The following is a 115,343-nucleotide window of genomic DNA, read 5'->3' as shown; positions in this document are numbered from 1 at the left end:
ACATAGTCTCCCAAGCAACTATGATCGCCCATCTCCAGATTCCACGGTGCCCAAATGACCGCCGATGGGTAAGGGCGGGCCTTGTGTCCTACCTGTGCGCCAAAGAGCCTCAGTAGCATTCGTCTCCATCCATGACACACCCTGGGACTGGGCCGAAAGAGAAAGAGCCACACGACTCGCCATAAAACCCTTCCCACTTTGTTGGAGAAGGGATGCGGACTCGGGCAGTGCGATAAGTCCACCTGAATACAAACATCAGAATTAGCTCGAGTAGACACAATCAGGCATCCGATCCTTTTTAAGAATCCACTGATAAACCGAGTACATCTTCTCCACCACAGAAGGCCACCCAAAGGATGCCCGCACTAGCTGCATCCCAGACTCTCCCATACGCTCTCGCTGGGCATCGCTTCTTGACATCAAAGTCTTGAGACCAGCCGCGATCCCCTCCACATCGGAACTGATCTCAATCGCTGCGCCTCTCTCAAAACCCGCGGGTATATTGCACTGGGGTGTCATGAGAACTGGAAGCCGATGGGCCCAGGCTTCTAATACCACCATAGGAAGTCCTTCACTGAAGGAAGGCAGAATGAACGCATTAGCCTCGGAAAACGCGCGCTCTTTTTCTGCGCCGAATTTCGAACCTACAAATTGAACAGAGTTTTCAACGTTCAGTTCCTTACATAAAGACCTGAGAGTCATTTCGTACGTGCCTTCACCCCAACCCGCGATTCGTAGTATCCATGGTTCCGCTCCGAGCTGCTTTTTACTATGCACCATCTGCCAGGCATGAATCAGATTATGAAGGCCCTTTTTCGGGTGAAGTCTTCCTAGGTACAGCAACACGTTCTGGCTGCATGTCTGCTCAATAGTAGAACTTGTTATTTCCGGGACATCAATTCCCAAAGGAATCAAACAGATGGGATTTCTCAATCCAAGTGCACGGATAGAGTCTGCCTCCGATCCCGTCAGAGCCTGGAGGCAAGAGGCATTCTGAAGGTGCTTATTCTGATACCACCAGCCTGCTAAACGCTTTTTCCAGCGAGAGTTGTTGATTGCCCATGAATCCAGCATGCCATGAATGGATGTAAGGTACGGCTTTGACTCCCGTTGAGCCCATATCGAACTCGCCAGGGCAGGATAAGTCCACAAACCATGCACATGAAGCAAATCTAGATCCGCCCTCTGCATAACACTGACCAATTCCGGAGCATACCCAAAGCTCCGAGGGCCAGTGATACGAGAGATTGTTAGCGGCAACGGTTCCCATTGGAGTCGATCTCTCTCAATCAACTCATCGTGGAGCCCAAATATTTTCGGTTTCACATCACAATACTGATAGAGGGCTTTATACTGGCCGAGCGTTGCACCAAAGATGCCTCCAGCCTTGTTCGATGCTGAATGGAGCAATACTCCAATCTTCATATGAGTTTGCGCCTACTTTCCGGCCGCTATCACTGAGGGTTCGGCATGAGGGGTGTTTGATCTGTGCTCTGCAACAAAGGTCACGTTCCAGCCGTCGAAAAAAGTAGCGAGATACCCGACCCGTTTAAGTTTGTTAATTACTTCCTGGATACGACGACGATAGTCTTTGTCCTTTGCATTGCGACCTTCGTCAAATTCCACACATATGATCCGAGGGAATATGTTGTCAGCCAGCATTGAGTCGAGGATGCCGTACTCGGCCCCCTCGACATCAAGCTTGAGCAGAGTAAGCGCATCATGTTTGAGTTCCTGCATTACCGTCTTAAGCGTCCGGCACTCTGCTTCGAAATAGTCCGTCGTACCCTGCAAATTGACCAGAGAATGGGAAACATGGGCCGAATCCCTGGGTACATAGAATCGCATCACCCCCCCTTCCCTCCAGATCCCATAGGGGAAAAAATGAAGGTTAGCAAGTGTGATTGAGTCGCACCGATAAGACTCCGAAGGACTGTATTCTACGGTATGTACCTTGCGGACTTGGATGCTCTGGCGAAGCCCCTCGACATGACGCTGAGCTCTTGGGGTTGGATCGAAGGTGTACACATGGCAACGAAATTTATTAATCAATTCAATATCAAAGCTGACATCCTCGCCAGCACCTATGCAGTAACATATTGACTGTGCATCTAGAAGGTTAGCTGGAACATACCAGCCTCCATATCGACTGCCGAGCTTTTGATGCAGGTGATGGGACTTATCGCGGTTGAACTGAAGCCGGTATTCGTCCCATTTCATCCGAAACTTCCGTAGAATATTCTCACCCATTTGCAATATCCGCATCTCTCGGCGTGAGGGGCCGAAGCGATTGTTCGTCATTCCTAGCCTCGCTATGCATCGACTCGTCCTTTGATTGACGCTGCGGCATGTGCTGCCTCCCAGAAGCGACGGACCATTTCTGATAATGTGAACTCTTCGCTCGCCGTAAAGAGCGCTCGTTTTGACATCGCCATGCGCAGATCCTCGTCGGTAAGAAGACGAACAATTTTGTTGCACAGATCGGAGCTACTGTTCTCTTCGCACAGAAGTCCATTCCGTCCATCAACCAAGGCCGCTACCTCAGGAGACTGATTTGCCATGTTTTGGTGCGTAATGACAGGAAGTGCATATCCCATTGCATGCATAATACTTAGGCCGATATACCCTGGATACACGAATACTTTTGCCGAAAGAAACCAAGGTGCCATGAGGTTTTGATCATAAAGAGCACCAAGCCAGCGAATAGATTGCGCGACGTTCAAACGTTCCGCTAATTCCTCCAAATTTCTTCGCTGGTCACCATCTCCAATGATCACCAAGAGGCAGTCCTTATTTTGCTTGCAAAGTAGGGCGAGTGCTTCAATCGCTAGGTCAACCCTCGCCTTGGCTGAGAGGCGGCCGCAAAAGAGAAGGACCTGTTTACCCGAAAGACCATGTTCCTGTTTGAATGCGGCCACGCGTGACGGAGGCCAGCTGGCCGTTGCTGCCTGCACCGATCCTTGATCAATCGCATTGTTAATAGCAAACAGCCGCTCTGGTGGGAACCCCATGCGAAGAAATTCCTGCTTTTCTCGTTCGGTATAAAGGAGAACGATATCCATCCAGCGCATGATTGTTGTGCGCAGGAAGTATCGGAGGCGATTCTGGCCTGGCATCGAGCCAATCCCCCACCAGACCGTTGCAATGTTCCTTCGTTTTGCCTGCCAGATAAGTGGATAATTACTGAGGAATCGTGCGTTGCCACACACAACTAAAACATCGCCACTACTTAAGCGATCTTCGAGAAGAATCCCTCCCTGCCAGAGCAGCCTATTGTTAAAAAACCCGGTACAGGGGTGATCCAGATGGAGGGCTGAGTCAATGCAGGCAGCAGTTTTTATACTTGGATCGTTCGGTAATTGCCTACTTGCAAAAACACGAACCTGATGCGCGCTATTTTGAACGAGTTTTTGAAAAAAAGGTACGCGATATTCTGGTATGAGTGGTTGGACGATTTGGACGTTCATTATTTTTTTCCAGTAAAGGGCCGAGTCTCGGCGAACGGCTTTCAAGCAACCCTTGAAACGTTGAATGGCTTATAGAGATCAAGAGAGTCGACATCGGCAATCTTTTTACGCGGTCTCCTCCGACACATCAGAGATTTCGAGTGCTTGTCCATTATGATCGCAAACATGAAAAATTCAAGGTTGCCCAGTAAGCTTCCTTGCTTAAATGAAAGGATGAGTGTGAACAGTGTCAGACTCACGAGTGTGCCAAAAATAAGGAGTTCTTCGGGTTCACTTCTGAGCATTCTCAAACTTCTATATGAACTGCGTAACAGCAAAACCAATATAAGCAGATAAATACCAGAACCGACGAGTCCTTCCTCGGCCAATATCTCTAGGGGAACAAAATGGGGATAAATGCCGAGTATCCTCGGATCGAATGCGGCAGAGTTTCCTAGCCCGAAAAAAATGGTTTCAACTGAGCGGAACCAGATGTGCAGCAGATGAAACGCTTGTCCTAGCCTGTCTGCCATGGCGCCTTCCATCGCGCTTGTACTCCACCGGCTCCCTCCGGCGTAATAGGAACTTCGTGTGCTCCAAAACTCTTGGAGACCCAGGCTTGTTACGCCTACAAGGAATCCCATCAGGCCGATCAACAGAATCACATGACCGACGCTCTTGACTCGATGGCTCAAAGGCCAACATGCTACGGAAACAAGAACGAGGCCCACCAACTGTCCACGCGCTCCGGATCTGATCACCAGAAGGAGGCAGAGCACTACCACCGCCCAACGCAGAACTTGCCACAATTTTGATGACCGCCACGGATCTCCAAGGATGGCCACCAAGGCCACCATTGCTGCCATTTGTGACACGGCCAGAGGGTTACCAGAGCCGCCCTCCAATACGATCGTGCGTGAATCCCAGGAGACAAAGAGTAACAGAAGTATTGTCAAAGCCGTTCCCATTAGGATCAGTGCCTTGAATGCCACTACAATATCCTCGGTGCGGGTAATGACCAATGGCGTGAGCAGGAGAAACGTCACGACATAGGGCCCTCGGCTGGCCCAGATACTTTGGGACAGGTCGGGACGCGGCGCCCAAATGGTTGATGCAAGGGCATAACTAAAGAGTGCAAGGACCAACCATCCTACCGGCGGATACCCCACCACTACATTTTCGCGTTTGATCAACTTGATGAGAATCGCCAGCAGGAGGGTGCTTCCGATCAAAAAGTTGGTAAACGTTTGATGCTGAGAAAAGAATGGGTGAGTAGCTTGGCCCCATTGCTCCAAGCCAAACATGCACAGCATCCCGGCGAGTGCGATCGATGGTCGTCTCCAGATGAAAAGGAGCATCCCTCCCGCGATGAGACAGTATGCGATAATTCCCAACATGCCGATGAGTACGCCTAGATTAATCGAGCCCCTGTGGCTCGCAGGAGCAAGGTCTTGATTTCTACGAAACTGTTTCCCATAAAGATTTTAGCAAGCACGACGTAAATGCCGACATAAGCAGTTAGGGCAATCGGTTCCTGCCACATCTCCGTAGCATTCTGCTTGCCCCAATGCAGCAACCAACCTCCTGTTGTGACTGCTGCAATCCCAATCCAGAGCGTCGAAAATAACGGAATCAGTATTGGTTTCAACGGTGTCATGAGGCTCTTGGCCACTATGCTGCAGTAGAAAAGACCGGAGAGCAGGTTATAGGCACTGACTACTGCGGTGATGACAATGAGTCCACCCGTCCAGGCTCCAATTGCTCCAGCACAAATGATCCCTACGCCGTCGCAGATAGACAGCACCGATACGAGCTTCCACTTCCCACGGGCTTCCAGCATGGCCCGGCACAGCGGAATCATCAGGCGCACCGGCATCGTCAGTGACAGGAGCTGGACGACCGGGATCGCCTCGTCCCATTTGCCTGCCCATAGACCGTGTATGGCTATCGGAGCCGCGAGCACGAGACCGAAACAGGCAAAGGTAGCCCCTATGGCAAGCAGACGAGTTCCTCTCAGAAATAAATCTGTTTGACGTGCGATCTCACTGCCCAATGCAGAAAAGATCGGCAGCATGACGCCATCCAAGCTGCTTGTCACTAGTGCCACCAGTGCGAGGCTCAGTTGAAAGCCAAAGAAATAGACGCCTAATACCTCTTTGCTCTGCAGGAGGCTAATCGATAGGTAATCTCCATTGATGGTAAGAGCACTCGCCAATGCCGTAAGCATCACCCATTGACTATCCCGAAGAATCCCACCGATGGAAGCCCAGGTTAAGGCCCGGTTCGGCGGCCAACTCTTGGCCCAATACCATCCCAGCATCGTCTCCACAATAGCCACAAGGCAGAGCGGTAAGACGAAGCTCAGTGGTCCGAGTCCCATCCACGCAAACAGGACCATGGATGCATGACGCGTGAGGGAAGACAGGATGATCAGGCGCGAAATCTTGGCGAACTGCAGATCAGCCGACAGCTTGGCCTGAAAGATCATCGCGGCCGTACTCAAGGGCAGCGACAACCCCAGAACACACAACATCATGCGCAGGTCCTGACTATTGTACAGGTCAGACAGGATGGGAGCGGCTGCGATAAGGATCGCGCAGCCGCCAATATTCACCAGCAGGGCGAATTTCAGGTATATCGCGGCCAGCTCTGAGTACTGTGCGCCTTTCTGAATCAACAGGCGTTGCGTGCCTCCATTTCTCACAGCCATGACAATGGTCGACCAGGAGATGGCGATGGCGTAGAGCGCAAAATCTTCTTTGGACAGAAGCCATCCGAGTATGAGCTGCGCAATGAGACTGGCGCCCTTGCCCACTGCAATGCTGAACATCGACCATAAAAGCCCGGCCGTGACCGTGCTCCTCAGGCCAGTCGTGGATCGTTGCCCGGCATTTACGGACGATGGCCCGTAGGGGTCTGCACTGCATTCTACTGTCCGGCCTGCTTCCATCCTGTAATGAATTCCTTAGCTCGATGGGGAGAACGATGCGGCGTAGGCATCGTAGGTTTCCGAGATGAACCGTTCGATTCCGAATAGTCGTTGCCCGCGTTCATAGGCCGCATGCCGCATCATACGGAGGCGGGCGCGATTCCCAATTAACGTCAGCAGCTTGGAGGTAAGGTCGCTGACGTCACCACTCTTGAAAAGCAATCCGGTGACCTCATCCTCGATCAGTTCTGCCGTCCCGCCGGCATCGGCCGCGATTAGCGGGAGGCCATCCAGCAGCGTTTCACAGGCCCACATGCTGCAGGGTTCGGGGCTGATCCGACATTGCAGACCGAGATCATACAATTGATGGTGCTCCCTGAGAGTATCAGAAAATCCCATGAAGCGAATGCAGTCCGCCGCATTCGCTTGACTCACCAGACGTTTCAAGTCGTCATAATACGGATTCCCATCGAGAGGTCCTCCGAACACGTCGAGGCTGACGTCGTATCCCGCAGCTCTTGCATTCAAGACGGCTTGAATCGCCAAGTGGTGTCCTTTATCTTCCGTCAGACGCCCGGCGATGATACAGCGAAAGTTGTCGTCTCCTCGTTCATTAGGACCTTCGAACAGTTTGGGCGCTGCGTTGTGAATGACGCGTATGGGGACACCTGCGCCTTTCCAGTTGGCTCCAATAAAGTCACTCACCGGAATCAAAAGGGCCGCTCCCCATTTTGCCAGAAGGTGGTTGAGTTTCCTGCCTAAGCCGAACATGCGCGCGTGGTTCATGTTCCCATGGATGTGCCAGACTGAGGCGTAACCTCTCCGCCGCATATGCCCTGCAATGATATGTTGCGGAAGCCAATGGGCATGCACAACACGTATGTCCAGTTGTTGAAACAACTTGTCCAAAACTTCCGCGGACCGGTTTGCCTTGAGTAGGACCGATGGCAATTGCATGAGCGTGCGAGCTGAACTGGTGGCCGTGAAACTCGACAACCCCTCTACCAAGTGGACTCGGTTGCCGTTTTGTTGCAGCCATTCCAGCATGGCTCCTGGTCCCATGCACACAAAATGAATATCCGGCGCATGACAGGCATATAGCTTTATGACGGAGGCCACCCCATACCCGTCATCTCCCTTGCACAACATCGCCACACGGCTGTAATCGGGTTTTGCTTTCCGAGACACATTGCCCTCGCCAAGTCTGGATCGGTTATTCTTCGTGATAGGCCAATTGGAGGGAGGCATTCATTGAAAATCCTCTCCCTAACCTGACCTTAACGGGTTTCCTAGCATGAATGAGCGCCGTCATCTTGTGACCATCCCAATGCCAGTCGAGATGGCCATCGCCGACGCTGAGCCCCTGGACATCCATCGGAGTAGGCAGTCAGCTTTGGGAGATTTCCCACCGATGACGAGCACTGGCTCCGCTGCGACGTCATTGAGCTAACCAAGCATGCCATTTTGAGCAGAGGCATTTCCGCAGCGGTCCAGTAATGAGCGTCACATAAGGAGGACTCATCCACCCACGTATGTATGTCCAGCTTCCAAATAAATTTTCCTGGCCATCGCCTTCCCACCACGTGTAAAACCCGGGCGAACTCTGATGGCTCGAAAACCGCCACATCAGGGGTTGCTTCATAGAGCACCGCCTTGGGCCCCCCAGTTCGGGTTCCGCAATCAGCCGACGGACATATGCGTGGAACGCCATCCAGGCAGTCGTCGGCCTTTCGCATGCAGATGATTTGGATATAGTTAAACCCTGGGAGCGCTCAACTGACGATCGGCGCCGCGGCTTTAGGTCGACGGTTGGCATTCTTGCCAGGCCATTGCTACCGCCTCATACTTCAAACTATCGTTGTGGATTCACCCTGGTCATGCCAGCAGGAGGCATTGAGTGCGGCAAACCTTCTTGCCTGATCCATGATTCCTGGAGCGTCTCGGGCGAGTGTCAATTCCCCTAGAATGTGACCTCACGAAATGACTCTCGGTTGGTATGGAACCAGGCAACTGTTCCCCGTATTCCCTCGCGCAATCTCGTCTCCGCCTCAAACCCGAACAACTGTTTCGCCTGCCTGGTATCCAAACATCGGCGCGGTTGGCCATTGGGTTTGCTGGTGTCCCACAGAAGCTCGCCCTTGAAGCCTACCTCGTCGGCGATCAGATGTGCCAAGTTCTGAATCGTGATTTCTTCGCCCGTCCCGATGTTCACCGGCTCGTCGCCATTGTAATGCTCGGCCGCTAACAGAATGGCACGCGCCGCATCATCCACATAGAGAAACTCTCGCGAGGGCGAGCCGTCGCCCCACAACACCACCTGCTCTGTTCCTCGTGCCTTCGCCTCGACACACTTGCGGATGAGGGCCGGAATGACATGCGAGGTGTGCATGTCGAAGTTGTCGCCGGGACCATAGAGGTTCACCGGAAAGAGTACGATGGCGTTAAACCCGTATTGCTGCCGGTAGGCTTGAGCCTGGACTAGCATCATTTTCTTGGCCAGGCCATAGGGCGCATTGGTCTCTTCCGGGTATCCGGCCCACAGATCTTCTTCGCGGAATGGGACGGGAGTATATTTGGGATAGGCACAGATGGTGGCAAGCGCGACGAACTTTTCCAGGCCTCGCTGCCGTCCCACTTCCATCAATTGCGTGCCCATCATCAGGTTGTCGTAGAAGAAGCGCCCCGCATTGGCTTGATTGGCACCAATGCCTCCGACCCGTGCCGCCAAGTGCACCACCACGTCGGGTGCCGCATCGTCGTAGAGTCGCTGCACGGCTTCCATCTGGACGAGATCGTAATCCTGACTTCTCGGTACCCAGATGTCCCGGCACCCCTGCTGCCGAAGTTGTGCGACGACCACTGAGCCCAGGAATCCGGCGCCTCCGGTTACGACGACGCGTTTGTTTGAGAAAAAAGATGTCATGATTGTTTGAGGCTAGAGGTCTGAGGCTGGGGGCAGCTGTCGAACCGTCGGAAGTTGGCGATCATTGCTTTCCTCCCAGATCTCACACCCTCTCTCCACGTTTCTTTCCCCTTACCGAATTCATCAATCCATTGAGCTTTCGATCGATCTGTTCCGTCTTACCACGAATTTGCACGTATTCCATTTCGTCAAAAAGTTTGTTTCTGTGGAATACTTCGGTCAACGTGACCGTCTCATAGAGCGATCCTTGGGCAATACTCAAATACTGAAGAAATTCTTTCTTATGCTGCCGCCCTTTTCCTTCCGCAATGTTTTGCGCAATTGAAGTGACAGCTCCCTTTAATTGAGACACGATCCTCAGGTGCCTATTCGGAGGAATACGTTCCAGCAATCCCAGTACAACATCCGCCAATTCGATGGACTCTTGCCACACCTCAAGTCTTTCGAAAGGGAAGATGTATCGTTCAGACTGTGCGAAGCGTTTTTCCCCTCCCTCCATCCGGCCTCTAGCGCGGCACTCCCTTCGTTCCCTCCAGCGTCTGTCGCTCCGCTCGCAGATCCGCGTCCACCATCATGGTCACCAACTCTTGAAACGACACTTTCGGTTCCCATCCTAATACTCGCTTGGCCTTCGCGGCATCGCCGATCAAGAGATCGACTTCCGTGGGACGGTAGTAGCGCGGGTCGATTTTGACGTATTGTTGCCAGTCCATATCGAGGTGGCCAAACGCGCGGTCGAGAAATTCTCTCACCGTATGCGTCTCACCCGTTGCAATCACATAGTCATCCGGCTGGTCGGCTTGCAGCATCATCCACATGGCCTGTACGTAGTCACCGGCGAACCCCCAGTCGCGCTTGGCGTCGAGATTGCCGAGGTACAACTCTTTCTGTACGCCCAATTTAATTCTAGCCGCAGCCCGCGTGATTTTTCTGGTCACGAACGTCTCGCCGCGTCGCGGGGATTCGTGGTTGAACAGAATGCCGCTGCAAGCAAACAGATCGTAGGCTTCACGGTAATTGACGGTAATCCAGTGGGCGTACACCTTGGCGGCGCCGTACGGGCTGCGCGGGTAAAACGGGGTGCTTTCCCGTTGCGGAATCTCCTGCACCTTGCCGAACATTTCGCTGGAGGAAGCCTGATAAAACTTGGGTTTGATCCCGGACTCTCTGATGGCTTCCAGGAGGCGAACGGCTCCGAGCGCTGTGACCTCGGCGGTATATTCCGGAACGTCGAAACTGACTCGTACGTGACTCTGTGCCCCTAAATTGTAAATTTCATCCGGTTGAATCGTGCGCAGAATCCGATTGAGCGAACTGGCGTCGTTGAGATCTCCGTAGACGAGCCGCAACCGCGCTTCCGGCACGTGCGGATCTTGATAGATGCCGTCGATGCGAGCTGTGTTTAAGGAACTAGAGCGACGAACAATACCATGGACCTCGTAGCCTTTGGCGAGCAGCACTTCTGCCAAATACGATCCGTCTTGTCCGCTGATGCCGGTGATGAGTGCCTTTTTCACTGTGCCGCGTCGCTCCCTTTTTGTGTCTCAACAGAATACCTGCGGATATCCAGAGTCACGCAGTATCGTCTCAACGAACCATGACCCCCTGTTCCTTATCACAATTCCGCTACGTAGTGTTAGTGCCATCCGCCCCCGACTGAATTTCTCTGCATCGGCTGTCTTATTCTGACGCACGACTCCCGCTCTTCCGGCATGCCTGTGTCACGCCACCGGTGCAGGGTTACGTGGTTTTCGGCATTGACCTCAGCGCTCGACGAATGTACTGTGCCTTCATCGACGTAGCACTTAATCAAGGCCGAATGGACGGAGCCTTGTTCACAATTTTTGTTCCCACTCATTCTGCATGGCTTGTCAGTGCGCGTAACGCTGTCATTCAATCCCAATGCTCTCCCCCAACGTCTCGCGTCGTCGGTGAAAGCCCTCGCCGCGCCGGGACGCTTGGAATGGTGGAGTCACGCGAGAGAGCGCGCGCTGTTTTCGCTCTTACACCTGCGGCAGGGACTCGGCCGGCAATCACTCCATCGAGCATTTACGGCGCAGGATGTGTCGCGCTATTCGTTCTGCGCCAGTTCCTCGCCGATGTTGCCTCCTCTGCCCTGGCATCTTCCGGCAGATGAGTCCCGGCTGGAGGCTCTGCTCAAAGGCTTCGTGACCATCTTTGGGTATACCTGGGCCTGGGCTCCAGACGGCTCCTGTTGGCATCGAGCGCCGGATACGGGCACCCTCTGGCCGCGCCGATTTTTTGCCGACATCCCGATTCAGTCCGGCAACCCCTGCGGAGATATCCGCATGGCGTGGGAGCCTTCACGCCTCCAGCACCTGGTGCTCCTGGCGATGTTGGCACAGCAGGCTGAACCGGCCGTGCGTTCAGCCGCCGTGGCGGCGGTGGAGGCACAGCTCGTTTCCTGGGTTGACGCGAACCCGTTTTTGATGGGGATTCACTATATCTGCCCGACGGAGTGCGCGCTTCGCCTCCTGGCAGTCTGTCATGCGATGGATGCACTCCGTCCGTCGGCGCTCACTTCTGCGCCAGTGTGGCCTGCGGTGTTGACCCTCATTGCCGGTCATGCGGAATTGATCCGAAAACGCCTGTCGCTTCGCTTGATTACCCCTCATGACACGCTGGCGGGGGCAGTGGCATTGATCTATGCCGGCAGTCTCTTCCCTGAAATGGACATGGCCGAGCGATGGCTCGCATTCGGGCATTACCTCTTGGAAGAGGAAACTCCCCGGCACATCAGTCATGACGGCGGCAGCCAGGAGCAGGGAGTGGGGTACCTGCAATTTTGTACGGATCTTTACGGGATGGTGTTGGCGCTCCTCGATCATCGGCAGTCGCCTGTGCCTGAGAAGATCCGCCAAGTGTTTGCGCGCAGCCGCGACTTTCTGGATGAGTTCCGCAATTCAATCGACGGGAGCCTTCCGCCGATTGGAGAAGGTGAGGATGAACACGCGCTCTCTCCGTACATGCATTTTGTTCATCCCACCAGGCCACACTCTCCCGGGCTGTCCACCTTTCATCTCTCGGGATATTCGATTATTCGTGGCCGCACGCGAGACAGGGCGATTTTCGATCATGGTGCGCTGGGGATGGCGCCACGGTATACGCACGGGCATGCCGATGCCCTGTCGCTGTTTTTGCAGGTGGGCGCGCAGGATGTGCTGATCGACCCGGGCACCTATACCTTCACCGGTCATGATGAGTGGCGGGCGTATTTTCGTAGTACACGCGCTCACAATACGGTCACCATCGATGGGTTGGACCAGGCGATACAAGACGGTTCATTGGCCTGGTCCCTGCCCTTTGACACCCACCTGGTCTACAAAGATGAGACGCCCGAAGGGAAAATCACCGTGATCGCCCGGCATTATGGATACAAGGATCGATTAGGTGTGACCCATTTGCGAGGGGTGTCGTATGAGCCGCCCGGTTCCTGGATGATTTGGGACTGGCTCACGGGGACCGGCGTGCACCAGGTGGAGCTCAATTGGCACTTGGGGTGCCGGCCTATTCCCGTGGATGGGGGATATCGCTTGGAAGGGTGTAATCCCCCGCTCCTGCTCACGGTTGAAGGAGGCGCGAGCACTCTCTGTGAGGGCAGCGTACAACCGGTGGGAGGATGGGCGTCGAAACGGTATGGGTCCAAGCATCCGATCACGACACTGCGGGTCGCCTATACCGGTTCTCTCCCGCATGAATTCATGACTCGTTTGCGCATCCTGTAGCGCACGTTCCCTGCTCTTCTACCCCCAACAATGCGAATGTGTGGAATGCAGCCCTCGAAGGCCTGAGTGCTGGGTGCGGTTGGTTCACGGATAGTGTCGAGCGAAGACGAGTTGAGACTTGGTACATAACGAGGAGATCGACGCACGCGTGTTCAAGTAGTCTACGGGGATGTCACCCTCGATCTGCGACGTTTTGAATCCTACGGGGTATGCGGTTGGAGCTATGCGCGCACCAACAGTGTTCGGAGATGTTCCACGATTCGCTCGGCCGTCTTTCCGTCCCATCGCGGTGGAATTGCACCTTTCTTCCACTGGCCGGCCATCAGGCGCGCCAGTGCCGGAGGTAGTTTCCGCGGATCGGTTCCAATCAGCTCATTGGTCCCGATCGTGACGGTCTCCGGTCGCTCGGTGTTGTCGCGCAAGGTCAGGCAAGGCCACTACAGCAACTGGAATCCTTCGAGTTTACCGGCGGCTCGATCAAAGGTGACGGTCGACTCACAGCCGCCCAAGCGGTTGGTTGATCCCAGAAGGCAATCCGAAAAATCCGCCTTCCCCTTTTGATACAGCCGATAGGCCGTCCATGCTGTCTGTGCATCCTCCACTCTGAGTTGGCTCGTACGCAGAAGACGATCCAGGACATTCACGATCGTGTCTTTCGAATATCCGTAGGCGCTCTCCAAGACCCAGACTAGCTCGCAGAGGACGATGCGGTTAATAAATCCTGGGTTATCCCGCGTGCATTGCTTCGTGATGACCTGTGTGGCTGCGTGTGCCTGACGGGGGTCGTCTTGTACTAAGTGCCTGACGAGCACATTCGTATCGATCCCGATCATCGCCGCCCCCCCCGCTTGCGAATCACTTGATTCATCTCTTCGACAGTGACCGGCTTGGCCGGCCGCTTGAGCATGCCGGCAAGCTCCGAGGCATCGACACTCGCCGGAAGCACAATCACCCGTCCGTCCTCGTCGATGACAAATTCTAGACGATCCCCTGGATGGAGATTGAGCCGTTCACGGACGTCTTTCGGTATGGTGGTCTGGCCTTTGCTGGTCAACGTCGAGGTGGACATCGTTCCTCCTTACATAAAGTAGCTATCATTACTTTACCGTAATGAGTGATGTGTCGCAAGGTCCTCGTCTATTCGTAGGGTTTGAATGCAGTCATGATGAGAGGAGCAGCGTTTCCAAGTGTTCCACGATTCGCTCGGCCGTCTTTCCGTCCCACCGGGGTGGAATTGCACCTTTCTTCCACTGGCCGGCCATCAGGCGCGCCAGTGCCGGAGGTAGTTTCCGCGGATCGGTTCCAATCAGTTCATTGGTTCCGATCGTGACGGTCTCCGGTCGCTCGGTGTTGTCGCGCAAGGTCAGGCAAGGGATTCCGAGTACCGTCGTTTCTTCGGTGATGCCGCCCGAATCCGTAATCACCCCGCGGGCGTGTTTGACGAGGTAGTTGAATTCAAGGTAGCCCAATGGATCGACATAGTGCATGGAGGGCAATGTCTTCCCTGCCTCCCGCAAATTCTTAGCGGTCCGCGGGTGTACCGGAAATACCACCGGTAAGCCGTGAGTCCCCTCCGCGATGGCTTGCAACAGTCCGAGCAGTTGCTGCTCCCCATCCACATTGGCCGGTCGATGGAGCGTCACGACAAAGTATGAGTTGGGTTCCAGCGCGAGCGAAGTCCAACATGACGGCGGGCGTAACCGTGGGAGTTGCTTCAGCAGCGTATCGATCATGGTGTTGCCGACGAAGAAGATTCGATCGTCCGTCACTCCGGCGCGACGCAGATTCTCGTTGGCAGTGTCGCTGGTGGTAAAGAACCAATTGGTGAGGGAATCGGTGACGACACGATTGATCTCTTCCGGCATGGTCCAGTCGTGCGAGCGAATGCCGCCTTCCACATGGGCCACTGGAATACCCATCTTGCGCGCGACGATGGAACAAGCCATCGTCGAGGTCACATCTCCGACGACCAGACAGAGCGCACTCTTCTCTTTGGACAGGACTCGTTCATAGTTCACCATGATGGCCGCTGTTTGCTCGGCCTGAGTTCCGGACCCCACTTCTAGATTGATGTCCGGATCAGGGATTCCGAGTTCCTCAAAGAAACTTCCCGACATGGCACGATCATAGTGCTGCCCCGTATGGATGAGCCGGTACTGTAGCCGGCTGCCCTTCGAGCGGGCCGCAGTCAAGGCGTCGATGATCGGCGCAATCTTCATGAAATTGGGTCTGGCGCCGGCGATGAGATCAATTCGTGTCATACGTCTGTTCCTGTTTCTGTTCCGACAAGCGGCTAATGTGCCATGGCAAGCCGGAACTAGTGGATGTGCTCATGGCCCGAACGAGGATGTGCTGGAAGCCGCCAACGCGCCGATACAAGGAATCGGCTGATCGTGGAGCGCGAGTCGTGAGTCTGACGAGTTCGCCACGAAGATGGCTGCCTCGTCATCTACATAGCGGAGCTGGATCCGTCCGTCAACAAAAACGGTGCTGTTCACAGAGGCGGGTCAGCAGGGAGGTCGTCTCGAGCGATCGAACCGCGGTTTGGTCGCAAGAGGCGTCGGCTGTCGTCGATCGCCGGACCAGACGCTCGCTCGTCTATTCTTTTTCTACCAAACGCCACCCCTGCTTCTGGACGCAACGCTCGGTGGCCTGGATGATCAGTAGCTGAATGCCCTGTTGGAGCTTGGGATCACGCATGGTGTCGGCTTGGCACTTGTTATAGTCCTGCGTGAATTGATCTTTCGGACGGCTCGGGTGTACCCATTCGCTGGTACTGCAGCCGGACAAGAAAGTGAGGAGCAGGAACGAGACCATCAGGGGCGTGCGAGGAGTCATGAGGTGCCTCATAGATGACCGTGTGGCAAAAAATGCGAATCGGCGAAGGGAAGATAAACCCTGGCTACAGGCGGCGTCAAGTCAGATGGCGTCGCCAAGCACGTGTCCTATGCCAGGGGCACAGAAAAAGACACTTCCGTGCCGCGTTCGTTATAGGTGAGATCAGGAAAGAAGGCCTTGGCGAGAAAGACGCCGCGTCCATTCGCGTCGCGGCTATCGCAGGGCTCGTCCGATCGCGTGAGGAAGCCGTTCCAGCGAAACCCGTTCCCCTGATCCGTAATGACGTACCGGATGCGGCGATGGATTTTGTCGTACAGGGCTTTGACAATGACACGGCGCGTTGCAAACCGCGGATGCCGGCGGCGGTCGGCGATCAGCGACTCAAACTGATCGGCGCTGAGCGCTTCATGTTTCTCCTGGTAGAAGATTTCAAGGCTGCCATGTTCGACCGCGTTGACGATCAGTTCGATAAGCGTGGTGCGGAGGTGCAGCCGCTGGGTTTCCGGTAAGGTCATGGCCGTCCGCTCGACGAGCCACGTCACACAAGACTCGACATCGGCAGGATTGGTGCCGATGACGAGCCGATACTCCACCTGTTCAATGCCAGGAATATCCTCAACGGTCTGAGGAATTCGCTCGAACGCCCGATTCAGAGCCTTCCAGAATTCTTCAACTCGGACTGGACTGTAGAGGTAATCTCCCGCACCCGCACGAACGGCGTCCAGAATGGCATGCTCATCCCCTTTGTGTGCCGTGGCGATAATCGGCATCCAGAGACAACGGCGGCGGGCCTCATGGAGAAGCGCTAGCCTGGTCTTTGCCGGCTGAAACCAGTCGACCAATAAGATGTCGGGCATGGCCATGTCCATCATTGATAAGGCCCCATCCGAATCTGGTGCCGTGATGACCGAGATCCCACGTGCCGTCGCCTGTTCCATAACCAGTGCCGATGTCTCCGCACTGGGATGAACCAGTAACAGCTTTTTGGCGTTGGAGGCAGGCGTCATGAAGGAAATCCTTTTTCGATAATCACCTTCAAGGCCGCCGTTAACCGTTGGAGCTCAACGGACACTTGGTCCGCGAGCGCGGGGATTTCCTGTGTGGCCGACTGACGGGCCGATTCTTCAAGCTGTGCTGCTGCGGCCACGGTTGGGCGGGCGCAGAACTCCATGGCCGATCCCTTTAATTTATGGGCTTCCTTCACCAACAACGGCAGATCCTGGTCGACGAGCGCGGTCTGGATCCCGATGAGTGCGGTAGGGGCTCGCTCGAGGAACATCTCGGCCAGGGTCAGAAAGAGGTCCTGATCACCGTCGAACCGTTCCAAGGCAGCGGCCAGGTCCATGACAGGTTGTGCGTCCATTACGGCTTTTCCGTTGCCGAAGCCGAGCCGTCCAATACTTCGACGCCGAGAAGCGCCACATCATCAGGGAAAATGTCGCCCCCTAGCCACAGTCGGGCCGTTGCCATAGCTTCTCCTATGCTGTGTGCCAACGTGTGCGTGCGATGGGTTTCCAGTGTCGCTTGCAGACGGTCTCTGCCCCACAACTCCCCTGTCGGCGACGGGGCTTCATAGATCCCGTCACTCAGAAGATACAGACGATCCCGGAGCTGCAATTGTGCGGTCGTACTGTCGAAGGTGATGGTCGGATCGAAACCTAAAGGAAGACTGGCCGAGGATAACCATTGGGAGGTCCCTTCGATGGAATGCAGGAATGCGCCGCAGTGCCCTGCTGCGGCATACGATAAGGTGCGCGACGGGAGGTGCAGACGCCCTACCCACAAGGTGAAGTATTCCCCCTCCGGGGTCAACGGAAAGCGACGGTTGGCCTCAGTGATGATGGCTCCCGGATCAAAAGATCCGACCGCTTTCGCGAGATTGTCTTCACGCAAAAAACTCATCAGCGCGACCGCGCGCAACGCTGCGGACACACCGTGGCCCGACGCATCGAGAATATAGAATCCCAATGTGTCAGAACCCCAGGCGCTGACCTGAAACAAATCGCCGCCCAAAGCGAGAGACGGTTGGTAGGCCCACTGCATGCTGATTCCCGGTGCCGGCATGCCGGGGAGAGGCAGCTGCGCACGCACGAAGTCCGCAGCCGATTGCAGTTCGCTCTCCAGTTCGGTTTGTTTGGCGGACAGCAGCCGATGGGAACGATCAAGATCATCGCGGGTGCGTTCGATTTCGCGGACAAGCGCGCTGGATCTGAGACTGGCCTGCACCCGTGCCAAGACTTCCTGCTTACTTGCCGCTTTGCTGAGAAAATCATCGGCGCCGCGGGAGAGCCCTTCCGCAATTTGTTCGGGTTGGTCGTGTGCAGTCATGAGCACGACCTGACTGGACCGTAACTCCTGATCCGCACGGAGCGCCTCGCAGACGCTGGGGCCATCCAGACCCGGCATCATCCAATCGAGAATCACGAGATCGGGACGCTGTGCGCGGATGGCGGCCAAGCCAGCGACTCCGTCGCTGGCTTCGATGACACGGTAGCCCAACCGCTTCAGCCGCCCAGCCATACTAATACGGGTAATCTCATCGTCGTCGACGAGGAGGATGACCGGCACCGACTTGGAGGCCTTTGCGGCAGGAGTTGGGTCAATAATACGCGCTGGCTCAGCCACGTCTGCTGCTCCTCATACCGGACTTATCCGACCGCCGGAAGTCGGCTCCCCGCAAGGGCATCCTGTTCCGAAGTATAGACCGGCAGAAGCGTATGAAGATTTGCCAGGGTGACAATCTCTTTGACATAACTCTGAGGATTCAGCAGGCTGACTTTCCCCTGCGTGGCCGAAAGGCTCTGCGTCAGCAACGCTAAGGTGCCGAGCGCGGAACTATCGAGAAATCGGACGCCACGCATGTTCAAGATCAGGTGTCGACACCCGCCTCGTTTGCATTGCTCCACCGCAGCCTTGAAGATCGTACGATTCGCGTAGGTTAATTCCCCCATCAAATCGAGAATGACAGACTCTCCGATACGGCGTTCCGTAATCTGCATGCAGCGCTCCTTCCTGGGCCTGGGGACGGAATTTATGCGCTCTTCTTAACCATGGACGACACCTGCGCCTCAATCACCGGAATCGTTTTGTGCAGATTCGCCAGTTCAATAATTTGGCGAACGGTCGGTTGAGGATAGGCCAACGAGAGCGTCCGCTTCTCGGCTTGGAGTTGCCGATGACTGATCATCAACAATCCCAGCGCCGCGCTGTCGAGGAAGGCTACCTGCGACAGGTCGATAACGATTTCATCCACTTGATTGGTGCCGACGGCCTTCAACGCCTCCTGAAACGGCTTGCGCTGAGTATAGGTAAAGTTTCCTTCGAGTTTTAATGTCACTTGTGTGTTGCGCACTTCCTGGGTAATTTTCATGCTGAACTCCTTTTGCGTGAATGTGAAATGGTTAGGTGCGGGATACATGCGTGAGAATACCCGACGCGACGTCTTGCAGCGGAAGAATCCGTTCGGCGGCACCGAGCTTGATGGCCTCTTTCGGCATACCGAAGACAACGCAAGAGGCCTCATCCTGTGCGATGGTGTGGGCGCCGGCTTCCTTCATCCGAAGGAGGCCCCTGGATCCGTCACCGCCCATCCCGGTCAGGATCACGCCGACGGCATTTCCGCCGGCGAACTGCGCGACGGAGTCGAACATGACGTCGACTGATGGACGATGGCGATTCACCGGATCGTCTTGGTTGATGCGAACTGAATACCGTGCGCCGCTGCGGACCAGCGTCATATGGTAATTGCCGGGAGCAATGAGCGCGTGTCCGGGCAGCACACTGTCTCCGTCCTCGGCTTCCTTCACCGAGATGCGGCAGAGTTGGTTCATGCGATCGGCCCACGTTTTGGTGAAACGCTCCGGCATGTGTTGCGTGATCAGAATCGGAGGGGTGTTGGGTGGCAGCACCTGCAACACCTCCTTCACCGCCTCTGTACCTCCGGTTGAAGCCCCAATGGCGATGATCATATCTGTGGTCTTGATCATCGCCGAGTTCAGCGCGGCCGGCCGCGAGCTGCCTTGGGGAGAGGCTGTCGGAGCGCGCCGGACGGAAGCGGTGGCGGCGCCCTTCACCTTAGCCAGCAGATCGTCTGCGATGGCGTCCATTCCTTCCCGTAAATCAATTTTTGGTTTGGTGATAAAGTCGACGGCCCCCAATTCCAATGCTCGAATGGTGGTTTGGCATCCGGCCTCCGTGAGGGAACTCACCATGATGACCGGCATCGGTCGTCCACGCATGAGTTTCTCGAGAAAGGTGAGCCCATCCATTTTTGGCATTTCCACATCCAGCGTCAGGACATCGGGATTGAGCGTCTTGATTTTCTCTCGCGCCACATAGGGATCCGGAGCACTGCCGATCACCTCGATCGTTGGATCCTTTGAAAGCAATTCGGCCAACACTTGTCGCATGAGGGCTGAATCGTCGATGATCAGGACCCGTATTTTTTTCATAGTCTCCCTCGTATCTGATCAACGTGATGCACCCGCGTCCGGAGTCGAGAACTTCGATCGGCGAATGAGACACTGTGCTCAGAACAACGTGATGTTGTCCTTGGTTGCCGTCGGTTCGACTTCGATCCGGTGTTGGTATTCGGTTTCCCGTTCGAAGATCGTCCGATTTTTCACTCGTTCGATCTTCTTCATCAGAACTCGCCCTGAATCCGTAAAGTAATACACTTTCCGTGGGAACACATCGCCTAGATCACTTTTTGCAATTGTGTACCCTTCGTTTTTGAGGAAATGTAGGACCCATTCCGTATTTCTGGCTCCGACATCAATATTGCCTTCGTAGATCTTCCCGGCACCGAACAATTTGACTTCCAAGCGATGCTTCATCCCGCCGCGTTTCAAGATTTCATTGATCAGTTGTTCCATGGCAAAGGAGCCATACCGTGTAGACTCCCCTCCCCAGGCATCGCCAGACTGATGCTCTTTCGGCGCCGGGAGCATGAAATGATTCATGCCGCCGACTTTTGCAACCGGATCACGAATGCAGGCCGAAATGCAGGAGCCGAGCACGGTATAGACCACCATGGGTTCCCGGCTGACAAAAAACTCGCCCGGCAGAATGCAGGCAATCTCGGTCAGGAAACGATTATCGTGCATCCGCCGGATATGGGAGAACGTGTCAAGATTGACTGCGGCCATTCCGATTAGCCTTCCTTCCAGTAGATGGTCGGCGCAAGGGTCTTGAATGGGTGGGAGACCCATTGGAGGCTTTCTGAGTGGCCGATGAAGAGATGTCCGCCTGGTTTCAGATGATGATAAAACTTGTTGACCAGACGTTCCTGCGTCGGGCGATCGAAATAGATCATCACATTCCGGCAGAAGATCAGATCCAAAGGCGCTTTAATGGGAAAGCGATCATCCATCAAATTCATCCGCCGAAACTTGATGATCTCCGAGAGATGCGGTTTGACTTTCACGAGCCCTGCGCTGTCGCCGCGTCCGTGAAGGAAATGCCGTTTTACGACTTCCGCCGGCACATCGCGGAGGCGTTCCTCCGCATACAGGCCCTTGGCGGCATGGGCCAATACACGGGTGGAGATGTCTGAGGCCAGAATTTCAAAGTTCCACAAGGCCGGGTTCTTGACGGCGTCGTGCAGCGTCATGGCGATGGTATAGGGCTCCTCGCCGGTGGAACAGGCGGAAGACCAGATGCGGATGTGTTTTTCCTGTTGCAGTGTGGGAAGAATGCGCTCGCGAAGAAAGTCGAAATGCTTGGGTTCGCGGAAAAAATCCGTTTTGTTCGTGGAGAGCAGGTCCAGCATTCGGGTGAATTCTTCGCCGCTGTCGTCCTGAGTCACGTACTGATAGTAGGAATCGAAGCTCTCCAGTTGGAGGTCGCGCAAGCGCTTCGTGAGGCGGGATACCACCAGGGATTGCTTGCTGTCCCCCAATGAAATGCCGCTTTCGTCATACAACAAGGTACGGATTTGCTCATATTCCTGTGTCGTAATGGCGTAGTCCATCGTGTTAGCTCCGGTACCAGACAAACAGCATTAAATAGACCAGATAGGCCGTGATCATGGTGCCGCTGAACGTCCAGACGAGCGCATTCCCCATGCGGCGATGGGTGGTCATGCCGGCGACCATGGCTCCGACACTTCCATATCGAAGGCGATGCAGGCCCATATACAGATTGTAGGCGCCTAGTCCTATGGTCGTGATCGCGAACAACATGTGTGTCACAAAGATTGGGACATAGACCGTCCAATAGGCGCTATCAGGGCCTTTGAACGATTCACGGCCGAAGATTGCTTGTTTCAGGACGTAGGCCACCAGCCAGATACCGATGATCGTGCACCCCACGATCATGCGATGGGAGTGATGATTCACATCATGGGATTTGGCTGCTCGAACCCCCGCCAAGACGACGAGATACGCGACCGTCAAACTGGAGAGGACGAGATACCAAAGCGTCGTTTTAAGATCCATGATCCGTCCCTGGGCTAGAGGTGGATTCAATCGAAACCGGCTCAGGCGCTGGGCCTTGAGCGTATTGTCACACGCAATTCCGCATGGAACAGGTTCTGAGGCTGCTGCGGGAATGGACAACTACTGCCCATCCCCGCAGCCCCGGACCTAGAATTCCTCGAAATCGTCATCTTTCTTACGGCGATCGTGACCATTCCCGGCCGCCACACCGACCGGGGCTTTGGCCTCCCCCGCTTTGGACGAGAATACCGGCTTTTTAAGGGCCGGTTTGGGGGCGCCACCAGCCTTGACCGTTGGCTTCCCGGTCGCAGGTCGCGTCGGCGATGCCTGCTGGGCTCCTTCCTCGTCAACCTTGAACACTTCAACCTGACGCATGAGTTCCTGCGCCTGGTCTTTCATCGACTGGCTGGCCGACGTCGTTTCTTCAACCAACGCCGCGTTCTGCTGCGTCGTCTCGTCCATCTGCATGATGGCCTTGTTGACCTGGTCGATCCCCTGGGCCTGCTCCTGGGACGCCGCGGTGATTTCAGCAATGATGTCCGTGACGCGCTTGACTGAGCTGACAATCTCTTCCAGCGTCTTGCCGGATTGATTGACCAGTTCGCTGCCGTCGTTCACGCGTTGGATGGACTCGTTGATCAATCCTTTAATTTCCTTGGCAGCCGTCGCCGACCGCTGTGCCAGGTTACGGACTTCGGCGGCCACGACCGCAAACCCGCGACCATGTTCCCCTGCCCTGGCCGCCTCGACGGCGGCATTCAAGGCCAGCAGGTTGGTCTGGAAAGCGATCTCGTCGATGACCGTGATAATGTCCGCAATCTTTTTGCTGCTCTTGTTGATCTCTCCCATGGCTTCGACGGCACGGACCGTGACGGACCCGCCCTTGTCGGCGATGTCGCGTGCGGCAATCGCCAGCTGGTTAGCCTGTTTCGCATTGTCGGCATTTTGCTTTACGGTCGAGGTCATCTCTTCCATAGAAGCCGACGTCTGCTCCAACGCACTGGCTTGCTCAGACGTGCGCTGAGAAAGATCCTCGTTGCCCTTGGTGATCTCCTCCGCGCCGGCGGTGACACTTTCCGCGCCGCCGCGCACGGTCGAGATCGCGGTACTCAACGTATTCATCGCACCGTTCAGGCTGGCCTTCATTTGCTCGAACTCACCCTGATAGGTCCCCGTCATGGTCTTGGTGAGATCGTTGGCCGCCATCGCTGTGAGCACCATCTGAGCCTCATGCAAGGGCGTCACGACGGCATCGAGCATCTTATTCACGCCTTCGGAGAGCGTCTTAAAGAAGCCGTCAAAATCCGCCGCATTAATGCGTTCTGAAAGCTGTCCGGCCGCTGCCGCACCGATGAGCTTGTCGATTTCGATCTGCGCCTTCTTCTGGGCGCTGACATCGGCCCACTCGACCACGTTCCCGAGGTACTCGCCCTTTTCACCCATGATGGCCGCGACCGCAAGGTCGAGCGTCAATGGCCCGATCTTGATTTCTGTTCGGTACGGCAAGTTCTGCGGGTTGTCGAGCAAACGGCGTTGGTGCGCTGGATTCTTGTGGTACTGGTCGACGTTCGACCCGATGACTTTGGCGACGGAGAACCCGGGCATGACTTTTTGAATATCGGATTCTAACCGGCGCAATGTGGTGACAGACTGGTTATTGGCATACACGATGGTGTAGGTGCGATCGCACACGAGCACGTTTGATCGTGCATTGTCGAGAGATGCTTTGAGCCGGGACATTTCGGTTTCGAGTCTGCGCTTCTCGGTGACATCGGCCCACTCCAACGCATTCCCCAAGTACTCGCCCGTGGGGCTCATAATGGCCGTGACTAAGAGGCTGAGGGTTAACGGCCCGATGTGAATATCCGCGCGATGCGGCATGTTGGCAGGGTTCGACAAAATCCGACGCTGTTTGCTCGGGTCCACGTGAAAGTCATCAATGCAGGTGCCGATGATTGCGGACGCACTGAACTTCGGCAGCACTTTCTTGATTTCTGACTCGAGAGTGGTGAGCGTCTTTTGCGCCGTCGAGTTGGCATACGTGATCACCAGATTGCGATCGCACAGCAGAATGTTGTTCTGCGATTGATCGAGGGCCCCCAGGTAGAATCCCAGCATGTCCGTTCCAGCAGAGGCGCCCTTCTTTTCTTTTGCCTTACTCATCGTCTTCTCTCCTTGTGTGGATTGTGCACGCTCTGCTCCAGCAAGCATGAGGGTCTTGATCGCTCCGTAGGCCTCGGTCCAGGCTTGCTTCACCTGGGGTGTCCATGCCGATCCGGCCACTTCACCGAGAACGGCCAGAAGATTTTCTCCGACTGCATCGTAATGGGCCGGCTGCACACCGTACCCCACATGCCTGGCTCCCATGTCCTGCAGGACAGGGGTGAGTTTCTCGGGGCGGCGGATGTTCTGAATCACTAAGACTAAGGACGCCAAGAGCTTCTTTTTTTGTTCCTTGATCGAGGTCTTCTTAAACAGGGGCTTCACTGCCGGGTACTTTTTGAATAGCCGCTCATAAAAGCGGGACACCAACTCTTCTCCCTTGGGGGCAACAAGCTGAAAACTGGACTCTAATAATTCAACATTCAATGCCATGTCCTGGTCTCCCTTGGTTCGAGTAATTAGGCTGCAGCTTTCGTCGCTTCTTGCATATCGCCATCGGTCAACAGACGATCCATATCTAACAATGCCACCAACTTGTCGCCGGCCTTGCCGATGCCGTTTAAGAAGCTCACGTCCACCTGCGCTCCGAACTGCGGAGCGGGTTGGATGTCCTTCTTGTCGATATCCAAGACGTCTGACACTGCATCCACCACGAGTCCCATGATTTTTTCTTTCACGACCACAACCACGATGACCGTGAACATGGTGTATTCGATTGTCGGCATGCCGAACTTCGTCCTGAGCTCCACGATCGGAACGATGGTGCCGCGCAAATTCAGCACGCCCTTGATGTGAGCCGGCGTATTGGGAATGCGCGTGACGGCGGTATACCCTTTAATCTCCTGAACTCGGAGGATGTCGACTCCGTACAGTTCTTCCCCCAGCTGGAAGGTCAGGAATTGACTACCGTCCGTCGTGAGCCCGATTTGTTGATTCGAATCTTTTCCTGTCAATTCCTGTGTCGCCATCGTAGCCTCCTCGCCCGGTTCGTGGAATCGTTCTCGTCGATCTTGTCTAGAGCTCTGCCTCTACGCCGCCTTTGCCGTGCCTTCCCGCGCAATGTTGAGCAATCCGCGGACGTCCAAAATAAAGCCGACGGTGCCGTCGCCGAGAATGGTCGCCCCGGCCACCCCTTCGATTTTCCGGAAGTTCTGTTCCATACTCTTGATCACGACCTGTTGTTGTCCGAGAATTTCATCGACCATGACCGCGACGCGTTCACCCTCCGTTTCGAGTATCAACAGTATCGCCTTGGTGGGATCCGAGATTTCCGGCTCCAACTGAAACACCTCATACAAACGCATAAGGGGAAGATAGGTGCCGCGCACATTGACCAACTCCCCTTTTCCGATGAGGGTCTTGAGCATCTCGCGCTTAGGCTGAATCGATTCGAGAATCGACAAGAGCGGAACGATGTACGTGTCCCGACCGACCCGGACGGTCATGCCCTCGATGATTGCGAGCGTGAGCGGGAGCTTGAGGGTAAAGGTGGTGCCTTTGCCCGTGACGGTCTTGATGCTGACCGTTCCGCCCAGCCCTTCCAGGTTTCGCTTCACCACGTCCATGCCGACGCCTCGACCAGACACATCGGTGATCTTGTCAGCGGTGGAGAAGCCCGGCTTAAAGATCAGCATCCAGATCTGCTCATCCGACAGTTTGTCGGATTCCGCAATCAATCCCTGCTTGAGCCCCTTCGCGACAATCTTGTCGCGATTCAGCCCGCGCCCGTCATCTTCCACCGTAATGCAAATGCTGCCGCCTTCGTGAAAGGCGTTGAGGCGAATGATGCCTTGTTCCGCTTTGCCGGCAGCGAGACGCTCGTCGGGCGGTTCTAAGCCATGATCCGCCGAATTGCGGACAAGGTGAGTCAAGGGATCGCCGATCGATTCGATCACGGTCTTGTCGAGTTCGGTCTCTTCTCCGGATAGGATCAATTGAATCTTCTTTCCGGATTTACCCGACAAGTCGCGCACCAGACGCGGGAATCTGCTGAATGCATTGCCGATAGGGACCATGCGGATCCCCATGACGCGCTCCTGGATCTCGCGTGTATTCCGTTCCAGTTGTGCGACGCGCTCCAGTAAGACGGGCAGTTGGTTCATCTCAAAGCGAGAACCGAGATCGCTCAGCATCGACTGGGTAATGACCAATTCTCCGACCAAGTTAATGAGACGATCGATTTTGACGGTATCGACCCGGATCGACGGAGTTTCCGCCTTCTTCGCCGGAGCGGTGCTTTCAGACTGCTTCTTGAGTGCCTCGGAGATCTGCTCCGGCGTGGCCATTTTCTGTTCGACCAGAATTTCGCCAACCTTTTTTTGCTGGGATAACGCTTGATTCAGCTGAGACTGTGACACCACACCGGTTTCGACCAGGATTTCGCCCAATGGCTTTGCGCCGTCGGACGCAACGTGGGTGATGTGCTCGGCGACCGGACTCTCCACAATCGTCAGGATGCTGTCCTCGCGCACGAAATCGAAGACAGCTTCGATGACTTTGAGATCCTTGACGGTTTCCAGATCGAGGGTCCACCCGAGGTAACAGAGTTCGGCATCCAATTCAGCCAGTGCCGGCAACCGACTGGCATCCAAGACCAGATGTGTCAGAGTGCCCAGCCCAGCCAGTTCCTTGATGAATTGACCAGGATCCAATCCCCGTTGGAACAGATACCCTGGTGGCACCCAGGTAATGGTATAGCGGTGCATGCCCGGAGCATGTGCTTGGGGAGCAGCTGCGGAGACGGTCGCGGCTTGTCCTGCAGATGATCCGCCTTGGCACGCTTCGAGTCTGACACTCAAAGCTTCGACGTGGGCCGCGTCGGGTGATTCTCCCGCACGCGCGCAATCAATTAGCGTTTTGAGACAATCCAGTGACTGCAGCAGGATGTCTGTGATCTCGACCGTCACCACCATCTGACTGCTGCGTAACTGATCCAATACGGATTCCATCTTGTGCGTGAACTGAGAGACGGCGGTGAAACCGAACATCCCGCTGTTGCCCTTGATGGAATGCGCTCCGCGAAAAATGCGGTTCAGCAGATCGATGTCGTCAGGTCGCTGCTCGAGCTGAAGCAATCCCTCTTCGATGGTCGTCAGGTGTTCCTGCGATTCTTCGAAAAAGGCATCTTTGAATTGTGAGAGGTCAGTGCTCATGTTTCCCCTGCTTCTGTATCGCTGGTACCGTCGGCTCGTTCACATAGGCTGTCAGATGGCTACTTATCCAGGCAGCACCTTCTTAATCACGGCCATCATCTGTTCCGGATTGAAGGGCTTCACGATCCAGCCGGTGGCGCCTGCGGCCTGGCCTGCCTTCTTCTTGTCATCGGAGGCTTCCGTAGTCAGCATCAAGATGGGCGTGAACTTGAGCGCCGGCATCTTCCTGATCTCCTTGATTAGGGTGATGCCGTCCATCTCCGGCATGTTCAGGTCGGTGACGACGAGGTCTGGCTTGGCTCCGCCGGTCACCTTGCCGACCGCCTCTTTGCCATTGCCGGCTTCCACCACCTGATAGCCTGCGCTGGTCAGGGTGAATGCCACCATCTGCCGCATTGTGGGAGAATCATCGACAACCAACACCGTTTTCGCCATGGCGCACTCCTTAATTCTTCTGATGATCCGACGTTACTTAAAACAACGTGACATTGGTGTCTTCTACAGGGGCTCTCCCTTGGGATGGCGCAGGGACGTACCCGATTGCAGCCCGGTGAAATACCGAGCGTTCTTCTTCCATCGTATAGCTGCGGTCAAGCTTTGCAAGGAAATCCATTTTACTGACGACCTGGTCATGGGACTGGCCCTGGATCAAGGCATCCATGACCGCGCGAACCTCAGTGAGCGGTTGAATCACATGCTCTAGTTTTTGCCTTGTGATGTCCTGAAATTGGAGGGCCATGATGATTTGGCCGACATCTCGCGCCAGTTCATCGGCATGGGATTTTGACGTCATCACGGCATCCTTCAGCGAATTGTTACGATCGGCTAGGCCCCGGGTCATCTGATCGAGCCGATGTTTTGTCCCCAGGGTTTTGCTCAAATCCACCGACGCGAGACTCTCCACGGTGCTCATGGCCAATGCCGTGTTTTTCTCTACGTTCTTCACGAGACTGTTGATGCTGTTGGCCGCTTGCCCTGAGCGATTCGCCAGTTTGGCGACCTCATCGGCCACGACGGCGAACCCACGGCCATGCTCTCCGGCCCGGGCGGCTTCGATCGCGGCGTTGAGGGCCAGCAAGCGTGTCTGATCGGCAATAAACTCAATTTCGCTGATCATCCCGGTAATCGCTTTGGTACTCCGCTCGACCTCGTCCATAATGGTTGCAATCTGAAGGGCCATTTCCGATGACTTCATCACGTCACCGACAAACCCTTCCAGCATCGTATCGGCGGTCTTGAGGACCGTGTCCACGCTCATTTCACCGTCGCCGAACAGATGCGCGGATTGATTGGCTTGCTCGGTCGCTCGGGCGGCAATCATGCCGAATCGTTGTCCCAAATCGGTCGCGGCCTGCTCCGTCTGCTCGATCACACTTTTCATCTGAGCGTTCAGTACTTGTACAAGCGGCAGCGTCGATTGCCCAAGTTGCTCCCACGCCATGGTACGCTTCGCACGTTCCTTCAGCATGGCCTCATGTGTGATCTGCAATGCTTCTCTGGCTGAGGCCATCTGTCGTTGACACCACAACCATGAAAGACACGCACCGACCACGAACGCTCCCAAGAATAGCGGCAAGTATAAAATCATTGCTGACGTTTCCCGTACATCATGACGAAATCAGACAGTCGTTACGCACCCAGTTCGGCCATGCGCGCCCGCAGCGCATCCGTCATTCCCGTCAACACCATGCGCTCCGACCGACGGATGGCAATCAGCAGTTGAATCGCTGACGCATCCAGTTTGTCGACCTCGGACAGATCCAGCTCGATTTGTGGATGCGTCGCTCCTGCCTGCTTAATCTCCCCGTGCAGAGTGCCAACTTCAAAAATTGTTAAGTCACCAGCAGGCTTGAGGGTCATGACAGTTCCTTTCAAGAAATGTCCTACTTCTAGGGTCTATCGGCCCGAACCCCGCGATTCTTAACACTTACGTGGCATGCCGTAATGCATCGTCCCACAAGACCTAGATCACTTCACTCCGAAGCACCAGCAGTTCTCAAAGCGGCTGGGCCGGAGTCCTCGCTCCGGGGAGCATCGAATCGAGATTGTCTCCAGTCAGATTTTTTTCCAGGACAATAATCTCGACCCGTCGGTTCTTCGTCCGTCCTTCGGGCGTATCATTGGTGGCGATTGGCTTGGAGTCCGCAAATCCGGTCGCGGAGAGATGGGATATCGGGATTTCGTAGAGCTCTGAGAAGATTCTTACAACCATGACGGCACGCAGGGCGGAGAGTTCCCAATTCGATGGAAATTGCGCCGTTCGTATCGGCACGTTGTCCGTGTGCCCCAAGATGCGCACATGGCGGTCCATTTCAATCAGGATTTCGGCCAACGCTTTTAGAAACGGTAAGGCTTCCGATCGCACCCGCGCCTCCCCGCTTCCGAACAGAATGGATTCCGGCAGGGAAATCATGATGGTGCCATTGCCGGTTTCCACAATCTTGATATCCGGCATTTCCAAGGCAAGGCTCGGATGGATTTTTCGCAAGATTTCTTTCATTCGCCGAATAACCGGTTCGTTGGCACTCGACATATCGGGATTGATCATCTTTGGCTTCGCGTCGCCAACGGTAAAGGGTAATCGGCTGGAGGGCGTGCTGTTTACCGGATTTAACGCCGCTTTGATGGAGTCGCTGACCGTTCGATATTTGCCTTCGTTGACCGATGACACGGAATACATCACGACAAAAAAGGCGAACAGCAGCGTAATGAAGTCCGCATAGGACACCAGCCAGCGTTCGTGGTTTTCGTGTTCTTCGTGTTTCTTTTTTGCCATCGGATACTCGTGAATCGTGGCTCGTGAAAGGGGACGCGTTTCAACCGGGAAACGAGATCGGCTTCACGCACGACAAACAACGTTATTTCTTGTCGTCTTTCGTCCGTTCATGTGGAGGGAGGAAACTTTCGAGTTTTTCCTGCAGCAGGCGGGGATTTTCTCCCTGAGCCAGGCCGACGAGCCCCATAATCACCATGTTCCGCAATCCGGCTTCTTCCTTCAGCTTAAACTTCATCTTGTTGCCGATCGGCAGGAAGAATAGATTGGCTGCGCCGACACCGTAGACCGTCGCCACGAATGCCACCGCAATACCGCCGCCGAGTTTTGATGGGTCGGCCAGGTTTTCCATCACGTGAATCAACCCGAGCACGGCGCCAAGAATTCCGACGGTCGGTGCGTATCCACCGGCGGCTTCCCACACCTTGGCCGCATGGACCCCTTCTTCTTCATGGTGCTCGACCTCAATTTCCAAGATTTCTTGGATGAGCTTCGGGTCGGTCCCGTCGACGATGAGCTGCACGCCCTTCTTGAAAAATGGGTCGTGCAAATCCTTTATTTTCCCCTCCAAGGCCAGCAAACCCTGTTTGCGTGACACGTTGGCGAGGTCCAGGATCTGAGTAATGGTTCCCTTGACGTCGTGAGGGGGATTGGTCAGCGCCAGCGTGACCATACTGATGGATTTCAAGACGACGGAGAGCGGGTTTTGCACACAACACGCGCCGATCGTTCCACCCATCACGATGATGAACGCGGTGAGTTGGAGCACCGACCCGACATGACCGCCTTCGAGCGCCTGGCCACCCAGGATGGACCCGATCGCGATGACGACACCTAAGATTGTTGCGATATCCACTGGTCGATTACCTCACCACCGCTTCTGAATGCCGTGTATCGACTGTACCCAGAATGGTGGGCTTGCGCCTCTCGGAAGCACTCTGATAGCGTGCGATCGAGTCACAATTCTGTTGCATGGAGGTGCTCTTGTGGGTCCTGCCGATAGCTTGATGCTTGATGCCAAACAAGCGATTCTCGATGAGCAGCATCGGAAATTTCAGGTCCTGCAGAAGGAAGGGCGCTGGCCCGAAGCCATGCAACAATTTCATGTCACCCTGACGTGTGCATCGGACGTGTTGACGGAATCATTACAGTTGCTTGAGCGCGTCCTGGAGACCAGGAATCGACAACGCTCGGATCCCCCGCCCGATTCTCATCCGCTGAGTTCCTAAGTGGAGGCCGAGAGGGGGATCATCCGCCCTCCCGGTACCCCGCTTGCTCTTCGTTTCGGTCTCATCAAGCCGCTTCACGAGCCAGAAGCAGTCGGCTCAGATCCACCAGGATCAGGAGCCGGTCATCAATCCGTCCTACTCCCTGGGTGAATTCCGCACCGGCTATCGTCCCGACTGAGGGCGGCGGCTCGATCGCACTCCTCGGCACCCGCAACACTTCCTCCACTGAATCGACGACTAGTCCGACCAGGCGGGCCTGCACCGATACCACCACAATTCGAGTCTGAGTGGTCTGTTGAGCCCCGCTGAGGCCGAACAGTTTTCGCAAATCCAGCACGGGAATAATGCGGCCTCGAAGATTGATGACCCCCTCCACATAGGGGGGAGTCTTCGGAACACGCGTGACCTCCACAATCCGGTTGATCTCCTGCACGCTCAGGACATCGACCGCAAACTCCTCACTTCCGATCCGGCAGATCACGAACTGCAGGAGATCGTCTGCCGCATTTTCCCCCAGGCTATCCACGCTCATGTCCGGATCCGCGTGATACTGGGATTTGACCTGTTGTTTAGTGGCACCCATGCTGAGCTCCTTCTCGTGCTTGGCGACTTAGATCTTGAAGCCACCCACGATTCCCTGCAGCTCCACCGCCAACTGACTGAGATCCTGGCTCGCCTTGGCCGACTCATGAGCGCCGGAGGACGACTCTTTGGTAACCTTCGCCACATTTTCGATGTCGCTGGCGATTTGCTGCGTCGCGACGGATTGCTCCTCCGAAGCCACGGCAATTTGTCGAATCATATCGGCGCTCTCCGAAACCATGCGCACGATTTGAGACAGGGCCTCGCCGGTCTTATTCACCAGATCCACACCCGCGGTGACTTTCTGCGTTCCCTGCTGCATCGAGTCCACCGCTCCCCGTGTATCCTGCTGAATCTGGCGGATCATGTCGCCGATTTCCTTCGTGGCTTTGGTCGTCCGTTCAGCCAATTTCCGGACTTCATCGGCGACCACCGCAAATCCACGACCCTGCTCACCGGCTCGCGCCGCTTCGATCGCAGCGTTCAACGCCAGCAAGTTGGTCTGATCGGCAATGTCTTCAATCGTTCGCACGATTTCTCCGATTTGATCGGAGGACTTCCCGAGGTCGGAAATGATCGTCGCCGAATTGGAGACCGCTTCAGACAACTGCTGCATACCGGAAATCGTGCTCGAGACCACCGTACCGCCCTCTTGAGCAGTCTTGACCGTATCTTGCGCCAAACTTGCCGCTTTGCCAGAGTTTTGCGCAACTTGGCCGACGGTGGCGTTCATCTCCTCCACCGCGGCGGCCGTCTGAGAGGCGCGCGACGTTAAGGTGTCGGTGCCCTTAGAGATCTCTTCAGCAGTAGCGGACAATTCGACCGATGCCGAAGCAACTTTATCCGTCACATGCGCGACCTTCTTAATCATCAGCTGCAGTTTTTCGATGAACTCATTGAAATACTGCCCCATGTGAGCGATTTCGTCGCTCCCCTCAGCCGGCACACGCTTGGTGAGGTCACCCTCGCCCTTGGCAATGTCGCGCGAGATGTCGCTCATTTTTGCCAGCGGCTGCAGTACGATGCTGCGGAGCAAAGCATAGGTAACGAGCATGATCAGCACAACAACCCCGACCATCAGTCCACCGGTTTGCCACATCGATTTGCTCGACAGTGCGATGGCTGGTCCCATGGGCAGAGCGACGCTCAGCATACCCAGAGTGTCACCGATCTGATTGCTGGTGTGACAGCTGATGCAGGCGGCCGAACTGGCCTTATCTACCATCGCCCGACGGAAGGTCGGAACCCCGTTGACTTCGTCTCGGCGAGCATAACTTTCGGCCCCGCCCATGATGGCTCGGATGGCTTCGTTTTCGAAATTATCCTTCGGTGAGTTGCCTGGATTCATCGGATTCTGACTCACCAGTCTCGCGCTATACAGGCCACCTCTCGTGGCTTCCTCACCCATTTCTCTGATTGCGGTCGCTGGAATCGGAATCGCATCCACATTCCCGGTATGTTCTTTCAGGACTTGAATATCCGCCCCCGCCTTCATTTTCTTCAGCTTGGCGACATAGTTGCTGGCGATGTAGGCGCGTCCGATTTGTATTTGTTGCGACAGCACTTGAGCACGCCCAGTCAACATGACATCCATCTTGTTTTCTTCTTGCTGATACAAGACGACGAGGCCGATGCCGATTGCGACAAACGCCGCCATCATAATCGACAGGACAAACTTCGGCCCGATGGTCATCCCCTTCATCATGCTGCCCATAATGCCTCCTACCTCTCCAGTTGTGAACGAGTGAATTGCGTCCCTTGTTACACCATGTTCATGATTTCGCCGATGACTTTGGAGAGCGAAACCACTTTCTCTGCACACCCGGCTTCCACCACGGCCTTCGGCATCCCATACACCACACTCGACGCTTCATCTTGCGCGACCGTTCGTCCCTTCGCCGCTTTGATCGCCCGCATGCCCTCCAACCCATCGTGTCCCATGCCCGTTAGAATCACACCGATCGTCCGCTCTCCATACAGAGCTGCCACGGATTGCATCATGATGTCCGCACAGGGCGCGTGAGGATGGTTCTCCACATTGGGGGAAAGCTTCACGACGGAGCTGGTAATGCTTTTTTTGACGACCCGGAACTGCAGGCCACCCGGCGCCACGAGAACGCGGCCTGGTTTGACTTCATCTCCATCGACGGCTTCTCGTACTTCAAGCGCACAGAGGTTGTTCAGTCGTTCGGCAAAAGGCTTGGTGAACGATTTCGGCATGTGTTGCACGATGACGATGCCGGCCGGGCAATCCGCCGGAATCGTCGGCATGATTTCAAACAGCGCTTGCGGCCCTCCCGTGGAGCAGCCGATCGCAATGATCTTGGAGCCGCGGGTCATGCTCACGGAGAGGCTGCTCAACGCCTTGGTCGGCAGGGCCACCGATTTGGCTCCTCCTATCAGAGGAACCTTCTTCAATTTCGCACCGGCATATCTGGCAGCCAGGACCTTGGGCACCAAGAGGTTTTGTATTTCAGTGATTTTAGAGGCCACGCCATCCAGCTGTTTGGGCACAAAATCGATCGCTCCCCACTCCAGGGCCTGCAGAGTCTCTTGAGCGCCCTCGACGGTGATGGAACTCACCATGATGACCGGCACCGGATGTTTCGCCATGATCTGCTGTAACGCTTGAAGCCCCGTCATGCCTGGCATTTCCACATCCATGGTGACGACGTCCGGTTTCAGTTGCAGGACCTGTTGAACAGCTTCTTCACCGTTCCGTGCGACGCCCACTACCTGAATCTGTTTGTTTGCTTCCAGCATGCTGGACAGACTTTTGCGCATGAATGCGGAATCGTCCACGACCAACACTCGCACCCGATTTGTTCCGCTCTGTGTTTCTGGAAGTGCCATACGCTCCTGCCCGATACATCGGCTACCTCCGGCCAAAGCTTGAATAGGCCGGTGTCCCACTTGCCTGTCGCGAATCGTTTTCTTTAGGCCGCTTTGCTCCCCGACGTTTTATTCGCGTCGAGATGATAGGCGAGTTTCTCGCCCAGCATCTTGGCGTCAAATTTAGTGATGTAGTCGGTCGCTCCGACGGCTTTCCCCTTCTCCATGTTGCACGCGCCGGTTAAGGAGGAGTGCAACATGACTGGGAGATGCGCCAATCTCGGATCCGCGCGAATATGCTTGGTCAGGGTGAACCCATCCATTTCAGGCATCTCAATGTCACTGAGGATGCATTGAATCTGATCCACTTGCTCCTTGCCTTCTGCCGTGGCCTGATCCGCTAGGGCTTCGAGCTTTTTCCAGGCCTCACCGCCGGTCGTCGCCATGATGTAAGACATCTCGAGGCGCTCCAACGCCTTGCGGATCTGCGTCCGCGCCACGGAAGAATCGTCGGCGAACAGTATGCATTTGGATTTCAAGCCGGGTGCGGAGACCATGCCGGCAAACACTTCATCATCGGAACGCGGGCAAATGTCGTTGAGAACCTTTTCAACGTCCAGGATCAGGACCATCCGTCCGTCCTCCAGCATCGTGACGGCGGTGACCGCGCCTTTGTTATTTTCCCGGACGATGGCGGGAGGGGTCTTAATGGCGGACCAGGAAAAGCGAATGATGCGATCGACGCCGGCCACGAGAAACCCTTGTAAGGTTCCGTTGTACTCGGACACGATCAGATAGGGATGGGTGCCCGGCGCACCTCCCACCTGCCCCTCGTTCTCCGAGCCGAGCCCCAAACTGCGCTTGAGGCCCACCACCGGCACCATAATTCCACGAATGTTGGCCATGCCCACGATACGGCTATCCGCTTCCGGAATCTGGGTAAGTGCCGGCAATTTCATTACTTCCCGAACCTTAAATACGTTGATGCCGAAGATTTCGTTGGTCCCGAGTTTGAACAGAAGCAACTCCATCTGATTGGCGCCGGCCAGTCGGGTGCGTGCATCGATTTCATTGATGAGAGTGGACATACTTCCTCCGCTTCTTTCCTTCTCGACCCCTGTTCCTCACGCGTCGATCATCTTCGAATGACCAGGCGACAGACACCAGCCTGGGCACGTCACATCAGGCTGCAATCCCGGAGTTGTGCCAGGCCTGAGCATTCTGCACCAACTCTGACGTATCCAAGATCAACACGACCTTGCCTTCTCCGGTGATCGTCGCGCCGGACACACCCTTGACGGTTTCCAGGTAATCCCAAATGGACTTGATGACGACTTCTTCCTGTGACCGCAATTCATCGACGACCACCCCGACCCGGCGATCGCCTAACGCGGCCACCACGACGTAGAAGCGCTCTCGCTCCGCGTCCGTGGGAATGTCGAACTCTTGGGCCAGCCGGATCAACGGCAGAACGCGGTCGCGTAAATGCAGCACTTCGCGTCCATTGATCGTCTTGATGTCATGGCGGGAAATGCGAACAGCTTCGATGACGGTGCTCAACGGAATGGCGAAGATGGATCGCTCGACCTCAACCATTAATGCTTGGATGATGGCGATGGTCAACGGCAGTTTGATGATGATCTGGCTGCCCTTGCCAACCTCGGACTCGAGATCGACGGTTCCGTTGATCTTCCGGATATTCGTCCGCACGACATCCATGCCTACGCCGCGTCCGGACACATCCGTGACCTGCTCGGCGGTGCTGAACCCGGGCAGAAAAATAAGATTGAGGATCTCGCGGTGCTCCATGGCCGCCAACTCGGCTTCACTGATCAGTCCTTTGGCGAGTGCTTTCGCCTTGATCTTTTCCACCTGAATTCCGCGGCCGTCGTCGTTGATACGGATAACAATACTGTTTCCTTCTTGACTGGCGGCAATCGTCAATTGGCCTTCGCCTGGTTTCCCTTTGGCCTGGCGTTCCGCCGGCGTTTCTATGCCATGGTCGATCGCGTTGCGCACCAAGTGCACCAGAGGATCGCCGACTTCATCGGCCACGGACTTATCGAGTTCTGTTTCCTCTCCGCGCATCTCCAGATGGACTTGCTTATTAAGTTTCTGGGAGAGGTCGCGGACCATACGCGGGAGCTTGGCGAAGACCTTCTTGATCGGCAGCATGCGGGTTTTCATCACGGCCAATTGTAAATCGGTCGTCACAAGATTGAGCTGCGCGAGTGTCTCGCTCAGGACACGCACCTGCGGGTCGGATTCATGATTCTGCTCCAACTGCGTTCCGATCTTAATCAAGCGGTTACGCCCGAGCACCAATTCGCCGACCAGATTCATCACGCTATCGAGCCGCTTGGTTTCCACGCGAATCGTGGCGTCTTCTTCCGCTGGTTTCGGCTGTTTTTCCTGTTTGTGGAGCGCTTGATCCAGCGCCCGTTCCGTAATCGCCTTGGCCTGTAGAAGAATTTCGCCCAAGGGTGTCTTCGGCTCGGGCTGATGTTGTTGCGCGTTGAGCGCATCCAGCACCTGGTCCTTCGAGGCAAACCCTTCATTCACCAGAATCTCCCCCAGTGTCGGCGGCTGCGCAGCGGCTAGTTCACTTGCCGCTGCAAGGGCTTCCATTGATGGCGCAGCGCTAGGTGCGACTGGGGCGGCAGAGGTGGCCTGGGCAGGTGCGGTGCCGCTGAGAATCGCATCCAACTTCGCCGCGATCACTTGAGTTGGAGTATGGTTGTCGGTTCCCGACTCTCGAATGTCGGCCATGATCGCTTTGATGACGTCGATGGTTTCAAGGATGACGCTGATGATCGTCGGACTGACAGCCATTTCGGCTTGGCGAAGCTTGTTGAGAATATTTTCTCCGCGATGCGCGACGTCCACTAAGTGGTTGAATCCGAGGAAGCCGGCCGACCCCTTCATGCTATGCATGGCACGAAAGATTTCGTTCAGCAGATCCGTGTTGTTCGGATCACTCTCGAGTGTGACGAACCGTTGATCCAAGACTTCCAGCATCTCATTGGATTCAGTGAGAAAGTCGTTGAGGATCTCCTGCATTTCATCGCTCATAACCCCACCTCAGTTAAAACCAAATTGCTTCAGTATTTCGTCGGCCAGATCTTGATTCATGGACGTGTTCTTGGTCGCTTCGAGTTGTTTCAGCATTTCATTGGCTTTGCCCTGATCATTTTTGGCAACCTGTTTTTGATAGGGGCCGAAGACCACCACGAGTTGCAGTAACTTGTGCTCCACTTCATCCAAAATAGTGACCAGTTTATTCACGCTCTGCGCGACCAGATCTTGGAATGACAGGGCGGTCATAATGTCGAGCAGGCGTTTATCATCCTTGCTAAGATCCTGCGTAATTTTCTGCACCTGCTGGATGAGGTTCGGAGCGACGTTGGCTTGCTGAAGGGCGTGTGTCAGTTCTTTCAGCATCTTGCCGACCTGAACATGGTTATCCTGGATGGACTCCACCTCCAGCATGACCCGATGCGTTCCCTGTTCGGTTTGTGTCTTGAGATTCAGGAGGTGCGTCTGTGCTTGCGGAAGTTGTTGGGAGGAGGCGCTGACCGGCGCGCTGAATTCGGAGAGCGTCTTCATCGTGGTATCGATAAAGCGTGCTAATTCCCCGAGTTCCTCATACAACTTGGTGTCCGGAGCCACTTCTGTCGGCTCTTCATCATCGATCGGATCCTTGGCTTTTCCTGCCGGGCGTGATTGTCCCATCATGCTCCTCACCGGTTAGAGGCCGATTACTTGAAAATCTTGTTGATCTTCTCCTGCATCGTCTCGGCGGTGAACGGCTTGACGACGTAATTGCTGACGCCGGCCTGCACGGCCTCCATCAGATTCTCTTTCTGCGCTTCAGCCGTGACCATCAACACAGGGATCTTCTTCAACTTCTCGTCTGCGCGGATGGCGCGCAACATGTCGATTCCCATCATGACCGGCATGTTCCAATCTGAGACCACAAATCCATACGTATCCGCTTTCAGCTTCGTCAGCGCTTCCTGACCGTTTTCCGCTTCTTCCAAGTTATTGAAGCCGAGCTGCTTCAGGATATTTTTAACGATGCGTCGCATCGTGGACATGTCGTCGACGACGAGAATCTTCATATTCGGATCGGCTGGCATGACTCATCCTCCTTACGTTTTTTCATGAATGACGGAACGACCTGCGTGAATGGTTTTGAACAACCCCGCCGTGTCGTGCAGAGTTTCTGAGAATCCGATCATTAAGTACCCTTTGGGGCGCAGGGCATCACGGAGATCCGACACGATCTGTGCTTTCGCCTTGTCGTCGAAATAGATCAGGCAGTTGCGACAGAACACGATGTCCATGCCGCGGATGAGTTTGAGTCTGGGGCGGTCGTACAGGTTAATGTTCATGAACCGGACCATGCCTTTGACTTGCGGGACGAGCGTGTGCTCCTCCTTTTTCCCGGTGAAATACTTGACCAGCATGGCCGGCGGCACCTTGCGTAGGGAATGAGAACTGTAGGTGGCTCCCCGAGCGATAGTGAGGACGTTTTCACTGATGTCTGTCCCCAGAATATCGATGGTCCACCCCGCGAGCGGCGGGTAGTCGCGGAGGAGCAGCGCCAGAGTATAGGGCTCGTCCCCGCTCGAGCAGGCCGCGCTCCAAATGCGCAGTTGTTTCGTGGCGGCATTGGTTTTCATGACTTCCGGAATCATGACCTTCATGAAACTCTCGAGCTGCGCTTCGTCGCGGAAGAAGTATGTCTCGTTCGTCGTAATGACCGTATAGAGTTCCGTGACCTCACGATCACGAAAAGCGTCAAAGCGCAGAAAGTTCAAATACTTTTCGAAGGTCTCGCAACGACAGGCTTTCAGTCTCGGCAGGAGGCGACTCTCCAGCAAATACGTCTTATTGTCTTGGAAATGTATCCCCGTTTTCTCATAGATCAGATCTCGGAGTTGTTTGAAGGTGTCGGGGACTAGCTTGGGCTCCGGGACGTCTACTTTCCTCGCCGTATTTCCGTCGGCCATGAGATGCCCTCTCTTGCCTGCCTGGAGGCGGCACGGTTGATCTGCTGCTCGCCGGTCGTGTCCGGCCTCTCCGCATCAGACCAGCAGCCTCACTCTCGCGAAGGGGAGATCAATGCTGCTGAGTTCGGCTATGCATCCATTCATGAATATCGCGCCGGAGAAAGCGCCAGTGCTTCCCTATTTTGGAAGCCGGCAACTGTCCGAGACGCGCGAGCTTATACACCGTGGACTTTGGCACGCGCAGAAATCGCGCCACGTCCGAGACGGTGAGAATTTCGCTCTCAGAAGGTGATGCATTTTCGAGGTTCGCTGTGGTTGTTGCGACGGTGGTGTTGTTCATGACGGATATGGTATCGGTGGGCGCTGTCTCAAACTTTAGTTGCCGGTTCTTGAGTGATGCGCTTTAATAGGGAAGTCCAGATCGAGCGACGACCGGTAAGATACGAGAGGAATTCACCCGGGCGGGCTTATGTTTCTCGTTCGGCAGGCCGAAAGAAGAGCTGGCACACACACTTCGCGGGAGAGACCAGTCTGTATGGCAATCATCGTGTCGGTCGGTTCCGGCAAAGGCGGCGTGGGGAAAAGCGTGATTGCGGCCAATTTGTCGATGTTATTGGCCAAACAGGGCAAACGTGTCGTCCTGGCGGACCTGGATGTGGGCGGTGCGGACGCCCATATCTTATTTGGTATTTTGAACCCTCGCCTCACCTTGACGGATTTCATCGAACGACGGGTCGAAGGCCTCAAAGAGGTACTCCAGCCAGTCTCGGCGCATCCGTTTCTTCAACTGATTCCCGGAACCGGCGATACCCTGGCAACCGCAAATCTTCCCTACGCCAAGAAAAAGCGCCTGATCCGCCACTTCCGGCAGTTGGAAGCCGACGTCATCATTGCCGATATCGGAGCAGGCACCAGCTATCACGCGTTGGACTTTTTTCTCATGGCCGATCACTATGTGACGGTCGCCACCCCGGATCCGACCTCAGTGCTCGACTTGTATCGCTTTATTAAATTAGCCGCGATTCGCCGTGTGCTTTCGGCCTTCCTGTCGCGCGATTCCGTCACCGAGACCCTCTCAGATCGGGATTTCAGCAGTATTGAAGACGTCATCCAGGCGGTCAGCGACACGGACCCGAACGCCCGTGAGATCGCCAGCCGAACATTGGAGGGATTTCAGCCATATTTGATCGTGAATCGGGTGTCGGGGAAGTCGCGTGTGAATGTCTTGCAGTTAAAGAAACTTCTGCAGCAATACGTCGGCGGAGATCTGACGATGCTCGGGGAGATTCCGGATGATCCGGCAATGACTCGCGCCGTGCGCAGTTACCTACCGGTCGTTGAATTTGAACCCACAGCACCAGCCTCGCTCGCTCTGGACAAAGCCGCCCACGCCTTGCTTGCCCAGCTCGCTCGCCCTGCGACGACACCGGCCGAGACCACTCCCCTGCCTGTCCAGGCGGCCTAAACTCGCGTGCGTTCCTAAGATGTTTCCATGCGTCGCCGGAGTCTCAGTGCGCCGCTTTTCTCGCCCGCAGGCGTTCGGCTTGCACCTGAAGAATATGCCGGATAATCAGCTCCTGCTCGTCAGCACCCAATTCCATAAACTGCGTCGCGACATGAAATCCGGTCGTGCCTTTTTCGGGCCGGCCCACTCGGATGATGCGCGCCGTTGCCTCGATCATACTGAATGGGGGCAAGATGATCTTCAGCATCAAGAGGTCATCCGCCTGAAACTCGCGCGGCGTATCGAAACCAAGCCCGCCGGCACTGATGTCGACATCGGTCAGTCGTGCGATGGCCACACTGCCTGGGTGACTCTTGACCAAGGCCTTGAGAATCGTCTCCAGCATCCAGTCGATTTTCGACACCCAGGGTAATAACGGAGAGCCAGCAAAGGTCTCCCCTCCCCGAACCAGCAGGTCAAGAGTTGGCTTTGAGACTGCGGTGGCGATGGTGTCTTCTGTCGCCGGAGCAAGGTGGGCGTTCATGGCCTCGGCCGGCTCGTCGTAGCGACGATACTCAAGCAGCAAGCGGTCGTCGATGCGAAGCCATTCGCGCCGCTCGTCATTGTCAATGTCTTTGTGTGGGCGTTGAGCGTGTCGGTCAGGTGAAGGCGTCATGCCAAACCTCTACAGTGAAAGTCACGAGTGAGCCTGGCTCTCTGACCCTACGGTCCTCAGGCTTCTCGGTGTATCGTTACACTGTCAGAGGCTAGTTGTCCGCTATTTTCACGTAATTGGCGTAGATGCCGTTTCACCTGGGCGGCCTCGGCCAATAACCCGGAGATCCCCGCTTGAGCTACCACAATGGCCTTCCGAACTTCTTCGTCCACGCTCAGAAGACGTTGTGCAAATGTGCGATCGAGCATGCATGCGGCTAGACTGATTCCACGTGCGCTATAACACGCGTCGACTTGATCCCAGTCGCCGGCGCGGGCGGCCTCCAGCGCTTGGATTGTGAGCCGCTCAATGGAGCGACGATCGTGAAGAGAAACGGTAGTGGAGGGACTAGCTGCCGACATGGGGCACCGCTTCTTGCCGCGCGACCACTTGCCAGCCTTCCCGCAGGGTGGTCAGGCAACGGATCGGCCCATCCAGATGCTTGCCGTTATGCCGAAGGTTGGCTTGAATACATTGCTGCACCATGTAGTCGTACAACCGGTGCAACGACACCGCAATTTCTCCGCCTCGCTCGAAATCCAGGACGCTGGACAGTTCCCCGACAATCGCGATGCTGCGGTCGAGAAAACGGGCCTTATCTTTATAGTTGTTCGTCAAAATGGCTTCCCGGGCCAGTTCCATCGATTGAATCGCAGAATCATACAGCAGGACGATCAATTGCACCCGATTGGCGGTCATGACTTGCGTCTGTTGGTAAGCGTTGGCTGCCGTAGCGATCATGGTGACCTTATTCGACTATTGGAGCGCCTTGAGGGCGCTGGTTTGGGACTGGAGTTTTTGTAATAATCCGTCTAATGAGGCGAACTGCAATCGCAGCCGCTCCTCATATTGCGAGGCAATATCTTCCTTGCGACCGATTTCATTGGTGAGCCTGCTGATCTGACTGGTGATGGAGTTTTTTCGAATGGTGAAGGCGCCACTGTCGACGCTGTCGAGGAAATCGACTGCCTTCACGATACGGTCTGCGATGCCGCTCGAGGTTGTCTGCGTCACGAACAAGGCCCGAGTGGCGGCATAATTGCCGGCCATCGCCGAGTCCAATTTGGCGTCGTCGATAGTGAGGGTCCCGTCGCGCTCCGTTTTAAATCCGACCTCACCAAGCGTCTTGTAGGTGGAAAGTCCACCGACCTCTCCCGAGACGGCGGTGCGCAACTGACTCAGGACATTTTTCGCGGTGCCTTCGTTGAAGAAGATGCCGCCGGTCTTCGTCGTGATGTCGTATCCGGTCCGATCGTTCACGAACTTCACGATATCGTTGTACGCGGTCACGAGACTTTTGATATTGGTCTTCACGCTCGCGGGATCGCTGGTGACGTTCACCGTGACCGGCTCCGCCTGGGGAGTCGTGACGGTTTTTGATTTCAGTGTGAGGGTGACGTCAGGAATCGCATCGGTGATTACGTTACTGGCGCGTTCAATGGATATCGTGGTTTGGTCGGGATCCCCGATCACGACAATGGCATTCTGCCCTGCCTGCAGCGTATCGTTGCCGCCCGTTCCGCTCGCGTTCGTAAAATCAAGAGTGGTCGTATCGGCCACCACGGTGATGGTATTGGCAGCGCCCGAGGAAGTTGCGGTCAATGTCATGCGGTAGGCCGGACTCGCTTCTGTGCCGGTATTGATCACGGAGGCGGTGACACCGGCTCCCAGATCGTTGATTGCCGAACGGAGATCGTCGAGTGTGGCGCCGGCGCTGAGGCTGACCGTTTGATCGGCTCCGCTCCCGACTCGAAAGGTAAAGGTGCCCGCACCGCTCGAAACCACCTCGGTGGTGCCCGAGACCGCTTTGGCGGCCTTGCTTGCAATTTGGTTGGCTTTAGCTAACTGAGTAACTTGCACTGTATAGCTGCCGGTCGCCGCTCCTGCGCCGGCTTGAGCGGTCAACACCGTCTCGTCGCTGACGACGCTGGTAGATCGATCGAAGGTACTCGGCAGCCGGAGAGCATTCGCAGCGCTCTGCAAGGCCAGGAGCTTGTTGCCGAGCGCCCCATAATCAGTCAGTTTGGTTTGCAGGTCTTTCTTCTTCGCCGTCAATGCGTCGATGGGCAGGCGTTGGACTTTGGCCAACTCGGAGACGACTTGGCCAAAGTCCACACCATTGCCTAACCCGCCGAAACTAATCGCCATGACTTCCCTTTCATGTCGTGAAGTCCGTCACACCTTGTGATGCAGGAGTAGCCCCGTCGGCGTTTCCAGTCTTTTCGCAAGGTCGATGACTTCCTGCTGCGGAATCTGGCGGATTACAGTACCTGATTCCCCGTCCATCACCTTCACGACCACCCGATCAAGATCCGGATCGACACTAAACTCCAGTCTGGAGTTTGCCTTCTGAAACACCTCCCGCACGCGGGACAGAGCCTGCTTCAGATCCTTCTCTTTATCCTCAGCCGACACGGGCTGGGGCTCAGGGGATTTGGCCTCCACTTTCCGTTCAACGGGGTGTTCAGGCCCGTTCTGGCTCGCATGGACAGCCGTTGCGGGAAGGTCCTTGTGATTCGAAACTTCGTGAACCATATTGCCCTCCTAGGGCCAATCCGTGGGTAGCCCTCCCCCGAGGGAAGGGCTACCCGCCGGTTGTGACCTTATCCTCGCAGCAGCGCCAACGCTTGCTGTGGCAGCGAATTGGCTTGCGCCAAAATCGCGATGCCGGATTGGGTGAGGATCTGGTTCTTCGTGAACACAGATGTTTCCTGGGCAATGTCCGCGTCTCGAATCCGAGATTCCGCTGCGGTAAAGTTCTCAGCCGTGACCGTCAAGTTCTGGATCGCGACTTCGAACCGGCTTTGAAGCGACCCGTAGTTCGCACGGGCGGTTGCCACCGCGCTGATCGCGCTGTCGATATTCGCGAGCATGCTTTGAGCCGCTACTGCCGTCGACACACTCGCACCGGTCAATCCGACCGCCGCGACGTCGAGATCGGCCAATGCCACATTCAACGAATTTCCCGATCCACTCTTGAAGCCGATGAAGACTTCAAAGGTATTGCTGCTTCCACTCAGAAGCGGCTGACCGTTATATTCCGTCGTCGTAGCGATGCGGTCGATTTCCGAACGCAACGAAACAAACTCCTGATCCAGATACGACCGCTCGGTCGTTCCGAGAGTTCCGCTGGCAGACTGCGTCGCCAGCTCACGCATACGAGACAGCAGGCTTCCGATCGTTGCCGCAGCACCGTCCGCCACCTGCGTCAAGCTGATACCGTCTCCGGCATTTCGATTAGCCTGATTGATACTGCGGATCTGCGCCCGCAAGGTTTCGGACACGCCCAATCCGGCGGCGTCATCCGCCGCACGGGTAATCCGCAAGCCCGACGACAACCGTTCGACTGAACGGCCCAATTGGGCTTGGTTGATCGCAAGGTTCCGCTGGGCTGCCAGAGACGCAACGTTGGTATTGACTACTAATGCCATGACGTACTTCCTCCTGAAGCTGTCTCACTACTACCGAGATCGCCGGCGTCCGTGCCAACGAGGTGGGAACCAGGTTTCGAAAGAATGTGCGCCCATCCCTCCTGCGCCTTGTTACCCTATTGATGTGTCCTTATCGGTCACCCATCGGGAAGACTTAAGTGCTTCAAGATGAACAGGAAATATCTGCAACGGGAGGCATTCCATGCTGCTGACCCATATCCGACACGAATGAACACTAGGCAGCGATACTGGTGTCGGCGAGCCGAGGCAATAATTCATATTCCAGGAGATCGGCGACACGGATGGCGTCCGTGTTGGTTCGTGCCCCTAAGAGTTCCTGGATCCACGGCAGTAACGGGGCCGAACTGAGCCCCTCGACGCCCTGGGCATGCCCGGCTTCCAGCATCTCGGTGTAGTCAGCCAGACGCCCGAGCCAGGCATCGATGCTGGCCACCTGGCCGATCCCCGAGCGCAACGGAGTCAGCAAACCCTGCCCGTCGACCCGTAGTTGAGTTGCAAAACGGGTGATCGCTTGCTTGGCATCGGTGATGATGGTGTGTAACGACTGCGACACAGCCTGTATCGCACCCGCGGCATGGGCTGGCTGGTTGAGAAACACAGACGTCAAATCACGATCGCTGACGGATCTTCCTCCCACTGTCAGAGACGTCACAATGCGGTGCCGAGCATGTGCCTCGTCGCTCAGAACGGCCAGTGCGTTCAGCAGAGAGGCCTCATCCGGGACCTGCAATTGTTCGCCATCAAGGGTGATATGCATAATCAGACTCCTTTAGAAAAGTTCGGCACGGGTCCGCCGCTACTGTTACGCCGAACGGACCATGGAAAGAGGCCGTCCTTGTGTTGAAGCGACGACTCCCTGTGGGTTGTTGAACGAACGGAAACTGGATGCGACCAGCAATAGCCGTTTCTGCCAGCGCCGATAGGAGGCCAGACGGGATTGCGCCATATCAGTGAGCCCCTGCCCGTCGTCATTGTGCGTATCCCTCACCAGAGCCACGGCCAGGGACGCGGTCGCCGGAGACTGCAAACTGAGCGCGACGATCGCCTGTCGTGCCCTGTTCTCATTCTGATGTGACGCTTGAAGGCTTTGAATCGGCAACGGTCGTTTCCCTGTCAGACGAACCAACTCTTCAGCCTGTGAGACGAGCTTGGCTGCGAGCGGAGTGAGATGCTCCAGCAGGGCGAGAACCTCCACCCGATCGGGGGAAGGTTCCGGATCCATCGGCACCAGACTTGGCTGGCCGGTAAACTGTTCATACCAGAACCGACGCCAGAAACGGCCGTACCATCTGACCAGTGCATCCTCCCGGCCGGCATAAAGTTCCGTCCCTCCCAAACCGTCCTCATCGACTCGGGAGCGGTAGATTCTGATACCTGTCGTTCGTGCAGGAAAGTCAGCGCCGGTCAGCACGTGCAGACACAGCATCGCGATCTGCTCCGGGACAAGCCGATCCTTGCAGGCGTGGTGTAAGCAGACCTCATCGAAGCCACACGGGGCACAGCTCATCTCCGGTTGCACCATCCAATGACCGGGGCCGTAGGGGCCAGTCTCGCGAAAATCGACATGCCCGACTGAGAGGTCCACGACTGGAATGCCCACACCGACGGCCAGATGCATGGGGCCGGTGTCGTTGGTCAACAACAGTCGGCATTGTGCGAGCACGGCGGCGAGTTGCGGCAACGTCGTACGCCCGACCGCGTTGCACAGGGGGGCGCAGCCACCCGCCTGGCGAAACGCAATTTGTGCGGCGTCAATCGCTTTGCGTTCCGCTTCCGTTCCGATCAACACATAGCCGACCTGTGTCTGCCGGCTGAGAGCGGCCAAGGTCTGCCCGAATAATTCTGGCCGCCAGGCTTTCATCGGATCACTGGCGCCGACCTGAACCGCCATCCAGGGCAGCTCCTGCCCACCCTGTGCGGCGAGAAATTCACGCGCCCATTGCGCGGTGTTCGCAGGGATGTTGAGCGTCAACGGCGCAAACGGTCCGGTCCCGCTCCCGCCTAACGCGTAAATATCTACCAGATTAAAGTGATTGAACCGACGCTGATTGTGTACATCCGTGAGATACGCCATCCAGGGATTATGAATCGTGACATCGCCGTCCTTCGGGGCTGAAATACCGCGAAGGTCTTTGGCACCGACGTAGGAAGCCAGCAGCCCGCTCCGTCGATTGAATGTCAGATTGACGACCCGGTCATATCCAGACTCCAGCAACGGCGCCGCCCACTCGGTCATACCGCGGTAGAGGGCCACCACATCCTGCACTTGCGCGCGACTCTCGTCGACGAGCCGATGAAAGTCGTAGTCGATGATATGGCGGAGGTGCGGCAGCAGTTTCGCGATCGGAGCAAACCGTGAATCCACGACCAGATCGACGGCGGCGCCAGGCCATTCGTGCTGTAACCGTTGCAGCAACGTGCCCATCTGCACGAGATCGCCCATGCGGGTGATATTGATCAGAAGGACACGCTTGCTCATAAGAGGTCCCGCGTTTCGCTACGGTATTCATCCAACATTAAGAGCATCAATTCTTCGCGATCCAGTGTGGCCGTCGGGCCCTTGCGGCGAATGTGTGCCGCCACATCCTTTAACTCGACCCGCTGCCCGGCGGGAAACGCCTTCAGCAGCGCTTCGAGCGGAGCATCCCCGGCGCAACGCGTCAACAATGTTTCCTGTTGTCGATCACCTCGGAGCACGGCCCCGATTCTATCTGGCTGCGACAATCCGATCTGCGCCAACAGGTCTCGCATCCGATGCACGTAGGTATGAGCATTCAACACGCGTGTGCGGGCGGCATCGGTTATGGCTCGTCGAGCCGCCGCATCTCCCAGCCACTGCTCTACCAATCCGGGAACGTCACCGAAGTCACGAAACGAGATCATCTCTCGGTCGGTGAAGAAGTCCGGTAATTGGGATCGATGATCGACCAACTGAAACGCCCCACAGGCGGCCAGCTCAAAGGTGCGAGGATTTACAAAATCCGCCTGGGGATCAAGCCCTGCGCCGGTCGTCGAATGGAGGTTGAGATTGAGGGTTGTCGCATTGAACACCTTCATACAGGTGTCCGTGTCGATCCGCGCACCATTGCGTTGCACAACGGACCGGAGATCCTCGGCCCCCTCCCACTCATTACCCCAGATCTTGAAGGTCCAGGGATGGCCAAGAAGCGCCGGAAAGAGGTGCCGACGATTCGCATAACCCGCACCGACGAAGGAGAGATCCGCACCATAAATTGCTCGCTCTTCCGGCGATAGATCCAGCGGTCGATGCAGCTCAGGATCCGCGGCCATGGGCAGGAAACTGACCTGTCGTGCGCCGGCCTGGCGGAAGGCGTCCAGACAGGCTCCCTGTTGAAACACAAACCAGTATTCATACCCGGGCGCCATCTGTTGCCAATAAGTGAGGTGGCGATAATTCTCCACGAACCACATCGCTGTCAGAAACTTCTTCTTGCGGAGATGTTCGAGGACGGGCAACGTCAACGGGGCCTGCGCGAGAGATAACACGAGATCAGGAGGTGACTCCGCCAGAGAAGCCACGGTCCATTGGCTCAACACTTCCGCCAAACGACCTTGCATCATTTGACGGTTGCGTACGTCCTTGAGAGCCCCCATCACCTCATAACTTGACGCGTGTACGCTGTGATCGATCCACTGCACCTTGTGGCCGAGCGTTTCCAGCGCTCGTTTCACATAACGCGCAATCGGGAGCGAGCCTCCGTAAATCGGTCCGACGAGCGCAATCGTGAGCTGGCCCCCCGCCTGACTGGCAATGCCGCGACGCAAGGCCTCTTCGAAGGCGCGGTGAAAGGTCGAGTCGGCCTGTGCCGCCGGAGTATAGGAGAGGCAGCGTACGGGACGTCCCGTCCGGCTCAATGTTTCGGCGATGTGGACCGGTGTTCCGGTCAGCCAGAGAATGTTGTCACTGCACGCGTCAAGCGGCCGCGCTACGAGCACATCATGAAATTCATCGAGGTCGGGGATCACCACCGCCACGACGATATCCGACGAGAGTTGTTTCCGAAGTGCCTCGACGTGGTACAGCAGTCCGACTCCGGCGACGACGACGGTTTCACCTTCCCTGCAAGCCGCTGCCTGAGTGTGGGCCCAGGTTTCCGCTTCGCGCAGTGGATCATACGCACTGTGAACCCACCGGCCTGAACGGCGTGCGGAAGGAACTCCGCTCCGGGAGGATTCGACTGCGAGCACTCCCCCGGCAGACGCCTTCACTGCCGCGGCGAGCGGCTGATCTCGCCTAGCCAGCCGATTGAGGTTGTCGTGAAAGATGCTCATGCGGCCACCGATTCGCACAGTGAAGGAGTGAGGCGGCGCCACACTGCCGCGCGTGAGTCCCCGTCTGTCTTCTGTCCGAAGGCGTCCTCAAACATCGTCCCCCAATGATCCATACGATTCCTCCAGAGGGTCCATCCAGGCACGGCTTGGCGCCGGCCCTCGCACATCAATGCGACACTTTCCTGAATCGGCCAGCTGTCGGGTTGAGTCTGCGTGGTGTGTTGATATACCCAGTGCCCTTCTCCATAGGGTCCGGTCTCATGCACCCGGGCGCGAGAAAAATAGAACCCTAGAGCCTGGCATCCCATCAACGTGCCCAAATGAAGTGGCCCCGTGTCGGCCCCGATGACCCATCGACATCGGTGCAAGAGCAGCATCAATTGCCCCACGCTGGTGCGGCCCGTGGCATCCCAGACGCGGCCTTGGAGTAACGTTGGAAGTGATTGGAGAATGGCCTGGCCGGTTTCGCGCTCATGGCCGCTTCCGATCAACACCACCTGGGCTTCGTCCGCGTATGACAACAAGGCGCGAATCCACTGCCCCCATGTGGAGGGCGCAATACAACGATCCGCTTCCCCTGCCCCTGTGACGAGCCCGATCCACAGCCCCGGCCGCTCACCGATCGGAGCAAGGTCTCCGGGGAGAGCGATTGCTGGAGGGGAACATCGCGGCGCCTGGCCTTGTGGTTTGACCCCACTCATGCCGCACCAGGCATCGGCCAGATGGACTCGATTATCACCACGCTCCTGAGCGATCTGTCGGAGATACTCGGCCCAGGGACGCATGTAGACAGCGGAGTGTCCCTCATGCTCAGTTCGTGTACGGTCCGTGGCAAAGAGATGCGTGAGCAGATGGCTCCGGCTGTGTTGATTCAAGGGATACACCTGATCGTATGCACGCTCGCCAAGCGACGCGAGATACGTCTGTGCGGCACGTAAGATGTCTCGAGGATTGTCCGCCCATTGGTCGGCCCAGGAGCGCCATTGTGCACCATCCCAGGGGATGACACGACCGATGTTCCGCGCTCCGCTAAGGACCGCCGCCAAGGGGGCTGCGCAGAGCACATCAAAAGACGTCTCCGGATGTCCTGCCTGGAGCGCCTGGAGCGCGGGAAGCGACTGCACCAGATCACCTAATCTGGCGATTTGGACAAGTAATGCGCGGCGGTCTGCTGTCGGGTCATGCAGCATGATCGGGAACCACGCTGGACTCGGGTTCAGCTAGTTGCTTCGCAAGTTCCTCCATTCCTTCGAATGTCGGTGCCAAAACAAGCAGGCGTTCATATTCGCGCTGCGCGTCTCCTCGCCGTCCGGATCGCAACAAGACTCCCGCCAACGCAAAACGCATGGCGACGTTACCAGGATTGCGAGCGAGAAACGTGGCCAGGCGAGAACTGACCACATCCCACCGTTCAAGCACCGTTCCGCACTTGAGCATCCAATACATGCATTCTTCGTCATCCGGTTCGTTGGCGCAGAGCGCCACCGCGTGCGACCAGGCTGTCTCGGCCCGGTTGTCACCCATCGCAGCCATCACGATGCCCAAGGTGGCTTTGCGTGAATCACCACCGGAGACCTTGGCTTGTTCGAAGGCACGCTCGGCTTCCGCATAATTGGTGTGTTGCATGGCCACGATTCCACGCAACAGCCAGCCTTCGCCGTGTGAAGGGTCATCTTTCAACAAGGCCGTCAGGTGGAGGTCTGCCTCATCCAATGCGCCTGTTTCCAGTGCCTGTCTTGCCAACCCGACGCGAGCGGGGGCATCCTCCTCAAGGGTGAGGATACGCCGCCAGAATGGCATCGCCAGTTTGGGTTGGCCTGTCGAGAAACAGACCAGCACCCCCCAACGCAAAATCCAGGGATCGGCGGGCCACTCATCCACGCGCGCGAGGAAGGCGGAGACGGCATTGAGGTCGCGACTATGGGCCACCCGTTGGAGGTCGGCCAGGATCGCTCGTTGTGCTTTGGTCGTCGGGTCGGCAATCGCGTGAAGCTGGTAGCTCAACATACCGTCATTGACATACGTGTGCAGGGCATATCCGTCTTCAAAATGTAGAAGATCCTCATCCGCCAGCCACCAACAGGCAGCCCAGCGCTCCCGGAGGCGCCGCCCGTTGTCGAGGTCATGTGTTTTTCTGCCCGGCGTCTTGCTTTCCAGATGATAGAGCACACTGTTGGGTTGATAGACGATCTTCCACTCTTTTTCCCGGATCTTCAGACAGAGATCGACATCCTCAAACCCGTTTCGATAGCCTTCGTCGAATCCATCCACCTGCTCAAAAACGCGACGGCGCACGAGCATGCAGGCGGCGGTGACGCACTGCAATTCACGCCGCCTGTTCACACAGGCTGCCTCGGCGCGACCGCCACGATACATATGGTAGGGCATCAAACATTCGCGTGAGAATGCCACACCTGCATGTTGGATCGAGCCGTCTTCGAACAGCAGTTTACTGCCTACCACCGCCACATCCGGATGACGACGAACCTCTTCAACCAAGGCCGACAACCAGCCTTTCAAAGGAATTGTGTCATTATTCAGAAACACCAGGAATTCGCCGCGCGCCGCCCGCGCGCCCTGATTACAGGCCTTGGCAAAGCCCAAATTTTCGGCATTCCGGATCACCCGGACATCGCCGCCTAACTGGCCTAGAAACTCAGCGGTACGATCGTTCGAGCCGTTGTCCACGATGAGCACTTCATATTCCACGCCCTCGGTGACCTTGGCGAGAGCCATGAGGCATTGCTCCGTAAGCTCGGCCTTGTTCCAGACAGGAATAATGATCGAACAGGCATACGATGGTTTCTTCGTTCGCCCCCTCAGCTCTGCAAGATGATGTCGTTGTGCTTCCAGCAATTTCGGCTGGGCAGCTGCGTATGGAAAGTATTTGCGATAAATAATGTCCGTAGTGCGGCAGAACGCATCGTGATCGTGACTCGTCATCGATGAGCCGTCGGTTCTCCAGGTAAACTCTGCGGTCGTCTGTGCGATATGCGCAAACGGATACACCGTGGCGAGCCTGATCCAGAGATCCCAGTCTTCATGGACGAAAAGACTTTCGTCGAACATACCCACCTCATCGAGGCAGGATCGGCGATGCATCAGGCAGAGCACCGGAATATAGTTTTGCACCAGCAGACGCTTGGCATCGAAGTCATAGGAGTAAGGCCGGTCACGGCTCACTTCGCTGACCTCGGCCCCCGTTTCTTGCTCGGAGATACGCCAGGCATCGGTGTAGACCACCTGATGGGTTCCGCATTCGAGAAACATCACGAGGGTGCCCAGGTGATCGGGCAGGAAGCGGTCGTCGTCATCGAGGTAGGTTACGTAAGTCCCGGTTGCATGGCGAAGACCCGTGTTCCGCGCGGCTGCCAGCCCTCGGTTGTGATCATGATTGACGAGCGTCATCCGTCCGGCACGGTTCATCTCAGCGACCACGGATTCGACCGGAGTCGTGCCGTCATTGACCACAATCACTTCGAAATCCTGGTACTGCTGGGAGTTGAGACTGTGCAAGGCCATGCGCAACCGATCCGGTCGGTTGTAGGTCGGCACAATCACCGATACCATCGGTCTTCGTGTGAACGGCATCGGTCGCGTCCCTGTGGCCGCCGTACGACGGCAGGCCCAGACCTGATAGATCGGCATGAGTGTCTTGGTCCGATAATCATGGGTCGTGGCCGCCGGGAGATACCGGAGAGAAGGCACTTCGATCGGAATGCGTTCCAACCCCAAATGGTGAAAGCCGCCGTCTGCCAAAAGTTGCCCCAACTGCTGCTCCGTGACCCAATCCTCCACCGGCTGATTCGGCGGAGCGATGCGTCTCCATTCTTCCCACACATCCCCGCGGGGAGTTGTCAGAATGAGATAACCGTCACTCGTGAGGAGCTGGGCTAGTTGAACGACGAACCCTGGTTTCTGTGGATAGGGAACATGTTCGATCACTTCGGAACAGAGCACGACATCGAACGGTTTGAAGTCCTGCCTGGCCAACACCGTTTCGGGTGTGCCCGCCTCGAAGCGAATGTGAGGAAACATCCGACGCGCATGCTCAACCACGCCGGCTACCGGCTCGATGCCCTCACAGGTTCCATAGACTGCCGCCAGATTCGTCAGCCACCCCCGGCCACAACCCACATCGAGAATCCGTAGCGTGCGACCAGGAGTCTCGCGCCGCGTCTGTCGCACGACATGTTCAAGGAACGACGCGATCTTCGACCAACGCGCCGCTTCATCGGCGTTCGGTTCGGGTGTCGACCAAGCCGGCTTGTTGACGAACAGGTCTACATAAAAGGCATTCTGATCCATAGGCACCTTATGTGATGGGTGGGAAATCGGTGCAGCCGTCGGTAACCGTGTGGCGGTCGGCAAGGATGGGGATGCCGGCATCGAAACCCTGGTCTGGGTTGCAGATGAGGCGTGTGCCTGTCCCGACAAGCCATAGTCAGGGGCCTGTCCGGTGCGAATCCACTCCAACGTCCCTTGCAGGCGTCGTTCGGCTGTGTGATACCGCTTGATCTTGCTCTGTGCGCGCTGAGCCAGGGTCTGGGCACATGCGCGATCATGCAAAATCCGGTCGATCTGCTCGGCCAGGGCTGAAGGATCATCCTGGGGGAAGAGCAGTATCTCTGTCTCCGGTTCGAAGAGTCCCTTGTTCTTGGGTTGCCCGGGAATGTCCCAGGAGATCACCGGCCGGCCGGCCGCCATGGCTTCAATGACCCGTCCGCCATAAAATTTGGCGAGACTCGGCAAGTTCACGATGGCAGGCCATTGAGCCAGTTGCCCCATCCATTCCATGAATTCGGCGAGGCGGATCTGTTGCAGCGACTGGGCATACTCTCGAATGGCCTCGTCGGTGACCACATGGCCTTCTGCCAGATATTGGGCTGCAACTTGCTGCAACTGATCGAACAATTGCTGGTTTTTGGTAGGAGGCTGAGCCCCTTTTGCGCAATGCAGGCGGCCGCTCAGTGACGGCTCACTGATCCAATGCTGCCGTCGTCCATAGGGCGTTCCATGGAACACGGCCTGTGGCCGGGTCGGACTACCGATGGAGGAAACAATGAAGCGTTCAGGAACCATCGGTGGCCACCAGAGCACGTTGGCGAATCCCCGCGCCTGGAGCTCATCGGCATCCTGCTCGTCCGGCGCCAGCACATGGGTCAAATAGGGAAGTTGCGCCTCCAATTGCGATGGACGCAGCTTCAATTGCGGAGCCCAGGCGTAGTCCTCCGCATCGTAGCGAAGCGACTCCATGAGAACGCCGACTCGCACCGGCGCCAATTGAGCGACCCATTCCAGCGTCGCTTGATCAAGAGGCGTATGAATCAACCACAGCCACACTTGATCGAAGTGCTGACCAGCAAGAGCTTTCTTGGCATGGTAGACCCATGATGCAGGCGTCGAGCAGGCGTTCTCGGCGATCGCCGGCACGGTGACACACTCGACGCCATTCGCCCGCAACCCTTCCTGCACACCGAAGGCTGCGCTATAGGTCCAGGGGCGCGCAGTGGCCCAGGTCTGAAAATCCAATTGAATCAACAGGGCTCGTTGTCGAGGAGCGGCGACAGAGGCTCTGGAAAGAGCCGACGCAGTCCGGGCCTGTTCGCCTGGTTCCGATCCCCTGGGCACAGCCACACTCGCCGGTCGGCTTCGTTGTTCCCGCCAGCGTTGAAACTCAGGATCCACTGTCAGGTCCCGGCGAATGAGATGAGCAGGAATACGATCCTCGGAACAACGCACCGTCGACATGTCAAAACGTTCCCAGCAAGTGCCGCGTTTTCTCACCGCCCAGCACCCTGCCACTTGGGACACGTCACCGAAGAGTTCGCCCACGGCTAACGTGACGCCGGGATGATATTCGTACCCTGACCGCGGATCACGAATGTAGTCCGACTCGATCTGAGTGCGGGCATAGGTCTGGTCGATTTCGAATGATTGACGTTCCAGATCGTCACCGCATAAGACGCCCCCATCCTTAATCAGGCCTCCGGCTGCCTGAATATCAGCCAGCACTGCCGCATAGGAGTGGTCGCCGTCGACAAAGACGAGATCGAAATAGTTCCGTGGAAGGGCCGGCAATATGGCCGTAGCAGACCCTCTCAGAGGCAAAACCAGTCCCGCATGGCCGGCAGTGGTGATGTTATGCAGAAACAACTCATAAATCGTATCGTTGGCCAACGCTTCGGACATCTCGCGGTATACGGCTGCGTCCGGCCGCTTTGTCACATCGAAATACGGCTTCCAGGGATCGACGCAGACGACACGGCCGTTGGCTCCATGATGTTGGGTCAATGCCTCGGCCCACGTAATGGCTGATCCACCGGCCCAAGATCCTACCTCAAGAATATGAAACGGACCCGCACCCTGCCGAGAGGCTTCGAGCCGTACCAATTCCTGCATCACTACGTGACGAAGCGGAAGTCCTTGGGACGCCCACATCACCCGGCCGAAATAGGGGCGGTGCTGCTCGCGACAGAATTGGTAATACTCAACGTCAAGCGGAGTGACTCGGTTTGCCTCATTCGCGCCTTGCGACATACAGCTCCCTTACGGCTGTGACCGATCGTTCGGACGAACCACGTCGGGGTATTCCGGATTCATCCAGCCCTCAGCCGGCTCAATGGCCATGTTGGCTCGGAATTCTTCACGCGGCAGATAGGGATACATATCCTCGATGGGCGTCTTCCATCCGAAGATCCTGGGCTCGTAGGTGTGGAATTCATGCATGTCCACATCACAGACCATCGGCCCATCGAACTGCAGCACCTCTTCAATTTTTGCATCCATCTCAGCATGGTTGCGGATGGCGACTGTCTTGATCCCGTAGGCCTGCACGATCTTGAGAAAGTCCGGGGGGGTGTAGCCCTTCGGCCCGCAGGCTTCCGCGCGGCCCTGAAAGTTCGTCTCCTGGTACGCTTTGGTGATGCCGTAAATGTGATTATTGAGAATGAAGGTTTTGACTTTGACGCCGTAGTTGATGAAGGTCTGCAGTTCCTGGGGATTCATGTTGAAGCCCCCGTCCCCGATCGTACAGACCACTTGACGGCTTGGCGCGGCAAACCAGGCGCCCATCGCACCGGCGAAGGAGAACCCCATGGGCGAGTTGCCGTTGTTGGTCAGGTTTCGTTGGCCGTACTTGGTTTCAAACGCGTGATTGCTTACAACGATATTGCCGCCGCAATCCCCGACCAGAATATCCGTGGCGCCCATCTTCTCGGACAGACGTCGCATGAATGCATAGGGGTGTACCCGCTCGCGCTGGTCGAAGAACTCGGGCCGAACAGGATCGTACTGTCGTTTCCACTCCATCACCCGTTCTGTCCACCCCGAATAATCCGGCAGCGGCTTGCTGCGTCGATCGAGGGCGGTCAGCAGGCGCTGGGTGAACACTTTCGCATCGCAGAGAATGTTGACATCGAACGGCACCTGCTGAAACTTCCGCTGCACCATGGCTGGATCGATTTCCACCAAGAACTTTTTGGCCTGGCGCGCAAAACTCTGTACATTTCCGCCGGTAATGCGGCCGGAGATACGGCTGCCGATCGAGAGCAGCACATCGCTGTTCTGAATGCCGAAATTGCGGCCGGCTCCTCCATACGTGCCTACCCGACCGCCATAATTGTCATAGTCCGAGCTGATCACGTCCAATGCATTCCAGGTCGGAAAAACGGGGACATTCAGTCGCCGCCCCAAGGTGCGCACATCATCCTGGGCATCCGCTAGGCGCACTCCGCCCCCGACAAGAATCACCGGTCGTTCAGCACGTTGCAGCGCGTCAATGAGTCGGGTGATCTGTTCGTCGACCACTGTCACATCAAAACTCACAGCAGCCGGCGGCTCGAAGCCAACGAGTTGCTTCGCGTCGATCTTGCTCTTTTGAACATCAAGGGGAATATCTAAGAGCACCGGTCCAGGCCGTCCTTCCTGGCAAAGCCAAAGAGCTTTCTCCAGCTCATACCGGACGTCTTCAGGCTTAAGAATCATTTTGGCGTACTTGGTCACCGGAGTCGCCATTGCCACGATATCCGTTTCCTGGAATCCGATCTGACGGATCGAGGGATCAGGCCGGAGGAATCGGGAATTAATCTGGCCGGTGAGAAACACGCACGGGATCGAGTCATAAAAACAATTGCCCATCGCAGTCAGGAGATTCATGCCGCCCGGTCCGCTGGTCGCGATGGCAACACCAGGCACACCTTTTATCTTGGCGTACGCTTCGGCGGCGAACCCCCCGGCCTGTTCATGCATCACCGCGACGTATTTCGTCGCGTCCGTCCGGGTGAACGCATCGATCAGATCGCCGTTGGCGGCCCCATACACGACGAACATTCGGTCGACCCCGCGTTCAGCCAATGTCGTGATGATGTAATCTGCAACCTTGATGATGGCCATTCCTTTCCCCCTGTGTTCCGCTAGGCCGCTGTATCGGCCACGACATCGTGATGACGCCGCCGCACCTGGTGCCGGCACATGTCCGTCACATGGGTGGCGACCTGCGCCCCGAATGTCTGCTGGAGCATGTGCAAGTAATCCGGATGGGTAAAGTACTCGAGAAAAGCCCGATCCCTGAACGCCAGCACCTGTGTGGCAGTCAGACTGTCGGTCGGCAAGGGGCAACATTCATAGGCATGCTGCGAATAGCCGATCCAGCCTGGACCGTCCTGGTCATCCGGCAACGCCCAATGCTTCTGCTTTGCCAGCTCGTAGAGCGGTGAGCCCGGGTAGGCCATCGCGCAGTAGAAGTTGGCCCACTCTGTATTAAGTGTACGGGCCAAGTCCAAGGTCGTGCGCATGCTGTCCATCGTGTCATCGGGCAGGCCGAAGATGTAGTTGGCCGCCACATGTATGCCGTAGGAGCGGATCTTGTCGACGGTGGCCACAATATCGCGCTCACCGAAGCGCCCCTTTTCGACGCCGTCCCGAACATGTTGGCTTCCGGATTCGATGCCGAGCCCCAGCCAGGTAAAGCCGGCTCGGGCTAGCTTGGCCAACACTTCGTCTTGCACGCTGTCTACCCGGGCATAGGCCCAGATGTTGAGCCGATAGCCTCGTTCAATAATGCGATCGCAAATACCGATCACATGCCGTCGATTCAACACAAACATTTCGTCCGGGATCTTGATGTTACTGACGCCATAGTCTCTGACGAGCCGGTCGATCTGAGCGATGACGTTATCCGGGCTCCAGGTCCTCAGCATGGCTGTGGAAAACGGCGCATTGATACAGCAAAACGAACAGGTGAAGGGACAACCGAGACTGGTCTGCAGCGATGCGTAAGGGGCCCGTGCCTCCAGATGGCCGAAGCAATGCCAATTGTGGGCGCGATACCGGGTCATATCGAGCAGATCCCAGGCCTGTCCCGGCAGCTGGCGATCCAAATTCGTCAGGAGTGGTGCGCGATCATTCCCGACCGGCACACCGTTCTCCATGTGCCATAAGCCGGGCACCTCGCGGAGCGAATGTTGCGGTGCACGTAACGCGATCAGCAGTCCCAGGATTGTGGCCGGACCTTCTCCCTGACAGACGTACCTATACGGTTCTTCCAGGAGCGTGCGTTTCGGCAAGGCCGACGGATGTGTGCCCATGACCAAGGTGGGAACGTCACTCAAGGCATTGAGCAGTTCACAGACTTGTCGCCCGGCAGGCATACACTGCGTGGACGCCGATGGTTGCTGCCCATAGATCACAAATACGGCGAGTCGAGGGGCGACGGCCGCGATGTGTTCCGCCGTTTGCTGATGAGTCAATCCCTGCGCTTCTGCATCGAGAATGGCAACAGAGCAACCCTGTTGCCGGAGAAACGTGGCGATTAAGCCGGACCAGACAGGCGGTTCGATGGCGGCAAAGTCACGGCTCAGCGATTGATAGACCGCGACCCGGCTGGGCGGGGTGACCAACAAGACGTCAAGCGGCTTGGACACGGCAACCTCTCAGTGACTGGGCAAACTCGATCGTGCGGGACAGCCCTTCGTAAACATCCTCTTCCCGCCCGCACGTGGCCAGACGGATGAACGACGCATAGGCGCTGCCAAAACTTCGGCCCGGTGTCACGGCCGTGTGGTGTTCGTCCAACAACCGTTGGCAAAAGGTCATGTCGTCGAGCCCGCTACGACTAATGTCCACGAACAGATAGAATCCGGACTCCGGCTTGTGGCAGCTAAGGATCCCGGAACGATTGATGCGGTCATGGCACACTCCGAGGAGGCGAGCTCCCCGAGTCCGGATCTCATCGGCGTAGGTATCGAACACCGTCAGACCGGCCAAACAACCTAGCTGGGTGAATATCGGCAGACACGAATAGAGGGTCGAATTCGAGAGCGCCAGTTTTTCGGCGACGGCTTCATGGGCAAAGGCATATCCGGTTCGAAACCCAGGGATCGAAAAGACCTTCGAAAAAGAAGAGATCGCAACGACATGCCTGGCTTGGGCCGACGCGAGAGTACAGAATGAACGGTCGAAGGTCAGGTCAGCGTAGGTTTCATCGCTCAACAGCCAAATTCCGGCTTCTTCACACCGTCCCGCGAGTTCTCGCAGCAGTGCTGAGTCGTAGACGGCTCCCGTAGGATTGTTCGCGTTATTAACGATCACCGCCCGGGGTTCAGCAGCCAAAGCGGTATCGATGGCGTGTCGTGACAAATGAAATCCGTCCCGCTCATCCAACCGCACCGGCCTGACCTGAATGCCCTGATGGGTGGCGGCAGCCCAGTAAGAGGGAAACGCAGGTGTGAACAGCACCACCTCGTCCCCCGGATTGCAGGTGATATCCAGGAATTGGTGAATCAGGAGATTGGCCGGACTCATGACGACGTGCGCGTCAGTCAACGCCTGGCCCGTTAACGAAGCATATCGATCGGCAAGCGCCGCGCGCAATTCTTTCACCCCCGCCGTCGGCGCATATCCGAGATGCTGTTCTCGGAGGGCCTGTATGGCGCTGTCGACAATGGCGCTCGGCGGCGCGAGGCGAGGATTGCCGAGTTCCAAGTGATAGATCCGATGCCCCTGCCGTTCCAAGACTTGAGCCCGATCCATCACCCGAAACATCTCTTGCCCGATTAAACGTGCCCCGCGCGCGGAAAAGTTCAATCCATGCGCAGTCTGTGGAATGGGTTCTGTGTGGTGGGCCATTACAACATCGATCCTTGTGTCTGATGAACCGGTGATGCCGGGAAATAGGCTGAGGTGTCTTTCCATGTCGCTCGAAAGTGCGCCAGGCGTTCCGGTGTTCCGATGTCATACAGTGGGCTGGCTGTGACGAAGCCATAGCAGGGTTCGGTGATGAGTCGGGGAAAAAGTTCACGCTCCAACGACCAGGCAGCCGTCGTCGGAAACAGCGTCTCAACAGTACGATCAAACACATAGATGCCGGCGTTGTGGTATCCCGCTGTCCGAGCGCGCGGCTTTTCGACCATCGACAGGACGCGATCGTCTTCTCCAAGCGTCACCGCTCCGGTGTCCACGCGCGAGTCGGCTGGTGTAAGCGTCATCGTTGCGCGAGCGCGTTTCCTGGCATGAAATTGCAACAGTCGATCCGGGTTGATTTCGCACAATGAATCACCGTTCAGCACAAGAAACGGATTGCTCCGAACCAGTGTCATGGCTTTCGCTGCTGCACCGCCCGTTCCCAGAGGAGCAGGATCGCGGACGAACAGGGTTTCATACCCACCCCGGTGGCGGCCAAACCACTCCTCGATCATCTCCCCCATATACCCGGTGCTAAAGATGAATCGACGTGCCCCGTGGCGTAGGAAGTGTTCGACGAGCAATGACACAAACGGCCGGCCATGAACCTCCGCCATCGATTTCGGCCGGTCCGCCACCACCGATTGCAGGCGGCTGCCGAGGCCTCCACACAGAATGATCACATCGCAATCCGCCACCTGCCCCATCTTCACGCTGCCTTTCCGATCAACGCGGTCTTCAGACGGGAGGCCATATCGGCCGAGGTCTGAGCCCAGACGTCGTCGAGCATGAGATGATCCTCCTGATAGAACACGATCTGTGTGCCCAGACCTTCAAATTTGAATGGAACCTGCAACAAGCCGGGCAGGGCCCCTCGAATGCGTTCGTGGTCCTCCGGCTTGGCAAACAGCAGCATAAATCCACCGCCCCCGGCGCCGAGTAATTTTCCACCCAATGCACCGGCCGCTCTGGCTGCTGTGTAGATCTCATCGATCGCCGGCGTCGTGATACGCGACGTCAAGCGCCGTTTGAGCATCCAGGCTTCGTGTAGCAAGGTTCCAAATGCGGACAAATCGCCGCTACCGGTGAGAATGCCGATGCCTTCTTCCACCATCTGCAGCATGGCAAACAGTTCGGCTGTGCGTTGCTTCGTGCAATCGATCTGCTCGCGCGCCACTTCCGAGGCAATGCGGGAGAATCCCGTGAAGTAGAGTTGCAGGTGGCTCTGGAAGGCGGCCAGCCGGTCGGGCTGCATGATGATGGGGGTATGGCCGATCTCTCCATTCTGAAAAAACGTGGCCTTGCAGAGACTGCCATGCGCCGCGAGGACCTGATCCTGACACCCGACGGCTTCGCCGAGCACGTTCTGTTCGACATGGATGGCCGCCTGCGCCAACTGTTCCTTACTGGGCATGATGTGTTGAAGAGCATAGAGGGTATGGAGCAAGCCGACGGTGAACGACGAGCTGGATCCCAACCCTGTGCGGGCAGGCAGGTCTCCGTCATGATGAATCTCCAGGCCGTCGTTGATATTGAGATACTTCAGCACGCCACGAACGGCGGGATGCTCGATCTCGTCATTATTCTTCACATGTTCGATGCGTGAATAGGCAATGCGCGTTCGATGTTCGAAAAACGGGGGCAAGCGGCGGCAGCTGATGTAGCAATATTTATCGATCGTCGTGGCGAGCACAGCCCCGCCATGCTCACGAAACCACACGGGATAGTCAGTGCCGCCACCGAAGAAGGACATTCGAAAAGGCGTACGGCTGATAATCATCGCTGCCCTCCCCGTCGGCCTGGCATCGAATCAGACATTGGCATATTGACCGGCTTTGATAATCGTGTAGCACTTGATCAATTCACGAATGCCCCGCTCCAGCGACCACTCCGGCGTGAACCCAGTCGTGAGCAGCCGTTGGTTGGACACGATGTAGTCGCGCTTATCCGGGTCTTCGCCGATCGCTGCCTCGAAGGACACGAAATGCGGAATGAGACGCTGGATAACCCGGCACAGTTCAAGTTTCGACAGATTGGCATCGTCCAGCCCCACGTTGTAGGGACGATCTTTCATCTGATCGAAATGGTCGATGGCATGCAGGAACGTCCGCACGACATCTCGGATATGAATGTAGTTGCGCTTGCAGTGCCCCTCGAACACGACCACCGCGCGATCCTGCACGGCGCGCCAGACAAAATCGTTGACCAGCAAATCCATCCGCATTCTCGGAGATACGCCGAATACCGTGGCCAGGCGCAGGGTGATCGCGTTCCCTCGATCCAGCACGACCCGCTCGGCTTTGACTTTCGTCTCGCCATAGAGGCTGATGGGGCGAAGCGGCGACTCTTCCGTACAGGGGACTCCCGGTTGCCCGATTCCATACCCGCTGTTTGTGACGGGGAAAATAATCCGCTGCTGCGGTGACGACAGTTTGCAAAGGAGCTGCACGGCTTCGAAGTTGACGGTATACGCCCCGACTCGGTCCCGGTCGCAGAGTGGCGCCCCGACCAATGCAGCCAATGGAATGATGAGGTCGGCGGTTCGCAGGAGATCGATCAGCAGCCGTTCGTCGCGGCAGTCGCCTCGCACCACCTGAAAGCCCTCGTCGCCACAACAGTCCATCAGACTGTTCTGCCGATACATGAAATTGTCGAGGACGGTGACCCTGTAGCCTCGATCCAATAACCGTCTGCTGAGCACGGAACCGAGATAACCGGCGCCGCCGGTCACGAGCACATGGGGTACGGTTGTCTTCATGATCGAACGGGCTCCCCTCTCCATAAATAGTCAGGAAAATGCGGACATTCCGTCATGCCGCCTCCAGGACGATGCGCGCGATATGAGCCACATCCTGTTCGTTCATGGAGGCGTGATTGGGCAGAAAGAACCCGCAATGATGCACGCGGTCCGCCACCGGGAAGCTGGCTTTCCCGTAGCGGTTCATCCAGAACGGATGGAGCCCCAGATTGCCGGCGGAGAAAATTCTCGTTTCCACCCCTTCTGTGACCAATGCCCGGACGATCCGACGGCGTTGCTCAGTCGAATCGGCGAGTAATCCGAACGAGATACTCGCCACCTTAGAGCCCGCTGGTGGGCGCTGCGTGTAAAACCGGCCACCGAGGTGCTGTAGGTACCGTTCGTGATTGGCCTGTCGTCGCTCGGTCATCCCATCCAATTTGTGAAGTTGTTCGATGCCAATAAACGCATTGAGATCGGTAGAGCGCAGATTGAACCCCGGTTCGTAAAACACAAAGGGGGAATGGAAATCGTCGACCTGGTACTGCGTCACCAACTCCTGATGGCTGCTCCGGTCGAGATCCTTGCTCCAGCCGTGGCTGCGCAGCATCAGGAGCATGTCCGCCAGATGCTTGTCGCTGGTCGACACCATGCCGCCTTCAATCGTGGACATCTGATGGCCGAAATAGAAGGAGAAGCTCGCCATGTCGCCGAATGTGCCGACCTTCTTGCCGCCATATTCCGCTCCGATGGCGGCACAGGCATCTTCGAGCAGGTAAAACCCGTACCGGTCCTTCAGGGCCTGCAGTTCCTGCATGCGATGCGGGACGCCGAGAACTTGAACGAGCAACACCGTGTGCGCGTCATGGCGTTGTAGGAGATCTTCCAGATGGTTCAGGTCGAGGCCGAAGGTGTCAGGATCGGCCTCGCACATGAGGGGTGTGAAGCCAAATTGAATCGCCGGGGCGATCGACGTCACCCATCCGACACTCGGGACGATCACGTTCGTGTTGCGCAGCTTGCCGGAGCGCAGCAATGCGTAATACATCAACAGATTGGCGGACGAACCGGAGTTGCAGTGCACTGAATAGGGACGCCCCAACCATTCCGACCATTGGCGTTCAAAGTCCAGGGTCACCGCGCCTTTGGTGAGGCGAGGATAGGTCCGCAGCCACTCAATCAAATGATCGATATCCTGCCGATCGATCGTGTCCTGCGCGAGGCACCATCGAGGATTGAGCTTGGCACTCTGAGCGTGAAGCGTCATGATTGTCGTCCCTCTGGCCCCTAAATTTGGCCTTCGGCCCTCACAAGCCGAAGTGTGGCACCAAGAGACTAATCAAGATGTATGCCACTGACCTGTGTGACCGAAAAAACAGAAGTGGGTGGATTTCTTGGTATTGCGTGCGGCTAACGGAGAACGACCGGGCAAAAATTTCCTAGTCGTCGGCAACCGCTGCAGTCTAGGCGGACTCGATGGAATGCTTGCGAAGCACGACAGATTCGAGCGTTTTTTGAACTGATCCTCCCCACCCGCGATACTCGATCGTTTCCTTACCATCAAAGCGGAATTCTAGCCCTAGCTGGGTGCCGTCAGCCTGTATTGACACGTTTCGAATGGCCCCTGTCAGATTGTTGACGCGACCGGTGCCGACGATTTCGAACTCGAGTCGCACGAGCATGCCTATAAAAAACTCCTGTACTGGTCGCTGAAGGAGGACGGCACAGCCTGAGGCGCTGAGGTCCATGAGGAGTCCACCGATACGCGTGAGTGGTTCGGCTTGTACGAGAGTTCTGCCGTGTGTCACCGGAGTGAGGACAATCGGTTCCTGTGCCGACGCACGCCCATGCTTGCGAAGCGGGACCTCATCCAGGGTAGTGGGAAAGGCCAGGAGCAGAAACGGGAAGGGTTGCAACTGTGTATTCAACACTTCGGTGCGGTATCCGATCAACTTCCCGTCGTAGACATATCGTAGTCGACAAGACATCCCAGCGGAGCAGGGAATCGGTTGCCCGAGGTGAAACGGCCATTCACAGAGAATCCATTGCCGGTCCCCCCACCCCAGGACCGACGAGCCATATTGCGCTTGCGATTGCTCCTCCGACAGGCTGAGCTGAACGGAAAGGCCGACCGCGAGAATCGAGGAGGGACCACGATGGAGGATCGATGCATTCATGCGTTTTCTTCCGTATGCCACGGGCACATACATGTACCCGCATCCGCTTCATCGGCACAGCCGTCATAAATCTAAAGGAAACTTGGCAATACAAGCCCGACTCCGGTAAAGACCGGATCAGGATCAGCCGATATATTCACTACGGCAATGAAACCGTGCCGGTGTGCCGCTAAGTATGCCATTCGGCCCGAAGGAGTAGGAAAAGCCCGACATGGATTCGACAAAACGCATTCCCCTCGATCAACTCAAGCTCGGCATGTTTATCGTGGGCTTGGATCAGCCCTGGTATCGCACTCCGTTTTTCCTTCACAAATGGCTGGTATCCAACCCCGACGATATCCAACAGCTGAAACGGCATGGCATCCAAGTCGTTACTATCGATATCGAACGTGGAGTGGACACCGCTTCGTCTGTGCTGAGCACGACGCCTGCCGCACCCGCGTCACCTCCTCAGGAGAGTGAGCCTGTTCCGACGGCGCAAAGCGATGACAGTCCCCACACTAGATCGCTGGCGGCGACCTATCGAGAGGCGATGGTCGCCGTAGAACGCGTCTTCACTGATCTTGAAGCCGGTCACCCGCCGAAAATCGCGGCCCTGAAGCCGGTTGTGCGTACATTGTTGGGAAAAATCGTGGCCCAACCGGAATCGATGATGATCCAGTTCTGCCTGGATAAAGTACGACGCTTCGACAGTTCCCTCGCCGCTCATGGCATGGACGTGTGCGTGTTAGCGCTCATCCTGGCGGTAGAAAACGGCTGTTCGGAGGCGGAGCGGGAGACCGTTGGGCTGGGAGCCTTGCTCCACGATGTCGGGTACGTTCGTCTCCCGCGCAATCTGTATCGAAAAGCGACCCCTCTGACCGAGCAGGAACAGATGCTGATGCGACAACATCCGCACCTGGCGTCGACCGTGCTGGCACAAGCGGACGCAATCCCCGATGCGGTGTCACGGATCATTCTCCACCATCACGAATACATCGATGGCAGCGGATTTCCGAAACAGTTGAAACAGGACAGCCTGTCTCCCTTGGCGCAGCTGGTCGGGTTAGCCGATACCTATGACGACCTGCTCACGACGCGGCACGGTCGCCCCGCGCTGTTGCCTCATGATGCAATACGTCAGCTCTTCGTGTTGGGCGCCAAGGGCCGGTATGACAAAACCCTGGTCGAAGTGGCCATCAAGGCTCTCGGCGTGTATCCGCTTGGTAGCCTGATAAAGTTGAATACCAATGAATGTGCCATGGTCATCGGTCTGAATCATGAAGATCGGTTACGCCCGCGGGTGCGAATCATCAAAGGTACCGATGGGGAACACCCGGAGCAGACCATAGACATCGACCTGCAACAGCAAGCCGGCGACCAACCGGTGCGAACTATTCTTCGCGCATTGGATCCGACACAGGAACATGTGGATCTTTCGCAATACCTGGAATTCACGGCAGGGACGCCCTCGTGACACATCGCTCGCAACCGACACGCACGAACGTACCACCGCCTGTCGGAGGCGTGCCGCTTCCCCCGGAGGTACTCGCGCTCCTGTGTGATGCCGTGCCATTAGGCATCTGTCTCCTCGGCGCCGATCAGACCATCGTCTTCGTCAACCGCACGGCCACACGTCTATTTCGTCAATCTTCTGCGGACTGTATCGGGAAATCGCTACTGACTCTCATCGGTCAACAGGTCGATTTGAGCGACTCCCTGCGAGCGACCGGGATCTGGACAATTCCACAGGTGGCCCCGGATCTGAGCAATCAGACGCAGGCGGGTCACGATGAGCACCAGGAGCCAGTCCCATCCATCGTCGTGGAATGGCAACAACTTCGCGTATCAGGAATCCCATCGGTCGCCACCCTCTTGACGCTCCGCGATCTGTCGCGCGAAATTGAGCTCGAGAAAGACCGTGACCGTCTCGCCGAGGTGGCCGAAGAAAGCCCCTACCCCATCGTCGAAATCGACCGCCACGGCAATCTGGTCTACGTGAATCCCGCCATGGCGGACGTCCTGTGTCGCTTTGGATACGATCTCGCTGGAAAGCCGGACATCCTTCCCGACGATCTCCCCGCGCTCGCGGCGACCTGCTTACTCGAAGGACGAACCCTGACTTCTCAGGATGTGGTGCGGGGAGAGGCCTGTTTTAGCTGGACGCTCTGTCCGGTACCCAGCCACGAACTCGTCCGTGCGTTTGCTATCGACCTCGGTGAAGTGCATGCGACGCACCGTGCTCTGAACGACATCGCCGATCGTCTCCGGGAAAGCAATCGCCAGCTCGATCAAGCACTTCAACAGGCCCAAGCGGCCGCGCGCGCAAAGTCGGCGTTTTTGGCCATGATCACCCATGAATTACGCACTCCGATGAACGGCGTCATCGGGATGGCGAGCTTGATGTTGGACACATCCCTGACCGAGGAACAACGCTCGTTCACGCATACCATCCAGCAATGCGGCGAGGCGCAATTGTCTCTCATCAACGATGTGCTCGAATGCAGCAAGATCGAAGCGGGGAAACTCGAACTCGAGAACATTGATTTCCAATTGCGCACGACCGTCGAGGATGTGCTCGCGCAGTTTGCGGAACGGGCTCAGCGTAAAGGGTTGGAGATTACCGGCTTGGTGCATGCCGCGGTTCCGAATGCGTTGCGCGGAGATCCAGGCCGATTACGGCAGATCCTCACCAATTTTGTCGGCAATGCCATCAAGTTCACCGAGCGAGGAGAGGTCACCTTGCAGGCGTTTCTGGAGAGTGATTCTCCGTCCGGCGTGACGATTAGGTTTGAAGTCACAGACTCAGGAATCGGCATCAGCGAAGATGTTCAGGCGAGGCTGTTCCAGGCCTTTACACAAGCCGACAGTTCCACCACCAGAAAATACGGGGGCACCGGACTCGGCCTTGCTATCTCCAAGCAGTTGGTGGAACTCATGCGGGGGAAGGTCGGACTGCGCAGCAAACCCGGCCAAGGAACCACGTTCTGGTGCACGGCCTTGTTTCAGAAGCAGGCGGTGTGCACGCCGGCCATCGTCCCCTCAGTTGAACTCAGTGGTCGCCGCATCCTGATCGTCGATGACAATGAGTCCAACCGCAGGCTTCTCCATCATCTGGTCTCGGGCTGGGGCATGTTGGATGGTCAGGCTCGAGACGCCGACGAAGCCCTTCAGATGCTCGAACAGGCCGCCGAAGCGGGTACACCGTACGACGCAGCCGTGCTGGATATGCTGATGCCAGGAAAAGATGGGCTCCAGCTCGCGCAAGATATTAGAGCGCATCGCCACGGCGCAGGGGTTCGCTTGATTGTCCTGACCTCGTTGATCCAGCCCGGACATGCCGAGCGAGCACGACGCGCGGGATTCACAGCCTATCTCACAAAGCCGGTACGCCACGATCAACTGCTGGGTTGCCTCCGCGTGGTATTTGGACTGCAACCACACGCGACCTTCGCAGCGACAAGCACGCCTGCCGAATCGACGATTTCTCCAAGCTTGATCACACGTCATACTCTAGCCGAACAACGAGTTCGTCCGCGCGTGCTCGTGGCAGAAGACAATGTGGTGAATCAGAAGCTTGCCGTCCGCATGCTGGAACGTCTGGGTTACCAACCTGACGTGGTCTCCAATGGGCAGGAAGCCGTGGCTGCCTTCACACGGGAAACCTACGCCGCGATTGTGATGGATTGCCAGATGCCGACGATGGATGGATACGAAGCCACGCGGCATATTCGTGAGGAGGAGCAGCGAGCTGACTCGTCCAAGACCCGTGCCCATGTGCCCATCATCGCGCTGACGGCGAATGCCATGCCGGGAGACCGCGAACGGTGCAAAGCCTCCGGAATGGATGATTATCTGGCCAAACCTGTAAAGACCGACGATCTTGGAAGAATCCTGGAACGCTGGGTTCCATTGGCCCCCCTCGATGCCGCCCCGGCACCGATACCTCCCCGGGAGATGACGAAGACGGATGCCAGCGTGTTTGACGCAAGCACCATGTTGGCGAATATCGGCGGGGATGTCGAACTATTCGATCAGTTGATCCGACTGTTCTTGGAGCGACATCGAAGTATGGTCCAGGAGATTGAGACGGCCATCAAGCAAGGCAATGCGGTCGTACTGGAACGGGCGGCACATAGCCTCAAAGGGACAGCGGGAAATCTGTGCGCACCCGATGTGGTGTTGCTGTCAAGCCAGTTGGAAGCCATCGGGCGTCTTGGCACACTCGCCGAGGCCCCTACTCTGCTCGCCCAACTCGAACGCACGATCCAGCAACTGGTAGTCGTGCTGACGCGTCAGATCACACCAAACGACTCAAGCCCGCCGAGTTAGAAACCGTACCGCACATAGTGGGTCGACGTGCGCGCTCAGAGGAGCCGTTGGGTACCCGATCGAGGGAGTCATCTGGCACGAGGGGGAGATGCGCGATGCGCATGGAACTGGAGCTGCGGGCAGTAATTCAGCGGGCGGATGCCTGAAGTCGAACAGCCGGAGACGGGCTTTGTGCGGATGCGGGCGAGAACAGCGGGTACCGAGTCGGCCACTCTTCGGAGAGGACTAACTGCTTGCAGAGTCTTGTGCGATGGTTCATGACCAGCGGTCCACGGAGATTAGCCGTAACGGCAGCGGGATCGTCTGAAGGAATGGTCAAAATCGTGACGACCGACAATTCGTCGCCGTCCTGCTTTTGAATTTCGATCATCGCATCCAATGAGAGTTCGATGCGATAGTCTGGATTGAAGAATGCCGGGTCGAGGATCACAAACGCGAGTTGAGGTTCCTCAACACACTGGAGCCACTTGAACGGCGCGTCCGTATCGTGATCCAGTATGACATACTGCGTGCATTCAGAAAAGCCTAGGATGCCGGAGGGAAACACCAGGAGCGTATCGTCGTTCACCTCAAACGTTCCGAACCTGCTCGACTGACACTTCATGACCTGTTCTCAGCCCCCCCGGCGCCCGGTTTTATTGGACAATTGGCGAAACGCTTCCAAAGGAATTATTACTGGTCCTGCGGCAATGCGATTTTCGTCTTGAATCCTCGCATGCACTTCATCGCGATGTACCTGCACCGCCGGCGGAGCTTCAATTCCCAGCCGTACCTGTCCGCCTTTGATGCCGAGCACCACAATGCGAACATCGGGACCGATAGTGACGCCTTCTCCCCTGCGTCGAGTCAAAACCAACATACAGGCCTTCCTTGGCAACTGGACACGTGTACATAGGTATATCGGTTCCGAGGGAAAGGAACTTGAGCGATGGTTAGCGGAGATAGTTGATCAGGGATGAGTCAAAGATCTTAGTAAATGTTTGACTGGCAGCCTGCACCGCCACTTCGTGTAGGCGGAGTTGAGTGATTGCCGTTGCGAGGTCGGCATCCTCATTGTCCGAGATGGATTTCGTGATTGTCAGCGTAGCGGTCTCCAATGCGTCGTGCGTGACTTGCAGACGATTGGCCAGGGCCCCGATGGTGCCTTGCGCATCGCTGATTTGGGCCGTGGCCAAATCGAGCGCCCCTAACCCGGCCTGAATGTTGGCGCGATTATTCCCTTCAAGCGCCACCAGAAGATCGCGGAGCGAATCAAACATGTTGGTGGTGGATCCGGTAAAGACCGTGCTTCCCGGCACGAGAATCTGCACGGTCTGATTTTCACCCACGGCAATCGACTGAGTTTCACTGTTGCCCTGGTAGGCGACCGTGTCTCCTGATGTAATCGTGAAAGGCTGCACATCGGTTTTCGTTCCACCGAAAATTGCCTGCCCGGCCACCTCGGTATTGCCCAGCTGGATCAACTGGCGTTGTAATTGACGAACTTCCTTAGCGATGCTCTGGCGTCCTTCTGCGGAGGTGGTGTCACTGCCGGCTTGAATGGTTAATTCACGCACTCGCGTAATCAAGTTCTGGGCCTGTCCCAATGCCTGATCGGCGGCATTCACCCGAGATGTCCCGAAGTTGATATTGCGAATCCACTGCGTCGCCTGGGAAAGCGCCGATTTGTCGAGTACGATTTGTCCGAACGCGCTGGGATCGTCTGCGGGATTGGTGACTCGCTTCTGGCTCGAAATCTGTTCCTGAGAAGTCAGCATTTGCACTCGGGAGCGCTGAAGATTGCCGAGCAGGATTCCATACATTTGTTGGTCGGCGACTCTCATAATGGCGGCTCCCTGTGAAATGATGCGGCAACTACCGCTTCAACGACAGAATCGTCTGCAGCATCTCGTCACTGGTCGTGATGAGTTTCGAGGCTGCCTCAAACGCGCGCTGATACTTCAATAAATTGATGAGCTCTTCATCCATCGAGACGCCGGAGACTTCCGCCCGATGGGCCAGCAATTGGTCGTGCAGAATCTCCTGTCCTTGCAGGTCTCGAGTCGCCCCCTGAAGCGTTCCGCCGAAGCTTCCCGCCATCGCGCTATAGTACCCTTGAAAGGTCGTGTTGCCCAATCCCGCCACCGCGGCAGTCTGCAGATTGCTGAGCGCCAAGGCGTTCACGTTATTCCCTGGCACGCCGGCCGCGGTCGAGGAAGCCGCGATCTTTTGTCTGTCCGTCAGGGCCAGGCTAATCGAGCCGGCCGTGGTTCCCGATGACAAGAAGAAGTCCTGGGTCGTGGATCCATCCAGACCGTATCCCAAACGATGTTGCGTGTTGACCTGCGAGACGAGTTGGGAGGCGAGGGTATCCAATGACGTTTGCAATCCAGCGGCCGTCGTATCGCGTGCATCGATCAACCCTTTGAGGCGACCGCCGCTGATGGCGGATGTAATATCCGTATTGGGCCCGGTCCCGCCGTCGTACCGCACGTCCAAGAGCCCGCTGTTTGTCACGTCAGGGACGCCGGTCAGTTTAAACGCCGTCTGTTCGGTGACTAAGACTTGTCCGGTTCCGACAAACACCGTCACCTGTCCGGTGCCGTCTTCAATCGAAGAAATATCGACCAGCTCCGCAAGCTCGTTGAGATACCGGCCGCGCTGATCGCGCAGGTCGTTCGCCTGCTGACCGCTCACTTCGGTGAGTTTGATCTCCCGATTCAAATCGGCAATCTTGCTCGCCAGGCCGTTCACATCGTTGATGCTGGACTGCACTTGTCCGTCCAAGGACAGGCGTTGCGCCGACAGTTGCGAGGCCGCCTGGTTTAAGAGTTTGGTCACCCCGTCGGCCTTCGTCAGCAGGACAGTTCGCGCAGTCAGATCGGCGGGATTCGTCGCGACATCCTGCCAGGCTTTAAAAAATTCATTCAGGCCGGCCGCAATACCTTGATTGTTCGAATCATTGAAGACCAATTGGATTTGTGTGAGCGCCTTCTGCGAGGCGCCGAACTGACCGATCCGTTCGTGGGACCCGAGTAATTGTTGGTCGACAAAACTATCGACGGAACGCCGAATTTCGCTCGCCGTGACGCCGGTTCCGATCTGCCCAGGCCGCCCGTTTTCGGGCAGACTTTCCGTGAGAATGAGCTCTTGCCTCGAGTAACCAGGTGTGCTGACGTTCGCAATATTCTGGCCCGTGACGGACAAGGCCCGTTGGAACGCGGCGAGTGCGTTGGATCCGACGCCGAATAATCCGTTGAGGCCTGACATAGGGGCTACCTGTTATCCCTTCGCCCTAACCATGCCGATGGGGCCCGCCACGACGGTACCCGAAGAAGAATACAGCGCCGCGGACTGTGGTGAGCGCTGCCACAAGCAGAGTGTACCTTGCAGGAATTCGAGCGACTGCCCGATGAGCGCGGCATTGAATCGGTTCAACTGATCCGTATGGCCGATGGCTGCAACAAGATCGGCTTCCTGCTGCTTCAGCGAGGACGACGGTGTGAGCGCAGCCGATTGGGTCGCTTCGTGACGCCGGTCCTGTTCCAACGCACGCATCTCATCCAAGAGTTGAGATTTTCGCTGGGTCACCGAGGTAAATTGGCCGAATGAAAGCGATCGAATCGCATCCTGCTCCTCAAGCAACAAGGCGCGGAACGCCTTGAGCTTCTCGAGCAATCGATGGATAGACGATGCGGTTTCAGTGGGGATATGCTGCGCTGCAGTCGACACCTTGCCTCCTCCCGACGATGCGCTTCGAGCCTGCGAGGACACCGTGCGACGAGTCGAGCTTGTGGACGACTCGCTAGAGGACCGCATCCGTCAGAACGTTCCGAATGATGGCATCTGCCACCTTCTTGCCGTCCACGTTGTAGGTGCCCCCTTCGACGGACTCGCGAATCTGACCGACTCGAACATCACGTTCCGCATCCGGTTGTTCCGCCGCAGCCAGCAGACGCTGAAGTTCCTTGGCCTGCTCTGAAATCTGAACGCGGTCTTGGGGCTGCGTCCCTTGAGACGGAGCATTCTTGCCGTGTGGCCGCTCCGTTTCCTGCACTCCCAACAAGATTTTCGCGAGATCTGCGGCCCTGCCGTTATTTGAGATCTCCATGACAGCTTCTCCTCCCCCAATTGCCAGGGTGTTCCAAAAGGCGTTTCCCCGAGTCGAGTACTCTTTCGGAGGAAGTGGCCCGGAACTTTAGGAAAAGCCAATAAATCAGGTAAGTTTTTCGGCATAGGCATCAACGAAAGCTGAAATTCCGATTCCCCCTGCCTCGGTGGATAATTTGGCTATTTCTTGATCATAGAAGGAGTACCACACCTGCTCCTCCTTTCGATCCAGCAGCCCTTTCGGGACCGTTTCTCTCATACTTTTAATAAGATAGGAGATAAAGTACGCTTCAAACTCCTGCCCGGCCTTATGAAGCCCTGCGCGAGCCTTCTCCCCTGTCTCAGCCTGGTCCACCGGACTACGAAATCCCAACGGCTGGGGAGCTGCCATCTGGGCTAAATCAAGTTGACCGGATATAAGCGTTTTTATTTCCATCACTTACATAGGCCTTTCCTAGACAATCTCAAGATTCGCTTGAAGTGCGCCGGCCGATCGGAGGGCCGACAAAATGGCCACAAGATCTCGCGGTGTGACGCCCACGGCGTTTAATGCCCGCACCACTTCTCCCAGCGTCACGGTTTGATCGACGACGATCAGTCGTGACTCCTGTTCGCTGACTTCCGTCTGCACGTCTGGAGTAACCGTCGTTTGCCCTTGGGTCGACCCGATCAGCGGAGCCGGCGGCTGCGAGACGTTGAGCGTATTCTTGACGGAAATCGTCAGGTTGCCGTGAGAGATCGCGCAAGTGGAGAGTCGGACATGTTCACCCAGGACCACCGTGCCGGTACGTTCGTTCACCACCACCTTGGCGGCGACATCCACGGTCACATCCAACCCTTCCATGGTCGCGATATATTCCACGACTCGTCCGTGAAAGCTCGCGGGAAGCGACGTTTTGACGAGGCCTGCATTCACCGGTACGGCCGTGCCCTTCCCAAACGTCCCGTCGATCACTTCCGCCGTTCGAATGGCCGTGGTGAAGTCCGGATGGCGCAGCAGCACAGACACGGAGTCCCAGTTTTCGATATCCACGACCAATTCTTTTTCCACAATGGCGCCGGCAGGAACGACCCCGGCTGCCTGATGGTTCTTCGTCACGGTCGCACCGCCTGCGCCTCCGGTACCTCCTAAGAATCCACCGATGGAGACCGGCCCCTGAGCCACGGCGAACACCTGTTGATTCGGCGCCTTCAACGGCGTGGACAACAGCGTGCCGCCCTGGAGACTTTTCGCATTGGCCATTGAGGAGACGATTGCGTCCAGCGTCATCCCTGGCTTCACAAACGGCGGAAGTTTCGCCGTCACCATCACCGAGGCAATATTGCGGGTGAGCAACTGAATGGGATCGATCACGAGATTGATGCCCATCTTGTTCAACATGGACATCATGGCTTGAATCGTAAACTGTCCGCCGATGACCTGATCGCCCGTCCGGTCGAGGCCGACGACGAGTCCATACCCGATCAACTGGTTTTCGCGCACGCCTTCGATTGTCGCGACGTCCTTGACCCGAACGGCCTGCGCCAATGAGGCCGAGAACAGGGTGATCGTGAGGAAGGCCAACATGCCCACTGCGGTTCGCCGAAACCAGGCCATCCCCTGCGGCTGTCTCTCAGGGACAGGCGCCGGTTTCGGCGGCGGAGGTGTCCAGGGACGTGCGAGGAGGTCGGGATCCATCGAGGCCGGGCGCAGAACCCCGCTTGACAGCATCAGCCGGAAGCATTGCGTAATCATCGCCCGTTGTTGTTTGCGCGGCCTCGTCATGATAACTCCTGTGGCTGGTCGATGCTTCCCGACGACCTTGCGATCAAAACGGATAGACCCAATCAAGAATTCTGACGAGCCAACCCGGCCGCTGCACATCGTCGACGACTCCCAGGCCGGAGTATTCGATCTTGGCGTCGGCAATGGCGCTCGACTGCACGGTGTTCTTCGTATTGACATCCACGCGCCTGACGATGCCTGCGATGGTCATGATCTGGCGTTCCGAATTGACGGTCACCTCACGGCGCCCCTCGACCCGTAAGTCACCGTTCGGCAAGACTTCCGTCACGATGGCTGAAATGGTGCCCGTCAACGTGTCCTCTCGATTCGTCGCGCCTTTGCCGCCGAACTTACTCTTGGCGCTGGCATCAACGCCGAAGCCGCGTTTGGCTTCCCCGCCCAGACGGATCCCGGGGAGGCCGAGATACCCCATCCCGGTCCCGCCGATTCCATTCGAAATAGTGGAGTCTCTCTCCGCGTTCGTGTCGGCGCTTTTCGACCCCTTGTGCTTTTCCACAATCAGAATCGTAATGATGTCGCCGATGCGCATGGCGCGAAGATCTTCATAGAGATAGGCTCGGCCATTCTCTTCCTGCCACAACGACCCCGTCGTCTTGGGCGGAGGCAGTTTGGCCATCTCCACCTTTTGTTGTTTCGTGCTGGGTGAGGCCGAACAGCCGATCAGCAGGCACAACGCAAGCCCACACCAGAGGCTCCCAATGGCGCGATATCGAACAAGCGAGCGGTTAAAAACTGACACGGACCACCCCCGGTGCGACGACGGTCGCCCGCAATTCCTTGCCGGAATCGACGTTGGAGACCGTGATAGTTTGACCGAGTTCACCATGCGATTTCGTGACCCCGACGGTTTGAATCGACAACCCTCCCTGCCGAGCCTCGATCATGACCCGATCGCCCTTATGCACGGCGAAGGGACGTCGCAGCGCGGTCATGCGAATAGCATTTTGAGGTGGAAGCGGGCGGATGGCCGCTTTGCCGATCACCTCGGCAAGATGAGTCACAAACGGTTGCTTGAGATCGTACAGCACGATCCGTTCCGTGGTGACGTCGTCGCTTTCGATCTGCTCGTCCACTTTAATCGGCCGGACCGGGACCACCACTTCAACAATCGCAGCCACGTCGGCCGTGGCATCGATCGTCTTGATGAATCGCCCGTTCACGGCCAGATGAATCTGAAACACTCGACGGCCAAGCGACTCGTCCGAACGAGCTGCACTGACCTGCAGGTCGACCGCCCCCGATGGCACGACAATCGGTTGCTGCGGATCGCCGAGCGCCACCTGACAATCGACGGCTCGGCCGGCCAGTTCTCGCTTCACGAAATCGTGGATCACCCCGCGGATTTGTTCCGGATAAATAAGCCGTTTCCCGCGTGCCTGCGGGAGACTGTGGGTCGGATGCGCAAACGCCTCGTGTATCTGGAACTGCGGCCGGGTCGAGGCCCGCTCCCCTGCCATCGCCGGCAGAACAGTGCTCATGACCAAACTGAGGGTCGCAACAGACAGCAAGCCGACTCGATTCACAGGTCTCACCCTTGGTTGATGGTGCGGCGCCGATTACCGGCGCAGGTTGTTGGCAATTTGCATCATTTCATCCGATGCCTGAATGGTCTTGGAGTTAATTTCGTAACTCCGCTGGGCGATGATCATGTTGACCATCTCCTCCGCCAGATTGACGTTCGAACTTTCCAGGAACCCTTGCTGCAACGTCCCGAAGCCGGTCGAAAATCCGCCTGTGCCCTGTTGCGCCGGCCCGGACGCAAAGCTGTCGAGAAACAAGTTGCCACCCATCGCGACCAAACCCGACGGATTGTCAAAACGCACCAACTGAATCTGGCCCACCTGCGACGCCTGAGTGACGCCGGGCAGCAGGACGGACACGGTGCCATCCTGACCAACATCGATTTTTAATGCACCTGATGGAATCGTAATGACTGGATTGAGTTGGTCGCCGTCACCAGTCACGAGGTTCCCGACGTTATCGCGCTTGAAAGAGCCGTTACGGGTATACATGATGGTGCCGTCCGGCCTGGTCACCTGGAAGAAGCCGGCGCCGTCGATCGCCAGATCGAGATCGTTCCCGGTCTGCCGCATGTTGCCCTGTGCCCATTCCTTGGCCACGGTGATGGGGCGCACACCGCCTCCGACCTGCACGCCGACTGGAAAGACGCCCACGTTCGACGCATTCGTGCCCGGCAATCGCTGGATTTGATACAGCAGATCGCCGAACTCCGCCCGACTGCGCTTGAACGCGTTCGTGTTGACGTTCGCCAGATTGTGGGCAATCGTATCCACGTTCAGTTGTTGGGCCGTCATTCCCGTCGCCGCCGTCCACATTGCGCGAATCATACACCCCTCCTATTGCACTCGGCCCAGGTCTTGGATGGCCGTCTCCGTCATACGATCCATGGTTTGGATCAATTTCTGCGCCGACTCGTAACTGCGCATGCCCTGCATCATCTTCACCATCTCACTCAGCGAATTCACGTTTGACTCTTCAATATGTCCCGACTGTACCTGCGGTTGCGTGGAGACCGTCGGCTTCCCGCCGACAAAGAGTCCTTCGGCAAATTTCTCCGGCATCGCAGTTTCGGGGAACTCGACGACCTTGATGCTGCCGATCGGAGTCCCTTCCACTTGGATTGCCCCCTCTGCATTGATCTGAATGTTACCGGCCGGCACCTTGATCTCCCCTTTGGTACCCATGACCGGGTGCCCGAGATTCGTGACCAAGCGGCGTTGGCTATCCAGCGAAAAAATGCCGCTGCGCGTATATCGAACTCCATCGGGTGTCTTCACTTCAAAGAATCCGTTGCCCTGTAGCGCAAGATCCAAGGGATTCCCCGTAATGCGAATTCGTCCCGGCTCAAACGCGGTTCTGATGCCATGCGCTTCCGCGAACACGCGTTCGCTCGGACCGGCAGGCCTGGTGGAAATCGTGGCGGTGATTCCCCCTGTGACGACTCCTGTGCCCACAGAACTCGCGCGCGCAAAAAGTCCTCGGAACCCTTGCTGATCCTGCTTGAATCCAGCCGTATTGACGTTGGCCAGGTTGTTGGCAAAGACCTGGAGTTGCTTTTCCTGGGCAACGGCGCCGGACAGTATCGGGTAGATCGCTCGATTCATCTGAGAGTCTTCCAGTGGACCTGTGATGCTACAGGAGGAGTTAGCAAGCGACATGCCACCCCCCTTCCTGATGTGAGCGACACGTCAGCAGGGAGTGGCTCGAAGAAAATCCTTATGATTGCAGTGGGATGGACACCCGGGGACGGGCGGGCACGATATCGCCTCACTCCATCACCGATCGAATGGCCCGACCGGAGCGGAAGTCTTTGCCTCAAGGCAGGAAAGTCCTGCCTACATCAGCGAGCCAGTCTGTGGGAGCGAGGTGAATTACGCCGCGAGGGTGGAGGCCGAATCGAGGGAGGAAGCAGTCAGGGCGTCATGCCATCCGTAGATGGCGTACCCTTCGGCACGAGCCGCAGCAACAGCCCGAGTAGCGGCATTGAGGAGTGGGCCACTCTCTTCCGCATCATGGCCGGAAAGACCGATTCCCATGCGGCTGGTGAAAAACAGTTCGTGCGCATCCAGCGTCACCGGGAGCGCGATCGTGGCGTGCATTTTTTGGGCGATGGCCAGCGCCTCATCGGGCCCGCTCACCTGATCCAGGAGGACCACGAAGGTCCGTTCGGCCAACCGTGCGAGCGTGTCGGTGCTTCGCAGGGCACTCTTCACCCGCGCGGCTTGCACTCGATACATGAGGCTCTCGTTGACTTGTGTCGACGCATCGATTTGCGGCGTGAAATGATCCATCTCGATCATGATCACCGCGACCTGCCGGCCGTGCGCCTGTGCGCGTGGCAAGGCTTGATTGAGGAGCGCCGTGAACAACCGCCGAGTCGGCAAACCGGTCACCGAGTCGTAGGTGTGCAGGCCCATGATGTTCGACTCCTCCGAGCGCGTATGCAGCATACTCGCCGATTGAGCTGCCCTCGGCGTCCAGAAGGTCGCGCCAAAAATGACAAGTGTGAGAACGAGGCCGACCGAGATCATGAGCGGATAGGCCGTCAACGCCGAGAGAGTCAGCAGACCCACGGAGGCTGTCCAATATAATCCGCCGGCCATGAACAGAATGCAGGCCCCCGCGCCAAGTTGCGTGGTATCGAAGAATGCCGAACCCGTTTCGTCATCGGGCCGGCCATGCCGGTTCGTCGAATCACGTCCCCTGAGATCGCCCAAATGGCTGGATTCCTGGCGCGGCTGATTCATACCTTCCCCAAAACATCTCATTCCCAACGGGCTGTCTGGGCTAGGGAGGTATCGGAGAACGGTAGGAGAAACTGAAGGGAGGGGTATTCCTACGACGCCGCGGTGATATTCCCGATGTGAACGAACAAGAACGGCGATCAGGTTGCCAGAAGCGCCTACTCAGACATCAACCGGTTCGAGACGTGTCTTCAGGTGGAGGATGGCTTTCGAATGGATCTGACAGACTCGGGATTCGGTCACCTTGAGCGTCTGCCCGATTTCCTTCATCGTGAGTTCCTCGAAGTAATAGAGCGACAACACCAGCCGTTCTTTTTCAGGCAGATCGTGAATCGCAGATTCGAGCACGTGACGCGCCCGCTCATTCACCAGCAAGGACAGCGGATCGGGCTGATTCGAGTCGGTCAAAACACTCAGTATCTTATGCCCATCCTGATCCTGTACGCCCAGATCGTCGAGGCTGATGACCACGGCTCCCCGTGAGCGGGTTAAGAATTCATCCAATTCTTCCGCGGACATCTTCAGCTCTTTGCCGACTTCCTGATCCGTCGGCGGGCGGCCGAACCGATGCAAGAGCTCGGAATAGGTCTTTTGTAACAGTGTAATTCGTTCGTGAACCGAACGCGGAATCCAATCCATCGACCGGATTTCATCGAGCATGGCGCCACGGATTCGAAACTCTGCATAGGTCTTGAACTTCGCTTCTCGGGTCGGGTCGTACTTGTCCATCGCATCCATGAGGCCCATGATCCCGACAGACATCAGATCTTCCGCGTCCATATAGGCCGGCAGGCGGAATGCCAGTCGATGGGCCATGGCCTTCACCACGTGGGTGAACTCCTGAATCACGCGTTCTCGATCCGCTTCCGGAATCACCCGGCGGGAGGCGTTTCTGACTGCAGACATTTTTCGAGCATCCATCATTCGCTACAATCCTTTCAGTCAGTGCGTCCGCAAGAGTTGTTGCCAGAGAAACTGCACTGTGCCTTTAGGAAGCGCCGGTGGAGTCAACTGAGCCACCGCCTCAGTCAATTCTCGAAACGCACGGCTCGCCGGCGCGTGCGGAAAGAGATCGATCACGGCCCGCTGCTGAGTGACCGCCATCGGGACATAGTCGTCCAAGGGAATGGCGCCGAGATAATCCAGAGAAATATGCAAGAACCGGCTGACGGCCAACTCGAGTTTCCGGAAGATGCGCGCAGCATCTCGCGGCGACTTCACCATGTTGACGAGCACGTAAAACCGACGTTCCCGGTATTGTCGGAGCAGCACCTTCATCAAAGCATAGGCATCGGTCATGGAGGTGGGTTCCGGAGAGACCACGACCACGATCGATTGCGCGGCCGCTGCAAAGTAGGTCACGGTGGAAGAAATCCCCGCGCCGGTATCGATCAGCAACACGTCCATGCTCGAGGCCAATCGTTCAAGTTCATCTTGAAGGATCAGCTGCTGCGCTTCCGTCAGGATCGTCAATTGAGAAATGCCCGTACTGGCCGGGAGAACCGTAATCCCCTGCGGACCGGCCAAAGCGATATCTTCGAGCCGACAAGTCTTGGCAAGCACGTGCTCCAACGTATATTTCGGGGTCAGCCCCAGCAGAATATCGACGTTGCCCAATCCGAGATCTGCATCCAGGACGAGCACACGTTTTCCGGTTTGGGCCAGAGCGATGGCGGTATTGACCACGACATTGGTCTTCCCCACGCCGCCTTTTCCGCTGGTCACGGTAATGACCTGCGTGCGAGAGGGACCGACGTTGTCACCAAGCACCTTCATCTGCGGATCCATAATTCCTGGTTGCATCGCCATCGTCACTCCCCTCTTGTTCGACCGTCGCCTATCGCACGTAACTCTTCATGCCCGGCACACACGTTGGAGTCGTCTGTCGATCCCAGGTCTGAGTGCTCCCGCCGGCCGGCGTCCGCACTTGCCCTCCCAGTAACAGGTCGCCCAGGCGATCGACTTGCGCCTGAACCAGGTCGTCAGGCACCCGTTGGCCGGTTCCCCAATAGGAGAGCGGAATCCCGGTGCGATGGGTCGCCTCAAAGATGCCGCCATATCCGGCGGTTTCATCAAGCTTGGTAAACAGTAATCGGAGACCGGGCACATCCACACACTGACTGGTGCTGACCACGAGATCGGGCACACGCGTACCCGCCGCCAGAACGAGATGGACCTCCATGGGAGTGCCCCCGGTGAGCAAGCCCCTCCAGCGTTGCGCCGCGATGGGCTCGTAGGGATTGAAGCCGGCAGTATCGATGAGAATCAATTCCGCCTCACAGGCCTGCTCAATCGCCGCGCGAGCCTCGCTGCAAGACGCGGCCACCGACAGCTCGATACCCAACACCTCGGCATAGAGACGAAGATGTTCCACTGCCGCGGGTCGATAGGTATCCATCGTGATCAGGGCGACGCTTCGCTGCTCGACGATGCCGTAGTGCGTGGCCAGCTTGGCAATGGTCGAGGTCTTGCCGACCCCGCTCGGCCCCACGAACAGGGCAACTTTTTGCTCCCCTGCCCTACTGAGCAGAGGGCCGGCTGTGGTGACGCGATCAAGCAGCACCGTCCGGAGCAACTGCAGGGAGGAATTGCGCTGCGCCGACCCCTTCTCCACCAACGTTTCTCTAAGTTCCCGCAAGCACGCTTCGGCCGTCACATGCTCCACACCCTGCGCCAGCAAATCTTCATACACCCGTTGAAAGGACTGGAATGTGGTGCCTTGGCTCTCACCCTGACCGTGCGCGGAGGCCGGTGTCGCTCGGGGCTCACGCGGTAGACTTTCGGCCGGACGGCCAACCGGTCGCGGTTTTTCCGGCGACGTCTCCATCGCACCCTGGAGGGTTCGTTGAAAGCGCGATTCCTCCGCCGGCACCAGAGGCGCATGCCTATCGGCCGGACGTGTGGCGTCATCTTCACCGAGCAACGGCGCTGCTTCCGGGACGGCGGCATCATCTTCAATAGCTGCCATGACCTCTAAGACAGACCCGCCTAACAATCCAAACCCGTTATCCCACGATCGCACTCGTTTCGTGGACAGAATCACTGCATCGGGACCTAACGTGTCCTTGATCGACCGAATGGCCTCGTGCATCGATTTGACATGGAACGTCCGTACCTTCATGCCAAGCTCCTGCTTTCACCGACTTCAAGGTCGAGCCGGACGGTTTCCATCGCCTGCAAACGTGTCACGCTTTCCACCTCATTCATTCCCAAGATCGGTACCGAGTGCAAAATTCTGTCCGTCAGTTTCCGCAGATGCCGCCGTAAGGAAGGCGAGCATAAAATGACCGGCTGATGCCCTCGCCCGACCATACGTTCCGCGGCAGCCTTCAATGCTGTGAGCAGTTTCTGTGCCACCAACGGATCGGGCACCCACTGGTTTCCCTGTCCCGCCGCATTCGCCTGATCGGCCAGTGTCCGGTCCAATCGTGGGTCGAGTCCGATGATCGGCAGAGAGCCATCCGGCGCAAGGTACGGCTTCGTAATCGTCCGTCCCAGCGCTTGTCTGGCGACTTCCGTCAGGATATCGGGATCTTTGGTGCTCGCCGCATGGTCGGCCACTGTTTCAAGAATCGTTCGCAAGTCACGAATCGGCACGCCCTCCCGCAAGAGATGCGACAACACCCTGACAAGCGTACCCAGCGGAATGAGATTGGGAATGACTTCCTCGACCAGCTTGGGGTGATTCTTGCCGAGTTCATCGAGCAAGCCCTGCACTTCTTGCCGCCCCAGGAGTTCATGCGCATGCCGCTTGATCAGCTCTGACAGGTGCGTGGCGATCGCAGACCCGGGATCCACGACGGTATATCCCGCCAGCTGCGCCCGTTCGCGTTGCTTCTCCGGCACCCACAAGGCCGGCAGGCCGAAAGCCGGTTCCTTCGTCGGGAGTCCTTGGATAGCGCCGCGCTGAGCTGTTCCCGGATCGATTGCCAAAACATGCCCGGGCATGACTTCAGACTTGGCCAATTCGACACCTTTCAACAGGGCCGCATATTCATTGGGTCGAAGTTGCAAGTTATCCCGAATATGGATGGGAGGGAGCACGAAACCCATTTGCTCGGCAAACTGTCGCCGCAGCCCTTTAATTCGATCCAGCAGAGCCCCACCCTGCCCTCCATCGACGAGACTGATCAGTCCGTACCCGACCTGCACTTCCATGAGATCCAGAGGGACCACCTGCGTGGCCGACTCTTCGGCCTTGACCTGCGGCGCGGCCTGCGCCGGGGCGGCCTCAGCCAACTTCTGCTGCTCATTGATTTGATAGGCGATCCACGCGCTCAGCCCCCCCAACGCCAGAAACGCCACATGGGGAAGCCCAGGGACCAGGCCCAGGGTGATCAGGATGCCGGAGGCGGTGCCGATGGCTTTGGGCGAAATGAGCACTTGCCGGCTGATTTCAAAACCCAGGTTGACCTCGGACGCCGCGCGCGTGATGACGATACCGGCTGCGGTCGACACGATGAGCGCCGGAATCTGCGCGACGAGTCCTTCACCGACCGTCAGCAAGGTATACGTCTGCGCCGCGGCCGCCACCGTCATACCCTGCTGCAGGACACCGATCGTCAAACCGCCGACAATATTGACGAAGGTAATAATGACGGCGGCCACGGCATCACCACGGACGAATTTGCTCGAACCATCCATAGCCCCATAAAAGTCTGCTTCCTGCGCGATATCCTTTCGTCGCTGACGCGCTTCCTTGTCGTTGATGAGACCGGCGTTGAGATCGGCATCGATGCTCATCTGCTTGCCGGGCATCGCATCCAAGGTGAACCGTGCGGCGACTTCCGCGACACGGCCGGCGCCCTTCGTAATGACCACAAAGTTGATGATGACCAAAATCGTAAAGACCACCAGACCGACGGTATAGTTGCCGCCGACGACGAACGTGCCGAAGGCCCGAATGACTTCTCCGGCGGCAGCCGTCCCCTCATTACCGTGCAGGAGAATCAATCGCGTCGAGGCGATATTGAGTGCCAGGCGCAACAGCGTCACCATCAACAAGATCGAGGGAAACACCGAGAACTCGAGCGGCCGTCGCACCTGCATGCCGACCAGGAGAATAATGATCGACACGGTGATATTGAAGGCGAGCAGCAGATCCAGAAAGAACCGAGGCAACGGAATCAACATGACCATCAAGATGCCCACGACTCCGACGGACATCATGATGTCCGGGTGCTTCACCAAAGAGGTCGTGGGAATTGAAGTCGTCTCGTTCGCCATATACACTCCCGTTCCGACTACGCCGGCGGCAATTTGCCGCGGACCCGATACACAAACGCGAGGATCTCCGCGATCGCACGATAGAGGTCTTCAGGGACTTCACGCCCCACGTCGACCAGCTTGAACAGAGTGCGCGCGACCAACTTGTTTTCGACGATCATGACCCCGTGTTGGCGCCCGATTTCCCGGATCTTTTCGGCGATAAAACCGGCGCCCTTGGCCACGACGACCGGGGCCCCCATCGCCTTCGAGTCATACTTCAGCGCCACGGCCAAGTGCGTCGGATTGGTGATGATCACATCCGCCTTCGGCACCTCGGCCATCATCCGCTTTCGAGCCATATCTCTCTGCGTACTGCGAATCTTGGCCTTGAGGGCGGGATCTCCTTCCGCCGCACGACTTTCTTCTTTGATTTCATCGCGCGACATTCGCAGGTCGCGCTCCCATTCAAAGCGTTGAAAGCCATAATCCAGGGCACCGATGATCATGGCGGCCCCGCCCATCATGAGCGCGGCTTTGAACGTGGCCCACCCCACGGTCGGTAACAGCGTCTCCATACCGAATTGAGTCAGCGGTGAAAACAACGTCATATCCTGCTTAATCGTGAGATACCCGACGCCTCCGATGGCGATGATCTTGAGCCAGGATTTCACCAGCTCGCTCAATGACCGCACAGAGAATAGACGGGCGAATCCACCCATTGGACTAATGCGGGACATTTCCAACTGCAGTCCGTCCCGCTTCCAGAGAAAGCCGGTTTGCATGAGGTTCGCGCCGACGCCGACGACCGCGATTCCCGCCACCACCGGCCCCAGCATCACAAATACATCGAGTCCGATTTGCCTCAAAATGAGGTGCAGGTTATCGAGGCTGAGCGAGCGCTGGGTGGCCTCCTCCATAGATTTTCCGAGCCACCATTGCAGCGATCCGTGGAGCCCGTTCAGAATGCGCGGCGTCATCCAATACAGCGCGCCCAAACTTCCCAGCAACGACATCGCCATCGCGGCATCGCGACTGAGGGCCACCTGGCCTTTCGCCCTCGCATCTGCTTTGCGTTTCGGAGTCGCTTTCTCTGTACGATTGTCGCCGCCGTCAGCCATGTCCAAGTGCTTTCAAAAGACCCAGGATGGTGTCCACCAGAGTTTCGAATTCTTTCGCAAACAACGACAAGGTAAACGGCATGGCCAGGCTCATCGCCAGGAGCCCCGCCCCGATGGTGAGGGGAAAACTCATCACAAACACGTTCATTTGAGGGACGGCTCGACCGAGCACCGCCAGCACGGTGTTCACGACCAGCAAAGTCGCGAAGACGGGAGCCGCCAGTTTTAGCGCGACCCTCAACATGTTCTGCGTCAATTGGATGATATCCTGAGCGATACTGTCGGACAGCTTGGCAGCGAAGGGCGGCACGAACTCATAACTCATACCGATCGCATGCACCACCATCAGATGTGCGTTGAGGGACAGAAACACCAGCGAACCGAGGGTGAGCTGAAACTGCGCAATGATCGGCGCATTTTGATGGCTCATGGGATCGAACATCTGAATCGCACCGAAGCCCATCTGGGTGCCGACCAGCTCGCCGGCCACTTGAAATCCCGAAAAGAGCAGGCGCACCGCCAGCCCGATGGTCAAACCGATCAGGAACTCACTGCCGATTCCCGCAATGACCAGCGCCGGGTCCGCCGGCAAACTCGGCAAGTGAATGATCGGCGTCAGGACAAGCCCCAGCATGGTGACGAGTCCTGTTTTGACCGGCATGGGGATCGTGCGCGAATTGAGGATGGGAAACACGCTGACAATCCCCGCAATGCGGACCAGCAAAATAGAAAAGGCCTGGAACTGCGGGAGCGCAAGATGAATGGTGTTCGCGGTGCTCATTGCAGTCTCGGGTCCTTCAGTGGATCAATGTAGGAATGCTGGTAATGAGCTGGGTCATAAAGGCAATTAAGACGCCCATCATCCACGGCAGAAACAACAAGGTCGCGGCGAAGATCGCCAGCACTTTCGGCACGAATGTTAACGTCGCCTCGTTGATTTGCGTCATCGCCTGAAACGTGCTGACCAGCAGTCCGACGATCAGACTCAACCCCAAGATCGGCGCGGACACCAAAATCGTGGTTTCGATGGCTTGGCGGCCGATTTCCGTGACCGTTTCAATCGTCATAGGCGGTTGTCCTATTGAAAACTTTTGACCATCGAACCGACGACGAGATACCAGCCGTCGGCGAGGACGAAGAGAATCAGTTTGAACGGCAACGAAATCATGACCGGCGGCAGCAGCATCATGCCCATGGACATCAGTACGCTGGCGACGACCATGTCGACGATGAGAAACGGAATGTAGAGAAGAAATCCGATTTGAAACGCAATACGCAGCTCACTGAGGACGAATGCGGGAATGATCACGTGGATCGGAACCTGCTCCACTTGGGTGGCTTTGGGAGCATGCGAGAGTTCCATGAACAACTCCAAGTCCTTGTCGCGCATTTGTTTCAACATGAAGGCTCGGATCGGTTGAATGCCGCGGTTCCATGCATCTTCGTACCCGATTTGTTCGGCAAGCAGCGGCTGCAGGGCGTCCTTGTACACGGCCTGCCCGACAGGGGCCATGACAAACATCGTCAAAAATAAGGCCAAACTGATCAAGACCTGGTTGGGCGGGACCTGCTGCGTGCCCAGAGCCTGCCGAAGAAACGACAGTACAATGACCATCCGAGTAAACGACGTGACCATGATGAAGATCGCGGGCGCTAAGGAAAGCACCGTGAAGAGGGCCAGAATCTGCAGCACCACAGCAGTCTGTTTGGTGCCGCCCTGGCCGAGATCGATCGTCAGCGACGGCCCTTGGGCATGAACGGATGAGGCGCTGAAGAGGCAAGACACAATGATCAGGGCGACGAACAGACAGGTGAAGCGTCCATGAGCACGTGCCGGCACCGCCGTGGGACTACTTCGTTGCACGACGTGCCTCCTCGAGATCGTTTGATTGGGTGAAGGCCGGCGAAACGGTGGACGGCCCCGCATCCGCCAGAAGTCGTGTAACGACGGCAGGATCGGTGATCTTGCCGAGCGGCACCATATCGGTGGCCGTCGTGCCCAGGATCAACACCTCACCCGCAACGGCTACCACCATGACTTGTTTCCTCGCGCCCAACGGACCACTTCCGAGAATCCTCACCAACGGGGTACCGTGAACAGGAAGAAAGCGCCGCCCGACGGCGGAACGCGCCACCGCAAGCAGACCTAGGATCAACGCCAGGACGACTCCGAGCGCCGACACCATACGAACGACACTTTCCCACATCTCCATGGAGACCGTTCATTCCCGGCGGCGAGCGCGGGGGCCGTCTCGTCGCCGCCCTGATTTACCCGAGTTGCTGAATGCGCTGATTGGGACTCACGACATCCGTGAGGCGAATGCCGAACTTTTCATTGACCACGACCACTTCGCCGCGCGCGACCAATTTGTTGTTCACCAGCACCTCCATCGGCTCTCCAGCCAGCTTGTTCAATTCAATGACCGACCCCTGCCCGAGCTGGAGCAATTCCCGAATCAGCATGCGTGTCGAGCCGATCTGCACAGTGACTTGCAGCGGAATATCGAGCACAAACTCGATATTTTTGTTCGCAGGGACGGCACCCTGATTATCGACCGGCGGAAACGAGGTCGGCTGAGGAGCCATGTCCCCGGCGCCGACATTGGAAGAATCCGACTCTGCAGTGGCATCGCCGTTGCCCATACGTAAATCTCCTTTACTTCCGACGGACCCTACCCCACGATCTTGGTGACGCGGCAGGCATGGTTTCCTTTAAACACTCCCGGTTGCCCATGAAATTTCGCATCGCCTTCGACCAAGCACAGCATCGGATCGCCGGGATGTTGATCCAGCAGTAAGACATCACCGGGATTGAAGTTCAGCAGGTCCTGCACGTTGATCTTCGCCGTTCCCAGCTGCACGGCCACGGCGACATCGCATTCCTGGAGCGAGTCTTTGAACCTGCTGCCCCAACTACTGTCTTGTTCGACATTGTCTGCAAACAAACCGGAATACAGCTTTTCTTTGATTGGCTCCAACATGGAGTACGGGTAGGCAATGAACATTTCACGGGCGATGTCGCCCAGGTGCACCTGCAACGTCACGACCACCACGATTTCAGACGTCGTCACCACCATGGCAAACTGAGGGTTACTCTCCGATCGGAGATATCCGATCTTCACTGGCATGACGGCCTGCCACGCCTTCTCCAGATCGGCCAGCGCTTGCTGCACCAGCTTTTTGATCAGACGGACTTGAATCGTGGTGAACTCCCGGCCTTCAGGCTTGACGTGTGTTTGGACTTTTCCACCGAAGAAGAAATCCACAATCAAATACACCAGCATCGCGTCCATGACGTAGAGTCCGTTCCCCCGCAACGGTTCCATCCCGAACAGATTGAAGGAGGACGGCACCGGCACCTTCTGAATGAAGTCCCCAAACTTGATGATTTGTGTGCCGACGACGCTGAATTCGATTTTCTCGCGCAACAGGCCGCTCCACGAGATGGACTGCTGGCGCGTGAAGCGATCATTGATCATTTCCATCGTGGGCATGCGCCCGCGAATGATGCGTTCCTGGCTGGTCAGGCTATATGTTTTGACCCCGCCCGGTTCTTCCTCCTCCTTGGGAGCCGTTTCGACGTCGCCGGACATCACGCCGCCCATCAGCGCATCGATTTCTTCTTGCGAGAGTATCTTCTCCATGGCGTCCTTGAGGAACGGCAAACGGCTATTGGATGACGAACTCCGTGAAGTACGTCGATTTCACCGACTTTTTCGGCAGCAACCCGTTGATGCGGTCCGTAATGTCTTCTCGCAACTTGTGCTTCCCTTGCGGAGAACGGGCCGTCGCGGAATCCAACCCGGTCAGTAACACAAGGATGGCGTCCCGGATTTGCGGGGTACGCGCCTTAATCTGTTCGACCGTGCTCGAACTGTCGGCTTCCACCTTGAGTGTCACTTTGAGGTATCGGATTTCAGGCGTGTCCGCGAGGTTGACGATGAACGGGTCCAAATCGGCAATGGTGCCTGCATCGGCCGCCACACCATGGCCACCTTTGTCCTCGGCTTCCCCATGAGCGGCCGGTTTCTCCGACCCGCCTTCGCCTTGCGCCTTCTCCGCCGGCGGTGCGCCCATCATTTTGACCATCGCAAAGGCGCCACCCAGGGCCAGAACCAAGACCCCCGCGACGATGATGATGACCATCTTCATCGGAATACCCGCGGGTGCGGCGGGCGCCTTCTCTTCAGCTGCGTCTGACATACAAACCTCCTGCGGACAGTGTTTGCTGGCGTTGCTCGATTGTGCAATGCATATGCCACGCAGGGAGCGACCTGCCACCTCGATCCATCCTCGTCGATGCACAAGAATGGGTGATAACCCGCTGATTTCATGACCCTGCGTCCAGCGAGATCGTCCGTCGGTTTCAGTGGGTTGGAACGATGTCAGCAGGGTGACGCCGGCTTCGAGAAGGCTGACAGAATGTTGACGTAGAGGGGAACCGCGTGAGGAACGAACTGCTGGGGAACCGCTAGGTAGAAATTGCCCACTGGGGCCCTGATGCGCGCCGGATGAGCGCGCACCAGGGCGCTTCGACGTTATCGCTTGAGGTTCACCAGTTCCTGTAACATTTCATCGCTGGTCGTAATCGCGCGAGAATTGGCCTGGAACGCGCGCTGAGTAATGATCATATCCACAAACTCCTTGCCCAGATCCACATTGGATTGCTCCACGGTTCCCGACAAGACGCGCCCCAATCCATTGACCGTCGGAGCGCCGGCCAATGCCGCTCCAGACTCGACCGTCTCCAGGAAGTGATTATCGCCGACGTTGGCCAGCCCATCGGAGTTCATAAAGCGACTCAGGACGACTTGCGCCAACACACGCGTTTGGCCGTTCGTGAATTGCGCGAGCACTCGCCCCTGCTTATCGACGCTAATCCGATCAAGGGTGCCTGAGGAATAGCCGTTCTGAGATTGACTCACAACACCGGAGGCAGATCCGAATTGCGTCATGGCAGATAAGTCTACCGATATGGCCTGAGGAGTCGTGGCGCCGTTGGTCAGCGTCGCCGTGATCGCCTGTGTTCCCCCGGCGGTTAATGCACCGCTGGCATTAAAGGTCATATTGGTCTGCGCAGTCGCCGTGCCTCCGTCGATCTGGGAGAACACACCCCAGGCATTGGCGGCCGTCTTTCGGAAATACAATTGCATCTGATGTGAGTTTCCGAGGGAATCATAGAAGGTCATTCCGGTGGAGAAATTGTACGACGCGGTATCGGTGACGTTGAACGCCGCCGTGGGCACCGTAGCATTGGCATTGAGATTGCCAAGAATGTCGGCCGTGCTCGTCGCAACGGGTGGGACGGCACTGGACGTCAACGTAATCCCACCGATGGTGCTGGTCAGATTGCCGTTGGCATCGGCCTGATAGCCCTGGAGCAAGGCGCCGCTGCTGTCGACGACCTGGCCAAGATTGTCCACTTTAAATTGACCGGCTCTCGTATAGAAATTTGCACCGGACGGATTCCGTACCAGGTAAAACCCGTTCCCATCGATCGCCAGATCGAAGGTATTGCCCGTGGTGGTCATCGAGCCTTGCGCAAAGTTGGTTTGCACATCGTTGAGAAACACACCGAGACCGATCTGATCGCTACCGGATCCGCCGCCCAGGCTTGACGAGATCAGGTCTGAGAACGTCGCCCGGCTGGATTTAAATCCCGCCGTCCCGACGTTGGCGATATTATTGCCGATCACACCCATGGCATTGCCGTACGAACTCAATCCGGTCACGGCCGTGAACATCGACGTTAAAATACCCATTACCACACCCTCCTTGTTGCCACACCCCGTAAAACTCTCTCGATCCGTTCGACCATGCCGCCAGCCGACTCGCGCTAGGCTACCGCAGAGGTGCCGGTCGTCGCGGTCTTATTCTGTGCATTTTCCTGGAGCGTCACACTCTTCTCCATCAACGACACCAGCTTCGACATTTGTTCCAATTGGGAGAACTGCGCAGTCTGGGCGATGAAGTCTTCATTCTCCATCGGCTTCAGCGGGTCCTGATGCTGCAGTTGAGTCACGAGCAACTTCAGGAAATCGTCTTTCCCCAACGGCTTGGGCCCATCCGTAGTCGGCTTCGATGAGTCTGTGGGCGTCGTCTGTGTAATGACTTTGCTGATATCCATGGGGCCTCCAATCATGCAAATATACTGACTCGTTCACTTGTGTAATGGCGGCTCTCTTCCCTCGCACTTCGTTCTTCTTCTCCCTCGGTCGACTGTGGGCCCGAGGGCGTCGCAGAACGGCCCGATTGTTGCTGGAACATCCACGCGGTATCGCTTCGCCCCTGCTGCTGATCGACCGTCACCCGAAGCATGCCCATTTCAAGGCCGGTCGTGCGGAGCGATGACTCCAGGGATTGTCCCTGCTGCAACAGGCCTTGCCCCAATTCTCCATGTTCCGTTCGAATATGAGCATGCACGGTTTGATCGCTCATCATGACACGCACCCGCAGAGGCCCCATGTCCAGGGGATCCAATTCGAGCATGACACTCTGCGACACCGGCGCGGTTCCCCGAAGTTCGGACAGACGTTCGGATTCGGCAACACGGAGAGCCGCCGTCGCTTGTCCGGCATCCGTCCGGCTAGACGCGCTGTCGTTGGAAGAAACCGCCGGTTGTTGCATGCCGTTCATGCGATCGAGAAATGGCGATCGGTCCACCGATCCGTTTGCGTTCATCTGGCCCGGTAGTGAACGATCGTTCCCCGCCGCAGAATCGGAAAACTGTTGCGACTCCTTCTCCAGGTGCGTGTCGGCGGTGGCACCCTCTTGTCCTCGGCTCAGAGACGTCACAGCAGAGAGTCCCTCGAGAAATGCTGGTCGATCAACCTGAGTCGCCGCCACTGATTCCGAGACGCCAGCTTCCGTCTTGCTGTTCGGCGCGGCGGTGAGAACCGCCTTCATCCTGTTCGAGTCAAGGTTCATGTCTTTGAGCAACACCTCGGCGTGATCCGAACTCACGTCCGGTGCGAGGTGTTGATTGTCGGCGTGCAATGGCAGAGGGAGCGGTAGGGCATCCTTGCTACCCCCGTCGATTTCGGCCGTCTTCGTTGGTTCAGGATGCGGCGCTGTAACAACTGGTACGACTTGGCCAAGCGCTTCTGTTCCCGTAGAGAGCGCCGGAGCACTGACAGCGCCGGGCTGAACCGTCGAAGGCCTCTGGGCGATAGATGCCGCCGCGGCAGCCTCCCCTCCGGCCAGAACCGGCACGTCCGACTCGGTCTCTGAATCGGAGCCTTCCGTCGACGGTGTGACGGACATGTCTTCGACAGGTGCCGTTACCATCATCATCGCAGCCAGAAGCATCTCCTGTTGCTGCGTGGGTGCCTCATCAGCCTCGTCACGGCCTTCGTCGACGCTCATGGCATCCACTTCGTTCTTAGCCCCACAGTCTTTCGTCGCACAGGCCTGGTCGTGCTCACGCACCGGGTGTTCACGACGTACCGCAACAGCGGGGCGATCGGTCTGCTGCTGCGATGACTCAACTGAAGTAGGTCGTGACGAGCCCGTTGCGGCCATACGCTTGGCGCCTGCCCGGCCTGATACCGGTTCCTGCCTCATCGTGTTCTGGCGGGACTCCGCTCGTTCAAGCACCGAATCGAACTCGCGGGAGCCCCCCGCGTTATGGGCCGGTTTTGGGCGATCTCGGCTGTCCACACTGGGCTGTGTACCCTGACTTGGGAGTCCGCTGAAGAGCGACTGCATATCGGTGGCCATAGATGTTCCTATCCGTTTCGAAAGCTGTGCGCTGTCATGGAACACTATTACAAAGGTCGTGCCATCACGCCGACATGAGAAAACCCCGCATGACAGGGGGTTTTCATGAGGATGACATTGATTTGGGTCTGGGAGACGGAAGATTCTGCAGGAGACGAGGGAAAAACCTGCCGGATAACCGGGCAGGAGGACGCGGTGGTTACGGAGCCGTGAGCAATTGCTCGGTGAGTCGAGCGGCGCGATCAGGCTTCACTTCGGAGAGGATGGCACCTGCGGATTTTCCCTTGAGTAACCGCAGCACTTCCACGGCTTTGCGGTCCGGCATCCGTTCCAGACGGGCGGCCGCTTCCTCCGCGGGCATGGCTTCGTAGATTTTTGTCAGTTGCGCCTGATTAACGTTGGCCGCCCCCCCGGGCTTCGCACTTGTCTTGGATTTCTCCGCTTCAGTAGTCGCCTTCGCTTGAGCTGCCTGGCGTCGCTTTTTCTCCGCTTCTACCGCCTGTTCATGCCGGGTGACAATTTCTTCGAGTTCGGCCTTGAGCTCCAGGAGGTGCATTTCCGATCCACGCAAAGCCGCCTCACGCTTGTCGAGATCACGCTTACGCTGTTCAAGCATCTGAAGGATTTCACGCGGCGCGCTGACGGCCGGCCCTTGAATCTCTTTCTTGCTCGCCTCAGGTGTCGACTCCTCCTTAGAGGTTGCGGGTGGGGATGCGGTCGTCGCCTCCTCCGCGAACACAGGAATCGAGAAGCCTCCGACCAGAACCACAGCCAGGATCATTTGTGCGACCGGCTGTCGGTGCTGGTCTCGAGCGTCGCTCACATGAATCCGACTCATCCCCTTGCTCCCTTTTGTAATGGGCTTCGTCGCCAAGCCCGTTCGTCCAACAATTGCTGGTCTTGGCGATCCCGTCGGCGACAGAGCTCGAGTGCCGCACGCGCATCGAGGATATCGAGTTTCTTGCGATACTGCATGGCTTCAAGCAATTCACTGCGCTTCTGTTCCATCTGGGCTTGTTGGGCCGCCTGCGTCTGCTCAAGGTTCTTACGTGCCGCAATAGACTGGTCCATGGCATCAAGGTGGTCGTACGCCTGGGCAACGGTACTCCCCTGCTGGACCTGCAGGAGATAGCGGTCGGCATCTCCCCTGGCGCGGGCATCCAGCATGGACATACGATCGATCGTCTGCTGCAACGCGCTCACACGCTCCGCCAATTCGAGTTTGGCCACTTCCTCGAGTTGGATGGCATAGGTACGGAGCACAGTCACGTTCATCGAATCGATCCTGCCAGTGCGAGCAAGCCATCGATAGACTGCGATAACCCGACGGACTCTTTGGTCTCCTGCCGCAGGAATGCCGTGATACCGTCATGGGCCGACACGGCTTTATCCAAATCTTTACTCATGCCGGGCTTGTAGGCACCGAGAGTGATGAGATCTTCGGAGCGCCGATACATCGCGGTCCGTTCGAGGACCAGGCGGGCCGCAGCGTAGTGCGCCGGAGCCACAATGTCGCGCATCACCCGGCTCGTACTCTGCAAGATGTCGATGGCAGGGAAATGATTGCGGGCCGCGAGTTCACGGGAGAGCACGATATGCCCATCAAGAATGGACCGTACGGCATCCGCCACCGGATCATTGAGGTCGTCGCCGTCGACCAGGACCGTATACAGCCCGGTAATGCTCCCGCCGCTTTGAGCCGGTCCGACCCGCTCCAATAGCTTCGGCAGGACCGCAAATACCGACGGTGTATACCCTTTGGTCGTAGGGGGTTCACCGATCGCTAAGCCGACTTCCCGCTGGCTATAGGCGAGTCGCGATAACGAATCCATCATCAGCAGCACATGTTTGCCGCAATCACGAAAATACTCGGCGATGGCCGTCGCCACTAAGGCGCCTCGAATACGAACCAGCGGCGGTTGATCCGAGGTGGCGACCACGACAATCGAGCGAGCCCTCGCTTCGGGAGTGAGATCTCGCTCCAGGAACTCTTTGACTTCTCGCCCTCGTTCGCCGACGAGGGCGATGACCCGGACATCGGCTTGCGTATATCGGCTGATCATGCCCAACAACACACTTTTCCCCACGCCGGATCCGGCGAAGACGCCGATTTTCTGTCCCTGGCCGCAGGTTAGCAACGCATTGATCGCTCGAATGCCGAGATCGACGGGGTGCGTGATTCGGGCGCGGTGCAGTGGATTCAACGGAGGTGCGTATAGCGGAACCCGCACATCGGTTCGCAGCGGCGGTAGTCCATCCAACGGATGCCCGAGGCCGTCGAAAATTCGCCCCAACATCTGCGGGCCGACCGGCACCGACGCGACATGCCCCTTCATGACGACCCGGCTACCTGGTCCAATTCCCTGCATTTCACCTAGCGGCATGAGCAGGACCCGGTCTTCGCGGAATCCCACGACCTCCGCCATCACGGCGCCGTGGCCACCCTCACGAGTGATCTCACAGACCTCTCCGACGGATGTGAAGGGGCCTGAGGCTTCAATGACGATCCCTACCGCCTGAGCCACACGACCCGTAACAGAAAGTGGTTCGACCTGTTCAAGGCGGTCACTAAGTTTCACCGGCATCCCGCTTTCTCAACGCCTCGCCCAGTCGCAGCAGTTGGGTATCCAGCGTCGCATCGATCAACAGACTCTGTGCCTGCACTAGGCACCCACCCGGACTGACGGCGGAGTCGGATTCAAACTTCAGCGTTAACGAACCATGCGGTGTTTGGCTTAACGCCGCTCGTGAGGCCTCCAGCACCGGTACATCAGACGGATGAACCCGGATTCGGACGAGCCCGCTTTCATGCAGATGCGCGAGTGCCGTCCGCACCTGGGTCACAATGACGTCGCGTTTCTCGGTAACCAGGTCGCGCAGCACCTTTTGTGCGATCATGAACGAGAGTGAGGCCACTTCCTCTTCGACCGTGTCATGAAGGCTCCGCCAGCTACTCTCCAATTGCGCCATGAGCGATGTCGTCAGTGCTTGCTCCCGTTGTCGCATGGCCGAGAGTCGATCCGTCGCCCGCTTCTCCCCTTCCGCCACCCCCCGCTCGAACTCGGTCACATCATCCGTTCCGAACGGCCGATTACCACGACTGAAATCCGCCAGCGGCACCGTTCGCAACTGAATATTGCCGGACCGAATCAAGGTTCGCGTCAGCACGGTGTTCTCCTGCCGGAGACGATAGAGTTCCAGCAGGCGCGAGACCGCCTGTTTCACCAATTCAGCTTCAAATGGTTTCGTTAAGAAATCCGCCGCACCCGATTTCATGGCGCGGACGGCGAGCTCAATATTACCGTGCCCGGTCATGACGATCCCGAGCAGACGGCTATCGACCTCCAGAGCTTGTTGCAAGAATCCGATCCCATCAGTTCCGGCCAGTTGAACATCGACGATCAGGACCGCAATGGGATGGGCTTTCAGAAGCGCCAGGGCTTCAGTCACCGAGCCGGCCATGAGCATCGGATGGCCGGTGGGCTTGAGCATCTCGGACAGGAGCTGGCAAATAGAAGGCTCGTCGTCCACGATCAGCACCGCGCGCGGCGCGAGTTCCTTATCCGCTGTCGCAGGAAAGGGATTCCGCTCTTCTTTCCTCAAGGCCACCGTTCCCATCTAGAGGAGCTCCTCGCCGCCCCCGCCCCCGATCACGATACGCCCTTCCTCCTCGAGCTTTCTGCAGACCTTCAGAATGTTCTGCTGCGACTTCTCGACATCGGACACCTTGACCGGCCCGCGTGCTTCCATATCTTCCTTCAGCATCTCCGCCGCGCGACTGGACATATTTTTGAGGAACTTGTCCTTGATCTCCGGCGTGGCGCCGCGCAAGGCGATCGGCAGATCCTCTTTGCTGATTTCTTTCATGAGTTCCTGCATCCCGCGGGAATCCAATTCCACCAGGTCGTCGAAGACAAACATCAAGGCTCGAATGCTGTCCGCTAACGCCTGATCGCGCTCGGTAATCTTGGCCATAATGGCCCCCTCGGTATTCTTATCGACGCGCGTGAGAATGTCGGCCATTAATTCCGCGCCGCCGACCGACATGCTCGACATCCCCATCGAGGCGGATAAGATTTCCTGCAGGCTATCGCTCAGCTCCGAGAGGACTTCAGGCTGGACCTCCTGCATCGTGGCCAACCGGAGGGAGACATCCGCGTGCAGATGCACCGGCAACAACGCCAACACCGCGCTGGCCTGCTCCGCCTCCATCTGTCCCAAACACACCGCAATCGTCTGAGGATGTTCGATCTTGAGAATCTGCGCGATCGTACGCGGATCCACCCATTTCAGCGCATCAATACCGGGATAGGTCTTGGTGTTCAGGGACTCCATCATTCTGGCGGCCTTCTCGGGTCCAAGCGCCTTCTTCAGGATGGCTTCCATAAATTCACGTCCCTCAAACTCCACCTCACCCGTGGAACTCGCCTGCTCGAATTCGGCGATCACACTGTCCTCTTCCTGCTTCGTAATATTCGCCGTCTCTTTCATAAAGGATCCGAGCTTGCGAATATCTTTCGGATCGAGCACCTTCATGACCGCCGCTGCGGCCTCTTCCCCGATCGCGCGAAGCAAGATCGCTGCTTTTTGTGCACCTGAGAGTTCTTTGCTCATGACCACCGATCCGCGAGGTTAGGCGTTACTTTTTAGCCACTGCTTCACCACAACTGCCGTATTGGCGGGGTTATTCTTCGCCATATCGAGAATCTGGCCGGGTTGTTTCCCTGAAATCGCGGCTTCAACCTGTCCCACCGACGCCGGCAACGCCGGTGTCTCGCCCGCACCGGCAGCTGGCGAAGACTGAACCAGCATGACCATCAACGGCCGGACGATCAGGAAGAAGATCAGGAAGAAGAGGACTCCGCCCACTGCGTAACGCACGTACGGCATCCAGGCCTTGTTCGTATCCGGCGCCGCCTCCACTCCAACCGCCGGCTCTTCCGCACCGAGCCCGAATTGAATACTGACCACCTCGACTTGATCCTGGCGCTCGGTGGAATACCCCATGGCTTTCTTGACGATTTCTTCGATCCGCTTCATTTCTTCTTCCGTCCGAGGGACATACTTCTTGGGCTGTTCGGCCGCGGCTTCTCCGGCCTTGCCGCCGCCTTCATAGGTCCCATCCACCAACACCGCCACCGACAGTTTCTTGATCGTTCCGGTCGGCTCGACAATACGGGATACCGTCCGGCTGATCTCATAGTTGACCGTCTCGTTTTTCGTCTGGTTGTTGTTCGAGCTGGACTGGCCGCCCTCGGCCTCCGTGCCACCCGGCACATTCGACTCCACACCGGGTACGCCGCCGGACGTGCCGTTCACGCCGCTGGATTTTTCCTGTCCACGCTGCTCACTCCGCACAACCTGTCCGTTCGGATCATAGCGCTCTTCCGTCGTTTCGATTTTTCTGAAATCCAGCATGCTCGACACACGCACGACGGCCTTATTGACGCCGACGATCCGTTCCAACATCGTTTGAATGCGGGTCTCGATATCCTTCTCGAGTGTGCGTTGATATTCCATCTGTGTGCCGGAGAGCCCGGCCGACTCATCGCTGGACGTATTCGACAGCAAATTCCCGTGTCCATCCACCACGGTGACATCCCGTGCCTGAAGTCCTTCCACACTGCTGGACACGAGGTGCACCACACCCTGAATTTGCGCTTTAGACAGCGTTTGACTGGCGCGCAACGAGACCACCACGGAGGCCCGCGCACGATCTTGCTCGGTGGCAAACAACCGGCGTTCTGGAATCGCTAAATGGACACGCGCGCGTTCGACTTCCGGCATTTGCGTGATCGTGCGCGCCAATTCGCCTTGTAACGCCCGCCGATAATTCAACTTCTGAACGAAATCGGACATTCCCATCGTGGTCCGGTCGAAAATTTCGTAGCCGACGCCGCCGCCATGCGGCAGCCCCTGACCGGCCATCTCCAGTCGCAGATCATGTACCTGCGCGCTGGGAACCAGAATCGTGCTACTCCCATTGGCGGTCTCATAGGGGACCTTCGCGTCCTTCAACTTGTCGATGATACCCGACGCATCGTCCGCCGCCAGATTTGCGAACAGCACCTGCATATCCGGCTGCTGCGTCCACAGTGTCACTGCGATCAGACCGGCAATAGACCCGGCAAGCGCGAGCAGAATAATGAGGCGTTGGTTGATCGTGAACTGGCTGAATTTTGAAAACATACGCTATGGAATCCTTTATGCCGGAGACAGGCGACCGGATGACTCCCGCCTAAATCTGCATCCGCTGAATTTCCTCATAGGCGGTCACCAACTTGTTTCGCACCTGCATCATCAACTGGAACGACACATCGGCCTGTTGCAGCGCCACCATGGTTTGGTGAATGTTGGTACTTTGGCCGCTCACCAGTGCATCCACGGCTTGGCTCGCTCCGGTCTGGGCATCGTTGATATGCCCGATCGCCTCTTTGAGAGATCCCATAAAGTTCGCCGCACCGGTTTCACCACCCTGCCCCGCCTCGTGGATCTCAGGGGCCTCGATCGGTCGGGGCATCTGAGCCCCGGCAATACGCAGATCAGACATGATTACCTCCCAATCTCCAAGGCGCGATTCCACATCGTGCGGGTCGCGTTGATCGCCTGCACGTTCGCCTCATAGGCGCGGGAGGCGCCGATCATATTCACCATCTCTTCCATGACGTTCACGTTAGGCATGGTGACGAACCCTTTCTTATCCGCATCGGGGTGACGAGGGTCGTACACCTTTTGCCCGGGCTTCTGGTCCTCGATAACGCGGGCCACCTTGACTCCATCCAACGCGTGTCGGCCCGGTCCGGAGGTCACTTGCTTAAAGGCCTTCTGAAATTCAGAAGACACCGGCGCCGCCTGAAAGACGACATCCCGCCGGCGATAGGGCCCGCCCGTGCTCGTCTTTGTCGACTGTGCATTGGCCAGGTTGCTGGCAATGACATTTAATCGATGCCGGTGAGCGTCGAGTGCGGAGACCGAAACTGCGAGGCTATCTGTCAAATCCATCGGACACCTCTTATTGTTTCTGACCGGAAATCATGGTTTCGTATGGCGCTACGTTGACGCTTATCGTCCGTCACGAATGGCGCTGAGGAGGCTCTTGAACCTCATGCTGATGATGGTTGCGGCCGTGTTGTACTGCTGAGCGTTATCCGACATCTTCGCCATTTCCAATTCGATATTGACGGAATTGGCGTCGAGGGGCAGATCTCCTGCCGGCACGTCTTCGAGCTGGCCCACCACTCGCTGGTACCCTGTGCCTGTGGGACCGAAATGCTGTTGATTAGTGGAAACCAGGGAAATCGGGAGTTTTCCTTGCTGCGCATGCGCCAGCGCTTGCCCAAAATTCAAATCCCTCGCCCGGTATTTGGGCGTTTCTTCGTTCGCAATATTCGCCGCGATCACTTGCTGACGTGCCCCGCGCAGATCCAGAGATCGGCTGAGTAACTGCATGGTTCTGTCGAAAATAGTCATTGAGGACGCTCCTTCGATCAAATCCGCCACTAACGGGTGTGCAATCCGTATACCGCGCTCAGAGACCTGCGAATCGGAGTTACAGAAATGTTGTAGAGGCCCTCCTGGTCGGCACTCGGCAAAAATGTCCGGCCGCGAGAAGAATCTGCCTAGTGGAGACTCTCCTCTTCAGGACTTTTCGGCCTCGACCTGGTATCCCATATCCCGGTACTCTCGTAATTTATTCCGGAGGGTTCGGATACTGATGCCTAATTCCTTGGCCGCATGAGTGCGGTTTTCTTTGACACGCGCCAGGGTCTTGAAAATGAGATCCCGCTCCATGTCCCACAGCGATCCATGGACGGATGGAGCCGTTATAGCTTCCGCCAGCTCTGCGTCCCGTACCGGCAGCGTTCCGTCCCCCGGCATCAAATGCTCCGCATCGACCGCGCCTCCGGTGGCCACCAGGATGGCACGTTCCATCACATTTTCGAGTTCACGAACGTTGCCCTTCCAGATTCGTTGCTGAAGGTCGGCGATCGCCCGCTCCGATAACGTCGGCATAGTGAGGCCGTTTCGCTGAGCGGAAGATCGAAGAAAATGTCTAGCTAAGAGTGGAATATCGCCCGGACGATCCCGCAGCGGCGGCACCGTGACCGGAAATACGTTCAAGCGATAGAACAGATCCTCCCGAAAGCGCCCTTGGGTGACTTCGTGATAGAGGGAGCGGTTGGTCGTGGCAATCACGCGAATATTGACCGGCACCGGCTCGCGACCGCCGATACGATCCACTTCACGCTCTTGCAACACGCGCAACAATTTCGACTGCAGGCCCAAATTCATTTCACTGATTTCGTCGAGGAACAACGTGCCGGTGTGCGCCATTTCGAATTTCCCCAACTTCTTCTGAATGGCACCGGTGAAGGCCCCGCGTTCATGACCGAACAATTCACTCTCCAACAGGCTGTCCGGGAGAGCGGCGCAATTCAACGCCACAAACGGACGATGCGCACGCGGACTCCGAGCATGGATATAGCGCGCCAAGAGCTCTTTTCCGGTGCCGCTTTCGCCGCTGATGAGCACGGTGGCTTGACTCGCCGCGACGCCTTCCAACGTCGTCAGCAACCGGATCATGCCCGGGTCCTGCGTTAAAATCGCGCGCGCTTCGAGCGTGGCGGGCCCCTCCTGTTCATCCGGCGCGGTCGTGGCCTGCAGGTTGAGGATCACGCGTTCCAACAAGTCCGTGGAGAAGGGTTTCAGAATATAGTCGTTCGCGCCGTATTTCATGGCTTCCACCGCGGTCTCCACGGTGCCGTAGGCCGTCATGAGGATGATGAAACTCTGAGGGGATTTCTGTTTGATCGCTTTGACAAGTTCAAGTCCGTTCAAACGCGGCATCTTCAAGTCCGTCACCACCAGCCACGGTTTCACGCGTTCGATCTGTTCGATCGCGTCGGCCCCATCGATCGCACCCCGCACCTGATAGCCCAAGCGGCGAACAGTTTCCGATAAGGCGGTTCGCATCGACGGTTCATCATCGACGATCATCACAAGACGCGCTTCTTCTGAACAGGCCGAGGGGCCCTGCAAAGTCTGTTGCTCACTCATTCGTAACTCTCCTCTTCTGTTGCGCGCACGATCCGATGGGGTTTCACAGACCGGCCGGTCAGCGCCGCGGTTCGCACAGGCACACGCGACGGCTGCGCGGGGCCCCAGGGCAACGTCATGACAAAGGAGGTGCCCTGCCCGGGCCGACTCTCGACATCGATGCGGCCGTGATGCGCCTCCACCAGCGCATGGACGATCGCGAGTCCCAGGCCCGTGCCCTCATCTTTCGTCGTAAAAAACGGATCAAACACCCGCGACTGCAGCTCCTGGGGAATCCCGTCTCCGGTATCACTGACCGTCACCTGAATGGCGGGTGAATCTGAGGCCCCCGCCGGCGCAGGGCGCGCGGACAACGTGAGGGTGCCGCCTTCAGGCATCGCCTGAACTGCGTTTAGGACAAGATTCAGCAGCATCTGCTTCATCTTTCCACCGTCGCACCACATCTGCGGGACCTGGGGATCGACCTCACACCGGACCACGATCGCCGCAGGCGACATCGCATGGCTCGCCAGGGTCAAGACTTCCCGGAGCAGCGGTTCGGTCTTCTGCCACGCCACTTTCGAACAGTCAGGCCTGGTATAGACCAGGAGGTTCGACAACACCCGATCCATAGCCTGCACCGCCACCGAAATATGCTCTGCGTAGGTCCGCAACTGCGGCTGGTCGCGCAAATCCTTGCGCAACATCGAGGCGAATAGTTCCACGCTCCCCAGCGGGTTCCGGATCTCGTGCGCGATGTTGCCGACCATTTGCCCCATCGCTTCCAAGCGATTGCGCCGCTGCAACCGGTCTTCGAGTTGGCGAATCTTGGTCACGTCATGAATCAGCACCAGCTTGCCGATCAAGCGGCCCATCTCATCGGTCAGATCGTTCTGTGACAGCGCGATCGTCAGACCCGTCGGAAGCACCAGCGGGTACTCACCGTGATCTTTGCGGATCTCCTCCAGGACGTCCGTCGCCCGACGACCACGTAGCTGCGTGTGTGAAACACCCAAAAGACATTCCGTGGCGTGATTGCACCGCACAACCACATCCTGCGAATCGGCCACGATCACTCCCGTATCTAACGATTCCAACACCGCCGTCACATGGGCGCGCATGTCCTCCGTTTCGCGGAGATGTTCGCGCAAGCTGGCATTGGTTTGCGCCAGTTCGAGATCCATTTGCTGCAGCCGTGTCGTCAACGCGTCGTAGGACTGTTGCAATACGGTGGCGGCCTGATCAAAATCGTGGAACGCCCGCGTCAGGAGCTCATTGTTCGAGGTATCCGGACTGGGAGTGGTCATCGTTTCTTGGCTCCCACCGCAGGTGTCGGTTCAGCTACGTCGGTCTGCAGCGCGGCGGCGATGCGTCGCATGAGGGGATCGGGGTATTCATGCAGCGCGCGAACCCCATTCCGCGCCACGTCAGCGCGCTTTGCCCCGCGGGTCAACTGCACGATCTGGATGCGCGCCCACGCTTCTTGTTCCGTTTCGAGCCCCGCCATCAACGCCCGTTTGTATTGATCGACAGCCGGCTCCTGACGATTCAGTCTCGCCAGAACATCGGCATGTCGCAGCCGGTCCAACGCCGACAGATCCAACCCGGCCTTGAGGACGCTCTCATACAAGGGTGCCGCCTCAGTATCTCGTTTCGCTTGCCCCAGGGCACCAGCCAGTTTCAGCTGAACCAAGGCACGATCGGGATGACGCGGATTGTGAAGCAACCATTGCTTCCCGAGCTTGAGTACGCCGCCGAGATTGCCTTCGCCCTCGAAGGAGGTCAAAATTCCCAGCAACGCTTGTCCGGCAAATCGTCCGAGAGGAAACTGAAGCCGGTACCGCTCAAAGACGGCGCGAGCCGCACGCATGTCGTTCTGGTCCAGATAACTGTTCCCGAGCCCCATCAACGCGTCTTCGTGAAAGGCTTCGGATTTGGCATCGCGCACAACTGATTGAAACAGTCGCGCCGATTCGATGGAAAAACCGAGCCGTCGATGAGCCTCGGCCACTTTGAGCAAAAGCTCCGTTCCCACGTACAGCCGATCGGCAAACGGGCCGTTGCGATGAAAGAGGTCGATCACCTCGAAATCATCCCCTGCGTTGAGCGCGGCTTCGAGACGGGGGCGAACAAATCTCACCAGCTGCTCCCCTCCCCTCTCGGGCCAGGGATCATTCTCGAATTTTCCCGCACGTCGAACCACCTGTTCATACGCCTTCAACGCATCTTCTTGCTTCCCCGCCCGTTCCAGCGTTTCTCCGAGATGAAACAGAGCCTCGCTCCCGACCACCGAGCCTTCATATTGTTTGGCGCTGTTTTCAAACAGCGTGCGAGGGCTGAGCATCTCCCCAGGCTTTAACGGCACATTCGCAACATTGGCCGCGATGGTTTGCCGGAGATTGATCTCCTCGCCTTCAGGCACAAGATGCTCTTGCGCATCGACAAACCGCAGCTTGGCCGTGGGCGCAACCGACGAATCCGGATACTGCGTGAGGAGCGCCGCATAGAAGATGCTCGCATCCTCCCAACGTCCGGCCTCCTTATAACTGTCGGCCAAGTGCAACAACACAAGAGGATTCTCCGGCCTTGCGGGGTACAGGTTGTAGAAATGGAGGAGTTGTTCCCGCATCACCGGGCCCCGTTGCCCGTCACTCGCGGTATCGGCATATCGCAATAAGGCATAGGGGTCGGCTCGGAGCGAGGGAGCCCAACGGTTGCTGATACTTTCATAGAGCGCGTCGGCATCCTTGATTCGTCCCGATCGATAGAGGCTGTGGGCTTGCCCCAGCGAGGCGGAGACCAAGAGCGTCGGATCCGTGGTGCGCTTCAGCACATGATCAAAGGTCTGCACGCTGTCTTTCCAACTTTTCACGCCACGCAGGACATACCCGATTCCGAGCATCGCGCGATTGGCATCATAGGAATCACGCTCAGAGAGGCTGAGCGCATGCTGATAGGCGATCTGCGCCTCCTGGTACCAACCTGCGATCCGATAGACATCGCCGATTCGCCACGCGGCTCGCTTGGCGTTGGTCGACTGGGGATCCTCGCGCATCAATGTCTTATACTGGTCGATGATCTCCAACGGCCGGACTTCCTCAGGGCTGCCTTTTAAGAGGCTTTCCGTCAGAAAGGCCTGAATCGACGAGCGGAGGGGCGAGTCCTGATGTTCTCGACGCATGTCGGTGAAGTGACGGAACGCTTCGAGATACTGTCCTTGATTGTAGAGTGCCACGCCGCGCTCAAACCGGCTCCAGTCGGGACTCTTGGGAAGCCGCTCAAACCGTGGTCCCGGATCGGGCAACACCGCCCGGACCAGCTCAGATGGTTCAGGCATCAGGGCGGGCAACTCTTGTCGCATCGTCGAAGGCCCACTACCCGCAACCAGCGGTGTAGCTCCGAGGAGAACCAGCATTCCCAGGACGCACGCCAAGCGTAGGCAGTTTCTGACAGACTGTTGTGTCGAAGAGTGGTGTTGCACAGAGGGGCATTCAGCAAGTCTCGTGCCCCTTGGGAAATCACTTAACTGACGGTGTCACCTGATGATTTTCTGAAACGCAGGAAATGAAGCGCGGGGCCTTGTCAGAAACCACGACAGTCACAGACGAAGGCCGGTCAAGGAATTGACGTGAGATCAGATGTGGGAGTGTCGATGAGGGTCAGTTTTGAATCGAATAACCGTGAGTTTTGGGGTCAAATCCTTTGCGTTTGAGCTTTTCCACCAGCGTAGTTCGATTGACTTGTAGGAGCTGCGCAGCACGGCTGGTGATACCATTGGCTTTACGCAGCGCTTCTCCGATGAGCCGGTTTTCATAATGCTCCAGCTCCTTAGTCAGGTTGATGCCATCTTCGGCAAAGCGAATGAACTGCTCCGGTGCCTCGGCCGCCTTCCCGGCCGTCATCTTCATCGACCGCTCCGGCAAGTCGCTCAGCGTGATCATGCCTCGCTTCTTCAGCACACACAGGCGTTCGATCATATTTTCAAGTTCACGGATATTCCCCGGCCACTCTTCCTCTGTCATGCGGGACAATGCGTCCGGCTCGATGCCCAGAATTTCAGTCCGTCGCAATTGATTAAATTGCGCGATGAAATGGTTGACCAGGAGCGGAATATCGCTGCGCCGTTCCCGCAGCGGCGGAATATGGATCGGAATGACATGGAGTCGGTAGTACAAATCTTGCCGAAACCGGCGCTCCTGGACGGCTTGCTCCAAGTCTTGGTTGGTTGCCGCGATAATCCGCACATCGACGTTAATTGTCCGCGTCCCACCGACCCGTTCAAAACACCGTTCCTGCAACACACGCAGCAGTTTCACCTGCAAGGGCAAACTCATCTCCCCGACTTCATCCAAAAAAATGGTCCCGCTATGGGCCAACTCAAACCGTCCGAGTCGCGTGTGAGCCGCTCCGGTAAAGGCCCCCTTCTCATGGCCGAAGAGTTCAGACTCCAATAACGTTTCAGGAATCGCACCGCAATTGACGGGAACCAGAGGCCGCTCCCGCCGCATGCTGTTAAAGTGCAGCATCCGAGCAATCAATTCCTTGCCGGTCCCGCTTTCGCCTTCGATCAGCACCGTGCTGTCGCTGTCCGCGACCTTCTCGACAAAGTCGAGCACCATCCGCATGGGCGCGCTGGTCCCGACCAGATGCTCCAGTCGATATTGGTCTCGCACGGCTTTTCGAAGGAGGTGGTTCTCCTGCTTCAACTTATAGACATCCAAGGCCTTTCGGACCACCACCGCAACGGTATCCGACTCGAACGGCTTGGTGATAAAATCGAACGCACCCGCCTTCATGGCCCGCACGGCATAGTCGACCGTTCCATACCCGGTCATGACAATGGCAATAATTTTGGAGTCGACTTTGGATATCCGATCAATGGTTTCCAGTCCGTCGATCCCCGGCATCTGAAGATCGGTCAAGACCACATGCACGGGTTGATCCTTGACAGCCTCCACCCCTTCCAGTCCACTGGACACAACCGTCACCTGGTGCCCTTCACCGACGAGCGTCTCCGACAAAATCTGGCGCACGGCAGGGTCATCGTCAATGACAAGAATGTGTGACTGGCTCATAAAGGGCACTCCTCTTTGAAATCGAGCCACTCGAGTTCGGCGAAATACGAACAACCGCCGCGTCCGGAGAACCGGCCGCGTGTCAAATAAGTGGCTCTCGATTCAGCTTATTGGGAATTGAAACTTTATTCAAGTAAAAGTAGGGACCGTCGAGGATATGGGCTCATGAGTCTTCCGACAAAGTAGGATTTCTCCGCGCCCCAGACAGGGCGATATCTTGACAGGTGAGATGAAGAACTGTAGGGTTCAAAGTTCTTCACCCGACGATCACCTCACGTCGATTCTTACACGGGCTGGCGTAGCTCAATTGGCAGAGCAGCGGTTTTGTAAACCGCCGGTTGGGGGTTCGATTCCTCTCGCCAGCTCCACAACTTCCACTGACGAATCAACCGGTTGGCGGCTTACAGCGCAACGACTCTCCCCTCGCAATTCTGCGAGTGTAACCGTCTGACGTTCAAAGTACGCAGAGAGCAAACGCGCTGCCTGGTCGAGGTCCCGCTCGTTCACAATGTTGTACCGGTCGAACACGCTCCGAGTCTTGTGGCCGGAAATGGACATGGCGACCTTCTCTGTCACTCCGGCTCGCACCATGTTCCGTACAGCAGTACGACGAAAGCTGCGTGGGATTCTACCTACCCAGACCAGGCGCTTCTTCTTCTCATCGTTCACCATCCCGCCGAGGCCGATCCTCTCGCATGCCTTTCGCCACAGATGATTCATACTCTGGTGCGAATCCCTCCGCAATGGCAGCCCCACGAACAATCCGGCCATTTGAGGTCACAGCAAGTCTTCCAAGCCAACAGGACTCGGTAGAGATCGCCTGTGAGGTAGAGAACCCTGGGCGTGTTGGTTTTGGTGTCCTGAGCCTGAAGAAACAGCTTTCCCTCGGTTCAATTGATTTGCCGCCATTGCAGAAAGCAAACCTCCCCCCTTCACATCCCGCTGTAGTCTGCGAGCGTAGCTGAGACCTGGGCATAGTCAGGCGAAGCATCCCGAAGCGCGAGGAAATCCTCTTGCTCGAAGAGTCCTGACCGGAGGAGGGGGCAGATCAGATGGCACTCACAGCCAGGGAAACCGCGATACGGACCCTTGAAACATAGAGCTTTTCGCCACTTAATTCTCAGTCTTTTGGGACTAACTAGGCTGCCTAAGTCCATTGGATGATGATGCTACTGCCTTCTGTTTCCCCACAGAGACCCATAGTGCGTCCGATTTGGCCTACGTACTCAACCGCTCACTCGATAGCAGAGTGCCTTCCCCCCTTCGACCAATAGTTGCGACGATGCCGCTCGAAGTAGTCTCTCTCCAGCTTTGGAGGAGGATTCATTCTGTTCACGATGCGGTCTCTGAGTGGAAGTGTGCTGGTACTCACGCTGGCATGGTCAGTACCTGTTGTCTGCGCAGAGGACAACGGTCTCATACCTCAAGTCGATCCCTACATCGCATTGTTCGGTGGGATGACGTTGCCATCGAAAACCGATGCGAAAGTCAATAATGCCGGAATGAATCTTACGTTCTTGGATCAGGACTTCGGCAGCTCAAAATCGTTGGGAGGGAAAGTTGGTGTCTGGTTTCCTGGGCTGCGCCATTCCACCGGTCTTGATTTTGGTATGGAGTTGGATGTCACGAATTATCAGCCAGACGTAAAAGCTGGGCGGTTCCAGGCAAACGGCACACTCAATGGAACCCCCGTTGTCGCGACGGCTAGCCGGAGTAGCAACATGGATGTGAATGCCACTATCGTCGCGACCAACCTCTTGTTCCGTCTGCCGCTATATGTATCAGCTGAGTTTCCTCAGGGGCGGCTCTATCCATATCTCGGAGGAGGGCCAGGCGTTCAAAAATCTTCGTTCGGCTCCAACGGAAAATCAGACTATGATCTAGCACTTCAAGCCGTCGCCGGCATGCACGTCTTCCTTGCCAAACGCGTCTCCTTGTTTGCTGAGTATAAGTTTACGCACGCCACCCAAACCTTCGGCTTCACAAGCTCTACCGGTACCACCCAGGATGAGCGATATACCTTCAACGTCAGTCATGTCGTGGGTGGGCTTGCCGTCCACTTTGGAAACTGACCCGCCTAGTAGAGGGATTATGAAGACAGCCAGCACATTGATTCACACCGGAGGCCGTATGAAACACTCATCCAGATTGTGCGCACTTCTTGTTCTTGGGACTGCTTTGATAACTGGTTGTACGTCGGTTGGAAACTTAGGCATTGTCACGAAACCTTCAGCCAATAATGCCGATAGGCTTAAGTCGGGGGTGAGTTTTGAGGAACTTGGGCCGGTGGAAGGATCAGGCTGTCGTCACTTCATCCTTGCCATCATTCCATTCGGTGATTCCAGTTTCTCAACAGCTGTGGACGAGGCACTCAGTCAAAAAGGTGGCGATGCATTGATCAATGTAACCGTCTCGACCAGCCTGTATGGCTTTATCCCAATCTACAATATCTATAGCTTCACCTGCACATCAGTGAGCGGCATTGCCGTGAAATACAAATAAATGAAACACCTTTGCGAAAGGCCATAGAATGATGTTCCGCCTGCGAATCAACCCGATACTAGGCGTCCTCACTCTGATGTTCTTAGCAGGCTGTAGCACGACTCGGCTGCCTGCACCATCTGAGGCCATTTCTGATTTAACAGGGAATGCCAAGGTGGCAGTTGTTCACTATGATCCTGAACAGTTTATGATTTGGACGGGAGAACCGAAAACACGCACGACGGCTTTAAGCATGTTTGGATTGATCGGTGCCGCGATCGAGGGTGGGATGCAGCAGGCGGACGCCAAAGAGGTCGGAGCGAAATTCATCTCGTCCGCTCAACTTCTCGATCCCATCACGCAAGTAGAAAATCGGTTCATTGCTGCATGGCAACGAGAGCTCAAGCTCACGGCAGTGGGGGGATCCCATCTCGCAAAAAATGACAGCTCACAAAAGCTTCAGCAGCAATTTGGCGAAGGCTACGTGATCGACTTCAAAACGGAACGATGGAGCGTCGATCCGATCATCGTGGGCGGATTTTCATTTGAAACGATTACCTATCGCCCATCCTACACTGGACGGGCCCGATTGATCCGACTTGACGATCAAAAAACTCTTTGGCAAGGGACCTGCGAATATACGAAGGACGATTCCTTGACTCCAAAGCTGGCTCATGTCGACATTTCTGGAGATGACCGCGGTATAGCCGTGAAAGCGGGGATACAGACTTTAGCAGATGCCTGCGCCGACTATCTGTGGAGACAGTTTTTTGGACGGGAATCAGGGCCTGACATCTCGCTCACCGCGGTGACCGAAGCGCCGAAGTAGCTGGTTCGGAAGTCTGCGGGGGGGAGTTTTCGACACCCCCTCCCTCGAGTGCGCCCGGGCTTTTGCAAGCGCCGGCACAATGAGTCATGAGCTTGAAATAATCTGCACCGGTTCAAACTTTCCGGTAACCGTTCATATCAAGATATCTTCAAACCCAGCCATCCAACCATATGTACCCGATCTCCCCATCCATTCCGTAATGCGCGGGTGGCTTGTGCCACTCCGGGCACCGGCATCCTGCTTCCGGTTCTTGCTATTTGGACTGAGTGGCTTATCTTGACAGGACATGTGGAACCTCCAAGCCTTATACGGCTTCCAAGACGATTTGTCCCGCACAAGCTTCCGCCCCTCTGGCTCTGGGAATGGACCACCCACCATTGACAGAAGCAATCCTGTCATGTATCCATTGGATACATGACGCCTGAAGAATTCAAACGCACCAGACTGGCTCTGGGCCTCACTCAACAAGCCCTTGCGGATCAGCTCAAACGCAAGCGGCTCGCCATTGCTCGGTATGAAGGCGGGACACGCACAATCCCCGGCGTCGTCGAGGTGGCTCTGCAGTCCATCGGACAATCATCCCGGATTCCACTCGTCGGGATTGTGGCTGCAGGCGATCCCATCGAACCCATCCCGCAAACCGAACGTATTGAGGTCCCCAAGAGCATGCTCGGGCGAGGAGAAACCTTTGCCTTACGGGTCAAGGGAACCTCCATGCGCGACGACGGCATTCTCCCCGGCGATGTGGTCGTCGTACAAAAACAGAATGTGGCTCGAAACGGCCAAACTGTGATTGCCCTTTTGAACGGCGAGGCCACGATCAAGACATATCACCGCAAAGCCGGCGCGATTGAATTGCACCCGGCCAATGAAGCCATGACACCCATCCTGGTGCACGAAACCGACAGCTTCCATATCGAGGGCATCGTCGTCGGCGTAATCCGGCATCTGAAACGCTAGGTGCGCGCATCAGACCGCGTGAGCGAATGCCATGGATCGTCAGATTGTCTGCTTTGCCATCCCCTCTCTGGAAATCGCACTGGCGCGGTTAAGGCATCCATCACTCCGGACGCGTCCGCTCGCGGTCGCCACGGTCGACAGTCCTCGTGCGCTTCTCTGTGAGGTCTCTCCTGAGGCTGAACGAGACGGCCTCCACGTCGGCATGTTACTCGACCAGGCGCGCCGCCTCTGCCCGTCCTTGCATGTTAGTCCCCCGAATCCCCGTCAGGTTGCCACGGCCAACCATTCGATCCTCGGTGTCATTCAGCGGTATGCCCCGACCTGGGAACCCTTTCTCCCCGGGTCTCTCCTGATGGACCTCACCGGTACCACACGCCTCTTTGGGTCAACCTGTGATGTGATGGCGAAGATCCAGGCGGAGGTCCTCACGCAGTGTCACCTCGAAGGCGTGGCCGGCGTGGGCACCAATAAACTCGTCGCACAGACAGCCGCGACGCTGGTGGAACCCTCCGAACTCTACGATGTCCGCTCGGGATCGGAACGCCTGTTCATGTCCCCTCTTTCAATTCGAGCCTTGCCCGGCGTACACCGGCCCTGCATGCGCACAGTGCTGAAGCGATTAGATGATCTCAATTTGCGTTCCCTGGGAGATGTGGCGGACAGCCCGCTCGACGCCCTCGAAGTAGCACTGGGCACCTATGCCGGGCAGCTGTCTCGATGGGCGCAGGGCATCGACCCAACGCCGGTTCGTCCGCCGGTCGCCCATCCGGTCCTGAACGACACCACCACCCTCAACCCCGATGAGGTGGACGATGCACGGCTCCAGGGTCGGCTCGCAAATAGCCTACAACGACTCTGTCGTACCCTCCGCAGCCAGCGCCGGATGTGTGGCGGACTCGCCTTAACCCTTCGCCACAGCGATCATCGGGAGGTGACAACAAAGACGCGGGTGATCCCGGACACCTGCTGGGAGATCGATCTCTCCGGCTTACTCCAGGGGCTCTTTCAACGCGCCTTCCGGCGGCGTATCCGTCTTCGGAGGATGACGGTCACCGTGACCGACCTCACCGGCTTTGCCGAACAGGGATCGCTGTTCGAGGAACGGCCACCGGAGGAGCAACGGGATCGCGACCGGAGCCGGCGTCTTGCCGTCGCCCTCGATCACCTGCATCAGCGGTTCGGCGAACAGGCGATTCGTTATGGGAGGGCGCAGTGAATGTCGTCCGCCTTCGTACATCTCCACACCCATTCATCCTATTCACCCATGTGGGGTATCCCGACGCTTGAAGCTCTTTGCGAGGCCGCTCGTACACAACGGCAGGACAGACTTGCCCTCACCGATACCAATGGGCTGTATGGAGCCATCCGGTTTCTGAAGGTCGCGCAACAGACGGGCCTGAAACCGATCCTCGGGGCCGAACTCATTCATCAGGCGCACCGGGCGGTACTGTTGGCTAAAACGCCGGCCGGTTATGCGAATCTCTGCCGTCTTCTATCCGCTCGTCACGAGGAAAGCGCTTTCGATTTCATCGCGGACGTAACACGTTATCGAGCCGGGCTGATCATTCTGTCCGACGACCTGTCAGCGCTAAGAGCCTGGCGCAAAGACTCTCCGGAAGATGTGTATGTCGAACTCACGCCAGGATCAGACATCCAGAAGGCCCTCACGTTCAGCCGAGGCAACGGGCTGCCGCCGGTGGCCACCACTCGCGCTGCATTTCTTTCTCCTGCCGATTTCGAGACACATCGTCTGCTGCGCGCCATCGCCGAGAACACGACAGTGTCCCGACTCCGGCCGGAGCGCTGTTGTGCACCATCTCATTGGCTCATGCCGCCGACAGTCATTGCGCGATATCTGCCGCATGTGCCGGAAGCGCTGACAAACAGCCGGCGCATTGCTGACGACTGTTTCACCGACTGGACCTTCAAAGAAACGATCTTCCCCTCGTTCCGCCAGCTTTCGGCAGAAGCCGCATGTGAATCGTTACGAACGAAGACCTATGAGGGTGCACAGCGGCGTTATGGCACGCTGTCCGAGACCGTACGGCAGCAGATCGAAGCAGAGCTAACGGTCATTCGAGACAAACGTTATGCCGACTACTTTCTGGTGGTCGAGGAAATTGTCCGACAAGCGCCTCGCACGTGTGGACGAGGGTCCGCGGCCGCCTCGATCGTCTCTTATTGTCTCGGCATCACCCATGTCGATCCGATTCGACATAATCTGCTGTTCGAGCGTTTCCTGAACCCCGGCCGGCATGACCCGCCAGATATCGACATCGACTTTCCATGGGACGAACGTCCGAAAATTCTCGAATGGGTCTTTGCGCGATACGGCGCGAAACAGGCGGCCATGGTCGCCAATCAAAATACCCTGGCCGCACGCGCAGCCATGCGCGAGATCG

Annotated in this window: 109 protein-coding genes and 1 tRNA gene (1 of these 110 cut by a window edge); 12 read left to right on the top strand and 98 right to left on the bottom strand. The window is 57.0% G+C overall.

Going from position 1 to position 115,343, the window contains the following annotated elements:
• Positions 1-261 precede the first annotated feature (261 nt).
• The 9 genes from V9G17_19490 to gmd all read right to left on the bottom strand — a co-directional run bounded on the left by V9G17_19490 (position 262) and on the right by gmd (position 10,815).
• Positions 262-1,425 carry a glycosyltransferase gene (locus V9G17_19490; GenBank protein MEI2754783.1) on the bottom strand — a complete coding sequence of 388 codons (1,164 nt, stop codon included), beginning with the start codon at positions 1,423-1,425 and terminating at the stop codon, positions 262-264.
• 12 nt (positions 1,426-1,437) lie between these two features.
• Positions 1,438-2,220 (bottom strand): FkbM family methyltransferase, encoded by a 783-nt coding sequence (locus V9G17_19485; protein ID MEI2754782.1) that lies wholly within the window; start codon positions 2,218-2,220, stop codon positions 1,438-1,440.
• A 92-nt stretch (positions 2,221-2,312) separates the two neighbouring features.
• The gene (locus V9G17_19480; protein MEI2754781.1) at positions 2,313-3,467 is read right to left on the bottom strand and encodes a glycosyltransferase family 4 protein; all 1,155 of its coding nucleotides are present in this window, start codon (positions 3,465-3,467) and stop codon (positions 2,313-2,315) included.
• Positions 3,468-3,508: 41 nt separating this feature from the next.
• Complete coding sequence (locus tag V9G17_19475) at positions 3,509-4,750, bottom strand: hypothetical protein (GenBank protein ID MEI2754780.1); 1,242 nt, start codon at positions 4,748-4,750, stop codon at positions 3,509-3,511.
• Positions 4,751-4,857: 107 nt separating this feature from the next.
• The gene (locus tag V9G17_19470) at positions 4,858-6,396 is read right to left on the bottom strand and encodes an oligosaccharide flippase family protein (GenBank protein ID MEI2754779.1); all 1,539 of its coding nucleotides are present in this window, start codon (positions 6,394-6,396) and stop codon (positions 4,858-4,860) included.
• A gap of 15 nt (positions 6,397-6,411) precedes the next feature.
• Complete coding sequence (locus V9G17_19465; protein MEI2754778.1) at positions 6,412-7,563, bottom strand: glycosyltransferase family 4 protein; 1,152 nt, start codon at positions 7,561-7,563, stop codon at positions 6,412-6,414.
• A 772-nt stretch (positions 7,564-8,335) separates the two neighbouring features.
• Positions 8,336-9,298 (bottom strand): GDP-L-fucose synthase, encoded by a 963-nt coding sequence (locus tag V9G17_19460; protein ID MEI2754777.1) that lies wholly within the window; start codon positions 9,296-9,298, stop codon positions 8,336-8,338.
• An 82-nt stretch (positions 9,299-9,380) separates the two neighbouring features.
• Complete coding sequence (locus V9G17_19455) at positions 9,381-9,797, bottom strand: four helix bundle protein (GenBank protein MEI2754776.1); 417 nt, start codon at positions 9,795-9,797, stop codon at positions 9,381-9,383.
• A gap of 7 nt (positions 9,798-9,804) precedes the next feature.
• Positions 9,805-10,815, bottom strand: a complete 1,011-nt coding sequence (gene gmd / locus V9G17_19450) for a GDP-mannose 4,6-dehydratase (protein ID MEI2754775.1) — start codon at positions 10,813-10,815, stop codon at positions 9,805-9,807.
• Between the two features lie 357 nt (positions 10,816-11,172).
• Between gmd and V9G17_19445 the strand changes: the two genes are divergently transcribed.
• Positions 11,173-13,044 (top strand): alginate lyase family protein, encoded by a 1,872-nt coding sequence (locus tag V9G17_19445; protein ID MEI2754774.1) that lies wholly within the window; start codon positions 11,173-11,175, stop codon positions 13,042-13,044.
• Positions 13,045-13,265: 221 nt separating this feature from the next.
• Here the strand turns inward: V9G17_19445 and V9G17_19440 are convergent, their stop codons facing one another.
• The 22 genes from V9G17_19440 to V9G17_19335 form a co-directional block, all read right to left on the bottom strand.
• Positions 13,266-13,466 carry a UDP-N-acetylglucosamine 2-epimerase gene (locus V9G17_19440; protein ID MEI2754773.1) on the bottom strand — a complete coding sequence of 67 codons (201 nt, stop codon included), beginning with the start codon at positions 13,464-13,466 and terminating at the stop codon, positions 13,266-13,268.
• A gap of 15 nt (positions 13,467-13,481) precedes the next feature.
• Positions 13,482-13,877 (bottom strand): type II toxin-antitoxin system VapC family toxin, encoded by a 396-nt coding sequence (locus V9G17_19435; GenBank protein ID MEI2754772.1) that lies wholly within the window; start codon positions 13,875-13,877, stop codon positions 13,482-13,484.
• Complete coding sequence (locus tag V9G17_19430; protein MEI2754771.1) at positions 13,874-14,113, bottom strand: AbrB/MazE/SpoVT family DNA-binding domain-containing protein; 240 nt, start codon at positions 14,111-14,113, stop codon at positions 13,874-13,876. The genes V9G17_19435 and V9G17_19430 overlap by 4 nt, the downstream gene beginning before the upstream one ends.
• A gap of 91 nt (positions 14,114-14,204) precedes the next feature.
• Complete coding sequence (gene wecB / locus V9G17_19425; protein MEI2754770.1) at positions 14,205-15,305, bottom strand: UDP-N-acetylglucosamine 2-epimerase (non-hydrolyzing); 1,101 nt, start codon at positions 15,303-15,305, stop codon at positions 14,205-14,207.
• A gap of 337 nt (positions 15,306-15,642) precedes the next feature.
• Entirely contained in the window at positions 15,643-15,882 is a 240-nt protein-coding gene (locus tag V9G17_19420) for a hypothetical protein (GenBank protein MEI2754769.1), read from the bottom strand.
• A 107-nt stretch (positions 15,883-15,989) separates the two neighbouring features.
• On the bottom strand, positions 15,990-16,889 hold the full coding sequence (locus V9G17_19415; GenBank protein MEI2754768.1) for an ATP-binding protein: 900 nt from the start codon (positions 16,887-16,889) through the stop codon (positions 15,990-15,992).
• A complete protein-coding gene (locus tag V9G17_19410) occupies positions 16,886-17,245 on the bottom strand; it encodes an Hpt domain-containing protein (protein MEI2754767.1) in 360 nt (119 codons plus the stop codon). Before V9G17_19410 ends, V9G17_19415 begins: the two co-directional genes overlap by 4 nt.
• Positions 17,245-18,507, bottom strand: a complete 1,263-nt coding sequence (locus V9G17_19405; protein ID MEI2754766.1) for a SpoIIE family protein phosphatase — start codon at positions 18,505-18,507, stop codon at positions 17,245-17,247. Before V9G17_19405 ends, V9G17_19410 begins: the two co-directional genes overlap by 1 nt.
• 23 nt (positions 18,508-18,530) lie before the next feature.
• The gene (locus V9G17_19400) at positions 18,531-18,881 is read right to left on the bottom strand and encodes an STAS domain-containing protein (protein MEI2754765.1); all 351 of its coding nucleotides are present in this window, start codon (positions 18,879-18,881) and stop codon (positions 18,531-18,533) included.
• 32 nt (positions 18,882-18,913) lie between these two features.
• Positions 18,914-19,252, bottom strand: a complete 339-nt coding sequence (locus V9G17_19395; GenBank protein MEI2754764.1) for an STAS domain-containing protein — start codon at positions 19,250-19,252, stop codon at positions 18,914-18,916.
• Between the two features lie 31 nt (positions 19,253-19,283).
• Positions 19,284-20,333 carry a chemotaxis response regulator protein-glutamate methylesterase gene (locus V9G17_19390; protein ID MEI2754763.1) on the bottom strand — a complete coding sequence of 350 codons (1,050 nt, stop codon included), beginning with the start codon at positions 20,331-20,333 and terminating at the stop codon, positions 19,284-19,286.
• A 78-nt stretch (positions 20,334-20,411) separates the two neighbouring features.
• Positions 20,412-21,029 carry a hypothetical protein gene (locus V9G17_19385; GenBank protein MEI2754762.1) on the bottom strand — a complete coding sequence of 206 codons (618 nt, stop codon included), beginning with the start codon at positions 21,027-21,029 and terminating at the stop codon, positions 20,412-20,414.
• A gap of 5 nt (positions 21,030-21,034) precedes the next feature.
• Positions 21,035-21,853 carry a protein-glutamate O-methyltransferase gene (locus V9G17_19380; GenBank protein MEI2754761.1) on the bottom strand — a complete coding sequence of 273 codons (819 nt, stop codon included), beginning with the start codon at positions 21,851-21,853 and terminating at the stop codon, positions 21,035-21,037.
• A gap of 4 nt (positions 21,854-21,857) precedes the next feature.
• Complete coding sequence (locus V9G17_19375; GenBank protein MEI2754760.1) at positions 21,858-22,319, bottom strand: DUF420 domain-containing protein; 462 nt, start codon at positions 22,317-22,319, stop codon at positions 21,858-21,860.
• Between the two features lie 147 nt (positions 22,320-22,466).
• Positions 22,467-24,914: a methyl-accepting chemotaxis protein gene (locus tag V9G17_19370; GenBank protein MEI2754759.1), complete on the bottom strand. Its 2,448-nt coding sequence runs from the start codon at positions 24,912-24,914 to the stop codon at positions 22,467-22,469.
• A 26-nt stretch (positions 24,915-24,940) separates the two neighbouring features.
• Entirely contained in the window at positions 24,941-25,450 is a 510-nt protein-coding gene (locus V9G17_19365; protein MEI2754758.1) for a chemotaxis protein CheW, read from the bottom strand.
• A 60-nt stretch (positions 25,451-25,510) separates the two neighbouring features.
• Positions 25,511-27,634, bottom strand: a complete 2,124-nt coding sequence (locus V9G17_19360) for a chemotaxis protein CheA (protein ID MEI2754757.1) — start codon at positions 27,632-27,634, stop codon at positions 25,511-25,513.
• A gap of 63 nt (positions 27,635-27,697) precedes the next feature.
• Positions 27,698-28,069, bottom strand: coding sequence for a response regulator (locus V9G17_19355; GenBank protein MEI2754756.1), 372 nt, complete (start codon positions 28,067-28,069; stop codon positions 27,698-27,700).
• Between the two features lie 37 nt (positions 28,070-28,106).
• Complete coding sequence (locus V9G17_19350) at positions 28,107-29,144, bottom strand: methyl-accepting chemotaxis protein (protein ID MEI2754755.1); 1,038 nt, start codon at positions 29,142-29,144, stop codon at positions 28,107-28,109.
• Positions 29,145-29,263: 119 nt separating this feature from the next.
• Positions 29,264-29,494: an STAS domain-containing protein gene (locus tag V9G17_19345; GenBank protein ID MEI2754754.1), complete on the bottom strand. Its 231-nt coding sequence runs from the start codon at positions 29,492-29,494 to the stop codon at positions 29,264-29,266.
• A 136-nt stretch (positions 29,495-29,630) separates the two neighbouring features.
• Positions 29,631-30,410 (bottom strand): flagellar motor protein MotB, encoded by a 780-nt coding sequence (locus tag V9G17_19340; GenBank protein MEI2754753.1) that lies wholly within the window; start codon positions 30,408-30,410, stop codon positions 29,631-29,633.
• 82 nt (positions 30,411-30,492) lie between these two features.
• Positions 30,493-31,263, bottom strand: a complete 771-nt coding sequence (locus V9G17_19335) for a flagellar motor protein (GenBank protein MEI2754752.1) — start codon at positions 31,261-31,263, stop codon at positions 30,493-30,495.
• A 130-nt stretch (positions 31,264-31,393) separates the two neighbouring features.
• Between V9G17_19335 and V9G17_19330 the strand changes: the two genes are divergently transcribed.
• On the top strand, positions 31,394-31,636 hold the full coding sequence (locus V9G17_19330) for a hypothetical protein (GenBank protein MEI2754751.1): 243 nt from the start codon (positions 31,394-31,396) through the stop codon (positions 31,634-31,636).
• A 64-nt stretch (positions 31,637-31,700) separates the two neighbouring features.
• Here V9G17_19330 and V9G17_19325 read toward each other — a convergent pair whose 3' ends face one another.
• The 8 genes from V9G17_19325 to V9G17_19290 all read right to left on the bottom strand — a co-directional run bounded on the left by V9G17_19325 (position 31,701) and on the right by V9G17_19290 (position 40,065).
• A complete protein-coding gene (locus tag V9G17_19325; protein MEI2754750.1) occupies positions 31,701-32,219 on the bottom strand; it encodes a chemotaxis protein CheW in 519 nt (172 codons plus the stop codon).
• Between the two features lie 27 nt (positions 32,220-32,246).
• Positions 32,247-33,932 (bottom strand): HAMP domain-containing methyl-accepting chemotaxis protein, encoded by a 1,686-nt coding sequence (locus V9G17_19320; protein MEI2754749.1) that lies wholly within the window; start codon positions 33,930-33,932, stop codon positions 32,247-32,249.
• Between the two features lie 47 nt (positions 33,933-33,979).
• The gene (locus V9G17_19315) at positions 33,980-35,071 is read right to left on the bottom strand and encodes a chemotaxis response regulator protein-glutamate methylesterase (protein ID MEI2754748.1); all 1,092 of its coding nucleotides are present in this window, start codon (positions 35,069-35,071) and stop codon (positions 33,980-33,982) included.
• Between the two features lie 83 nt (positions 35,072-35,154).
• Positions 35,155-36,138 (bottom strand): chemotaxis protein, encoded by a 984-nt coding sequence (locus tag V9G17_19310; GenBank protein ID MEI2754747.1) that lies wholly within the window; start codon positions 36,136-36,138, stop codon positions 35,155-35,157.
• A gap of 94 nt (positions 36,139-36,232) precedes the next feature.
• Complete coding sequence (locus tag V9G17_19305) at positions 36,233-38,122, bottom strand: chemotaxis protein CheA (protein MEI2754746.1); 1,890 nt, start codon at positions 38,120-38,122, stop codon at positions 36,233-36,235.
• Positions 38,123-38,131: 9 nt separating this feature from the next.
• On the bottom strand, positions 38,132-38,785 hold the full coding sequence (locus V9G17_19300) for a protein phosphatase CheZ (GenBank protein ID MEI2754745.1): 654 nt from the start codon (positions 38,783-38,785) through the stop codon (positions 38,132-38,134).
• Positions 38,786-38,808: 23 nt separating this feature from the next.
• Positions 38,809-39,189 (bottom strand): chemotaxis response regulator CheY, encoded by a 381-nt coding sequence (cheY, locus tag V9G17_19295; GenBank protein MEI2754744.1) that lies wholly within the window; start codon positions 39,187-39,189, stop codon positions 38,809-38,811.
• Positions 39,190-39,201: 12 nt separating this feature from the next.
• Positions 39,202-40,065: a CheR family methyltransferase gene (locus tag V9G17_19290; protein ID MEI2754743.1), complete on the bottom strand. Its 864-nt coding sequence runs from the start codon at positions 40,063-40,065 to the stop codon at positions 39,202-39,204.
• A gap of 535 nt (positions 40,066-40,600) precedes the next feature.
• Between V9G17_19290 and V9G17_19285 the strand changes: the two genes are divergently transcribed.
• Positions 40,601-41,530 (top strand): P-loop NTPase, encoded by a 930-nt coding sequence (locus V9G17_19285; protein ID MEI2754742.1) that lies wholly within the window; start codon positions 40,601-40,603, stop codon positions 41,528-41,530.
• A 43-nt stretch (positions 41,531-41,573) separates the two neighbouring features.
• Here V9G17_19285 and V9G17_19280 read toward each other — a convergent pair whose 3' ends face one another.
• The 18 genes from V9G17_19280 to V9G17_19195 all read right to left on the bottom strand — a co-directional run bounded on the left by V9G17_19280 (position 41,574) and on the right by V9G17_19195 (position 66,064).
• Positions 41,574-42,185 carry a PilZ domain-containing protein gene (locus tag V9G17_19280; GenBank protein MEI2754741.1) on the bottom strand — a complete coding sequence of 204 codons (612 nt, stop codon included), beginning with the start codon at positions 42,183-42,185 and terminating at the stop codon, positions 41,574-41,576.
• 387 nt (positions 42,186-42,572) lie between these two features.
• Positions 42,573-42,965, bottom strand: a complete 393-nt coding sequence (gene fliS / locus V9G17_19275) for a flagellar export chaperone FliS (GenBank protein ID MEI2754740.1) — start codon at positions 42,963-42,965, stop codon at positions 42,573-42,575.
• Positions 42,966-42,980: 15 nt separating this feature from the next.
• A complete protein-coding gene (fliD, locus tag V9G17_19270) occupies positions 42,981-44,372 on the bottom strand; it encodes a flagellar filament capping protein FliD (protein MEI2754739.1) in 1,392 nt (463 codons plus the stop codon).
• 27 nt (positions 44,373-44,399) lie between these two features.
• Complete coding sequence (locus V9G17_19265) at positions 44,400-44,759, bottom strand: flagellar protein FlaG (protein ID MEI2754738.1); 360 nt, start codon at positions 44,757-44,759, stop codon at positions 44,400-44,402.
• A gap of 68 nt (positions 44,760-44,827) precedes the next feature.
• Entirely contained in the window at positions 44,828-45,655 is an 828-nt protein-coding gene (locus tag V9G17_19260; protein ID MEI2754737.1) for a flagellin, read from the bottom strand.
• A gap of 235 nt (positions 45,656-45,890) precedes the next feature.
• On the bottom strand, positions 45,891-46,433 hold the full coding sequence (locus V9G17_19255; GenBank protein ID MEI2754736.1) for a hypothetical protein: 543 nt from the start codon (positions 46,431-46,433) through the stop codon (positions 45,891-45,893).
• A gap of 45 nt (positions 46,434-46,478) precedes the next feature.
• Positions 46,479-48,155, bottom strand: a complete 1,677-nt coding sequence (locus tag V9G17_19250) for a glycosyltransferase family 9 protein (protein ID MEI2754735.1) — start codon at positions 48,153-48,155, stop codon at positions 46,479-46,481.
• Positions 48,152-49,969: a glycosyltransferase gene (locus V9G17_19245; protein ID MEI2754734.1), complete on the bottom strand. Its 1,818-nt coding sequence runs from the start codon at positions 49,967-49,969 to the stop codon at positions 48,152-48,154. The genes V9G17_19250 and V9G17_19245 overlap by 4 nt, the downstream gene beginning before the upstream one ends.
• Positions 49,966-51,159, bottom strand: a complete 1,194-nt coding sequence (locus tag V9G17_19240) for a glycosyltransferase family 9 protein (GenBank protein ID MEI2754733.1) — start codon at positions 51,157-51,159, stop codon at positions 49,966-49,968. The genes V9G17_19245 and V9G17_19240 overlap by 4 nt, the downstream gene beginning before the upstream one ends.
• Complete coding sequence (locus V9G17_19235) at positions 51,149-56,509, bottom strand: glycosyltransferase (GenBank protein MEI2754732.1); 5,361 nt, start codon at positions 56,507-56,509, stop codon at positions 51,149-51,151. The genes V9G17_19240 and V9G17_19235 overlap by 11 nt, the downstream gene beginning before the upstream one ends.
• Before the next feature lie 9 nt (positions 56,510-56,518).
• Positions 56,519-58,363 (bottom strand): thiamine pyrophosphate-binding protein, encoded by a 1,845-nt coding sequence (locus V9G17_19230; GenBank protein MEI2754731.1) that lies wholly within the window; start codon positions 58,361-58,363, stop codon positions 56,519-56,521.
• Positions 58,364-58,383: 20 nt separating this feature from the next.
• Positions 58,384-59,892, bottom strand: coding sequence for a radical SAM protein (locus tag V9G17_19225; protein MEI2754730.1), 1,509 nt, complete (start codon positions 59,890-59,892; stop codon positions 58,384-58,386).
• Complete coding sequence (locus tag V9G17_19220) at positions 59,876-61,096, bottom strand: pyridoxal phosphate-dependent aminotransferase (protein MEI2754729.1); 1,221 nt, start codon at positions 61,094-61,096, stop codon at positions 59,876-59,878. The genes V9G17_19225 and V9G17_19220 overlap by 17 nt, the downstream gene beginning before the upstream one ends.
• A complete protein-coding gene (locus tag V9G17_19215) occupies positions 61,096-61,857 on the bottom strand; it encodes a sugar phosphate nucleotidyltransferase (GenBank protein MEI2754728.1) in 762 nt (253 codons plus the stop codon). The genes V9G17_19220 and V9G17_19215 overlap by 1 nt, the downstream gene beginning before the upstream one ends.
• Before the next feature lie 2 nt (positions 61,858-61,859).
• A complete protein-coding gene (locus tag V9G17_19210; protein MEI2754727.1) occupies positions 61,860-62,930 on the bottom strand; it encodes a kinase in 1,071 nt (356 codons plus the stop codon).
• 30 nt (positions 62,931-62,960) lie between these two features.
• Positions 62,961-63,908, bottom strand: coding sequence for an SDR family oxidoreductase (locus V9G17_19205; GenBank protein MEI2754726.1), 948 nt, complete (start codon positions 63,906-63,908; stop codon positions 62,961-62,963).
• A 52-nt stretch (positions 63,909-63,960) separates the two neighbouring features.
• Complete coding sequence (locus tag V9G17_19200; protein MEI2754725.1) at positions 63,961-65,154, bottom strand: DegT/DnrJ/EryC1/StrS family aminotransferase; 1,194 nt, start codon at positions 65,152-65,154, stop codon at positions 63,961-63,963.
• Positions 65,155-65,350: 196 nt separating this feature from the next.
• Entirely contained in the window at positions 65,351-66,064 is a 714-nt protein-coding gene (locus tag V9G17_19195; protein ID MEI2754724.1) for a flagellar brake protein, read from the bottom strand.
• Positions 66,065-66,275: 211 nt separating this feature from the next.
• On the opposite strand from V9G17_19195, the gene V9G17_19190 reads away from it, so the two are divergent.
• On the top strand, positions 66,276-67,520 hold the full coding sequence (locus V9G17_19190) for a DUF3391 domain-containing protein (GenBank protein ID MEI2754723.1): 1,245 nt from the start codon (positions 66,276-66,278) through the stop codon (positions 67,518-67,520).
• Positions 67,517-70,375: a response regulator gene (locus tag V9G17_19185; GenBank protein MEI2754722.1), complete on the top strand. Its 2,859-nt coding sequence runs from the start codon at positions 67,517-67,519 to the stop codon at positions 70,373-70,375. The genes V9G17_19190 and V9G17_19185 overlap by 4 nt, the downstream gene beginning before the upstream one ends.
• Positions 70,376-70,502: 127 nt before the next feature.
• On the opposite strand, the gene V9G17_19180 is transcribed toward V9G17_19185, so the two are convergent.
• The 41 genes from V9G17_19180 to V9G17_18980 form a co-directional block, all read right to left on the bottom strand.
• Positions 70,503-70,979, bottom strand: coding sequence for a flagellar assembly protein FliW (locus V9G17_19180; GenBank protein MEI2754721.1), 477 nt, complete (start codon positions 70,977-70,979; stop codon positions 70,503-70,505).
• Positions 70,980-70,988: 9 nt separating this feature from the next.
• Complete coding sequence (gene csrA, locus V9G17_19175; GenBank protein MEI2754720.1) at positions 70,989-71,234, bottom strand: carbon storage regulator CsrA; 246 nt, start codon at positions 71,232-71,234, stop codon at positions 70,989-70,991.
• A gap of 73 nt (positions 71,235-71,307) precedes the next feature.
• Positions 71,308-72,198, bottom strand: coding sequence for a flagellar hook-associated protein FlgL (flgL, locus tag V9G17_19170; GenBank protein MEI2754719.1), 891 nt, complete (start codon positions 72,196-72,198; stop codon positions 71,308-71,310).
• A gap of 31 nt (positions 72,199-72,229) precedes the next feature.
• Complete coding sequence (gene flgK / locus V9G17_19165) at positions 72,230-73,624, bottom strand: flagellar hook-associated protein FlgK (GenBank protein MEI2754718.1); 1,395 nt, start codon at positions 73,622-73,624, stop codon at positions 72,230-72,232.
• A 12-nt stretch (positions 73,625-73,636) separates the two neighbouring features.
• Positions 73,637-74,086, bottom strand: coding sequence for a flagellar protein FlgN (locus V9G17_19160; protein ID MEI2754717.1), 450 nt, complete (start codon positions 74,084-74,086; stop codon positions 73,637-73,639).
• Between the two features lie 73 nt (positions 74,087-74,159).
• Positions 74,160-74,465, bottom strand: a complete 306-nt coding sequence (gene flgM / locus V9G17_19155) for a flagellar biosynthesis anti-sigma factor FlgM (protein MEI2754716.1) — start codon at positions 74,463-74,465, stop codon at positions 74,160-74,162.
• Between the two features lie 105 nt (positions 74,466-74,570).
• Positions 74,571-74,900, bottom strand: a complete 330-nt coding sequence (locus V9G17_19150; GenBank protein ID MEI2754715.1) for a rod-binding protein — start codon at positions 74,898-74,900, stop codon at positions 74,571-74,573.
• A gap of 18 nt (positions 74,901-74,918) precedes the next feature.
• Positions 74,919-76,229 carry a flagellar basal body P-ring protein FlgI gene (locus V9G17_19145; GenBank protein ID MEI2754714.1) on the bottom strand — a complete coding sequence of 437 codons (1,311 nt, stop codon included), beginning with the start codon at positions 76,227-76,229 and terminating at the stop codon, positions 74,919-74,921.
• 43 nt (positions 76,230-76,272) lie between these two features.
• On the bottom strand, positions 76,273-76,989 hold the full coding sequence (locus tag V9G17_19140) for a flagellar basal body L-ring protein FlgH (GenBank protein MEI2754713.1): 717 nt from the start codon (positions 76,987-76,989) through the stop codon (positions 76,273-76,275).
• Positions 76,976-77,773, bottom strand: coding sequence for a flagellar basal body P-ring formation chaperone FlgA (flgA, locus tag V9G17_19135; GenBank protein ID MEI2754712.1), 798 nt, complete (start codon positions 77,771-77,773; stop codon positions 76,976-76,978). The genes V9G17_19140 and flgA overlap by 14 nt, the downstream gene beginning before the upstream one ends.
• Before the next feature lie 33 nt (positions 77,774-77,806).
• Positions 77,807-78,598, bottom strand: coding sequence for a flagellar basal-body rod protein FlgG (flgG, locus tag V9G17_19130; GenBank protein ID MEI2754711.1), 792 nt, complete (start codon positions 78,596-78,598; stop codon positions 77,807-77,809).
• 9 nt (positions 78,599-78,607) lie between these two features.
• Entirely contained in the window at positions 78,608-79,375 is a 768-nt protein-coding gene (locus tag V9G17_19125) for a flagellar hook-basal body protein (GenBank protein MEI2754710.1), read from the bottom strand.
• Positions 79,376-79,642: 267 nt separating this feature from the next.
• Positions 79,643-80,518: a GGDEF domain-containing protein gene (locus tag V9G17_19120; protein ID MEI2754709.1), complete on the bottom strand. Its 876-nt coding sequence runs from the start codon at positions 80,516-80,518 to the stop codon at positions 79,643-79,645.
• Positions 80,519-80,677: 159 nt separating this feature from the next.
• The gene (locus V9G17_19115) at positions 80,678-81,421 is read right to left on the bottom strand and encodes a FliA/WhiG family RNA polymerase sigma factor (protein MEI2754708.1); all 744 of its coding nucleotides are present in this window, start codon (positions 81,419-81,421) and stop codon (positions 80,678-80,680) included.
• A 36-nt stretch (positions 81,422-81,457) separates the two neighbouring features.
• Positions 81,458-82,324, bottom strand: a complete 867-nt coding sequence (locus V9G17_19110) for a MinD/ParA family protein (GenBank protein MEI2754707.1) — start codon at positions 82,322-82,324, stop codon at positions 81,458-81,460.
• 28 nt (positions 82,325-82,352) lie between these two features.
• Positions 82,353-83,636, bottom strand: a complete 1,284-nt coding sequence (gene flhF / locus V9G17_19105) for a flagellar biosynthesis protein FlhF (protein MEI2754706.1) — start codon at positions 83,634-83,636, stop codon at positions 82,353-82,355.
• Positions 83,633-85,741: a flagellar biosynthesis protein FlhA gene (gene flhA / locus V9G17_19100; protein ID MEI2754705.1), complete on the bottom strand. Its 2,109-nt coding sequence runs from the start codon at positions 85,739-85,741 to the stop codon at positions 83,633-83,635. Before flhA ends, flhF begins: the two co-directional genes overlap by 4 nt.
• Positions 85,742-85,758: 17 nt before the next feature.
• Positions 85,759-86,841, bottom strand: a complete 1,083-nt coding sequence (flhB, locus tag V9G17_19095; protein ID MEI2754704.1) for a flagellar biosynthesis protein FlhB — start codon at positions 86,839-86,841, stop codon at positions 85,759-85,761.
• The gene (fliR, locus tag V9G17_19090) at positions 86,834-87,622 is read right to left on the bottom strand and encodes a flagellar biosynthetic protein FliR (GenBank protein MEI2754703.1); all 789 of its coding nucleotides are present in this window, start codon (positions 87,620-87,622) and stop codon (positions 86,834-86,836) included. The genes flhB and fliR overlap by 8 nt, the downstream gene beginning before the upstream one ends.
• Before the next feature lie 16 nt (positions 87,623-87,638).
• Complete coding sequence (gene fliQ, locus V9G17_19085; GenBank protein MEI2754702.1) at positions 87,639-87,908, bottom strand: flagellar biosynthesis protein FliQ; 270 nt, start codon at positions 87,906-87,908, stop codon at positions 87,639-87,641.
• An 11-nt stretch (positions 87,909-87,919) separates the two neighbouring features.
• Positions 87,920-88,705: a flagellar type III secretion system pore protein FliP gene (gene fliP, locus V9G17_19080; GenBank protein ID MEI2754701.1), complete on the bottom strand. Its 786-nt coding sequence runs from the start codon at positions 88,703-88,705 to the stop codon at positions 87,920-87,922.
• On the bottom strand, positions 88,692-89,054 hold the full coding sequence (locus V9G17_19075; GenBank protein MEI2754700.1) for a flagellar biosynthetic protein FliO: 363 nt from the start codon (positions 89,052-89,054) through the stop codon (positions 88,692-88,694). The genes fliP and V9G17_19075 overlap by 14 nt, the downstream gene beginning before the upstream one ends.
• Before the next feature lie 55 nt (positions 89,055-89,109).
• Positions 89,110-89,484: a flagellar motor switch protein FliN gene (gene fliN, locus V9G17_19070; GenBank protein MEI2754699.1), complete on the bottom strand. Its 375-nt coding sequence runs from the start codon at positions 89,482-89,484 to the stop codon at positions 89,110-89,112.
• Positions 89,485-89,513: 29 nt separating this feature from the next.
• A complete protein-coding gene (gene fliM, locus V9G17_19065; GenBank protein MEI2754698.1) occupies positions 89,514-90,485 on the bottom strand; it encodes a flagellar motor switch protein FliM in 972 nt (323 codons plus the stop codon).
• A gap of 25 nt (positions 90,486-90,510) precedes the next feature.
• The gene (locus tag V9G17_19060; protein ID MEI2754697.1) at positions 90,511-91,044 is read right to left on the bottom strand and encodes a flagellar basal body-associated FliL family protein; all 534 of its coding nucleotides are present in this window, start codon (positions 91,042-91,044) and stop codon (positions 90,511-90,513) included.
• A 335-nt stretch (positions 91,045-91,379) separates the two neighbouring features.
• On the bottom strand, positions 91,380-92,603 hold the full coding sequence (flgE, locus tag V9G17_19055; GenBank protein ID MEI2754696.1) for a flagellar hook protein FlgE: 1,224 nt from the start codon (positions 92,601-92,603) through the stop codon (positions 91,380-91,382).
• A 74-nt stretch (positions 92,604-92,677) separates the two neighbouring features.
• Complete coding sequence (locus tag V9G17_19050) at positions 92,678-92,968, bottom strand: flagellar hook capping FlgD N-terminal domain-containing protein (protein ID MEI2754695.1); 291 nt, start codon at positions 92,966-92,968, stop codon at positions 92,678-92,680.
• Positions 92,969-92,979: 11 nt separating this feature from the next.
• On the bottom strand, positions 92,980-94,560 hold the full coding sequence (locus tag V9G17_19045; protein MEI2754694.1) for a flagellar hook-length control protein FliK: 1,581 nt from the start codon (positions 94,558-94,560) through the stop codon (positions 92,980-92,982).
• A gap of 199 nt (positions 94,561-94,759) precedes the next feature.
• Positions 94,760-95,398, bottom strand: a complete 639-nt coding sequence (locus V9G17_19040) for a hypothetical protein (protein MEI2754693.1) — start codon at positions 95,396-95,398, stop codon at positions 94,760-94,762.
• On the bottom strand, positions 95,395-95,835 hold the full coding sequence (locus tag V9G17_19035) for a flagellar FliJ family protein (GenBank protein ID MEI2754692.1): 441 nt from the start codon (positions 95,833-95,835) through the stop codon (positions 95,395-95,397). Before V9G17_19035 ends, V9G17_19040 begins: the two co-directional genes overlap by 4 nt.
• Entirely contained in the window at positions 95,832-97,145 is a 1,314-nt protein-coding gene (locus V9G17_19030) for a FliI/YscN family ATPase (GenBank protein ID MEI2754691.1), read from the bottom strand. Before V9G17_19030 ends, V9G17_19035 begins: the two co-directional genes overlap by 4 nt.
• A complete protein-coding gene (locus V9G17_19025; GenBank protein ID MEI2754690.1) occupies positions 97,129-98,178 on the bottom strand; it encodes a response regulator in 1,050 nt (349 codons plus the stop codon). Before V9G17_19025 ends, V9G17_19030 begins: the two co-directional genes overlap by 17 nt.
• On the bottom strand, positions 98,179-99,174 hold the full coding sequence (gene fliG, locus V9G17_19020) for a flagellar motor switch protein FliG (protein ID MEI2754689.1): 996 nt from the start codon (positions 99,172-99,174) through the stop codon (positions 98,179-98,181).
• Positions 99,175-99,192: 18 nt separating this feature from the next.
• A complete protein-coding gene (fliF, locus tag V9G17_19015) occupies positions 99,193-100,749 on the bottom strand; it encodes a flagellar basal-body MS-ring/collar protein FliF (protein MEI2754688.1) in 1,557 nt (518 codons plus the stop codon).
• 49 nt (positions 100,750-100,798) lie between these two features.
• Positions 100,799-101,110, bottom strand: coding sequence for a flagellar hook-basal body complex protein FliE (gene fliE, locus V9G17_19010; protein MEI2754687.1), 312 nt, complete (start codon positions 101,108-101,110; stop codon positions 100,799-100,801).
• A 2-nt stretch (positions 101,111-101,112) separates the two neighbouring features.
• Positions 101,113-101,562: a flagellar basal body rod protein FlgC gene (flgC, locus tag V9G17_19005; GenBank protein MEI2754686.1), complete on the bottom strand. Its 450-nt coding sequence runs from the start codon at positions 101,560-101,562 to the stop codon at positions 101,113-101,115.
• A gap of 60 nt (positions 101,563-101,622) precedes the next feature.
• Positions 101,623-102,030: a flagellar basal body rod protein FlgB gene (gene flgB / locus V9G17_19000; protein ID MEI2754685.1), complete on the bottom strand. Its 408-nt coding sequence runs from the start codon at positions 102,028-102,030 to the stop codon at positions 101,623-101,625.
• Between the two features lie 168 nt (positions 102,031-102,198).
• Positions 102,199-103,617 (bottom strand): sigma-54 dependent transcriptional regulator, encoded by a 1,419-nt coding sequence (locus tag V9G17_18995; protein MEI2754684.1) that lies wholly within the window; start codon positions 103,615-103,617, stop codon positions 102,199-102,201.
• Complete coding sequence (locus V9G17_18990) at positions 103,614-104,903, bottom strand: ATP-binding protein (GenBank protein MEI2754683.1); 1,290 nt, start codon at positions 104,901-104,903, stop codon at positions 103,614-103,616. Before V9G17_18990 ends, V9G17_18995 begins: the two co-directional genes overlap by 4 nt.
• The gene (locus V9G17_18985) at positions 104,900-106,933 is read right to left on the bottom strand and encodes a tetratricopeptide repeat protein (protein MEI2754682.1); all 2,034 of its coding nucleotides are present in this window, start codon (positions 106,931-106,933) and stop codon (positions 104,900-104,902) included. Before V9G17_18985 ends, V9G17_18990 begins: the two co-directional genes overlap by 4 nt.
• Positions 106,934-107,255: 322 nt before the next feature.
• Positions 107,256-108,671, bottom strand: coding sequence for a sigma-54 dependent transcriptional regulator (locus tag V9G17_18980; GenBank protein ID MEI2754681.1), 1,416 nt, complete (start codon positions 108,669-108,671; stop codon positions 107,256-107,258).
• Between the two features lie 292 nt (positions 108,672-108,963).
• On the opposite strand from V9G17_18980, the gene V9G17_18975 reads away from it, so the two are divergent.
• The 7 genes from V9G17_18975 to V9G17_18945 all read left to right on the top strand — a co-directional run.
• Positions 108,964-109,039, top strand: a tRNA-Thr gene (locus tag V9G17_18975).
• Positions 109,040-110,029: 990 nt separating this feature from the next.
• Positions 110,030-110,743: an outer membrane beta-barrel protein gene (locus V9G17_18970; protein MEI2754680.1), complete on the top strand. Its 714-nt coding sequence runs from the start codon at positions 110,030-110,032 to the stop codon at positions 110,741-110,743.
• A gap of 19 nt (positions 110,744-110,762) precedes the next feature.
• A complete protein-coding gene (locus tag V9G17_18965; GenBank protein ID MEI2754679.1) occupies positions 110,763-111,173 on the top strand; it encodes a hypothetical protein in 411 nt (136 codons plus the stop codon).
• Positions 111,174-111,201: 28 nt separating this feature from the next.
• The gene (locus V9G17_18960; protein ID MEI2754678.1) at positions 111,202-111,981 is read left to right on the top strand and encodes a hypothetical protein; all 780 of its coding nucleotides are present in this window, start codon (positions 111,202-111,204) and stop codon (positions 111,979-111,981) included.
• Between the two features lie 414 nt (positions 111,982-112,395).
• Positions 112,396-112,941, top strand: coding sequence for a transcriptional repressor LexA (gene lexA / locus V9G17_18955; protein ID MEI2754677.1), 546 nt, complete (start codon positions 112,396-112,398; stop codon positions 112,939-112,941).
• Between the two features lie 31 nt (positions 112,942-112,972).
• A complete protein-coding gene (locus tag V9G17_18950) occupies positions 112,973-114,157 on the top strand; it encodes a hypothetical protein (protein MEI2754676.1) in 1,185 nt (394 codons plus the stop codon).
• A protein-coding gene (locus tag V9G17_18945) for a DNA polymerase III subunit alpha (GenBank protein ID MEI2754675.1) crosses the window boundary here: on the top strand, positions 114,158-115,343 show its beginning. The gene runs 1,916 nt beyond the window's last position; 1,186 of the gene's 3,102 nt are visible here — the first part of the coding sequence; its start codon is at positions 114,158-114,160; the stop codon falls past the right edge of the window.

The organism is Nitrospira sp., from assembly GCA_037045225.1.
In the GTDB taxonomy this organism is placed as follows: Bacteria; Nitrospirota; Nitrospiria; order Nitrospirales; family Nitrospiraceae; genus Nitrospira_A.
The sequence above is the reverse complement of the archived record's forward strand: the minus strand, read 5'-3'. Positions and strand labels throughout refer to the sequence as shown.

Bases quoted from the DNA above. Each gene is read 5' to 3' on its own strand.
- V9G17_19345 (MEI2754754.1), bottom strand. From the start codon at position 29,494: ATGACCCTCAAGCCTGCTGGTGACTTAACAATTTTTGAAGTTGGCACT.
- V9G17_19490 (MEI2754783.1), bottom strand. From the start codon at position 1,425: ATGAAGATTGGAGTATTGCTCCATTCAGCATCGAACAAGGCTGGAGGC.
- V9G17_19115 (MEI2754708.1), bottom strand. From the start codon at position 81,421: ATGTCTGCAGTCAGAAACGCCTCCCGCCGGGTGATTCCGGAAGCGGAT.
- V9G17_19110 (MEI2754707.1), bottom strand. From the start codon at position 82,324: ATGGCGATGCAACCAGGAATTATGGATCCGCAGATGAAGGTGCTTGGT.
- V9G17_18985 (MEI2754682.1), bottom strand. From the start codon at position 106,933: ATGCCTGAACCATCTGAGCTGGTCCGGGCGGTGTTGCCCGATCCGGGA.
- fliM (MEI2754698.1), bottom strand. From the start codon at position 90,485: ATGGAGAAGATACTCTCGCAAGAAGAAATCGATGCGCTGATGGGCGGC.
- V9G17_19235 (MEI2754732.1), bottom strand. From the start codon at position 56,509: ATGTCGCAAGGCGCGAATGAGGCAAACCGAGTCACTCCGCTTGACGTT.
- V9G17_19390 (MEI2754763.1), bottom strand. From the start codon at position 20,333: ATGAAAAAAATACGGGTCCTGATCATCGACGATTCAGCCCTCATGCGA.
- V9G17_19385 (MEI2754762.1), bottom strand. From the start codon at position 21,029: ATGGCCGCAGTCAATCTTGACACGTTCTCCCATATCCGGCGGATGCAC.
- V9G17_19400 (MEI2754765.1), bottom strand. From the start codon at position 18,881: ATGCAGATTACGGAACGCCGTATCGGAGAGTCTGTCATTCTCGATTTG.
- V9G17_19145 (MEI2754714.1), bottom strand. From the start codon at position 76,229: ATGACGAGGCCGCGCAAACAACAACGGGCGATGATTACGCAATGCTTC.
- V9G17_19395 (MEI2754764.1), bottom strand. From the start codon at position 19,252: ATGAAAATTACCCAGGAAGTGCGCAACACACAAGTGACATTAAAACTC.
- V9G17_19290 (MEI2754743.1), bottom strand. From the start codon at position 40,065: ATGGCCGACGGAAATACGGCGAGGAAAGTAGACGTCCCGGAGCCCAAG.
- wecB (MEI2754770.1), bottom strand. From the start codon at position 15,305: ATGACACGAATTGATCTCATCGCCGGCGCCAGACCCAATTTCATGAAG.
- V9G17_19075 (MEI2754700.1), bottom strand. From the start codon at position 89,054: ATGGAGATGTGGGAAAGTGTCGTTCGTATGGTGTCGGCGCTCGGAGTC.
- V9G17_19415 (MEI2754768.1), bottom strand. From the start codon at position 16,889: ATGACGCCTGCCTCCAACGCCAAAAAGCTGTTACTGGTTCATCCCAGT.
- V9G17_19260 (MEI2754737.1), bottom strand. From the start codon at position 45,655: ATGGCATTAGTAGTCAATACCAACGTTGCGTCTCTGGCAGCCCAGCGG.
- V9G17_19265 (MEI2754738.1), bottom strand. From the start codon at position 44,759: ATGGTTCACGAAGTTTCGAATCACAAGGACCTTCCCGCAACGGCTGTC.
- fliG (MEI2754689.1), bottom strand. From the start codon at position 99,174: ATGAGCAAAGAACTCTCAGGTGCACAAAAAGCAGCGATCTTGCTTCGC.
- flgB (MEI2754685.1), bottom strand. From the start codon at position 102,030: ATGACTATTTTCGACAGAACCATGCAGTTACTCAGCCGATCTCTGGAT.
- fliN (MEI2754699.1), bottom strand. From the start codon at position 89,484: ATGGGCAACGGCGATGCCACTGCAGAGTCGGATTCTTCCAATGTCGGC.
- fliE (MEI2754687.1), bottom strand. From the start codon at position 101,110: ATGTCTGATCTGCGTATTGCCGGGGCTCAGATGCCCCGACCGATCGAG.
- V9G17_19200 (MEI2754725.1), bottom strand. From the start codon at position 65,154: ATGACGCTTCACGCTCAGAGTGCCAAGCTCAATCCTCGATGGTGCCTC.
- V9G17_19340 (MEI2754753.1), bottom strand. From the start codon at position 30,410: ATGGCAAAAAAGAAACACGAAGAACACGAAAACCACGAACGCTGGCTG.
- V9G17_19375 (MEI2754760.1), bottom strand. From the start codon at position 22,319: ATGGATCTTAAAACGACGCTTTGGTATCTCGTCCTCTCCAGTTTGACG.
- V9G17_19315 (MEI2754748.1), bottom strand. From the start codon at position 35,071: ATGGCACTTCCAGAAACACAGAGCGGAACAAATCGGGTGCGAGTGTTG.
- V9G17_19245 (MEI2754734.1), bottom strand. From the start codon at position 49,969: ATGAGCATCTTTCACGACAACCTCAATCGGCTGGCTAGGCGAGATCAG.
- V9G17_19215 (MEI2754728.1), bottom strand. From the start codon at position 61,857: ATGGGGCAGGTGGCGGATTGCGATGTGATCATTCTGTGTGGAGGCCTC.
- flgE (MEI2754696.1), bottom strand. From the start codon at position 92,603: ATGGGTATTTTAACGTCGATGTTCACGGCCGTGACCGGATTGAGTTCG.
- V9G17_19150 (MEI2754715.1), bottom strand. From the start codon at position 74,900: ATGGAAATAAAAACGCTTATATCCGGTCAACTTGATTTAGCCCAGATG.
- V9G17_19205 (MEI2754726.1), bottom strand. From the start codon at position 63,908: ATGAAGACAACCGTACCCCATGTGCTCGTGACCGGCGGCGCCGGTTAT.
- V9G17_19190 (MEI2754723.1), top strand. From the start codon at position 66,276: ATGGATTCGACAAAACGCATTCCCCTCGATCAACTCAAGCTCGGCATG.
- V9G17_18960 (MEI2754678.1), top strand. From the start codon at position 111,202: ATGATGTTCCGCCTGCGAATCAACCCGATACTAGGCGTCCTCACTCTG.
- V9G17_19255 (MEI2754736.1), bottom strand. From the start codon at position 46,433: ATGCATATCACCCTTGATGGCGAACAATTGCAGGTCCCGGATGAGGCC.
- flhA (MEI2754705.1), bottom strand. From the start codon at position 85,741: ATGGCGAACGAGACGACTTCAATTCCCACGACCTCTTTGGTGAAGCAC.
- V9G17_19430 (MEI2754771.1), bottom strand. From the start codon at position 14,113: ATGTCCACCTCGACGTTGACCAGCAAAGGCCAGACCACCATACCGAAA.
- flhB (MEI2754704.1), bottom strand. From the start codon at position 86,841: ATGGCTGACGGCGGCGACAATCGTACAGAGAAAGCGACTCCGAAACGC.
- V9G17_19300 (MEI2754745.1), bottom strand. From the start codon at position 38,785: ATGATGGGACAATCACGCCCGGCAGGAAAAGCCAAGGATCCGATCGAT.
- V9G17_19305 (MEI2754746.1), bottom strand. From the start codon at position 38,122: ATGAGCGATGAAATGCAGGAGATCCTCAACGACTTTCTCACTGAATCC.
- flgM (MEI2754716.1), bottom strand. From the start codon at position 74,465: ATGGAGATCTCAAATAACGGCAGGGCCGCAGATCTCGCGAAAATCTTG.
- V9G17_19240 (MEI2754733.1), bottom strand. From the start codon at position 51,159: ATGCTGCATGACCCGACAGCAGACCGCCGCGCATTACTTGTCCAAATC.
- V9G17_19355 (MEI2754756.1), bottom strand. From the start codon at position 28,069: ATGGCGAAAACGGTGTTGGTTGTCGATGATTCTCCCACAATGCGGCAG.
- V9G17_19285 (MEI2754742.1), top strand. From the start codon at position 40,601: ATGGCAATCATCGTGTCGGTCGGTTCCGGCAAAGGCGGCGTGGGGAAA.
- V9G17_19180 (MEI2754721.1), bottom strand. From the start codon at position 70,979: ATGAAGTGTCAGTCGAGCAGGTTCGGAACGTTTGAGGTGAACGACGAT.
- V9G17_19230 (MEI2754731.1), bottom strand. From the start codon at position 58,363: ATGGCCATCATCAAGGTTGCAGATTACATCATCACGACATTGGCTGAA.
- V9G17_19125 (MEI2754710.1), bottom strand. From the start codon at position 79,375: ATGAATCGAGCGATCTACCCGATACTGTCCGGCGCCGTTGCCCAGGAA.
- V9G17_19220 (MEI2754729.1), bottom strand. From the start codon at position 61,096: ATGGCCCACCACACAGAACCCATTCCACAGACTGCGCATGGATTGAAC.
- lexA (MEI2754677.1), top strand. From the start codon at position 112,396: ATGACGCCTGAAGAATTCAAACGCACCAGACTGGCTCTGGGCCTCACT.
- V9G17_19250 (MEI2754735.1), bottom strand. From the start codon at position 48,155: ATGAGCAAGCGTGTCCTTCTGATCAATATCACCCGCATGGGCGATCTC.
- flgL (MEI2754719.1), bottom strand. From the start codon at position 72,198: ATGAGAGTCGCCGACCAACAAATGTATGGAATCCTGCTCGGCAATCTT.
- V9G17_18965 (MEI2754679.1), top strand. From the start codon at position 110,763: ATGAAGACAGCCAGCACATTGATTCACACCGGAGGCCGTATGAAACAC.
- V9G17_19360 (MEI2754757.1), bottom strand. From the start codon at position 27,634: ATGAGCACTGACCTCTCACAATTCAAAGATGCCTTTTTCGAAGAATCG.
- V9G17_19350 (MEI2754755.1), bottom strand. From the start codon at position 29,144: ATGGCCTCAGCCAGAGAAGCATTGCAGATCACACATGAGGCCATGCTG.
- fliS (MEI2754740.1), bottom strand. From the start codon at position 42,965: ATGATCGCTACGGCAGCCAACGCTTACCAACAGACGCAAGTCATGACC.
- V9G17_19435 (MEI2754772.1), bottom strand. From the start codon at position 13,877: ATGATCGGGATCGATACGAATGTGCTCGTCAGGCACTTAGTACAAGAC.
- V9G17_19480 (MEI2754781.1), bottom strand. From the start codon at position 3,467: ATGAACGTCCAAATCGTCCAACCACTCATACCAGAATATCGCGTACCT.
- V9G17_19325 (MEI2754750.1), bottom strand. From the start codon at position 32,219: ATGGGTGCCACTAAACAACAGGTCAAATCCCAGTATCACGCGGATCCG.
- V9G17_19040 (MEI2754693.1), bottom strand. From the start codon at position 95,398: ATGAGTCGGATTCATGTGAGCGACGCTCGAGACCAGCACCGACAGCCG.
- V9G17_19485 (MEI2754782.1), bottom strand. From the start codon at position 2,220: ATGAAATGGGACGAATACCGGCTTCAGTTCAACCGCGATAAGTCCCAT.
- V9G17_18950 (MEI2754676.1), top strand. From the start codon at position 112,973: ATGGATCGTCAGATTGTCTGCTTTGCCATCCCCTCTCTGGAAATCGCA.
- cheY (MEI2754744.1), bottom strand. From the start codon at position 39,189: ATGCCAGCCGATCCGAATATGAAGATTCTCGTCGTCGACGACATGTCC.
- V9G17_18990 (MEI2754683.1), bottom strand. From the start codon at position 104,903: ATGACCACTCCCAGTCCGGATACCTCGAACAATGAGCTCCTGACGCGG.
- V9G17_19050 (MEI2754695.1), bottom strand. From the start codon at position 92,968: ATGGATATCAGCAAAGTCATTACACAGACGACGCCCACAGACTCATCG.
- V9G17_19280 (MEI2754741.1), bottom strand. From the start codon at position 42,185: ATGACGCCTTCACCTGACCGACACGCTCAACGCCCACACAAAGACATT.
- fliD (MEI2754739.1), bottom strand. From the start codon at position 44,372: ATGGCGATTAGTTTCGGCGGGTTAGGCAATGGTGTGGACTTTGGCCAA.
- V9G17_19120 (MEI2754709.1), bottom strand. From the start codon at position 80,518: ATGAATCAGCCGCGCCAGGAATCCAGCCATTTGGGCGATCTCAGGGGA.
- V9G17_19210 (MEI2754727.1), bottom strand. From the start codon at position 62,930: ATGATTATCAGCCGTACGCCTTTTCGAATGTCCTTCTTCGGTGGCGGC.
- V9G17_19460 (MEI2754777.1), bottom strand. From the start codon at position 9,298: ATGACATCTTTTTTCTCAAACAAACGCGTCGTCGTAACCGGAGGCGCC.
- V9G17_18980 (MEI2754681.1), bottom strand. From the start codon at position 108,671: ATGAGCCAGTCACACATTCTTGTCATTGACGATGACCCTGCCGTGCGC.
- V9G17_18995 (MEI2754684.1), bottom strand. From the start codon at position 103,617: ATGAGTGAGCAACAGACTTTGCAGGGCCCCTCGGCCTGTTCAGAAGAA.
- V9G17_19365 (MEI2754758.1), bottom strand. From the start codon at position 25,450: ATGGCGACACAGGAATTGACAGGAAAAGATTCGAATCAACAAATCGGG.
- V9G17_19470 (MEI2754779.1), bottom strand. From the start codon at position 6,396: ATGGAAGCAGGCCGGACAGTAGAATGCAGTGCAGACCCCTACGGGCCA.
- V9G17_19455 (MEI2754776.1), bottom strand. From the start codon at position 9,797: ATGGAGGGAGGGGAAAAACGCTTCGCACAGTCTGAACGATACATCTTC.
- V9G17_19420 (MEI2754769.1), bottom strand. From the start codon at position 15,882: ATGACTCCTCGCACGCCCCTGATGGTCTCGTTCCTGCTCCTCACTTTC.
- V9G17_19380 (MEI2754761.1), bottom strand. From the start codon at position 21,853: ATGGACTACGCCATTACGACACAGGAATATGAGCAAATCCGTACCTTG.
- fliF (MEI2754688.1), bottom strand. From the start codon at position 100,749: ATGTTTTCAAAATTCAGCCAGTTCACGATCAACCAACGCCTCATTATT.
- csrA (MEI2754720.1), bottom strand. From the start codon at position 71,234: ATGTTGGTTTTGACTCGACGCAGGGGAGAAGGCGTCACTATCGGTCCC.
- V9G17_19475 (MEI2754780.1), bottom strand. From the start codon at position 4,750: ATGTTTGGCTTGGAGCAATGGGGCCAAGCTACTCACCCATTCTTTTCT.
- V9G17_19025 (MEI2754690.1), bottom strand. From the start codon at position 98,178: ATGGGAACGGTGGCCTTGAGGAAAGAAGAGCGGAATCCCTTTCCTGCG.
- V9G17_19045 (MEI2754694.1), bottom strand. From the start codon at position 94,560: ATGGCCACCGATATGCAGTCGCTCTTCAGCGGACTCCCAAGTCAGGGT.
- V9G17_19060 (MEI2754697.1), bottom strand. From the start codon at position 91,044: ATGTCAGACGCAGCTGAAGAGAAGGCGCCCGCCGCACCCGCGGGTATT.
- V9G17_19410 (MEI2754767.1), bottom strand. From the start codon at position 17,245: ATGGACGCACAACCTGTCATGGACCTGGCCGCTGCCTTGGAACGGTTC.
- flgG (MEI2754711.1), bottom strand. From the start codon at position 78,598: ATGATTCGCGCAATGTGGACGGCGGCGACGGGAATGACGGCCCAACAA.
- V9G17_19030 (MEI2754691.1), bottom strand. From the start codon at position 97,145: ATGCCGGTGAAACTTAGTGACCGCCTTGAACAGGTCGAACCACTTTCT.
- V9G17_19195 (MEI2754724.1), bottom strand. From the start codon at position 66,064: ATGAATGCATCGATCCTCCATCGTGGTCCCTCCTCGATTCTCGCGGTC.
- V9G17_19370 (MEI2754759.1), bottom strand. From the start codon at position 24,914: ATGGCATTGAATGTTGAATTATTAGAGTCCAGTTTTCAGCTTGTTGCC.
- V9G17_19310 (MEI2754747.1), bottom strand. From the start codon at position 36,138: ATGTCCACTCTCATCAATGAAATCGATGCACGCACCCGACTGGCCGGC.
- fliR (MEI2754703.1), bottom strand. From the start codon at position 87,622: ATGAGCACCGCGAACACCATTCATCTTGCGCTCCCGCAGTTCCAGGCC.
- flgK (MEI2754718.1), bottom strand. From the start codon at position 73,624: ATGTCAGGCCTCAACGGATTATTCGGCGTCGGATCCAACGCACTCGCC.
- V9G17_19035 (MEI2754692.1), bottom strand. From the start codon at position 95,835: ATGAACGTGACTGTGCTCCGTACCTATGCCATCCAACTCGAGGAAGTG.
- V9G17_19320 (MEI2754749.1), bottom strand. From the start codon at position 33,932: ATGGGCAGCATGATGAAGGGGATGACCATCGGGCCGAAGTTTGTCCTG.
- flgC (MEI2754686.1), bottom strand. From the start codon at position 101,562: ATGGATTTGACAGATAGCCTCGCAGTTTCGGTCTCCGCACTCGACGCT.
- flhF (MEI2754706.1), bottom strand. From the start codon at position 83,636: ATGAAGGTACGGACGTTCCATGTCAAATCGATGCACGAGGCCATTCGG.
- fliQ (MEI2754702.1), bottom strand. From the start codon at position 87,908: ATGACGATTGAAACGGTCACGGAAATCGGCCGCCAAGCCATCGAAACC.